Source organism: Methanolobus bombayensis, assembly GCF_017873415.1.
Lineage (GTDB): Archaea > Halobacteriota > Methanosarcinia > Methanosarcinales > Methanosarcinaceae > Methanolobus > Methanolobus bombayensis.
Genome location: NZ_JAGGKD010000007.1, coordinates 1 through 115,343 on the forward strand (window position 1 = coordinate 1; position 115,343 = coordinate 115,343).

The following is a 115,343-nucleotide window of genomic DNA, read 5'->3' on the forward strand; positions in this document are numbered from 1 at the left end:
TATCAAGAATATGCCACTTGGTTACAGAACATATGAATGTGATTATTGTGGTAATATTCTTGACAGAGATATGAATAGTAGCGTGAACATTCTCTCAAGGTATTTCAAACATAATGCTTTGTGGACAAGCTATCAATCAATGATTGATAATCTACGACAAACAGGTTTGTTGATCGGAATCATTCTCATCAGAATGATTACGAAATGAGACTTACACTCGTAGGAAGCTCCTTCCTCGACAGCCGAAGGCTGGCAGGGAGGAGGAGTTCACTAGAAGACTAATATTGATTGAATGTTTGTGTCTGACCGGAGGTTTTACGTTAATAGGCTAGCTATTTGTAAAATAATTTATTGAAAAATTAATTCTTTGGCTCATGTTCTTCATTATAAAAAAGCACCATTGGTTATTAATATGTGTTTAAAGGTTTTTAATTGCTTCAATAAGTATTAAAAATTATATAATAGCTTTATTTTGTATTTTATGCTACTATAAAGTTTTAAAAATCATATGTATTAAATTCTATATTTTCCTGTAAGTATGCTTTTATTTAAATCTACTAATTGGTGAATTGCCCGTGGAACAATATGTTAACGGGTACCACCCCACTTCGGTGGCACCTAACCCCCAACCACATCCAGCCTGAGGTGCCACCACTGTACCAACAACCCCTCCTCGCTTAAGAGGTGCCCTTCCTATCCTGGGCATCTCTTAATCGATAAAGGTTAAAAGGTGAGTGATTTTGCCTGACATAAAAGATTCCTTAAAACTATTCATAGATTCAAGAATGGAAGAAGCGATCCGTTCACAGGCTATTTATCCTGATAGGCTTTACGTAAAATCGGCTCTTATAAGGAATATTACTCCCGAACATAAATCATATGGTTCAGGATTGTTTTCATGTGATTCGGATATCAGGAATGGTTTTGAACGGGTTGATATTGGTATCAATCAGTCATCAAAAGAGTTTAAGTGGTAATTTCAGCAACTTATTGTTGGATCTTTATTAGTTTATTTGCCTGTTTGTTTTGCTTTCTATTTCCCTGTATATTTCAATATCTAATGACTATCTATTTATATTCATACTATCAATTAAAACAGAGAAAACGTTTAAAACACATAATATCTGTTAACTGTTGTAAAATCGGATACGTAGTTATACTTATGAGCTCCTTAGATGTGGTCGTCAATGAAAAAAATGCCTCTTGCAGTGTTGATAATTCTTATGCTACTCGTTGTCATTTCAGGCATGACTGGCTCTGATAGTATGCAACAGTATCCTGAAAAGAGCCCGGATAGTTACAATTATGATAATAAAGCTCCTGCGGAGGTGTATTCTCCTCCCAAAGAGACTATGATGGACCATATGTTCATCTTGTCTTTTCCGATGGATGAGGAGCGTTTTCTGGAAGATAATATTGAAAAGTCTGAGTTTATGGTAGAAAGACTTGAAAATGCTACTGTAAAACTGGAGAACGAGGGCAATGATGTATCTGAACTCAAAGACATGATTAAGAATTATGCAGATCTTGTATCTGAATCTCGTATCTATCTTGAAAAGGCAAATAGTGCCTCTTCTGAAAGTGCTAAACAGGAATATCTGGATCTATCGCGGAAAAGTATAATTCAGTCTAATTCCAGGCTCAGGCCAATAATGGGTGAGATTAAAAAATATCTTCCGGGTCCGGTAATTATAGAGAATAACATCCTCAGTGCTGAAGGTAATGGAGTTGCTATTTTATCAGGAGACCTTGATCTGGATTTTTCACTATCTGATGGTAAATTCTCGGTAGTTGATCTTGGTGAGGACCTTGTAATTGATGCAGCTGCTGACTACAGGAGAGAGTTTGTTCCTGATAAAGAAACTTCACCTGAGATGATTATGTCTCATTCAATGATATCATACGTTGAGGTTACAGGAAACGTTTCTATGTCAGGCTCAGCTTATACAGTTGCTATTATTTCAGACATGATCGTTCTTAATGCAAGTGGAAATGGTGAAGCGGAACTTATAGGAAATGGCACATATCATCTTGATGGCGATATGTCCGCAGGAAAAGAAAATGTATGGATGATACCAATATTTGAAAGGACAGATGTTGGGAAATAGTTCTGGGGACAGGGTTGCGTGACATGAAACCAATATATTATATCTGCTGTGTAGCGATTATTCTGATAATGGCTGGTATTGCCTCTGCAGATAATATTGCAACAGTCCATGGTGTAGCCTACGAATGGAACACATTCGAACCTCTTGATAATGCTATCATTGAGGTGAATTCAACACCTGCACAGTCTATGGTAGCACAATATGGTGTATATTCCTTTGAACTGGCAAATGGCACTTACCTTATCACTGCAAGTTACTATGAGGATGATCAGCTTACTTATTATGCAGAGGATTTAATAACAGTATCAGAGGAAGGCAGCTATGTTCTGGATCTTTTGCTGGTTCCTTCATATTCAGGTACTTCTGATCAGAATTCAACCGTTTCAGATGTTGAAAGCATATCCGGGTCTCAAAGCAGTTCTCTTCTTTATGGATCAATAGTTGTTGTTCTAGTCCTTCTGGCAATCATTACTTCACAAATGAAACAAAGACCATTATCATCACAATATCCAACTGGCAGAAAAGAGGTAAGTCATTCTGATTTTTCATTAGTACCAGGACAGGCAACTTATGAAACTTCTCAGATGTCTGAGTATAAAGTGCCTGAGGCCAAATTCTCTCCTACTGTAAGTGATAAAAAAGAAACAGCAGTCTCATCTCCTGGTCCGGTAATTATCGAAGAACCTCCTGTCACATCAGAAAAGGAAGTTACTATGCCTAAAGGTGCAGAAACACTTCCTGAGCCGGCTTCAAAAAATAAACCAACATCAGGTGAACCTGTTCCTGCTGATCTTCAGGAAATACTGGATATTCTGAAGTCCCAGGGTGGAAGAATGACCCAGAAGGATATGCGTAAGCGTCTGAGGTACTCTGAAGGCAAGGTCAGTCTGATGCTTCTTGATCTTGAGAAGCGAGGCAAGATTCAGAAATTCAAGAAAGGACGTGGAAATGTCCTTTTCCTTGTGGAATCCGAGAAATGATCTTCTCTTATTTTTTTGTTTGTTGTTGAGTTCAGCACTGGATATTATCTTAAATTATGTTTTATTTGTGATATCTTATTATTTGGTCTTAATTGTTTATTAGTATCTTTTTAATTTCTTGATAAGCTTTAAATTGATTGGTATTCTCTATTTTTTTCTTAAAATCTTTTATAAAGCTTTATTGATTGATTATGGTATTTTGAACCCCTTTCTGAAATAAGTATGCTTTTATTTAAATCTGCTAATCTGGAGATTGCTTGCCAGCAATGATCTGACAAGCATACCACCCAAGCTAAGGTGGCACCCACACCAACCACATCCATCTTGGTGTCACCAATGTACCAACAACCCCATTCGTATAAGGGACATCTGCTACCTATCCGCAAGGTGTCTTTTATCCGAAACCGTAGGCACGAATTATGAACACTCATATACAGATAACAATTGAAGAAAAAGCCCCTGAAAGTTCTGTTGGAAAACAGGGATCATTTGGCTATGAAACTGTCATTTCATCTCTGTATGAAAAGTTGGATTCAGAACAAATGGGTCGACTGACAAAGATATCTCCGGCAGGATATGCGGGGGATGAATGAATGCTTACATATAGTGATAATTCAGTAAATATAAATATATTATTATAAAATATTAAATGCACTATATGTTAATAAAAACGGGAATGATTTGAGGTATATCATGGACGAGAATCTCAATAATACTGAACAAGAAAAAAAGCTGCAAAATGGAAATTCTGATTCTCTCATGCGTCTGACAGACGTTTGGAAGATCTACAAAATGGGAGAGGTCGAGTTCGCGGCACTGAAAGGTATTGATCTGGAGATCCTACATGGTGAATTTGTAGTCATACTTGGTCCAAGTGGAAGTGGTAAGAGTACAATGATGAACCTGCTGGGTTGTCTTGATCTTCCAAGCAAGGGAGTTGTTGAACTAAACAACAAGGATATCTCTAAAATGAAAGAATCCGAACTTGCTCAGATAAGGGGTCAGCTAATTGGTTTTATTTTCCAGACCTTTAACCTTATACCTACTTTAAACACTATTGAAAATGTGATGCTTCCTCTTGAGTTCCAGGAAGCTGATGCTGATGATTCATGGACTAGAGCAGCAGAACTTCTTGATGTAGTCAGTCTTGGGGACAAAAAGTACAATCTTCCTTCGCAGTTATCAGGAGGACAAAGACAGAGGGTTGCAATTGCACGGTCCCTCGCAGTTGATCCGAAAGTAATTCTTGCTGACGAGCCAACCGGTAATCTGGATAGTGAAACCGGAAGTTACATTCTTGAATTCCTTAGTGACCTTCACAAAAGGGAAGGTAAGACGATCATAATGATCACCCATGATCCTGAACTAACAAAATATGCGGATCGTGTTGTTCATATCAAAGACGGAATGGTCGATAATATAGAGATAATAAAGCATGAAGCAATGTGATGAAAATGAAAAAGATTCTATTATTAATGTTAGTATTGCTGCTTCCAATAACTAATGCAGCAGCAGCAGGTATGAATGCCGGGGCTGCAGGAGTGAATGTGGACCTGATGACTCAGAGTCCCTATCCTGCCAGACCTGGTGAGACAGTAGAATTAACAGTAAGTCTCCAGAATGAAGGAAGTAATGATCTTTCAGATATAACGGTCAGTGTTGACGCTGAATATCCTTTTTCACAGGTGTCCGGTGAATCACTTACAAAGACTATCTCTTTCCTTGAAGCCCGACAGGATGAGGAAGATGCGACACTTGTAAAATTCAAGTTGAAGGTGGATTCTGATGTCTCTGACGGTACTTACGATGTAGACATAATTGTCAGTGATAGTGAATCTGATTCTAAGTTTGTTACAACCCTTGAAGTTGAAGTACAGGGTAAAGAGTATGCTCAGATTGTCACAATAAGCGATTCCAGCATAGATGTTGCAACCGTGGAACCTCTTGAGTTTGTCATAACCAACACAGGTTCATCTCCACTCAAGAATATGGAAATCTCATGGGACGAATCCACAGGTGTAATACTTCCTGTATACTCATCCAACACCAAGTACATAAATTACCTTGGAGTTAACGAATCAGCTACAGTAGTGTATTCCGTTATGGCTGATGTAAATGCGGATCCGGGACTTTATCAGCTTGATATTACACTGAAATTCCAGGACTATAATTCCAACACTACCACAATATCAACAAAAGCAGGAATGTTTGTGGGAGGAACCACTGACTTTGATTTGAGTTATTCAGAGAGTGATGAGGGAGAAGTGTCACTGTCTCTTGCAAATGTAGGTAACAATGAGGCTTACTCTGTGAAGGTATCAATACCTGAGCAGGATAATTTCCAGGCAACAGGAAGTACATCTACAATTGTGGGTAACCTCGAAAAAGGTGACTATACCATCACATCGTTCTCAATAAGTCAGACAAACTCAATGCCATCAATTGATGAAGACTCATCCGGCACAGCCAATGCACAACCTTCTGAGATGACAGAAGAAGATATGGAAACCATGCAGGAAGAACTGGAATCAAAGAGTGAGCTTCTTGTCACGATCGAATACACAGACTCTGCAGGACAGAGACACACCGTGGAAAAGGCTGTTCAGATCGAAGAGCTTACCGGTGGCACAATGATGGCTGGCATGGCCGGTGGACCCGGAGGTCAGAGCTCATCATCTAACAGTTATCTGTTGTATGGGGCTGTTATACTGGTGGTTGTAGTTATAGGATACAATTACAGAAAGAAGAAGATGCTCAAAGAGGGTAATTATGTACCACTCAATGTCCAGCTCAGAGAGCTTAAAAGGAAGATTATGAAGAAGGATCAGCAATGAGACGAAGTACCTATCTAAAGCTTGCTACCAATATCCTGGTTCACAGTAAGATAAGAAGCTGGCTCACTATAATAGGTATTGTCATCGGTGTCGGATCAGTAGTTACTATTATGGCACTCAGTGACAGCATGGCTGCTGATATGGAAGAAAGAATTGCTGACATGGACCTTACGTTATTGCAGGTCACTCCCGGTTACACCAGGGCCATGTCATCCTTTGGTCCGCCAGGCGGTGGTGACAGCTCATCCTCGGATGCTGAATTGACTGACAAGGATATCATGGCAATTAAACTGGTGGAGAATATAGACTATATCTATGGTCAGATAGCCGGTAGTGGTCTGGAAGTATACTTCATGGGTGAAACTGCCGATCTCTCTGTAACAGGTGTTGATCCACAGGTCTGGCAATATACCGTAAGCTATGAACTGGAGTCCGGCAGGTTGCTGGAAGCTACTGACAATAATGTTGTTGTCATTGGTTACAGGATAGCCCATGAGATGTATGATCAGGAAATAGGTCTGAACCGTATACTTTCCATCGAAGGCAAATCCTACAGAGTGGTGGGTATACTGGCAGAAGGTGAAAGTGACCGTTCTATCATCATGCCTATTGATTCAGCGGTTGGCATTATAGATGATGCTGAGCAGGATGTCTATGATACTATCGTTGTAAAGGTCGATGATGTTGACAACGTTGAAAGTGTAGTAGATGAGATTGAAGAGAAACTCATGATATCCAGGCATGTTATGAATGACGATGATCGTGATTTCACAGTTTCAGATTCGTTGTCACAGGCAGAGTCTTTCAGTGAGATGATGTCATCATTCACAATATTCCTGGGTGCCATAGCGGGTGTATCACTTGTTGTGGGTTCGGTGGGTATTGCAAATACGATGTTCACTTCTGTGCTGGAAAAGACCAAGGAGATCGGTACTATGAAAGCTATAGGTGCTAAGAATCGGGATATTCTGATGATATTCCTGTTCAATTCAGCACTGGTAGGTTTTGTAGGAGGTGTGCTCGGTATATTGCTGAGTCTCATACTAACATCCCTTATGCCGTATCTGGGAATTACAATGATGCGTTCATCCTTGGGTATGACCGTTGCTCCGGACCTGATGCTGATGGGTATTTCCATTGCAGTGGTAATCGGAGTGCTCTCAGGTGTGATACCTGCATACAATGCTTCAAAGATGAAGCCGGTTGATGCACTGAGATATGAATAAGTATGGTGACTTAAACTAGAAACTCAAACTTAAGTGTACTCTGTAATAGAAGTATGGTACTATTACAACAACGAATACTTCATTGACCTGAGTTAAGGAATAGAAGATGCTCCGGATAACTGGGATGAAAAACCTTCCAGTTATAATTGAGCATTTTTTCTTTTTTTATTTTATTATGCAATAGTTGTAAATTTTAGTTATGTGTGTATAGTTGCAATTCTATTTTAGTTTGGGTACAAACGCATGTGTGTTAAAGTAAGTAAACTTTAGCACTAGGAGTGAATAAAATGAAAGATGCGTTTAAAATAGTTCTAAGTATGCTTGTCATATCAATCATGCTTATAGGGACTGTGGGAGCTGAATCGGCAGATTCAACTCAATATTAATTGTTTGAAGGTGAATACTACTTACCTGATTTTAGTTCCGATTCGTTTGAATCCCTTAAAGAAGATTCAACAGTAATTGAAACTTGTGGAACTATACCAGAGATATCAGATGACAAAGAAAAGATAGAGTGGTTATGTAATATTGACACCTGTATGCATGATTCTAAAGATGAATTGATGGCATATATGAAAGACAATGCTGGACATGTATCTGGATTTGGAATTCATTATGAAGGGTATATGTTTGTAGATATTGACAAGAATTCAATTAACAAAGTTGACCAAAAGGCCATTGATGAAATGTACAGCATAATAGAGGCAAATGCAGAGAAAAGTGGTATGAAATCTGCTCCTGTGGTTTTTAGAGAAGAAACAACATTTGAGCTTCATTCACGCACAGATTATTGGGCTAACATGATTGGCGGTATCAAAATAAACTATGATAATGAATCAGGCACAACATATAAGTCAACATTAGCATTTGCCGCAGAAGACAGTAGTGGTACACCTGGATTTGTAATATCAGGACATTCTGCTGTGACTGCAGGAGGAGTTGGCGGAGAGATACGTCAAGGTGGAAGAATAGTAGGCTATGTAGACTATTTGACACTTCACTTTGCAGATGCTGCCTGGGTAGAAGCAAGCAATGTACTTGATGACATCTATTATGCAGACAATAATGTACTAAAAGACGTGACTGCTTATGGGGATACAAATGTCGGTGCTAAGGTATACATGTCAGGAATAACCACTGAAACCACAAGTGGTTATGTAATAGAGGATTATACTGCTATAAATCAATCAGGCACAGGCATCACCTTCTATGATCAATTCACAGCTGACTATGACTCCGAAGGAGGAGATAGTGGTGGCCCTGTGTTCAGGAAGACTGTCGGAGGAGTAAAGATAGTAGGCATGCACTGGGGTGGCGAAACTAGGTCTGTATTCTCTCCAGTTAGTGGTGTTATCTTAGATTTGGGCGTTACACCATTATATTAAACCCCAAGTTATCTCAAAAATGTCAAATAGTCTTTATTTGGCATTTTCTATTTTTTAAGAATAATAAAACATATAACAAACAATATTTATTTAATGTGGTAGTAAAATACCAACGAAGGTATCTCAATGTTCACTATATTCTGTAAAAAGCTCGGAAAAAAATGTATAAAAAAACAATTCTCTTGATATTACTAGTTAATATATCACTAAATGGATGTGCAAGTGCTTCAACTGAAACATTTGAAGAATACGCCAAAGACTCTCATTTCATAACAAACAAAGGTACTTTTACGGACACAATTGACCAGGAATGGAGAAATACAATTAACAATTGTTGTACAAGTCTCCCCGATTCGTATTCTTACTATAGATTTGATAAAGCCATAAGAACTTTTGCATGCAGTGAGTTCATAATAGTTGAGTTAAAATCTGAATACAAAGGAGAGATAAACGATTCCAGAATCGATAAGTTGTATCAGAAAATAGAAGCTCATTGTGAAGAAAATACAGGTTTAAGTGAAGTTCCCGTTGTTTTTATGTGGGCAGAAGATGAAGAAGATATAATATATGAATACGATCCTGATTCATTTGAAAATGCAAAGACCAGTTCTGGATTTGTAGCTACCATGGGATCTGTCCCTGTATTTGCTAATGAGGCTGAATGGTTGGAATGGTCAGAGAAAGTTCATGAAGCCAGGCATATTAAAGAACTTGAACAGTATTTCTCATCTGGCCCTGTGATATCATGTGGTTTCAAAAAATACAGTGGATATATAGAAGTTGGGGTGAACATAGATTCACCTGAACAAGTTAATGATTCAATACTCAGTGAAATATACCAAATAATTGAGGATCATTTTGAAGAGGAAGGTATCAGTAACATTCCAGTTGTTTTTGTGTGGACTGAAATGCCTCATACTGATGAAGCCATAGATACTGAGGAACCTGACGCATATGAAGGGAACATCAATGTTTTGGATGATGATGGAAATGTTATAACGTATACTAGGGACCAAGCTTATTTTGATGAAGAGGGAAATCTAGTAATCATTGATAACAATAACTCACAAAACGGAGATGTGTCTTCACAATCGTCTCCGGGTTTCACTTCAGTTATGCTTGTTATGTGCATTCTTATACTGGCAAGATTTAGAAAATAAGAGGAATTGCATGTGTAAATGTTATAAATATGGAACATGGTTTTTGCTATCATTAGCTTTATTGTTAATGTTGGTAGGTTTTGCAAGTGCTTCAACTGAAACATTTGAAGAATACGCCAAAGACTCTCATTTCATAACAAACAAAGGTACTTTTACGGACACAATTGACCAGGAATGGAGAAATACAATTAACAATTGTTGTACAAGTCTCCCCGATTCGTATTCTTACTATAGATTTGATAAAGCCATAAGAACTTTTGCATGCAGTGAGTTCATAATAGTTGAGTTAAAATCTGAATACAAAGGAGAGATAAACGATTCCAGAATCGATAAGTTGTATCAGAAAATAGAAGCTCATTGTGAAGAAAATACAGGTTTAAGTGAAGTTCCCGTTGTTTTTATGTGGGCAGAAGATGAAGAGTACCTTAACTTTGAATACGACCCGGATGCATTTGAAAAAGCAAAAAACAGCTCAGGATTTGTAGCTTCTATGGGCCATGTTCCAGTATTTGCTGATGAAGATGAATGGCTGGAATGGTCTGAGAAAGTTCATAAAGCTAGGCATGTATTTGAATTAGAATCCCATTTTGCTTCTCAAGATGGACCTCTTCTGTCATTCGGATTCAAAAAATACAGTGGATACATTGAAGTGGGAGTCAATAAAGAGACACCAGATAAAGTCAATGATTCATCTCTAAACGAAATATATCAGATAATTGACGAACACTTTGACGATGCAGGTATAAGTGATATCCCAGTCGTTTTTGTTTGGGACCTACCAGCACAAACAGAAGAGGCTCTCTTAGAGGAAATTCCTCCAACTGAAGAAGAATCTTCTCAATCAATAGAAGAATCCATTGATAACGAATCTGCTGAAAATGAAGAAGAAAGTTCACAAACCACGCCTGGTTTCACTTCAATTATGCTTATTCTTTGTTTGTTGATATTGTGCCGGTTCACTAAATAATTTTGAAGCATAGTCATTCAGATTGGCTATATTTTCTTCTTCTTCTATTTTTCATATAGATAATCTTTATATATTAGTTTCACATTAAACCAATTAGTTTCACATGAAACTAATTAAAACGGGAACATTACAAAACATGAAGCAGTCTGAAAGAATCGGTGCTAAGATCGCATACATCTTTTCGCACAATCATCATTACATAGAGAATGCGCTTGAATCATACAAGCTGAAAGGTCCGATGTTTGCATTCCTGCTGACACTTTCACATAAAGATGGGTGTTCACAGGAAAGTCTGGCACGCTATCTCAAGTTTAGCAAAGCAACAGCTACACGATCTATTAAAGCGCTTGAAAAAGAAGGCTATGTATATCGTGAGAGGGACGAGGAAGACAGGCGAATATATCGTGTTTTCATCTCTGATGAAGGCAGGGAAGTTGTTCCGGCAATAAATACTGCTCTTCAGAAGTGGAATGACATTCTTCTTTCCGATCTGTCTGATGAAGAGGAGCAGATCTTCAGAAAGCTCCTTGACAAAGCAAAAGACACCCTTGTGGAATTTGACAGAAATTCTTCCAATTGAATGAAAAACAAATATTGATATCAGGATTACATCATGAATGAAAAAAGTGAGTTTTTAGGTACTGAGAAGATCAATAAACTTCTCTGGCAGCTTGCCACACCGGCAATAATCGGACTTCTTGTCCAGGCATTCTACAATCTTGTAGATACCTTCTTTGTAGGAAGAGCACTCGGAGACCAGAGCGTGCTTGGAATTGCAGGAGTTGCTGTTGCGTTCCCACTGCAGATGCTCATGATAGCACTCTCCATCGGTATAGGTGTTGGTGGGTCATCGGTAATTTCCAGGATGTTAGGTTCAAAGGATGTAAATAAGGCAGAAAGAACACTTGGCAATGTCTTCACCTATACAATACTGCTCAGTATCATCTTCCAGATTTTATTCTTCTTCAATGTAGACACAATACTGAACCTCTTCGGTGCAACTGCTGATAACTTTGTCTACGCAAAGGAATATGCTGTTGTCATATTGCAGGGTACTCTGGCATTCACTTTTGGTTTTGTGCTTAATAATCTTGTAAGGGCTGAAGGTAATTCAAAAATAGCCATGAACAATATGGTGTTTTCAGGTGTACTGAACATCTTCCTTGATGCAATCCTGATGTTCGGATTTGGGATGGGTGTAAAAGGTGCAGCTCTTGCAACCGTACTTGCACAACTGGCAGGTACTATCTATCTGTTATACTACTACGTTAGTGGCAAAAGCCCACTCAGGCTTGAACTGGCAAATTTCAAACCGCAACTTAGCCTGATAAAAGAGATCACAACAATTGGATTCGGTTCCTTTGTCATGGGAGCATCCAACAGTTTCATGATGCTCGTACTTAACAATGTGCTTGTGATCTATGGAGGAGACCTGTCAATAGCAGTATTTGGAGTAGCCATCAAATTGCTAATGCTGATCTTAATGCCAATAATAGGTATCTCTCACGGATTACAGCCAATTGTTGGATACAACTACGGAGCAGAGAATTACGAAAGGGTCAATGAGTCGGTTAAGAAATCATTGATGATAACCACTCTCTTTGGATTGGGCGGTTTTATTCTGCTGGCAGGATTTCCGGGAACATTTTTCAGCATGTTCAGCAAGGATGCTGATCTTATAAGCAGTGGAGCATCAGCTTTGAGAATAATGGTACTAGCAAGTCCTTTGATAGGTCTGAATGTTATCGGAACAACACTGTTCCAGTCAGTTGGAAAAGCAAAACCATCATTCTTCCTGTCAATGTGTCGTCAGATCTTGTTCCTTATTCCTCTGGTGATACTCCTTCCATATTACTTCGATCTTTCAGGAGTATGGATGGCATTTCCAATATCAGACCTCATGGCTGCCATGGTAAGTTTGTTCTTTGTCTGGAGAGAATATCGTTATTTTCAACACATAAGTATTAATACATAAGATAGCTACAATATTTTATTTCACGACAACTATTTATATTTTTGAACCCCTGAATATTTATGGGAGATATAAATGCCGGAAAAATCCTGGTTCTTTGCTATAAAAGACGATGACCTGAAAGAAAGTAGTATGGGCTTTGCAAGGGTTAAAGGGACTCCTGTACTTCTTATCAGGAAGAATGGTACTGTATATTCCCTTTTCGGGAAATGCAAACATATGGGATGTCGTTTATCAAAAGGTACTTTCAGTGATGAATATGTGCTAAAGTGTCCGTGTCATGGTTGGGAATATGACATAAGATCCGGTGAATATCTGGGCGATAAGGATGAAGCCCTTTCAGTCTTCGAGAACAAAGTCGAAGACGGGGAAATACTTGTCCTCCTTTAAACCTTGAATATACGGAGAATTCAAATGACTTCATGGGTAATCGCTGCAAGCGAAAGTGATGTGAAAGAAGGTAAAATGAAGCCTGTAGAAGTAGAAGATACAAGAATCCTCCTTATTCGTATCCAGGGGGAAATATTTGCCATTGAAAATCGCTGTCCTCATATGAACTGTCCTCTCCAGGGCGGTATAATTCAGGATTATTCTATCAAGTGCCCCTGCCATAGCTGGAGCTTTGATATTCGTACAGGGTCATATGTAGCATCAGACAAGATTAAGGTTAATGTATATGAAACACAGCTAAAGGATGGAAATATATCTGTCCTGGTGTGATAGCGGGAATATATCTATGAAACAGGAAGATAACTGGATATTTGCACTCAAGACGGACGATCTTGGCAACGGTGAAAAGAAGCCTTTGTTGCTTGAAAATAATAAAGTGCTTGTTCTCAGGATCGATGGCGACTTTTTTGCAATGTCCAACAAATGTCCGCATATGGAGTGTCCTCTTTCAAAAGGAACTCTTGAACAATACGTGATCAAATGTCCCTGTCATGACTGGAGATTTGATGTACGTGAAGGCAAATTCCTTGATGCAGAAGAGATCAGGGTACCTATATACGAAACCAAAGTAATGGAAGAAAGTGTTTTTGTAAATTTGAATATGGAAGGTGCAGGTAAATGAAGAAAGTAGTAATGTACACCCTGAGCACCTGTCCCTGGTGTATGAGGGCAAAGAAATTCTTCAGGGAACATGATATTCCCTTTGAATATACTGATTATGACAAAGCAGACGACAATACAAAGAAAGCCATCAGGGAAGATTGTCTTGCACATAAGTCTGAAATGTCTTTTCCATTTGTAAAAATCGATGATGATGTTGTCGTTGGTTATAATCCGGATAAATATGCAAAGTTACTGGGGCTTTGATTTCTTATGGATAATGAGAAGCGCAAAGGGCAACTGAGAACTATGTTCTCAAAAGTTGTTGATCCTCTGGGATACAAGTTCAGCCCTGATGAGGAATTGGTTGACTTCCTTCTTGAGCAGGAGGTTAACATCGAAAAGGAAAAAGGAAGTCCGTTCTGTCCCTGTCAGGGACTTACGGGTGAAAGGGAACATGACATGAAACTTGTGTGTCCATGCATACCTTTCCACCGGGAACACTATGATGCCATGAGACGTTGCTGGTGTGGTCTCTATGTCCATAAGGATGTGAAAGATCCTGACAGTTTACCTCAGATCTCGTTGAAAGAGTTCCTGGAAGCAAAAAAATAAGAACAGAAGAGCAAAAAGGGAGTGAATTTATGGGAGTGGCGGAAAATACTGTAATTGAAAATATAAAGACACGAAGAAGCGTTCGTGAGTATACGGGTCAGAAAGTAAATGATGATGACATCAAGAAAATAATTGATGCCGGTATTCATGCACCATCAGCTTTTAACAGTCAGCCATGGTTCTTTGTTGTGGTGAAGAACCGTGAAATGATGACTCGGATCTCGGATCACTGTAAACCACGTCTTCTGGAAAAGCTGGAAGAGGCTACCGGTGAAACGATGGAAGAGTTCAAAAAGTACCTGTCCATGGAAGATTTCGATATTTTCTATAATGCTCCGGTACTTGTCATAATCCTTGGTAACAATGCAGCTATAACTGCGGATTATGATTGTTCTCTGTGTGCTGAGAATATGATGCTTGCAGCCCATTCAATGGGAATAGGTAGTTGCTGGATAGGATCAGCTTGCTTTGTGCAGGAAAGTGCTGAACTACTTGAAGAGCTTGGAATTACGCCTGATTACAGGGTGATCGCACCTATTGTATTCGGGTATGAATTGAGGGTGACTGAAGAACCACCTAAAAAAGATCCACCTATTGTGTGGGTTGATTGAATATAATATTCAACTATATTTATTCTATATACATAGAATAAATAATCACATATAGTGTGCAAGTAACCCTTATTTAAGGTGGTACGGTGCACACTAGTTCCTCTATTCTGTTTAATAAAGAAGTGTCAGAAAAATCATTTTGCATGTATCTGCTTTTTTTCTAAAATAAAGTGCTATTGACGATGTCATATAGTACATTTTTATATATAACTTTCCTCTTATATTGATAAGGTGGCACCAGATGAAAAATATTCTTTTCCAGGTACTTTTAGTTATAACATTATTAACAGCTCAATTTTACCCTGTTGTTGCAGCAAGCAATGAAGATATTTTCAGCGAGGAAGATGAAAATTATATTCCTCAGGATACCGTCACAGCTCTTTCTATGGTTTCACAGATTAAAATGCAAAATCCTGCAGCTAACGGGTTAGACGTTCTTGAACTCATAAACGTAACAACTGATCCAACCGATACAGACGGTGATGGTTTGCCGGATGCTGTTGAAGCTATACTTGGAACTGATATAAATACCACGGATTCTGATTTTGACCAGCTTGATGATTATAATGAAACTGTTCTCTATCTTTCCGATCCTCTTGAAATGGATTCAAACTTTGACGGCCTCGCTGATAACTTTGAAGTAACTGATGTACTTTCTCTTGACATTGATTCAGATGGTGTATCTAATATATGGGATTTTGATAACGATGATGACGGTGTAGAAGACAACGTAGATTCGTCACCTTTTGCCGTTTCAACAAATTACGATTATTTCAATTTCAGCGTTTCAACCAATGGAAACCCTGTTTACATTGATTTCCAGCTTGTTCCGCAAACTTCCAGTCATGTAAGACTTGCCAATCAAAAACTGGATTGGCCATTTGATAATAAAAGCTCCATGCAGGATCTTGATGGTTCTACAGAGGACCTGACAATCGTGCCTCTTCTTGAACTGACAATGGATCATGTGCCTGACCAGTCAGATGTAGATGATTATGGTCTTGGAGTTTCCGGTGACAGAGTATACGTTCCATTATTCCAGGTAAATGGCATAGGCGGAGAAACTGCCCTTGCAGGAAAGATGTTCTATCCTGATTCAAGTAACACTGATATCAATGTGAACGCAAGTCTTCTGTGGCTAGTCCAGGCAAAAACAGACACTCTGGATGAGACTAACAGTACAATAAGTACCGAATCCACAACTCTCATAACATACAGGGAAGATTTCACTCTCACAGGTTTAAGTGTTGAAGAAAGCTATGGAAGCGATGTTGGTATTTTCTATACTGATGACATCAACCAGAGCATTGGTAGCAACTTCATGATGGCTTACTCATTTTTGAGAAATAACCAGTCAACAATACAGGACATGCCACAGGAGCTAGCTGATCACAATATCACTATATCATCTGACATCGATAATTTTGCACATCGTGATCTTGGATTACAGTCACTTACAACTGAAATGACACCTGATGCATTAAATTCCCTTCCAGATAACCGTGTTCTTCCAATCATATCTGCAATCCAGAGTGATTTTACAATAACAGACCTTTCTGATCTTGGTTCCAGCTCATACGTTATTGGTAATGATATTTCCGTAGACATGAGTGCTGAACCTGTTATTTCCTTAAAGACGATTCAGACCAACTGGTACAATACAACGGATAATTCTGCTGTGGATTCAGAGTCCATGCTCGGAGAACTTGAAGACTGGGGTAGTGCAGTAAGCATTGATGCAGACTCTCTCCAATCTGTAATGGCACTGTCACTGGTCTGGTCTGTGGGTGAGTCAAAGGTCATAAGTGTTGGTGGGGAACTCCAATCATTTGAATTCCCGGTAGAAATGGAAATTCTAAATGAGATCACGTCGTGGGTTGGAAATGTTGTTTTTGTAAGCTTCACATTCATTGACCTTGTATCCAATGCAACGGAAATAGCTTATCGTGCTTTCTTTGCAACAAAATATGTCCTTGAAGCAGTAAAAGGATTTTTGGGAATCCTGCTGACAACGAGTGAGTCGCTGAACAAGACCCTTAATGTGGTGGGTAGTATCGCCAAAGGTCTGAACGGTTTAGGAGAAGTGCTCGGTGTTATCGGCATAATTACAATGATAGCGGGTTTTGTCCTTGACGTTGGTTTTGCGTTATGGGGATTCTTTAACATTGCCATGAGTGAAGGCTGGTCAAATACCGGTACTTTCCAGGGTGCTGTTTATGCTTCCATCATGATCGCATACGCTGCTGTCATGCTTACCATTGGTGTGATCCTTCTGGCATGTGCTACCATACCTACAGTGGGATGGATAATTGCTCTTGTTGGTGGTATTATTATGGGACTTATTGGTTTGACCGATTTTATCCTCGGAATCTTTGGAATAGGTTTCTCGGACTTGGTCTCATGGATCGTTGGTACATTCCATCAGACGTATCCGAACACAGAGTGTTCACTGGGTATGATAAACACATCACTTGACCTTCGGGATAACGAAAGCAACGGACTGGATCTTGGAGACCGGATTATTTTCAGGAGTTACATTAACGGAACAATTACGAAAACATCTTCTGGAACCTGGACGGATGTACAGAACAGCTACATCATCCCTCATTATAAGAACTACAGGGTTGGGTACGCAGAGACCCCGCTGTCTTACTGGCTCTCAGATTATGGTGATTATACCAACACCATTTCAATAAACAATAATTATCCTGATGTACAGAACACCACCTATGAGGCGGTAGCATGGATCGAGCCAGAATCTGCTGTTCTCAATTTCCCGGTTCCAACGATGTTTGTAGCTGATTACAATATAGTGTACACAGATCGTAAAATAGAGTGGGATTTCTGGAATGGTTACAAATATACCATAATGAATGAAACCGATTCCTCTTATACCATACTGGATACACTCTATTTTGATGTACTTCCTAACAGTATCGATGGTCTTGTAAGATGGAACCCACTCTCTGCACTGGATTATGATCATGATGGTCTTGCAAACGGTGACGATCCATATCCAAGATCATGGGATTCAGATGGTGATGGTCTTAGTGATGCTTTTGAGATAAATACCACTGGTACTGATCCATCAAAGTCAGATGGTGACGGAGATGGTCTGAATGACAGGATGGAAATCATTTATGGTACAAATACTTCAGATTATGACACTGACAACGATAACATGTCAGATTATCTTGAGATAAGTGGATGGCAGGTAAGTTTCAACTACTGCAATGAGACATTTAACATGACAGTCTACTCCGATCCTCTTTCACCTGATAGTGACAGGGATGGTCTTGGTGATGAAGAAGAATACCTGAACAATCTTAACCCCATGGCACCGACCAATACTACAGATACTGACGGCGATGGCGTGATGGATGTTATCGAAACAGCCGGATGGGATGTGACCTTTACCAATGAGTCCGGTACTTACACAGTTCATGTTGGTAGTGAACCTCTTAATGAAGACACAGATTATGACGGCTTGAGTGACCTGGCAGAATATAGTAATTCAACCAATCCAAGGGACACGGATTCTGATGATGACGGCTTGACTGATCTTGTGGAACTAAGTCTGGGTACAAACCTTCTTGATTACGATAGCGATGGAGGAAGATTGGATGATAACTCCGAGATTATTTTTGGCACTGACCCATGGGATAGTGATACAGATGGTGACTTTTTAAGCGATTGGGAAGAAATACGTGATGGTACAGATCCACTTAACGAAGACACCGATAATGACGGTCTTTCTGATGGTTTGGAACTTGAGAGCTGTACAAGTGCGACAGACGCAGATTCCGATGATGACCTAATACCCGATGGCCAGGAATTTAGTTGGGAGAATAATCATGCGTGTAATCCTGATATTGATGGTGATGGGGTGCTTGATGGTTACGAAATATTCTACAATACCAGTATGGAATCCAACGATACCGATGGCGACGGACTGCTGGATGGAATGGAAATAAGTAACAGGACCGATCCAAAGAACAATGACACCGATGGTGACGGACTTTCTGATATGTTCGAAATCATGAACGGTACTGATCCTATAAATGGCGATACCGATGGAAATGGCCTGAATGATTCTGAGGATCCGTATTCATTTGCAGAAAATGTTGAAAGGATATGGGCCAGCTATGATGAGGATGAAGATACCCTTGAGCTGATAGAGAATCTTGAAAAGTACATCAATGTAACTGTCTTCAATCCGGAAAACATCAGCAATTATTCTGGCAGGGAAAATATCCTGTTTGTTGGAAGGCCGGGAACTGTTGATGACACAGCCGGTAATATTACAATGAACATTCTTGCTTCAGTTGCTCCGGATACACTTTCAGATATGCAGGAATCCGATTATGACAGGTTTGCAGTTGAGTATGAGGTATGGTCTGAAAACCAGACTGTTGTCATGCTCTCAAATCCATACCCAAACGACCATTATAAAGTGCTTGAGCTGTTCAAGACCGGTTCAGAACTTGAATATCCAGATGCTGTAAGCCAGTTCAGGACAGATTCCATTAGCAAAACAGGAATTTATGTGATGGTTGAACTTAAAGAACCGGTTCAGCCTTCCATTGAACTGACTCAATATAATGAAGATCAACTTCCTCACAACATAAGTTTCGGATTATCCTCAGGCGACCTTGGTGTCAAGTATCTTGACATTAACGTCAGTGATAATGTCATGAACGAAACAGTCAATAATATCCAGCGTGCTTTGCTTGTGATATATTATACTGGTCGTGACCTTGACAGGACAGGTGACCTTGATGGGAATGACGCCGGTGATATTGACGAATCCAGTCTTTCAATGATCTGGTACAACGAGACCAGTGGTCTGTGGGAAAAGATGAGCACTGACATGGATTGGGTTTATGAACTTGGAATAAACACCGAAAATGATGTGATTAACGGAAAGGAGTATGAAGGCTACATGTGGGCGAATGTTTCACACTTCAGTACTTACGGACTTTCCGGCGGAGCAAGAGCAGAATCTGTTGTATCGGGTGATAGAAGTGACGATAACAGTCCGCTTGATTCAGACCGTGATGGACTCTTCGATTTCATAGAAAGAAGAATGGGTACTGATCCTTTCAATTCAGATACAGATGGTGACGGCATCATCGATTCAAAAGATGACACTCCGCTTGGAACAGACGTTTCAGATGAAATAGGTGATGCAGTTACATCTGGTGAAACGGCAGTTACTCAGGATGATATACCGGAAGTTCTGGAAGATGAAGGAGCCGTTCCAGATAATGAGGATACATCCGGTTCATCAGCTTCATTCTGGCTGGTGGCTGTAGTTGTGATAGCACTTCTGGCAGGCATTGTTATTCTGAAAAGAAAAGGATAAGAGGAAGATAATTATCCTGATATTGTGTACAAAGGTGGTTTGATGTCATCAGAAGAAAAAGGAAATGGTAGTAAGCAGCTTTATGCTGGCATAGTTATCATTTCTGTTTTAATATTATCCAGTATTTTTTATTATGCGGAGTACAGGGAAATTAATGATCCATATGATCTTGCAGGAAGGGTTGTACATGTCTCTGAAGACATAAAATCCTACCAGTTTGAAATGAGTAGCAATATTACTATTCTCGGGGAGACGATCTCTGCTCTTGAAGGAAGTGGCTATGTTGGTTATGACGATCAGCAAATGGATATCACTTTCTTCTCACCTGAAAAGTCCATTGACATGATGGTGGTTGATGAAAAAGCATACATGAGAGAGAATGGTGGTATATGGCAGTCCAGAAACCTGGATAAAGATACATGGACAAGCAATGACCAGTTGTCTCAGAATGAGTTCCTTCTTGAAGAATCTACAAATCTAAGTATGGAAAGAACTGATTCAGGCATAATTCTTACAGCAATTCCTGAGCAAGAATCGTTGATTCAGGAAGCTGAAAATGTTGGACTGGATCTTCAGGGAACAGAGCAGCTAAATGAGTATTATGTGAGATATCTCATTGATGAAGACACGTACTACGTGTTGTCAATTGAAACTTACATCGATATACAGATGAAGGTTCAGGGGATGAACTCTCCTGTTATTATTGATAATGTAATCAATATCTATGACTACGATGAGGAGAAGGATGTTGAAGCTCCTCTCTAGGTCAGGATATTTTTTGAGACTAGAAAACGAGACAGGAATTAAGAATAAAATTTCAGATTAAACTTTAAAATCAAACTAAAAAGAAAAAAGTCAATGCAGGATTGTTTTACGTTTTTCACCCTGCATCTCTTATTACACATTTGTGGTTTCGTCCTCACGCTTCTGCGGAGTGAAAGCTACTTTCGCCGAGCGGAACGTAGCTTTCCGGTTCAGACCATTTCGCAGCTAATTCAGTATCCTCGACTTCGAGGATAGTATTTGTAATTCTGTCAAGCATGCGCATTGCTCCCTTGTATCCAAGTGTCAGTAACCTCTGGGAACCGACTCTGTCATGGATTGGGAAGCCGAATCTAATCAATGGGATGTTCATCTCCTTTGCAATGTACTTTCCATTGGAATTGCCGATCATCATCTGTGGCTTTGCCTTCTGGATCGCATCATTGAAGGTGTCAAAGTCCACATCTTCAAGGATCGTTACGTCACAGTCAGGCTTTACCTGCTTTACTCTTTCCATGGCCTGTTCAGCAAATCTTGGGGACTTGCTGGAAGCGACCACAAGTATTGGATGCATTCCGTTCTCAAGCACAAGGGAAAGCATTCCAAGCACGTTGTTCGGATCACCATAGATAGCAACCTTTGTACCGTAAACGTATTTGTGAGAGTCTACCATGGCATCAATAAGCCTTCCGCGTTCCTTCTGGAACTCGTGTGGTATTTCTGCTCCGGATATATTGGACAATGCGGCCAAAACCCTGTCAGTGTACTCAAGTCCTATCGGGAGGGGCAGATTCTGCGAAGGGATATCAAAGGTCTGCTCAAGGTAGTTGACCGCTTTGTTATCATTGGTAATTCCCAGTCCGATGGTTGCAGCGCTGTTCTTCATGTCTGCAATATCAGCATGAGTTGTTCCTCCTGGGGGAATCTTATGAAGATCTCCTGTCATTGGAGCATCAAAAGTTTCAGAGATATCAGGGAGAAGTATGTATGAGTTCTGTCCCACAATACTGTCAAATACGTGCTTAAGTTCCCTTGTATCTTCAGGTGAAATATTCTCTGAAAGCACAACATTGAGCTTATTGTTGAATATCTCTTTCTTTGAATCTTCAAGGGTAAACGTCTTGACAATAGCTTCAACAGCCTTAATGTATCCACTGTTGTGGCTCTCTTCATAGCTTGGTGTTGGGACAGGAATTATTATTCTCTCATCGCCAACGTTCTCTTCTTCTTTGAATTCGCTGATGATACGTGTAATGTCATCTCCAATTGTCTCTGCCAGACATGTTGTTGATACACCGATCACCTTTGGATTGTAACGTGATATGAGATTCTTAAGTCCCTTCTTCAGGTTCTCGCTTCCACCGTACACAGCTCCCTTTTCACTAAGTGAGCTTGAACCAATGTCCACAGGTTCCCTGAAGTGGTGTGCAAGGTGCAATCTCATATAGGTGCTGCAACCCTGTGAACCATGTAAAAGGACCATTGAATCTTCTATACCCTTAAAAGCCATTACACTGCCAATTGGCTGACACATGATACATGGATTAACTGTAGTATAGTTACGCTGACTCATGCTACAGACTCCTCCTGTTGTAATGTAATGGGATCGATCTTTTGCATACTTCTCTCCCCTGTTATCTTGTTGTTGGATGTCTTTGTCTCATCTTCAGTTCCGCAGTCTGCCCCACTGCTTTCTGAATAAGCTCCTTCTATCTTACTACCAACGTATTTCCAGACAGGACTGTTGACTGAAGTATCAAGTTCCCTTGCAAAGTTAAGGAAACCATCGTAACCTTCAAATTCTATTACCCTGTCGTGGTTGAAATCACAGAAAGAAACACCAAGCTTGTAAGCCAGGAACCTTTCCTTTACACCTGCTACCATAAGGTCTGCCTTCTGATTGACAATGAGGTCAGCAAGTTCCAGAGGATTTGCGTCATCTACAATGACTGTTCCATCCTTTACCCGATAACTTATCTCCTTGTAGTCATCACGCTTTCCTGTCTGTGTTCCTATTATAACAACTTCCATACCGAGTTCTCGGAAGCCCTTTATTAATGTAAGTGCCTTGGCTGCCCCGCCCATGTAAATTGCTGCAGTCTTCCCTTCAAGCCTGCTTCTGATTTCCTGAATCTCAGGCATGATTCTGTTTGTTTCCTGCTCGATTATTTCTTCTGCAATGTTCATCATTTCTTCTGAACCGAAGAATTCAGCAGTTGTTCTGAGTGCAATTGCAAGATCCTCTATTCCAAAATAGCTGACCTTTCTGAAAGGAATCCCGAATTCCTTCTTCATCCACTTCGCGAGATATGTCATGGAACCTGAACACTGAACCAGATTCAGTTGTGCTCCATGTGCCTTTGAGATGCTATCTGCCGTCGCATCTCCTGTCATAGAAGTGATCACCTGTATTCCCATCTTTTCAAAGAGGGGCTTTACTAACCAGACGTCTCCTGCTACGTTGTAGTCACCAAGAATGTTTATCCTGTACTCAGATGTGAACTCAGGTTCCTTAGTTCCTACAATTTCCATAAGTGCATTACATGCTGCCTTATATCCATCGGACTTTGTTCCCTTAAATCCCTCTGACTGTACAGGTATTACAGGTATTCCTACCCTTTCTGTTGATTCCTTACAAACGGCCTGGAGATCGTCGCCGATTATACCGACAATACAGGTTGAATAGACAAAGATGACAGGCGGGTTGTATAACTCGACCAGTTCGTCAATGCTCTTTGAAAGTTTTTTCTCGCCACCGAATACAACATCGAGTTCTTTCATATCAGTTGAGAAACTGGTACGGAAGGTCTCCTTATCACTTGACAGGCTGCCTCTGATATCCCAGGTGTAACTTGCACAACCAATGGGACCGTGCACGAGGTGGATTGCATCGGTTACGGGGTTAAGTGCCACACGTGCTCCTGAATATACGCAGGCTCTCTGGCTCATTGAACCGGCGATAGATGTACTGTCACATGAAAGTTCACCTGCCTTGTTTGCCTGCTTCAGTTCTATGTATGGCTTTCTTTCATCCAGCGTGTTTACCACGCTTGTAATGTCTGGCATGTTCTCACTCCAAAAAATGTTTAGTGAGGTCGTTTACTGAACGACCTCAAGTTCTTCTTCAGGAACTGTCTTGTCCTTGATGTCAAGGAAAGTGTTTCCTATCCACTCGATCATGCGAGCTGCTCCTGCGTATCCCATGACCGGGAAGTGATGCAGGTTTGCCCTGTCCATGACTGGGAACCCGACCCTGATCAGTGGGATATTCTCGGCAAGAGCAATGTGCTTACCATAGGTGTTACCGATCAGCATGTCTACAGGCTCGTTCTTTATGATCTGGTGGAGTGTAAATAGGTCTGCTCCGGTGAGTATCTGTGAATCCGGGTACAATGGATGTACCATTTCAGAAACTCTCTCCTCGAAAGCCTTGCTGACTGTACCTGAAAGTATCACAGTTGGTTCCATTCCCATTTCAAGTACAAGGCTTGTGAGACCTTCAATGATGTCGGGGTCACCGAATATAGCTACCTTCTTTCCGTAGAAGTGTGGATGAGCATCTGTCATCATATCTACGACCCTTGACCTTTCGTGTTCAAGTTCCGGTGGAATTGCCACGTCTGCAAGCTCAGCCGCCTTCATGACGAACCTGTCTGTAAAACGGATGCCTATTGGTACCGGTCCTATCTGGGCTGGCATCTTGAACTTGTTCTGGAATACCTTTGCTGCTGCGCCTCCTGCCAATCCGCAGAGTGCGATCGTTCCCATGGAGTTCGCACTGTCTTCCACATCACCAATAGGTGTTCCTCCGTTTGCAAACAGTTCTCTCTCCTGGCCGATTCCGTTATCCAGGACATCTGTCTGGTCAGGGAACACAATTGCAGGGATATTCATGATGGAGAGTGTTCTCTTGATCTCACGAATGTCTCCCGGGTTCACGAAACCAGGAATTACGTTCAGCTTTCCGTTTGGCTTTGTTTTCTTTGCAAAGGTTGTGACAAATGACTTTACCATGTTGTCATAACCGGTCACGTGGGTACCCACATAACTTGGGGTTGATGCTGCACATAGTTTGATGGATGGGTCGATGAGTTCTTCTTCCTCCACATCTTCTATTATCTGTCCGACATCGTCACCAATTGTCTCTGAGAGACATGTTGTGTGTATCGCAACTACTTCAGGTGTGTATACAGCCTCAATGTTTGCAAGTGACTTCTTAAGATTTGATGCACCACCGAATACGGCAGTCCCTTCATAGAAACTGCTGGTTGTACCGACAGTTGGTTCCCTGAAGTGTCTGGTAAGGCACATTCTCAGGTATGAAAGACATCCCTGTGATCCATGACTGTGAGGCATACAGTTGCGTATACCCAGTGCAGCATAGGTTGCACCGATTGGCTGGCAGATCTTTGCAGGGTTAACAACCAGTGCATCTCTCTGGACATCTTCCTTTGGTGTATAATCTAACATTTTTCAGGCCTCCTTTATGCTCCCTTCCATGGAGTCTTCTGGAGCTTCCAGCTTGGGTTGTTCACTGCCATGTCTACATCTCTTGCAAAGTTCAGCACACCAGTAAATCCGGTGTAGCGACCACTGTAGTCATATGAGTGTATCTGTCTTGATGGAACTCCAAGCTTCTGTGCCCAGTACTTGTCCTTGATACCTGAACAGAACAGGTCCGGTTTAAGTTCCTTGATGAGGAATTCAGTCTCGTAGTGGTTAAGATCGTCCACAGCGATCGTACCGTCCTTCATTTCAGGAAGCATTCCTTCATAGGTCATCAGACCAAGCTTTTCCTTTAGTTCTTCCATACGTTCCGGACTGATAGCGGGTTCGAAATCCGGATCTCTTTCATAGTGAAGATCTTCGAGAATACCACTTGATGCTTTTTCCTTCATACCTTCAAGGATCTGTCTGCCTTCGTAGTCATCACGGTGAGCAAACTGATATCCTGCGACAACGACCTTCATTCCGAGATCTTCAAAGAGGTTCTGGTAGTGGTGTGACCTGGAACCGCCAGCATAGATAAATGCTGTCTTGCCCTCTAGCTTGTTCCTGTACTTTTCAAGTTCAGGCTGGACCTTTGCGACTTCTTCTTCAATTATTTCCTCAGTCTTCTTACTGAGCTCTTCGTCATCGAAGAATTCAGCCATCTTTCTGAGTGACTTCTTTGTTCCTTCGATACCAATGTAATTGACCTTGAGCCATGGAACTCCGTACTTCTCTTCCATCATACGGTTTGTGTAGTTAACCGACCTGTGACAGAGGAGGATACTGAGCTTTGCCTGGTGTGCCTTTGAAAGATTATGATATGAACCGTCTCCTGTGAAACTTGAAACAATACGGTATCCTATTTTTTCAAAGAGTGGCTTGATCTCCCAGAGGTCACCACCAATGTTGTATTCACCAAAGATATTGATGTCAAACGGTGTTGGGTTTTCAAGTTCCTCAGTACCGATTAACTGTTCCATGATCACGTTACTTGCAACGTGGTGTCCTGCTGACTGGCTGACACCTCGGTATCCTTCACAGCGAAGAGCCAGTACCTTTACACCATGTTCCTTTTCCGCTTCTGTAGCGACTGCTTCAATGTCATCACCGATAAGTCCTACAGGACATGTTGCATTGATTGAGATAGCTCCCGGCTTGAAGATCCTGACTGCATCATCAATTGCTGCCTTGAGCTTCTTTTCACCACCAAATACAATATCTGTTTCTTTCATGTCTGTTGAGAAACAGTATTGCAGGTAGTTATCGCCGCCATCTTCTGCCCTGGCCATGTTCCTCCTGGTTCCCCAGGTGTAATATCCACAGCCAATTGGTCCATGTGTGATGTGAACCATATCCTTGATAGGTCCCATTACCACACCCTTTCCACCGGCATAGGCACAACCACGGTTTGTCATTATACCCGGAACTGTCTTGGCGTTGGCTTCTATGTTCTGTTCTGCTTCGCAGGAATCCTTTACTACAAAGTGCTTCTTTCTGTCCTTTGCAGTCTTCTTAGGGTATATCTTCATCATTTCGTCAATGACGTTCTGTGTCTGTTCTACTTCAGAACTCATTCCAGATTCCTCCCTACAGTCATTTCTCCGGATTCGCCGGTCCTTACTCTGTAAACTTCAGGTATGTCTGTTACGAAAACCTTTCCATCTCCTGCATGCCCTGTCTGGTTGATATTGATTATCTTCTGTACTACTCTGTCAGCTGCCTTGTCATCAACTACTATTGTGAACATGCGCTTTGGGACAAAAGGTACGTGTGTAAGATTTGGTTCTTCCTGTTCCGGAAGTGGTGGATCAAATTCAAAACACAATCCCTTTTGCTTACCACGGCCCATGACCTTTTCCACGGTGAATGAGGGGTAACCGCATCCATCAAGGGCATCTACAGTCTTATGCACCTTGTTCATGCGGATGATTGCCGTTATTTCCTTCATTTGAGATCCCTCTACGGTTTTAAAGTCCGCATTCGCCTGTACGGATTGTGTATGCACTTTCTACCGGGTTTATGAAGATCTTACCGTCTCCATATTTTCCTGTATGGGCTGAAGTCTTGATAATGTCAAGGACTTTGTCCTTGTCTCCATCTTCGACTACAAGCATGAGCATTGTCTTTGGGAGTTCGTCGAACTGTACTTCAGCTGTGTGGATTCCTCTCTGCTTACCTCTTCCGAATACATCGGACTTGGTGAGAGATACAAAGCTTTCCTTTTCAAGTGCTTCTACAATATCAGTTACCTTACTGGGTCTGACAATTGCACGGATCATCTGCATTGTTTTTACTCCTCAGTTTCCTGTGTGTTTAGAGTTCGATTATTCCGAATTCTACCATCATTGATTCGAGGTCATCCATCTCCAGTGGAGTTGGGACAACAAACTTATCGTTGTTCTCGATGTTGTTTGCAAGTGTCAGGTATTCCTTTGCCTGCTGGCAATCCGGATCAAAGTCGATCACTGTCTTCTTGTTGATCTCTGCACGCTGGACGATGTTGTCTCTTGGTACGAAGTGGATGAGCTTGCTTCCGAGCCTTTCTGCGAATGCCTCGAGAAGTTCACGTTCTCCGTCTACCTTCCTACTGTTACAGATGATTCCACCAAGACGTGCACCACCCTTTGCGTACTTTTTGATACCCTTGCAGATGTTGTTTGCTGCGTAGATAGCCATGAGTTCACCACTGGCTACAATGTAGATCTCCTGTGCCTTTCCTTCTCTGATCGGCATTGCAAAACCCCCACATACTACGTCACCGAGTACGTCGTAGAATACATAATCGAGTTCATCTTCGTACGCACCAAGATTTTCGAGGAGGCCGATGGAAGTGATAATACCTCTGCCTGCACAACCGACACCAGGTTCTGGTCCACCTGATTCTACACACTTGATTCCGCCAAAACCTGGCTGAATAAGGCTATCAAGTTCAATGGATTCGTCGTCTTCAGTTCTTAATGTGTCAAGTACTGTCTTTTGGTTAAGACCTCCGAGAAGCATTCTTGTAGAGTCAGCCTTTGGGTCACATCCTACTAACAGTATCTTTTTTCCCATGGTGGCGAGTGCTGCTGTCAAATTCTGAGTTGTTGTTGACTTTCCGATTCCGCCCTTTCCGTATATTGCTACTTGTCGCATGGTCTTTTCCTTCTGTACTTATTTGATGTGTTTTTTTGTTGTGTATGTTGTACGATTGTGTGTTTATTGGAGCTGCTTTATTTTTTTTATCATACAACGGAATCCTATGTACTAGTTTTTAATATTTAAAGTTATTGTTTAGCTATAATTGTTGAATTTCTCTGTATTCTGAAGAAAAGGTTGCTTGGTATTGTATTTTTTCACTGTGCAGTTTTATGTAGTATGTACTGCGTTCTGTTCAAATACGGAAAAAATTCATGGTTTTTGTCTCATTCTGGCAAACACTTATATATAGTTGTATTTAAAAAATCAAATGATAACAACTGGATTGTGCGCCAAGGCAGTATTTATTTTAAATTATATTTGCAAAGTATTGAAAAAAGAAGTACTACTCCGATTGACAACCGGAGCTGCTATCGGAGTGATCCTGTCACCTAAGAGGTAGTTAACCCCAATTTCCTTTTTACGTTTATTTCAATTTTGTAAATCAAAACGCTTTTTTCAGAGTGAACCAGAAGACACTACCTTTTCCCTGAGGGTTATCAATAACAGCAACACTTTCGCCGTGAAGGTCCATGATCCTTTTTACAATGGCAAGCCCGATACCGCTGCCTTTAATATTTTCCTTGTGTAATCTGTTAAAGCGGGTGAATACAGCTTCTTTGTCAGCATCTGGTATTCCGTCTCCCTGGTCAGCCACAGATATTTTCCATTTGTCAGTAAATCTTCTATTCTTACGGTTATTGTTGTGGTATCAGGGCTGTATTTGATAGCATTTGAAATGATATTGGTAAAAACTCCTTCTATCATAGGATTGGCGAGTGCAAAGAATGGGCCAGGGTTTTCAAATATTATCTCAATATTTTTGCAATTAAGATCCTGCTCAAAGTTTTTCAGGACTGTATTTATCACAGAAGTAATGTCAGTTCTTACAAAAGCCATTTCCTCAGTAGATTCAAGTTTGGCGAGCTTGGCTGCATTTTCAATAAGCTCAATGAGCTTGATATTTGACTTTTTAATGTTTTCAATAATACGCCTGTTTTTCACTGGTTTCGGTCTCTTGCAGTAAATCAGTGAATGACCTGATAAGCCCTGCAGGGTTTAACAGGTCATGACGAAGAACGTCAGTAAAGAGGTCCTTTATCTCATTGGATTTCTGAAGCTTTTTTGCATATTCCATGAGTTTTATCTCATCTTTTCTCTTTTCGGTTATGTCCTCTCCTGACATCAGTATGTTAGTGATATTACCTCTTGTATCTTTCAGGATGGAATAGTGCCATTTGAAAAGTTTTTCTTTGCGGGTTATTGTCATTATGGGGTACTCGGAGCATTCAGGCTCATCCATAATTTCACCCAAAAGAAAATCGCATTTTGTTTTCACAATATCTGCATAGCTTTCAGAAACAATAAGATCTATCCAGTCTCTGTTGATGATGTTATTCCTGTTATATCCAAGGATATCCGCTCCTTTTTTGTTGATATGGATAAGCTTGTAGTCTTTGTCAAGTACTGCTATCAGTACCCCTACATAATCCAGGTATTCATATGCTTTATTGCGATCATGCAGCAGTGAATCGTGCTGCTCCTTTATACGCAAAAGTGCTGTGATCTTCTTGTCCAGTTCAAACCTGTCAGCAGGCTTTTTAAGAAAATCGTCTGCACCGACTTCTATCCCTTTCTGGTGATCATCCCTTGAAGTAAGTGCTGTGAGCATTATCACAGGTATAAAGTCGAGTTTATATTCATGTTTGATGGTCCTGCATACATCAAAACCATCCATTCCTGGCATAACGACATCTAGTAATATCAGATCTGGCTCTTCTTTTTTTACGATACTTAGTGCTTCTTCACCATTTGAAGCCGTTATTACGTCATAATTATCTATCAGGTATGACGTCAGAATGGCGACGTTGATTTTCTCATCGTCGACTATCAGTATTTTATCCTTCCCCTTCAAAATATCACAAACAAAATATAATGTCAAAATATATTATATTTTTGATATTATCAAAGAAGCTATGTTTAAATAAAAAATAGTATTTTTTAGGGAAGAGTCCCGGAACTATGGAAGTGCTATATTGTGACAACTGGACTGCAGAATCCTTATCAATAGGTATTTTAAATTCCCGGGACTCACGTTGATTGTTTTTTTTGATGTGGTTAATTTGATGTGACAATAATAAAAAAAAGAAAGAGAGCACTTAAAGTGCATCTCCGTCTGTTTCTCCTGTACGGATCCTGACAATTTTGCTTATTGGAGATATGAATATCTTACCATCACCGATGGATCCGGTTTCTGCTGTTTTGACGATAATGTCAACTACTGTGTCGACATCTTCTTCCTCAACTACCATTTCCATCTTTATTTTTGGTAAGAGATCAACGCAGTACTTGCGTCCTCTCCACTGTTGCATTACGCCCTTCTGCTTACCACGGCCTTTTACATCGGTCACGGTGACACTTTCAAATCCAGCTTCTTCAAGGGCATCCTTGACTTCATGGATCTTTGTTGGCCTAATGATTGCTTCAATCTTCATCATTTAACATCACTCCTTCAGAATCATAAATTCTGGGTATGCACTGATACCGTGTTCAACTACGTCAAGTCCTTCGATTTCATGTTCTTCTGATACACGGAGTCCGATAACTACATCGATCATCTTGAAGATAATGAATGAGATTCCGAATGCCCATACTATACTGAGAATCACTGCAACTATCTGGATCATAAGAAGCTGTGCTCCGCCACCATAGAAGAGACCTGCTGTCTCTGCAGTGTATGCTGCACCTTCCAGGATTGATCCTTCACCTGTTCCAAGTGCGAAGAGACCTACAGCGATAAGTCCCCAGCTACCTGAGTATCCGTGTACTGCAATTGCACCTACAGGGTCATCGACCTTGAGTACATTTTCATTGAACATTACACCTGCATATACTATAATACCACCGACAAGACCTATGATCAATGCGCCAGTATTACTGACTGAACCACAAGGTGCGGTGATAGCTACAAGACCTGCGAGAAGTCCGTTTGCTGTAAGTGATGGGTCTGGCTTTCCTGTCTTCATCCAGGTAATGACCATTACCATGATCGCTCCTGCACCTGCTGCAATGAATGTGTTAACTATTACAAGGTTTGCGAATGGGTCGTTTGCATCAAGGGTACTACCACCGTTGAAACCTACCCAACCGAATGCCAGTATAAGGGTACCGAGGAATGCAAGTGGGAGACTGTGACCTGGAATTGCAAGTGGCTTTCCGTTCTTGAACTTACCAATTCTTGCACCTACCAGCAGTACACCTGCAAGAGCTGAGTATCCACCAATTGAGTGTACTACACCGGAACCTGCAAAGTCGTGGTGAGCAACGCCGATCGCATCTACTATGAATCCTGTTGTAAGTATTCCTGAACCACTCCATACCCAGTGTCCGTAGACAGGGTAGATGAGTGCTACCATAAGTATTGTATAAACGAGATATGCCTTGAAGTCAGTCCTCTCAGCCATTGCACCGGAAACGATTGTTGCACCGGTTGCTGCGAATACCATCTGGAACCACCAGCCGTTCCAGACTGCGTTATCAGCACCCATTAGGAAGAACTGGTCAATACCGATCAGTCCTGCAAAATCGGCACCATACATGATCCCCCATCCTACTGCCCAGTATACGATGACACCAAGAGAGATGGTCATGAAGTTCTTCATGAGAATGTTAGCAGTGTTCTTTGTTCTGGTAAGACCAATCTCTACCAGAGAGAAACCTGCATGCATAAGGAACACGATTGCACCGGCTATTAAGAGCCACATGAATGTGAGTGCTGTCTGGAGATCTGCAATTGCTGCAGTGTTCTCTTCAATTGTTTCAGCTGACGCTGGACCTATAAATACCATAAAAATGACGCTCATTAGCAGTAAAACCTGCCAGATCATCTTTGAATTGAGTTTCTGTGATATTCCATACATGAGTAACACCTTTGTTTCATCTTCATAGGAAGACGGATGCTATGTGTAGACTTCATACTATTTAAACAATTCGGTTTAATAGTACAACTTCTTATTATTAAATACATGTATTTACAATTAATAGTAACAGTTATCCGTATTTGGCAACTAAATTAGACCAAAAATTACAAATCCCACACATTAGATATTTTGATATTTATATTATATAAAAGAGATAATCTATTTTTCGTGCAACTTATTCTTATTGGAAGTTTTTGTGGGGCAAGGTATTAACATGTTTATTTTTTTATTTTTCAAGCTCTTATATAATGAGTGTTACCCTGAAAAAAGAGTTAATAAAGCAAAAAATGATGAAATGGATTATAGGTTGATATTTCAAGTTAATTTTATACAAAAAAAGCTATCATATGACATCCTGATTTTGATGCCATGACTATCTCAGAGTTTTTTCATCTTGCTATATTCCATAACTGCAGAAACAGGATGTGTTTCTACATTTATGCCGGCTTCTTCAACCGCAGCAACTGAATTAATTCCGACCATTACGGGAATTCCTATTTTTCCACGCTCAATAGGTGCATAGAGAACATCTTCTCCGGGATTGCCTATGGTCAAATGCCCGGCAATATCATGCTTGCCTGCAATATTAAGCAGTTCTTCGGCTTTTGAAGCAGCAGATGCGGGAATCTGACGAACGTTTGCAAGCATTTTGCCGTTGCCTGTATCTATAGCTTCAAGTATGGATGTAGCTCTTCTTCTAAGGAAAATCTTGATCGGATCGATGGATGTTCCATTATATGATATAAGATCCAGGAACCCTGCAGGTGAGTAATCCTCGATCTGCATAAGTCCTCCGTAAACCGGAACCACCGGAATTCCATTGTTCAGGAGAAGTCCGTCAAAAGTAATACTGCACACCGTTGCAACAGCCACTTTTCCATCAGGGACATAAATATCAAGATCATTATCTTCTTCGACAATTCCCACTCTGGGACTTATGGTTGCTCCGTTGTCCATTGCATACTTGATGATCTCAGTGGCACTATCATAATCATCCTTGTCTATGTTCGTAACATTGACTATAACATTACCCTTTCCCGATTCAAGGTCATAGTCTGCCTTGTATATCAGTTCTTCTATTCTGGTGATGACAAAACCGAACCTGTCACTGATAAGTGCATCATTCAGCTCTTTCCTGCCACGCTCAGTTATAGTACGTCCTATATAACCATGCTTCTGGGTAAAACCTCGCTCATCCAGTATTCGTAAATGATATCTGACGGCTCTTTCTCCAATTGCATAACCACGGTTATGGAGTTCATCAGCAATAAGTCGTGCACCTAAAGGCTTGTCGCTTTCATTTATAATGCGCATGATCTCAACAAGCTTTCTCTCAACGTTTGGATCTGTCATTTTTTCACCCGAAGATGGTCGCCGAAGGACATTTTCAACGACTTATTAGTTATATTCTAAGTCTATTTAAGATGTGCGATTATTATTGCTTTAATGAATCTTATATTCTTCCTGTCCTCAGAATATAGATAACAAGCCACATTCCCAGGAATCCTGCCATTAAAAAACCAATTACTCCGAGCAAAGGGACTCCCCATATATGCGGTTCCATGCCGGTCTGTATGATAAAAGACGAACCTACAATGATAGCTGATATTATCAGGCTGAATGAAAGCCGGTTGCTGGCAGCATCCAGTTCAGATACGACCCTGTCAAAGCCGTGTGGATCAAAGCGCAGTTTCAGGTATCCTCTTTCAGCAATATCAAGTATGTGTCCTATCTGCATAGGTGCTTTATGAAGGACCCTTCCCCAATTACTGGAGTCTCTGTATACATTTTCTGCAATGTTGGTAAGTTTTAAGCGATCTTTGATGGCTTTCTTTGCAAAAGGTTCGGCTATAACTGTAAGATTGATTTCCGGGTCCATGATGCTACTGAAACTTTCAGCTGTCATTGCTGCTTTTGATAGCAGTGCAACATTAGAGGGAACTCTTACCTGATATTTTCTCAGCAGATTTATCATCTCTTCGAGTATCAGGGCAGTGTTCAATTGCTTTACAGCTCTTCCATAATATTTGTAAAGCAGATGATCAATATCTACTTTAAGGGACCTGAGATCTGTAGTTTCGTCAATGGATCCCAGTTCACGCAGAAGTTCAATGTAGAGTACAGTGTCCCCTTTTGTAATTGCTATGAGGTCATCTATCAGGAGATTGCGCATATCTCTTGAGAGAAATCCTGCCATTCCAAAGTCCAGGAGTGCTATTTTTCCATCTTTCATGATGAATACGTTTCCCGGATGAAGGTCTGCATGGAAAAACCCATCATCGTAGATCTGCTTCATGAAAGCTTTCAGGACATCAATGGCTATTTCTCTCCTGTCAATTCCCATTCTGTCAAGTTCTTTGAATGAATTGCTTTTTACACCATCTATGAATTCGAGTGTCAGCACTTTTGCACTGGTGTAGTCCCAATATACTTCAGGTATGTATATCCGAGGATCATCCCTGAAGTTGCGTCCAAAATGGTCTGCATTCCTGCCTTCCTGGGTGTAGTCCATCTCTGATTTTATGGTACGTTCGAACTCCTCTACAATTCCCACGGGCTGATATAGCTTTGCTTCAGGAAGGTGTTCTTCTGCAAAATGGGCGATACTGTACATTATATCAAGATCGGAATTTATGATCTTCTTTATGCCTGGTCTCTGAACCTTAACGACAACATCGTCACCACCCTTTAGTTTTGCACGATGAACCTGACCAATTGAAGCTGCTGCAATAGGTTCTGTTTCAAAGTACTCAAAAATATGATTGATTTCAGAACCAAGCTCTGTTTTGATGAGTTTTTCCACTTCATCCATTCCAAATGGCTGGACATCATCCTGAAGTTTTGAGAACTCATTTGCATATTCAGGGGGAATAAGATCCTGGCGCATGCTTAGGATCTGTCCAAGTTTAATGTAAGTGGGTCCAAGTTCTTCCAGCATCATCCTGGCTTTCATTGGTCCGGTATCAGTGTCTTTGAGGATCTTTTCCTTTTTTTTGATCCTTGAGCTCAGAGGCCTTATGCCTCCAAGTCCCATCCTGTCAACAATGTAGCCAAACTCATATTTTATGAGTGCATCAACGATCTTACCATATCTTTTGATCATTGAGTATCTGTTGATCTTTCTTTGTTTCATGAGACCCTGTACTTTAATTTTTTTATTTGGATGTCCTATTTATTTGAGGCGGCTTGATTATTAAATTATCGCCGAAAATATTACTGTTCAATTTTGTTTTCATTCCATCACTATTGCTACTTTAAAATTTAAGGGACAGTTATATAATTACTGAAAACCGATTATTTGTTGCCAGAATTAACTGGTATTGTGAAGCAATATTAAATGGAGTGTGAAAAGATGTTATTTTTCGATATAAGCACATGGGATCCGCAGGATAGTGAAAAGGTAATTGAACATTTCAAGAATCTCAAACCACCTGCAGGTATAAATGTAATCAACCAGTGGGTAGACCTCAACGGAGGCCGTTATTTCATACTTTATGAGGCCGAGAGCAACGAAGCATATGCAGAATTCAATATTCCATGGTCCGATGTTTGTCTCATAGAGAGTGTTCCTGTAATGGAATCCACCGATTTCATAAAATTGATGATATCAAAGGGATTATAATCCCTTCTTTACTTTTAGATTCTGATCTCTCTTTTTATTTTTCAGAGTTTCCTGCCAAGCTTATCACTTTTTCGCGATTACCGATCCTGACAATGAAATCTCCTTCCGGTAATGTGCAGGTATCATACTTTTGGCGGAACTTTCCTTCACTGTCAGCTTTGATGGTCTGGGTTGCCAGAAAATCAAGTCTTACCTGTTTTTCTCCTTCTATAGCTTTCCCATTAACAACGATCTCATAATTTCCAGGAGGTACGTTCTCTTCATAGAATTCAGCTATGTCATTCCGGGCATCAAAACTGCGTTTAAAATCAGCGAACATCCTTACTATGAAATTAAGATCATGAACCTTCTCTGCCCTGACCCGAAAACTGTTGCTTCCTCCCGGGATTCCAACTTTTTCGAAAAGATGCTCATATCTCTCATTTTCAACTAGTGTTATTATTGAAAATGAAACTGCCATTGTAATGGTTTCATCAGGTTCAGTCTTGCCAGTAATATCGAGAATATCGCCTGTACATGGGCTGAGTGGGTAAAAACTCCACTCATCCACAATAGCTTCGGGATTTCCCTCTTGATGGCTACTGGCAATGGAATAGATTGCCTTTGATAGATTTAAAAAGAGGTTCTTATTTTTGCTGAAGGGAACTCCTCCTCTTCAGTTTTAAAGATCTTGTTCCTTATTATTTACGAGCTTGTCGATCTTAGCTTCAAGGCTTGAGATTGTATCTTTAAGTTCATTTACTTCTTCTTTGGTTGCAACGTCTGCTTTGTTGAAAGTTTCCTGAACCTTGGAGGAGATCTTCTTCTCGACTTCTTCTTTCTGTTTCTTTTGTTCGTCGACCACTTCGCGAACAAACTTCTTTCCTTCTTCCTTTTTTATCTCCCCATTCTCAATAAGATCATCAGTAATATCCTGTATTTTCTCTTCTGTAAGGGCCCACAATCCTATTCCAAAAAGACCAACTTTTCTCATAACTTCATTGATGTCTGTAGCATCTTTCATTTTAAACCTCCAATGATTAATTAGCAGGTGTTAGGATAAAAATCTTGTTCTGAACATGGATACAAAGAAAAAGAAATCAAAAAGGCCCATTTAATAAGGGTCTGTGTAATATTTTTCAGATAAGGACTATTAGCTCTCTATAAGCTCACTTATGTCATGCTCAAGGTATTTTGCATCAGACATTTCGATAAGCTTGTGGCATACTTCTTCCGGATTTCCATCCATTATTATCTTTGCATCATCAAGAAGTATGGCTCTATGTGCGGCTTCCCTGACAAAGTCTGTGTGATGACTTACAAAAACAATGGTTGTGCCGAATTTTCTGTTTATGTTTTTCAGGGAATTAGTCACATCCCTGAGAGTTACAGGGTCCAGGTCACCGAATGGTTCATCAAGCATGAGTATTTCAGGACGTGTGACAAGTGCCAGTGCTATGTATGCCCGGACATGTTCTCCACCACTTATCTGATAAGGTGTCTTGTCCAGAACAGACATTGGAAGGTCAAGGGTTTCAAAAACTTGTGCAGCCTGTGTGTCAACAGTTCCCTTTGTAATCGTTGGGAATAGCTTTGCATACACATCAATTGTCAAACCCATTTCGCTGAGTGTCTTGTCCTTTTCTTCCTCGGTGACTTCAGTCAGTTTATAAAGAATATCAAGTTTCTCATCAGATATTCCAAGCTCTGCTGCTTTTTCCCTTGCGTATTTCAGAGATGTTTCACCTTTAAGGCGTAGCTTGAATGCGAGTTGGTCCCGGATAGTTGAATGGGGTGAAAGAGTGAATTCCTGGTGCATAATACTCATCTTTCTGCGAAGATCCAGTCGCTGTATTGTAAAATCAATGATATTGAGCCAGTTTCCATCATGAAGATATGTTATTTCTCCTTCCTTTGGATATCTTAAGCCTTCAATCATTTTAAGAAGTGTTGTTTTTCCTGCTCCGGAAGGTCCTATGAGAGAAGTGATCTCTCCTTTGTTAATCTCAAGGGACAGATCTTCAAATTTCAGAACTTCTCCGACTCTTAAGAGTGCAAAACGATTGGAAAGTCCCCTTACCTTTATAATCGGTTCCTTGCTGTTAATTTCAGCCAGAGGTGTCTGCTCCTTAATGTCTTTCAGGAAATGTTTCAGAACATATTTAGCCTCTCCGGTTTCTATTACCTTTCCTCCTTCAAGATAAACGACCCTGTCTGCAAGATAGAGATGTATTTCCGGGAGGTGTGAAACAACTATGATCGGGATGTTCAGCTCTTTTCTGATGTCCTTTATGACATCAAGCATTTCCTGCTTTGTACCGGGGTCTGTCATTGTGACCGGTTCATCAAGAAGCAGAAGATGTGGTTGTGCAGCAAGCTGACGTGCAAGTATCAGCCTTTGCTTTTCGCCGCCACTTAGAAGATTTGAAGAATGCTTTGCCTTGTGATCAAGTCTTACCAGCCGCATGTAGTACATTGCCTTTTCATACAGCTCATCATAATTGTAGGCTTCTGTATCTGGTAATCCTTCATGCCCTTCTTCAAGGAAATTTAGTCTTCGGATTATGTTCTCCACAGCAGGTCCGTTCCATAAGCCGAAGTTGCGCTGGAGGTGTATTGCACTGTTGAATGCCAGGAATTTGAGTTTATCTTTTCCTGCTCCCGGTTCTATTCTTTCTCCATCGATTTCGAAATATCCGGACTGAAAATCCTCTAGTCCTCGAAGTATTTTCAGAATTGTAGTTTTTCCACAGCCACTTTTTCCGGTAATACCAAGTATTTCCCCGTCTGCAACATTAAAACTGACATTGTCAAGAATTCTTTTTACTTCATCTTTGAATTCGTATTCTTTAACAATATTGGATACTTCAAGCATTGTCTAACCTCTTAAAATCCTTAGAGCCTGAAAAGAATATAAAGAAAAAAGGAAAACTTTTAGTTATCTTTTGATAGCTGAAACAAGTTCTTCTATTTTTGCAGTGACATTGGAACTTTCTTCTAGGATAGTTCCGGTAACTATCATATCTGCTCCTGCCATTGCACAGAGCTTTGCAGCTTCACCGTCACGGATTCCGCCACCAACTATGAGTTTATTGTCACCAAGCACGTGTTTTACAGAACCTATCATCTCAGGAGTCACCGGAGCATCAGCACCGGACCCTGCTTCAAGATATGTGTAATGCATGCCGAGGTATTTACCTGCGAGTGCATAGGCAACTGCCAGTTCTGGCTTGTGTTTTGGAAGGAGCTTTGCATCTCCCACCCAGCCGACAGTCCCTCCGGGCTCTACCACAAGGTAGGCCATGGAAATAGGCTCAATACCACTCTTATAGACGACTGGCGCACCCATTACCTGATTAGTCGTAATAAAACTTATATCCCGGGAATTGAGCAGGCTCATGAAAAAGATCGCATCAGCGTGTCTGCTGACACCTCCTGCATTACCGGGGAATAGTATTGTAGGCTTGTCTGTTTTCTCTTTTATTTTGAGGATAGTCTGGTCAAGAATCGTTCCTCCGGCTCCAGTGGAACCTCCGACCATTATGGCATCAGTACCTCCAAGTGCTGCAGCATGAGCAATCTCTGCTGCCTGGTCCGGGGTCTGTGATGCAGGGTCGATAAGTGTCAAGTGAACTGTACCCTCGCTTTCAGCGATTCTGTCAAGGTACTCTTCCACTTGCATAGAAACGATCAGCCTCTTGTTTCCTTGGATTTCATACGCAGGTCTTTGCTACCGCATTTCCTGCACCTTGTTGCACGTACTGCATTGCGTGCATTGCAATCCATACAGATCTTCTTGATCAGTATCCTTTCTTCAGCTTCTGGGAATCTTGCCATTATTTTCACCTAAATGATTATGATATGTATTGATTAGAATAATAGGCTGCTTACATGATGCTCAAAACATATAATTGTTTTGGCAAATATCAGCTCATCTTCATGTCCTATTGAATAGTCCAGACACTACTTTCTATGGTATAAACATTGCTGCTATTATACTACGAGTCAGGAAAAACTATATATCAAATATAATAATTAATAATGAACGATGGCTATGTCAAAAGAGGAACAGGACCAAAGAAGACAGGAATGGTATGAGAGAGTTAAAAAAGAGGGCAAGCTCGACAGGGATCCAAAAGAGGATCATGATGCAAAATTGAAGACCCTGCAAAATCCTGTCAGAAGGAACATAATCAAAAGCCTGAATGAAAAGAAGATGACATTCGACGAACTAAAGGCTGAGTTCAATCTTGATAGCATGCCGCTGAAACTGCACCTCGGAATGCTCGAAGATACCCTGTACATTGAAAAAGAAGATGAGAGCACCTATGTCATCACACCACGCGGCGAGGACTACCTTGAGAGTGCAGAACCAAAGGATGACCTGAAGAAAAGAAGAGACGAATGGTACGAGAAAGTAAAGAAAGAAGGGAAGCTCAAAAGAAACCCAACTGAGGATCATAAAGCAGGTCTCAAAGCAATGCAGAATCCTATTCGCAGACAGATTGTTGAAAGTCTGGGTGAAGGAAAAATGACCTTTGATGAGGTCAAGTCCAGGTTCGATCTTAATGATGTACAGGCAAAGCTGAACCTCGATATGCTTGTTGATACTCTATATATCGAAAAAGAAGATGATACCACTTACGTTATCACAGTGCGAGGTGAGGCATTCCTTGAGAATGTAGATCATAAGCACCTGTGATCATAACTTGATATATCAACGTAGAACTATAATAATTACCACTTAATATGTGGATTTTAGTCAAACATATTTAAAAAGTTTTAAATGGGGTTATTACCCCATTTTTTAGTTTTAAGTTATTCTTTCAATTTTGCAAGCACTTTCTCTCTTGCTTCACGTGCGTCGGCACGTCCCTTTGTTTTCTGCATGACCTTACCAACAAGGAAGTTCAGAGATTTTTCTTTTCCTCCAAGATAGTCTGCCACAGCGTCCGGATTCTCAGCAACTGCCTCTTCTACTGCCTTTGCAACAATATCATCTTCTACCTTAAGAAGCCCTTTCTTCTCAACAATTTCCTGTGGTTTGCCACCGTCATCAAGGACTGTACGTATGATTTCAACAGCACTCTGCTCTGTGATCTTATTTCCCGTTACAAGCTCGATGACAGTAACTATATCTTTCACTGTGAAAGCATCGATGGTAAGTTCACGATAATTGAGTTCACCCTTCAGAGTGTCAGATACCCAGACTGCTGCATCCTTTGGATCGACCTTTGATGCAACTTCTTCATAGAAGTTTGCCAGCTTAATTTCGGTGGTCAATGCCCTTGCATGGGTTTCGCCAAGGCCGTACTCTTTCATGAAGCGCTCTCTCTTTGCGTCAGGAAGTTCCGGGAGTGTCTCACGTACTTTTGGCACCCAGTCTGCAACTCTGAGAGGCACAAGGTCAGGTTCGGGGAAGTAGCGATAATCATGTTCTTCTTCCTTTGTACGCATGGAAATTGTCACACCTCTTGCTTCATCGAAGTGCCTTGTTTCCAGTACGATCTCGCCACCACGTCTGATGTGGTTCTTCTGCCTCATAATCTCGTAGAGCAGTGCCCTTTCAGCACCCTTGAAAGATGAGATGTTCTTAACTTCAACACGTTCTCCCCAGTGTACAGAAACGTTGGCATCCACCCTCATTGCACCCTCAAGGTCACCGTCGAATACATCAAGGTAGTCAAGGATACTCCTGAGTTTGTCAAGGTAGCGCCTTGCTTCCTTAGGACTTCTCATGTCCGGTTCACTGACGATCTCGATAAGTGTCATACCTGAACGATTGTAGTTTATGAGTGTTCCCTTTGACCTGTCAATGCTTCCCATGTGCTGAAGCCTTCCGGGATCTTCTTCCATGTGGGCACGGGTGATACCTACTTCGTGCTCCCCGTCCTCACCTTCAATGATGACCTTTCCTTCTCCTGCAATAGGGTAATCATACTGGGTTGTCTGGAATCCTTTTGGAAGGTCGGGATAGTAATAGTTCTTCCTGTGGAACTGGGTCTGCTCCACAATACTACAGTTAAGTGCAAGACCGATCTTTATGGCAAACTCCACTGCCTTTTCGTTAATAACCGGAAGTGAACCTGGAAGTCCTAGACATACCGGACATGTGTGAGTGTTCGGTTCTGAGTCGTGGTAGTTTGTGGAACAGCCACAGAACAATTTTGTGTTGAGCTTGTTCAACTGAACGTGAACCTCAAGTCCTATTCTTACTCCATCAGGGTTCTCGTACACCATTATGCCACCTCCGGGGGTCTGGCTTTGTTGTGATCGGTATTCTGTTCGAAACTGTATGCAGCCTTGATGATGGTATTCTCATCAAAATGCTTACCAATTATCTGAAGTCCCACAGGCATTCCGTCTGCAAGTCCGCATGGAACTGAGATTGATGGTACACCTGCAAGGTTAATTGGTACTGTGTTAACATCGGCAAGGTAAAGTGAAAGTGGGTCATCTATCTTCTCACCAATCTTGAATGCCGGTGCTGGCATGGTTGGTCCCATGAGCACGTCAACGTTTGCAAGAGCCTTATCGAAGTCCTGCTTTACAAGTGTCCTTACCTTGAGTGCTTTAAGATAGTACTTATCGTGGTAACCTGCTGAAAGTGCATAGGTTCCGAGGAGAATTCTGCGCTTGACCTCGTCACCGAATCCTTCTGCACGGGTCTTTGATGCCATAACGTGCCAGTTGTCTCCATCGACGCGGTAGCCGTATCTTGTTCCGTCAAAACGTGCAAGATTTGATGAAGCCTCGCTCATGGCTATAATGTAATATGATGCAAGGGCATATTTTGTGTGTGGCATGGATACCTTCTCATAAGTAGCTCCCATGTCCTCGTATTTTCCGATAGCATCCCATGCTGCCTTTTCTACCTTCTCATCGATGCCCTCTCCGAAGTATTCCTCCGGAACACCAATCTTCATGCCTTTCACATCGTCTTTCAGGGCATCGCTGTAAGTGTTCTCCCTGTTGATGGATGTGCTGTCCCTTTTGTCGTATCCTGCTACAACATCCATGATGGTTGCAATGTCTGCTACGTTTGTTGCAAGGGGACCGATCTGCTCCAGTGAGTTTGCGTAGGAGATAAGTCCGTATCTTGAGATGCATCCGTAGGTTGGTTTGAGTCCTACCACACCACAGTATGCTGCCGGACACCTGACTGATCCACCTGTGTCAGAACCCAGGGACACAGGTGCTTCGCCTGCTGCAACGACTGCTGCACTGCCACCGGATGAACCTCCCGGAACCCTGTCCATATCCCATGGGTTGAATGTTGGTCCGTAGTGGCTTGATTCTGTGGAAGTTCCCATGGCGAATTCATCCATGTTCGTCTTTCCGAGAATGACTGCGCCTGCTGCCTTTAATCTCTCGATGACATGTGCATCGTATGGTGGCACATATCCCTGAAGTATCTTTGATGAGCAGGTTGTGGAGAGTCCCTTTGTGGAAATGTTCTCCTTAATTGCGATCGGTACACCTGCAAGAGGTCCTTCGTGACCGTTTGTGTCAATCTCACGGGCTGTGTTGATGGCCTCGTCTGAAAGAGTGGTGAATCCGTTGATCTTGCTCTTGCCAATGGTCTCGATGTAAGAGGCAGTGACCTCTTCGGCTGAAGAGTCTGCAATTTTCTGTCTGATGCCTGAAATGTCTGTCCATGCTGCCATTTATCCCACCTCACATAATCTTTGGAGACTTGAAGTTGCCTTCCTGCTTGTGTTCGGTGTTTGCAAGCACTTCTTCCTGTGGCATCGATCCTGTGACTTCATCTTTCCTGAACACGTTCACAATGTCCGCTACGTGGTATGTTGGTTCTACGCCTTCGGTGTCGACCTCATCGAGCTGCCCGAAATATCCCAGTACGGAGTTGAGCTTCTCTGCATACGCATCAGATTCTTTTGCATCGATCTCGATACGTGCGAGCCAGCCTACGTGTTCTACCTCTTCTTTAGTGATCATCGTAAGTTCCTCAAATTGAAATAGGGTAATGTGTAGTATAATTTAAGTCTTAGAAAAGCAGGCGATTATATTAAAAATGTTGGTTAAGCAGTTTGCTTATATCTGGCAGAATGTATGCTGAAAAATTACAATAGCTTTTATTCAATTAATGAGACTTGGATTTCTCATCCCGATTGATATATTAATATCTGAGTCAGTAATGTTAATTAACATATTTCTTATAATATCTTATGGGAGCTAGATAAAGTGGGTATAATTACATTTGTCTTGAAAAAGATATTGAAGGATAGATTCTACAAGCTGCAATTGCACACAAAGACATTGTCACTTGCCAGCAAACACTCTGATCTGCCTGTTTATACAAGATTGCTTGCATCTTTTGTCACTCTGTATATTCTAAGCCCTATTGACCTGATTCCCGATTTCATCCCTATTATTGGTACTCTGGATGATATAATTCTCATTCCTCTGGCACTGATACTTGTCATAAAGATGATTCCTGAGCCTATCATGAATGAGTGCCGCCACAAAGCTGAATGTGAACTTTCCGACAAGAAATCATCATGTTCTGCATCTTAGATCCGTCCTATTCCGAATCAATTTATGATTGCAGGGAGTATTGTGGGATTATGAGCAAACATGAAAATCCGTGGATAGATGTTGAAGGTGAGGATATCCCGGCAACAATCAAACTTGACCCGGTTCTTTTCAGGTACACACATCCCGATGCCCACATACTTGATGTTGCCTGTGCCACGGGAAATGTGAGCATAGAGCTGGCTTCACATGGATTTCCGGTAACAAGCATCGACATTAACCATGATGCTCTGGAAATGACCGCAAAAGCTGCCATAGATACTAATATTCCAACACATCCTGCATTTGCAAGAGCTACTGCCATTGCTCTTCCGTTTGCAGATGAAAGTTTCGATGTGGTTGTTATGCAGGCTTTTCTCACAGTTGTAGTCTCAAAGGAAGACCGCTCTAAAATTATCCATGAAGCCTGCCGTGTTCTTAAAACGGATGGGCATCTCTATATTGCAGATTTCGGACAGACGTGGCATTCGGCAGTTTATCGCGAACGTTACCTCAGGGATCTGCCGGTGACAAAGGAAGAGGGTTCATTTTTAGCTTATGATGAGAAAACCGTTGAGGTTGATTATACAGCTCATCACTTTACTGAGAAGGAACTGGTGTTCTTGTTGATCGAGAATGGGTTTGAGGTGGAGTTTTTCAAAAGGGATACTTTTGTGACAAGGACGGGGAATCGGATTAATGGATTTGTTGTGGTGGGGAAGAAGTGAGCTCATTTTTCTGTAAAGGAATATATCACTCTCTCAACATCCCATGAAGAATCAACCCAATAAACTGCTTCAGAACCTCTCTCTGTACTACGCAGATTATCTAACCATAAAAAAGTGAAATTTTATTCATTTCCTTCCCGACCTGAAGAGAAAAACAAATGAATATTCCCAGCTACATATCCATCATAAAAAGAGCCGGTTGTGTATCTGCATATCCGCTCTTTTCCAGGAGTTGATACTTATTACTCACATAATTGTTGATCAGAATCTATGTACAGGCTGCGGTATTTGTGCAAAAGTATGTCCGCCGCGTATAATCGAGCTGTCTGAAGAATCAGATCTTCCACAGGTGCAGGAAGCAAACGTTTTAAGCTGCATGAAATGCGGGCACTGTGAGGTCTTCTGTCCGTTTCAGGCACTGACCCTGGACCTGCATCCTGATGAGAAAGTCGCACTGCCTGCCGGTGTTGGTGATATCTCAACTGAGGATATAGGCCTCTATCTTAAGAAACGCAGGTCAGTGAGGCATTTTACAAAAGAACCTGTGCCAAGGGAGAAAATACTTGAGATACTTGGCATTGCCCGCTATGCTGCATCGGCAACCAATGGCCAGCCGGTTCAGTGGCTGGTTGTTCATGATCCGGAGAAAGTCAGAAGGATTGCCGAACTCACGATCGAATGGATGAAAAGCCTTGTGAACACCTCTCATCCGATGAGTGGCTACGTACCTTCACTGATCTCAGCATGGGATGATGGACATGATATCATCTGTAGGGATGCTCCACATCTGCTTTTCGCACATATTCCTGAAGAAAATCCGATCGCATCTGTTGATGCTATAATCGCCCTCACGCATTTTGATATCACAGCACCGGCATTTGGAGTAGGTACCTGCTGGGCAGGTTTTGTTGCTGCAGCGGCCACATCTTACGAACCTCTTCAGAAAGAACTTGGTTTGCCGGCAGGAAGGAAAACTGCTTATGCGATCTTATTCGGGAATCCTCTGTATAAAATCTATGGAATCCCTCGCAGAAAGCCTCTCGAGGTTACGTGGCAGTAATGTTATTTCGAGATTTACCCGAATGCCTTTAAAAAGAACTTTAGTTAAAAATTAATACAACATCCCGGTCTAAAAAGTAAGTTAGTCCTGCAATGATCTTACAGGAATATCTTATTTATGCAAATGGGTGTTCTGCACTGTCCTTTTTAGCAAGTGCTTCGTCAACGGTAGGAGTGCCATCAACTGCACGCTTGATCGCAAGCTTTGTAGCTTCGTAGTTGAACTCGTAGATCTTATCCTTGTCCTGTGCATCCCACTGGATGAATACTGAAACAATGATAAGCAGGTCTTCAGCTTCTTCCTTTGGAATTACTCCTTCATCGACACTGTCCATCACAGCTTTTGCAATGGATGCCTGAGCAGGTCCGAACATCAGGGCTGCCTGGCCTACATTTTTCATTGTCACCTTGTTTACAAGGAGTGTTGCAGGTTTTGGTGTCACGTTTGGTTCAAGTACAGCGAGTAAAGGAGAGTGTCCTTGTCTTGGCATTGCAAGTGAATTCATAAATGCATTCTCAACAGCACTTCCTTTTCTTCCTATCACAAGGTCTATATGTGCAACTTCCGGTCCTTCACCAACTAATGCTTCGCCTACAAGACTATTTACTATCTTTGTCATATTATCTCCTCAATCAGAACTTCGCAGAAATGCGTTGTATGATATTTTATACATGGTACATTTCTACCGTTCCTTATTTTCACATCACCACATATCATGAGAACATATAAATACTTAATCTAACCATTTGGTAACCTGGTGAGAAATTATGGGAAACCTGGAACGCAGTCCTATAGACATAGCAATAAGACTAATAAGCAAGAAATGGACGCTCAACATCATCAGGGATATGTTCTGTGGGAAAAAGCAATTCAATGAATTCTTAAAAAGCAATCCAAAGCTTAGCAGTAAGGTACTGTCTACTAAATTGCGTCAGCTGGAGCAGGACGGGTTAATTGAAAAGATCATTGTGTCCAAGACACCGGTAACCATAGAATATCACCTGACCAGTAAAGGCAGGAACCTGAACAAAGTGCTTTATGAGCTATCAGGATTTGCATATAAGGAATGTGCGGACGAGTCCACTCCTGTATGCACAGAACACAGTTATGAGCTGACGAAAGAGTTGTTGAATATAGAGGATTGAAAATAGTTTGTAAAAGTCCTCAGGTACAATAAGTTTCCAGTTTTTTACTCGTAAATATGGAAAAAAATAATGGCAAGATTGGAAATGTTTGTTCCAATCTTATTTATTCTCTCTGCGGTGGATGGAATACATCTGGATCTTCTTCATCTTTGCAAGGTTAAGGGCGTTCTTCATTTCCTTTTCCTCAAGCAGACGGGCATCAATGTAACCATTGTCCACTGCCTCGTTGAAGATCTCATAGCCAATGCCGGAACGTGCAAGCACAGTGGTCCATCCCTGAGCTGTACCTACACCACCGAATGAAATGTCAGCATTCTCAGCAGCCATATCCGTACAGTATTTGCATGAACTGCTCCTGTACTGGTCAAACTCCTCAAGTGGGAACACCCTGAGTTCCTCAGGTGTCTGGAATTCGAACTTACCCTTGCGGATCTTCATAGATTCAATATCAGCAAGATTCATATTCCTGCTCTCTATGAACTCCCTGATGCCTTCGTAATAGAAAGTATCCATGCAGAACAGACCCATTTTAAGGATATTAGCTCTCATGAAATGGTGCAGGAAACCCTGCGGACTTTTCTGCATCTTCGTAACCGCATCGATATTACAGCTCGGACCTACAAAGGCGATACTTCTCATGCCTTCTTTTACGGCATCCATCAAAGGTTTAAGCGTCATGCTGTGACTGTAAATGCTGCCTGAACCTTCAAGGATGTCCTCATAGGTCTTTGCAACAATAGGAACAGGTTTCCATGGTTCTTCCTCAGACTTTGTTGTTACTATGGCACAGTCGATAAGTCCTGCATCCAATGCATATCCGAGCATGGCGGTCACAACTCCTCCGTCCTGTCCTTTCATTCCGGAAAGAGCAGACTTCGCACAGTAAGCATTACGCAGCTTACCAACAAGTCCGGTCTCAGTTGTGATTGTCCTTGGACATTGATTGTAACAAAGGCCACATGCAGTACATTTGTCTACAAGTTTGGGCTGTTCATTCTTGATAACAATGGAATCACAGGAAGCAGTGCAAGCCCCACAAAGAGTACAGATTCCAGGTTTGATGATCTCTTTCCTGAGTTTTCCAAAAGAAATTTTTTCTTTTTCAGCAATGGATCTCTTCAGGCGTACAACTCTTTTTTCAACAATACCAAATTTGTCTTTACATTCAGACGAGCAGAAACGATATTTTTTCCCTGCATAATCCATAGAATATGAGGTGTCTTCCTGCACTTTAGTTTTACAGATAGGATCGATAGGCATCTTAATCTCCCAGGATCGCGGATGTCCTTAGTATAATTCGCATATTGTTCTTATTGTATAAAACTAAATTTGAATTTAATAATCGTGATGGTTCGCTGCATAATGATTATTAGTTATAATTATTATTTATGAGGAAATTCGGGGCACAATGTTTTTACACAATACAATATATCAAGTAAACTTGTTTTCAGAGAACTGGATATATTTCATAGCATTATTCAGTAAAACTACCAACTGGAACAGAAGTGACCCAAATGGTAAAAACAAATGCAAACAAAGACCTGCTTAAGGAGAAAGGTTTTCTTTCCCAGAGGCAGGAAGATTTCTTTTCAATGCGCCTGCATGCAGCAGGTGGAAACGTGACATCCGACTACCTCCGGGCAGTTGCAGATGCAGCAGACCATTATGGCAAAGGTTATGTTCACATAACCTCGCGTCAGGGTATTGAAATACCGTTCGTCCATCTGGACAATACCGAAGCTGCCAGAAATGATATGGATTCTAATGACATCGGTCCCGGAGCTTCAGGAAAGAAAATACGTGCCGTAGTTGCCTGTCAGGGAGACAGGGTATGCAAACGCGGACTCATCGACTGCCAGGGAATATGTGAAGAAATAGATGACCTCTATTTTGCAGAACCTGTACCATACAAATTCAAGATAGCAGTAACAGGATGTCCTGCGTCATGTCTCAAGGTCCAGGAGAACGACTTCGGTATCATGGGATTCTGTGAACCGGTCTTTGTGGAAGAGAATTGTATAATGTGCAGAGCGTGTGAGAAAGCATGCGGCTCATCTGCCATCACAATAGAAAACGGTAGTCTCTATCTGGATATGCACAAATGCGTGTCCTGTGGGTCATGCATCAGAGCATGCCGTAAGGATGCTATGCAGAATCAGGAGCAGGGATTCACTATATTTGTCGGTGGGAAAGTAGGTAAAAAGCCACGCATGGGTGATATGCTGCTCAGAACCACGGACAGGTCTGTGATTTTCGATGTGCTCGAAAAATCCGTGAATTACTATCGTGAAACCGCTCTGGAAGGGGAAAGACTCGGTGATGTGATCGACCGTGTAGGCCTTGATGAATTCAGGGAAACAATAAAGTATCCCTGATTAGTATCTTTCATATATCATACTAAATACATGCCGGAATTCTATAAAGTTCCGGCAGAAAAAACGACCATTATTCTGGTATCGGAGCACTCATGAACGCAGAAACCAAAGCTCAACTGATCTCAGTGGGTTCTGTTAATATGGACCCCTCACTTATCCACTGGTTAACCATACCCACAGCCGGCCCAGGAGCCGGAAATATTGCTTTCTTTTTTAACTCAGAAGGACACCGTGTCCGTCTCGCTGTAAAAGAGAACTCTCCTCTTGAAGCTAAAATGGAAGATGGAGAACTTGTGATTAGAAAGGATGGTGTTGAAATTGCACGGGGCAGTATCGAAGAAGAACTCATTCACTGTCCTGACCAGGCTTTCATAACAATGTGCGAGCAATGTGTCTTTGACTGTAAGTTCTGTCCGGTTCCAAAACTTGGTGGAAAGGTTAAGAGCATGGATCAGATGCTTGGGATGATAGCAGAAGCCAACGAAACCGGCAGGATGAAAGCTATTTCAATTACCTCCGGTGTTGAGATATCAGCGGAACATGAGGTAGAACGAGCTGAAAAACTCATTCGCAGGCTCAGGGTAAAATACAAAGTTCCGATTGGAGTTTCAGTCTATCCAACCGAAGATTCAACCAGCAGACTAAAATTTGCAGGTGCAGATGAACTCAAATACAACGTTGAGACAATGGATCGCAAAATCCACGAAGAATTATGTCCTGATCAGGATCTTGAATACCTGCTTGATGCCCTCAGGGAAGGGGTGAAGGTATTTGGAAAGAATAAGGTATGTTCAAATGTCATAATCGGTCTTGGAGAAACCGATGAATCTGCCGAAAAAGGTATTGAAGAACTCGTTTCTATCGGTGTTGTCCCAATCCTCAGAGCTGCTGCAAAACATCCTCTGCGTGAGGGCGAGGTAACAGTGGAAAGACCATCTGCAGAAAGATTACTTCATCTCAACCGTTTCCTCGAAGAGAAACTGGATGAACACGGTTTGCGTGCAGACACTTTTAAGACCATGTGTCTGCCGTGCACGGGATGTGATATTAATCCTCATATTGATTTTGAGGATTGATCTATTTTTTTATAGATTCTGCTTTAGTTATTTTTTATTCTTTTCTCAATAATACCCGGCCAAATCGAAGCCGCCACTATCATACTGAGAATAAAAACAAAGATCATACCTGCAATAATGTCTACCTGACTGTACAGCGGAATATCTCTTGAACCATTCACTGTAAATGAAAGCACTGCAAAAATAACCACAAGTACAAGTGAAGAGACAACACTGGCAACGAAAGCATACTTTCCTTTATTTTCCGATAGATAATCCATGCAATCGTCTCCTCCTTTATTTTATCCTGCTTCTCTTCATGAGCAGTGAATTGGTCGTAACCGATACAGAACTCATAGCCATGAATGCCGCTGCAAGTTCGGGAGTGATAATGATCTTTGTGATGAAAGGATAAAGTAATCCCGCTGCGAGTGGAATTCCAATACTGTTGTAACCAAATGCCCAGAACAGGTTCTGTTTGATCTTGTTCATTGTCAGACGGCTAAGTCGGATAGATGCCAGCACATCCCTGAGATCGTTCTTTATCAGAATTATTTTTGCGGATTCCATTGCGATATCGGTTCCCGCTCCCATGGCAATTCCAATGTCGGATTGTGTCAGTGCAGGTGCATCATTGATACCGTCACCAACCATTGCAACAATCCTTCCTTCATCCTGAAGCTTTTTAATTTCTGAAGCCTTGTCTCCTGGAAGAACCTCAGACAACACTCTCTTAATTCCAAGCTGTTTTGCAATGGCATCTGCAGTTCTCCTGTTGTCACCGGTTATCATTACAACTTCAATATCCATTTTTTGAAGTTTCTCAACGGCTTCCTTTGAGTTCTCTTTGAGTGTATCTGCAACGGCAACAAGTCCGATTGCCTGCCCGTCCTTTGAAACAATCATGGCAGTCTTGCCTTCTGATTCGAGTTTTTCCATATCAGAGTTCAGTGATGAGCTGTCAATTCCGTTGTCTTCCATTAGTTTGCGGGTTCCAAGTAATAACATGCTGTCATCAATTGTAGCTTCAACCCCGTGTCCTGCAATTGAATTGAAATGCTCAACGTTCTTTAAGGTAAGTTGCTGATCTTCGGCAGCTTTAACAATTGCTTCTCCAAGGGGATGTTCAGAGCCTTTTTCGGCACTTGCTGCGATAGATAACACTTCATTCTCATTGTGTCCGGCAGTCAGTACAACATCTGTAAGTTCCGGTTTGCCTTTAGTGAGTGTGCCGGTTTTATCAAACACAATTGTGTCTATTTTCAGTGTTGTTTCCAGGGCTTCCCCGCCTTTGATAAGAATTCCATTCTCTGCTCCTTTGCCAGTACCAACCATGATAGCGGCAGGTGTTGCAAGTCCAACAGCACATGGGCATGAAATTACAAGGACTGTGATCGAGATGAGCAGTGAGAACAGGAATGGGCTGGCTATTCCTGAGTTGATCGCAACACTGAATTGTTCATATCCTACAAAATACCAGAAGAAAAATGCTGCAAGTGCGATCACATGAACTACAAGAATAAAGTGACCTGCAACAACATCGGCAATACGCTGTATTGGTGCCTTTGAGTTCTGGGCATTTTCCACAAGCTCGATTATTCTGGCAAGGGTTGTGTCAGCACCAACATTTGTTGCCCTGAATTTCAGTGCTCCTGACTTATTAATAGTAGAACCGATAACCATATCCTTTACACTTTTTTCAACAGGTATGCTCTCGCCTGTTATCATGGATTCATCAATTGCAGAAGAGCCTTCAATAACAATGCCATCAACCGGGACCTTCTCACCAGGTCTGACAAAAACGATGTCATCAACCTGTACATCCTCAACAGGAATTTCCTTTTCCTCACCTGCAATGATGATACGTGCGGTCTTTGCCTGAAGTCCAATAAGTTTCTTTATGGACTCTGATGTCCTCCCCTTTGCCCTTGCTTCAAGGTATCTTCCAAGTGTTATGAAAGTGATAAGCATCACAGCGGTGTCGTAGTATACATGCTCATATCCTGGACCAAGATTAAGGTAGGTGGCTGCAATACTGATTACATAAGCTGCGCCAGTTCCGGTTGCAATGAGCAGGTTCATGTCGGTAACGCCGTGTTTCAGGCCTTTGTAAGTACCAACAAAGAACTGTCTTCCCGGGAATACCATCACAATAGTTGCCAGCAGGAACAGCAGGTTCTTGTCTGAAAAGAAACCAGGTACAAAACCAAAGTATGCCGGGAACATATTGCTCATGTTTCCAAGCATAATGGGGATAAGAATTACAATAGATATCAGCAGGTTGTTCTTCTGGTCACGTATCTCTTTTTCTCTTTCTTTTCGTTCCCTGTCCTCAGCTTCATGTCTGTCAGCCGGCAGGGATGCTGAATATCCTATGACTTCAATGGCATTTCTCATCTCATCAACAGAGATAAGTGATGAGTTGTACTCTACCTGTGCTCTTCCGGTTGTGATATTCACATTTGCGGAACTTACGCCTTTGAGTCGTTTAAGTACTTTTTCTACATTCTGTGAACATGAGGCACACTTCATTCCTCCGACCTCAAGCACGGCCCTGTCCCTCACTACATGGTAGCCAATTCCTTCAATGGCCTTTTCCATATCTTCAAGACTGACAAGTGCAGGATCATAATTGACTGATGCTCTCTCCATTGGCAGGTTTACTGAGGCCGATGTCACACCATCCAGTTTCTTCAGTGCTCTTTCTACATTCTGTGAACATGCAGAGCATTGCATTCCAGAAACCTTGAAGGCGACTTCTTTGACAGAGCCGGATTGGGTTTTATTTCCTTCCGCTTCCTCATCTTCTATTATGATCGGACATGCAGCTTCCTCATTTTCATCAGGAACTGTACATGTATCTTCTCCAACTTCATATCCTGCATCTATAATTGCCTGTTTGATTTCATCAAGAGCTACTGTGTCCGGATTAAAATCAACAGATGCATTTTCCTCCTCCAGGCTGACTTCAGCAGAGTTCACCCCTCCAAGAGCCGATATTGAATCAGTAACGCGCTTATGACAATGCATGCACATCATGCCATAGACTTTGATAATAGCTTTCATTGTTGAAAAGAAAAAGAATTGTTATAAGAATTTTCTAATCTCAAGCTACAACAGTATAGCCGACATCTGTAACTGCTGCCTTGATAGCATCAAGACTTGCAGTATCAGGGTCAAAAGTTACTGTAGCCTGCTTTGCTTCGAGGTCAACTTTCACTTCGCTGACACCTTCTATGGCTACTATGGTTTTTTCCACATTTGCCTGGCAGTGTCCGCACATCATACCTTCGATTTTGATAACTTCTGTTGTCATAGTTTTTGAGTCTCCTATATTTTATAAGGGCTGCTAATTATATAGGTTTCACGCTTGTGAAGTCTCTACTTTAATTCATACAGTTCTTACACATTGCTCGATGAATTCTTTCCATCTTGCAGGATTTTCCACAATCAAAGGATGCTTCTTCATATTATCGGAATCTTCAGAAACAATAAGTTGTTCTTTTTTCAGGAATCCTCTTTTTATTTCAACACCAACTATCTTTTTGTTCGGTATGTCAAGCTCTGAATTCCCTGAAATATCCAGTACTACGAGCCGTTTATTTGTGAGTAAAGTAAGCTCTGTTCCGTTTCTGGATGAAAGGATCAGGTGTTCTCCTCTTACATATTCCGGGCGTATGCTTTCCATTATTTTTTCAATAGCCTGAAGTTTTCTGGAACTAAGGGGATATAATTTGAGCTTCTTGTTTCCAGTTACAAGAATCATCCTTCCGTGTTCACAATGCATGCCCAAAAGCTCTTTTAATTCTATTCGCTCCTCAATATCAGAACGCTTAGAGAACAGACCGGAACTTTCCTTTTTCAAAAATATGTTCCTGTTTGTGATAGTAATGAGGATTTTCTCCTTACCCAGTATTACAGTTTCATTTGCAAGGACCTGTTCTCCTCTCTTAAGAATTGCTCCACCTTTATTTTCTTCCTGCTTTGATGATGAACTATTAGCATGTTCTAACCTGGTACTTGCGCATTCATCTGGCAGATAATGGTTCAGCATCTCCGAGAGCAGATAGCCGTCAATTAGTTTGAGGTTGTGCTGTGCTGCTTCTTCCATGGCTTCTTTTGTAAAGGATGAACTTGCCACTATTATGACCCCATCCACATGGTCACGATATCTGATGCTGCTATATTCCCTGATGTCTTTTACACCTACCGGGTCTGAGTATCTCTTTGCCTGGACGTTCCATGTGTGGACCAATCCGAAATTCTCTATCCTGATAACAAGGTCGACTCCTTTGTCCCTGGAGTATTGGGTAAGTTCAGTATGATATCCCATTTTTGAAAAAAGTCGGGAGAGAAGAACCTCAAAGTCCTGTGGGTCAGTTTCAAGCAGTGATTCAACGGTCCATTTTGCCATCTTTTTTTCCTTGACTATCCTTTATTTTGCCTGATATTATTATCGGCCTTGACTATTTATCTTTTTAATGTTTATTTGCTTTCTCCTGTTCAATATGGTATTGCTGAGTTATAGCACAACCATACAAAAACTTAAATGCATTAAAGATAGATAATAGGAAGAATTAACACATCTATATTAAATCATGTTTACAGTTAAATATCTGTAAATTATACTATTCAAAAGGGTGAATTCAATGGATGACCTAGAATCTATCAGGCAGAAAAGAATGCAGCAATTGCAAGAGTCTCTGGAGAAGAAGGAGTATCCCTCAAATCCTGTGAGCATAAATGATGCTTCCTTCAATGAGTTCGTATCAAAATATCCTCTTGTTCTTGTGGACTGCTGGGCACCCTGGTGTGGTCCATGTCGCATGCTTTCTCCTGTTCTCGATGAACTGGCTGTGGAAATGCAGGGAAAGGTCGTATTTGGTAAACTGAACGTTGATGACGAAAAAATGACGGCCATAAAGTTTGGGATAACAAGTATTCCTGCAATGTTGATCTTCAAAAATGGAGATTTTGTCGATAAAGTTATAGGTGCTGTTCCCAAGCAGAATATCATCCAGAAACTTCAGCCCCATATCTGAGGGATAGAAATGTCACATAAACCAAGAATTGCAGAAAGCCCTTCGGTCCGTTTACTTGACTTAAAGGACAAATCTAAATCATATTTTATTGTAGCGTCGGTGGAAGTGGGTAACACTACTACCAAATGTATCCTTACTGCAACCAATCTGGAAGACGGTAAGACCCGGCTTGTCAAGAAAACAGTGAGCATGACAAGGGATGTCCGTCCTCCGAAACCCGGTGAAGAGGTTTTTGGAAGAACACTTAACGGTGTAGAGCTGACAAGAGAATCTGTTGGCGAACTTGTGCGTGACACTCTTCTGGGTGCGGTGAAAGAAGCAAATCTTGATATTAAGACCGACGTTCATTTTGTAGTACGTTCAACTGGTGTTGTAGCGGGTTTTGATTCGCCTGATGAGGTTGGAGAATTCATCAAAGCATTGGCAGACGGGTGTCTTTTGGCAGGTGTACCACCAAACAGAATGACACCCCCAATGTCACTTTCCAATATCCCTGACAGGTTCCAGAAATATTCCAAGCTTGAAAAGGTGATTTTTGACGGTGCAGTGGCAAGTGTAACTCCTCCGGTTGGTGCAACAGGTGTGGAAATTGTTGCCAATGAGATGGAAGGTGAACTTGCAACAGCCGGAATCAAGGAGGGTGCCAAATGGGTGGATGTTGATTTCCGCAATCCATGTATTTCCATGGACTTCGGTACAACCCTTGATGGCAGGATTATCAGCCCTGATCTTCCTTATGCAAAGACAATAGGCAACTTCTGTGGATACGCAGGTGCCATTCCTGATTCAATCATCAAGGGTACAGGTATGGTGGATTCTAAAAAGGGTACAGCACTTGATATTTTCGATGGTAAATCCCTTGACGGCATTGCACTGAGGCTTAAAAGTAAGACCATAAAGGAATATGCTGAGAAAATACTTAATTACATTATAATTGAAAAGGTCCCGAAAGGACGTACCAGATATGGTAGTGTTCCTGTAAATTCAGAAGCAGCAGATGAAATAAATGTTGTTCTTATAGGTTGCGATATTGGTAACAACGGTTCAGACATGGATAAACTTGCAGAACTTGGTGCTGAGATCTATGAGAAGCACAATGTAAAGGTTCTGTTTGCAGTTATTGATGAGGTCATGGCGCGCGTTGTTCAGCGTCTTATAAAAGTTGCACAGGATGAAGGTCTGGTCTTTGAGGATAGTGCAATAGGTATCACTGGAAGAGCTGGTATTACAGGAAACAAGCCAAAGCTGGTCCTCAAGTATCTGCATGAGCTTGGTATCAACAATAAGATAGAAGAGCACGTGGTCTTTGTTGATGATGGTCTTGCACGTGGTGCCGCTGTAATGGCAAGATGCATGAATTCTCTTGGTACAACTTTCAACCCGCTGGGTGGTCACAGAGGTGGAAAATGTATTCTTGCACAGCGTATTAAGTTACAGAATAAATAACAATAGAACAAGAACTGGCAGGTTTTCCTGCCACTTTTAATATTTTGATAATGGACTTTCAAATAATAGAAAAAATCAATCTTATTGAGCTCTTCTTTTTTGATTCCTTTTCATCTCTTTCTTATACTCGATCTCATGTTTTTTCATAGATCTTTCGTGCCTGTTGGGTTTTGTACCTTTCAAAATTGCACCTCATAGATTGATGAATGATGCGTCTAGCTACCGGCTAAGCATAAAGCCCAAAAAACTGAATATAGCCTGTAATCCCTGGCTTTCTGCAATTCTACCTCTTTTAAGTGTTTATCACAAACAAATTTGTACAACAGGAATTTATATCTTTTGTTTTCTTCTGACAGGAAAACAAGTTCGACATTAATTATGTATTTACTAATGGATGGGAATGTGATTTATCGTATCCTGCTTATAATATTATTCTTTTGAAATACCGAGTCTGGAACAAATTTTTTTCAGTTTCATTGTATTGAGCACATCATCAGACTCAATCCATGCTCTCCTTGCAATATTAATTCCGTAAGCGATGTTATCCATATGGTCAATTATGTGTGTATCCGTGTTGATTGCAAGCATCACACCATGTTCTTTTGCCTTTTTCGCATTAACATCGTTCAGGTCAAGTCTCCATGGTGATGAATTTATTTCAAGCACTTTTTCGTTGTCCTTTGCAGCCTGAATGATAGTTTCCATATCCATATCATAAGGAGGACGCTTTCCGAACTTTCTCCCGGTGGGATGTGCCATTATATCCACATGCTCGTTCTCCAGGGCAGAAACGATTCTTTTAGTAATCTTCTTCCTGTCCTGGTCAAGTCCTGCATGGACCGCAACAATCACAATATCAAGTTGTTCCAGCAGGTCGTTACTATAATCCAGCTTGCCGTTTGCCTTAATATCGCATTCTGTTCCCGAAAGTATTCTGATATCATTGTATTTCTCATTGAGCTTATCAATAGCATCTATATGTTCGAGCAATCTCTTATCAGACAGGCCGTTTGCCACACCTGTTGAATATGAATGATCGGTGATAGCAATATACTCATATCCTTTCTGGATGGCAGCCTCTGCAAGTTCTTCCATGGTGTTGGCACCGTCACTCCAGTTTGAGTGTACGTGGAAGTCACCTTTGATATCTTTTCTTTCGATAAGTCTGGGAAGTTTACCCCTGAGGCTGGTTTCAACTTCTCCTCTGTCCTCCCGGAGTTCAGGTGGAAGGTACCCAAGTCCCAGTTCATTGTACAGGTTCTCTTCACTGCTGAATTTTGTGAGTTCGCCTGTTTTCTCATCAGTCAGTCCATATTCGTTCAGGCTGTATCCTTTTGAGAGTGCAAGCTTTCTAAGGTGGATGTTGTGTTCTTTTGAACCTGTGAAATACTGTAACATGGAACCGTAGGAATCCCTGTTTACAACTCTAAGGTCAACGTGATAATTTCCGGGATAAATAATGGATGCTTTGGTTGTTCCAGATTCAAGCACTTCTTCCACTTTCTCCATTCCGGTAAAATAGCTGATAGCTTTCTTCGGTTCTTCAGAGATTGCTATGATGTCAATGTCACCAATAGTGTCCTGCTTTCTTCTCAGACTTCCGGCAATTGCTACTTTCTCAATATCAGGGCTTAAGTCCAGAAAATCCCTGATTTCTGCGGCTATATCTTTTGCAAGTACGAAAGGATGTCTTCCATGGTCTTTGTCTTTTTTTTGTCTTACAATGGATCGCAGTATTTTCTCTTCCTGCTTTTCTCCCATACGCGGAAGTCTTCTGATTCTGTGTTCCCTGGCAGCCCTGCTTAGTTCATCAAGGGTCTGCACGCCGAGTTTTTTATAGAATAGCCTTGCAGTTTTAGGACCTATTCCGGGGATGTTCATTATTTCGATTATTCCTGCAGGAATCTCATCCTTTGTTCTCTCATAGGCTTCAAAAGTTCCGGTTTCAAGCATTTCCACTATTTTGCTACTGAGTATCTTGCCAATGCCGGGGATATTTTCTATAGTTCCTTCTTTGTGAAGTACCAGAAGTTCCTCGTCAAGTCCTTTGATCGTGCGTGCTGCATTTGTGTAGGCTCGTGTCTTGAACTGGCTTTCGCCTTTGAATTCAAGTATTTTTGCCATGTGGTTGAACTTCTCAGCTATCCGGATGTTGTCCATGTTATCCCGTTGGATTATTTTTCTCTCTTTCTTTTGATGGCATCTTCCACGGCTTTTTTGTGAATATCGCCAGATTCGTGGATACCACCCATTCCGCCCCTGACGGCTCTGCATGGGTATTGCTGTATCAGGAGCCCGGCTTTTGCAGGTGCATCTTCCACTTTTGTTCCCACAAGATCTTTTGCCATGTGCCATGTGCTTCCACAGGGTGCCCCGCATAAGACTTTGACCGAACTGATTATACCTTTATCGATGTCAACTTCAAGTTCGGGTATTGACAGGTATTTGCAGAGTTCTTCTGTTTCAGGTTCTGCCTCAAGGGTGCAGCAAATGTCTTCCACTTCTATGAGCATTTCGTATTTTTTTGCTATTTCCTCAAGTTCCACAACTGGTGCTTTTGAAGCTCCACCTGGAATTATCAGTGCTTTAACACCTGCTTTTCCTGCCATGTGTGCGATTGCAACGGTGAGGTCGGGGTGAAGGGAGTAAGTTATCACGATGTTTGAGTCAAATACGGAAGTATCTATGTTGAGTCCTTCAAGGAATTCCTCGGGCTCGTCTATGAAATCAGGCAATAGTTCCGGAACTGCTGTTTGAAATACTTCAAGGTCTGTTTTTGTGAGGATTGTTTCAATTAACCTGTTTCCGTATTTGCCTCTGGTGATTACTCCGATGCTGGTCATTTTTTATCTCTAAAAAAGTTATTTCCTTTGCATATATGCCTGCCGGATATCTGGTGTTGGATAGTTTAGGAAAAATGATTTTATTGGATTCAGGATATATTTATTCAACCGATTAGTATATTTATTATGATTAATCATATTTCCATGAGGATTTGATCATGGAAGAATACGACCCCAATAAAGTTTATTTCAGGTGCAACACTTGCGAGTTCTTATTTATGGAAGACCCTACTCTTTTTCCTGTTAGATGTCCACAGTGTGGCAGTGAGGATGTTATAAGGACCTGAATTTAGTCCAATCTCAATCCACTGGAATAAATTCTAAATAGTATTCCTTTGCTTTCATTGTTGATGTCAATGAAAGGTAAACTCATTACTCTGGAAGGTATCGACGGTTCCGGTAAGTCCACAATTACAGAGCTTCTGCGCTCAAATCCTGATTTCAAGGATTTTGTTTTCACAAGGGAACCAACCACCGGCTGGATCGGTGATGCTGTAAACCGTGCAATTCATTCGGATACTGATGACCTTGCAGAGCTTTTGCTTTTCACTGCAGACCACGCGGAACATATTTCTAAACTCATTATGCCTGCACTTGAAAGTGGCCAGAATGTAATCTCTGACAGATACTCAGGAAGTCGTTATGCGTATCAGGCTGTGACTCTTAAAGGTAAGTTCCCTGAGCCGATGGAATGGATACAGCAGATACACCACGGATGGACAGTTGATCCTGACCTGACAGTTCTTTTTGATATTGACCCGGAGATATCAGTTGAGCGATGTGGCAACCGTGGTGAGCAGACCAAATTCGAGAAAATTGACTTCCTTGAGGAAGTAAGGGCAAATTACCTGAAACTTGCAGAAGCAGATCCTGAGAGTTTTGTTATTATCAACACTGACAGACCAGTGGATGAAATTGAGAAGGATGTTCTGGATGCTATATTCTCTCTGGTTGGAACTCGGTAGAAACCAGTTCTGGTAAAGTAGCTCAATGAAGTAAAAATGTAAAAAAAGAAGTAAACGTTATCGTTTACTCAAGTTCGTTCTCATCTGCGAATTTGATGAGGGCTTCTCCAAGAGTTCTTGTGTATTTAGGGTTGAGGTTGAAACGTGATTTCTTCTGTCCGCCTCTTTCCTTTGCGATCTCTATGTATTCGTTCTCGTATCTCTCGCTTGTTGCAAGTGTGATGGTCAGGTACCAGCCTGCTCCCATCTTAATTTCTCCATAGTTCTCGCCGATTTCCACGTTTTCATCTTTGTCTGCCATGATTACACCGATAATTTAAGTATGAATTCAATAATGCAAATTCAACTTTGTTCACATTATTTTTATTTGTATATAATATTACTCTGCAAGATTAATCTGAAACTTGCCTTACCATTTCAAGTGGTATCGAGCCGTTATGCAGTGCTGTTGCCACAAGTGCGCCCTTAATTCCGATATCATCCAGAGTCTTAATGTCTTCCACGTTGCTTACACCGCCACCCAGAAGTACATTGTGTTTTGAGATAGAAACAATTTTACTTAAGAATTGTGAATCCACGCCGCTTGATGTGCCCACTCTGTCAAGATCAAGGATTATGATGTCATCCAGATCGTAGTCGTTGAGGAGCTCTACTATCTTAAGCGGATCGTCGGGCATTTCGGGGTCGTTGGTGAGTATCTTGCCGTGTTTCTTGTCGATACTGACGCTTACCCTTCCGGGGTAGAGGGAGACAACCTCTTTTATTGTTTCAAGTGATGCGGTCTCGGTTCCGAGGATAACGGTCTGCACGATCTCCATTACGTCTTCGGTTTCTGAGGGTAATGTTATGCCCGGGTCGAGCATTACTTTTGCTGATTCTGCAACGGCCTGTATGATGTCGAAGTTCTTTTCCCTCTTGCCGATTCTCTCAAGCAGGTTGAGGTCTGCGATGTAGACCTCTGCTGGCTTTGCGGTTTCCACGATTTTTACTGCATCTGATGTATTGCATATGTTACTTGAGAAGTGAATGGGCTTGTATTCCCTACGATCACCGCCCTGTGCATGGACTATTGTCCGGTTGAATATATCGAGAACGAAGATGATACGAAACATATATAATTGATACATCTGTCATGCTATAAAAAAGAGGTTAATACTATGAAATTACTTATCAGTCCTATCAACCCTGAAGAGGCAATTGCAGCATACGAAGGTGGTGCTGACATTGTTGATGTGAAGAATCCTAAAGAAGGTTCACTTGGTGCAAACTTCCCGTGGATTATTAGCTCTGTGAAAGAGTCCATTAATGCCGGAAAACCAATAAGCGCGACAATAGGTGATTTCAATTTCAAGCCGGGAACTGCATCCCTTGCGGCACTTGGTGCGGCAGTTGCAGGTGCAGATTATATCAAGGTCGGTCTTTTTGATGTCCAGACCGAGGAACAGGCACTTGAAATGCTCACTAATATCACAAAGTCAGTAAAGAGCTACGATGCTGAGAAGAAGGTTGTTGCATCAGGTTATTCTGACTATGAGCGTATCAATTCAATCAACCCACAGCTTCTTCCGGCTATCGGCGCAAAGGCAGGCGTTGATGTTGTGATGGTCGACACAGGTATCAAGGACGGCCGCTCAACCTTTGAGTTCATGGACGAGGAAGAGCTTACAAAGTTCACAACTGCTATCCGCAAGGAAGGACTTCTTTCCGCACTTGCCGGAACCCTCAAGTTCGAGGACCTCCCTGCACTCAGGCGCATCGACCCTGACATCATCGGTGTTCGCGGCATGGTCTGCGGCGGCGACAGGTCATCCGTCATTAAGGCAGAACTTGTCGAGAAGCTAAGGAATGAGATGTAACTTCGGTTACTTCTTATTTTTATACTATATTGTTTTAGTATTTTTTTGGTGCTTTTAATAATCTATCCTGCCAATAAAATTAATAAAAGTCACTATTAGTTACCAAGAATCAATAAAACGAATAATCTAGAGATACGTTTTTATTTTCATTGCTAGGTATTATTATTCTCGTTTTGAAGTTCTCATCGGTTTGATTTTGACTTGACGCACAAAAAAGTAAACATAATCAAGAACATATCCGAGTAATTATTGTTTTTGCCCATTCTTCATTTTGTAGATGGCATTCAATGGCATAATTTCTAAACATTTCTTCTTTATTTCCATCATAATACTTGGTTGCAACAGATCTAACTTCTTCTTGTATGTTTCCTTTTTCTCTTTTCTTTAATTTTTTCTCAGAATAGCAATAATCCAATGTTAACCTTTCTAAACTATCTGGAATAGTATATATCTCAACATTAACATTGTACTGATTCTTTGGATGACTAATTGTAAAAACATTATTTTCCACGGCAATTCCAACTGTTCTCAAGTAGCTACTGCTAGATTTAAGTTCATCCAATGTTTTTTGAATGTTATCCATATGCTTTTCAAGGGGTCTATGGTCATCATCCACAACCACTATAATTGTAATATTTTCCGGATGCTTGCCAACCAGTTCTTTAACAGCTCTTTTTAAATAGGTTCCAAAAACTCCTTCTCTTCCATCATCTCCAAGTATTATTAATGGATTATCTTCTTGTTCCATTATGTATCTTGAACACTTCCCGACTAATTCTTGAAACTTGGACAAATCTCTATGAACTTTACGTGGCTTCAATCCTTGTTTTTGTGATAGTTCATCAAAAAACCAGATATCATGTAGTCCTTCACATAAGATTGATTGTATCATGGCCTGCCCTTCTCTGAAAAAAATCAGAACCCTCTCAAATCTGTGTTAATTTCTTCAATCTCTTCTTTTGCATATGTTCCATTTATAATTTCTCTTTCAATGAATCCATTGCTAAAACGGCTAAGTTTTACGATATTGATTTCATCCAATATATTGGACTTTTCAGCTGAATCTAATATATATTTTATCAGTTCCATACTGTGCGTCGAAAGAAATATTTGATGGTTTTTGGAATTGTCAACTATTTCCTTTGCAAAAACTCCCAAATAACCTGGATGCATTGAAATTTCAGGTTCTTCAAATAGTACTACTCCTTTCTCAATCAATGTAGTTATGAATGAATTAATTAGAAGGGAATTAAAACCATCTCCCATTGATGAAAGTGGCAATGGTTCATCTATATCTTTCAAAAATACATATAAGCGTCCATCCTTTTCTCTAATATCTTCAAAATAATGAATTCTCTTTTTAAGATACTCTATTACATCAATTACTTTTTTTGATTCGAATGCTTTGTTATATAATGCACCATCAGGACGACTAGATTTATTAATTAAAAAAGGTATTATAGAGTCCCTTTCTCCTTTGTCATCTATTACGTAAAATGATCTTTCCATTAATTTGAATGAACTATTTTCCGAGTATATTTCTGGATAAACAAACATTTTTTCAGAGTCTAGCAAACGTTGTTTAAGAAACTGGATTTCATTTTCCATATCTGAAGATATTTCTGTTAGGAGATTTAATAGCTTATTAAAATCATTTTCCGGTAACTCTCTATTATCTCTCTCTTTAATTTCTATAAATTCAGATAATGTCTCTGTAAGTTTCCTATATGGGCTTCTTCTTGCTTCACTTGGTGCCCGGTATCTAATTGGGGAAGCTCTTGAGTATGAAACAGAATCGTCATAATCCATGAATATATATTTTTCATTTTCTCCATTAGGAAGTCCACTTTCTGAATAATCTAGGTATATTTTTCTATTTTCTTGCGTACTCAGAATTAATGAAATTTCAGGTCGAATTTTTTCTTCGTTGTTGTGGACTAAGTATCTGTAATCCTCATTACCAATTATTTCAGTAAATTGATTATCAATAGAGTCTTTGTAGTTGTTTAATGAAGATAAGCCCATCCAAATAGATTCTAGTATTGATGATTTCCCTGTATTATTAGGACCAACTATAATATTTATTGAATTACATGATAGTGACATTTCACTAAATCCTTTGTAATTCTTGATATTAACTTCATCTATAAATTTCATGTATATTTTTTCCTTTATTTTGGATGCTACAAGCTTATTTGTACATTTTTGAACTTCAACCGTATTTACAATATGCACAATCGGTTTAAAAGTTAACCATTGTTTGCTATCGCAACCATTCATATATATCTATCTTTTTCTATATTTATATTGTATGTGATATTTATTTAGTACTAATTATAATTAGTGCGTTAATTTTCGTAAAAAAGCTTTACTCTTTTTATTTTTATTAATATATTTTGAAACACTTGATTGATTAAATATCAATATACGTACCGCAAACACCTAAATATCTCATCTGTTACTCCTCCCAAAACCCCAGAAACGTTAAATCATACTTCTGCTGAATATATTATTGATGATGACCGTCGATACCGTATTCAAAAACAGTCCTGTGGTGATATGGCTTGACAGATGAAATAACTGTAAAAGTAGGTCAGGCTTATCCAAGAGATGCAGGCAGGGGAATTGCCAGGCTCGATAAGACTCTCATGCAAAAGATCGGTGCCATAAGTGGCGATATAATCGAGATCAAGAGCAAGGAGAAATGCTATGCAATAGTCTGGCCGGGTTATCTTGAAGATGCAGGCAAGGACCTTGTACGCATAGACGGTAACCTGCGTAATAATGCCAAAGTTGGTATCGATGATTCAGTGACACTCAAAAAAGTGCAGGTCGTTGAAGCAGAATCATTAACACTTGCTCCAACAAGGGAAACTCATCTTGTAGGTGGAGCACGTTTCATACTCAGGATACTGGAAGGCCGTCCGGTTGCAAAGGGACAGAGCATCCGTGTCGAGACAGTGAACAATCCTATCTCTTTTGTAGTACTCGCCACCAAGCCATCAGGTCCGGTGGTAGTGACCCGCAACACCCGGATAAATCTGCGTGAGAAGGCCGCCATAGCAGAAACAGCTGCAGGTCAGGTCACGTATGAGGATATCGGAGGTCTGCGGCGTGAACTCGGACTTGTGCGTGAGATGATAGAACTACCTCTGAAGCACCCGGAACTATTCAACAAACTGGGCATCGACCCTCCAAAAGGGGTCTTGCTCTTCGGACCCCCGGGAACCGGAAAAACCCTGATAGCAAGGGCTGTTGCCAGTGAGACCGATGCCAATTTCATATCCGTCAGCGGACCTGAGATAGTTTCCAAATACTACGGTGAAAGCGAACAGAAGCTCCGTGAGATATTCGAGGAAGCCCAGCGTAATGCACCCACCATCATTTTCGTTGACGAGATAGATTCCATTGCTCCCAAACGTGATGAGGTAGTCGGGGAAATGGAACGCAGGGTAGTTGCTCAATTACTTTCACTCATGGATGGTCTGGCTTCCAGAGGCAAGGTCATAGTCATAGCCGCCACCAACCGTCCCAATTCCATTGATGAAGCTCTTCGCCGTGGAGGAAGATTCGACCGTGAGATAGAGGTCGGTATTCCTGATTATGACGGAAGGCTGCAAATCCTCTACGTTCACACAAGAGGAATGCCACTTGAAAATGACCTCGAGCTAAAGGAAATAGCAGCAGTAACGCACGGTTTTGTAGGTGCTGACCTCTCATCTCTTTGTAAAGAGGCTGCAATGCACGCCCTCAGGAGATTACTCCCTGAACTTAAGATCGATGACGTTGAAGACGAAATCCCGCCGGAGTTCATGGAAAAGCTGGAAGTCACCAGAAAGGACTTTGATGAAGCCCTGAAGAATATCGAGCCTTCGGCCATGCGTGAGGTTTTCGTGGAAGTACCGCAGGTAAGCTGGGATGATATAGGTGGTCTCGAAGGAGCAAAACAGGAACTTGCAGAAGCAGTTGAATGGCCTCTGAAATATCCTTCCCTTTTTGAAACCGTGAACACCAAACCGCCAAGAGGAATCATGCTCTTTGGTCCACCGGGAACCGGAAAGACCATGCTTGCCAAAGCTGTTGCAACAGAAAGTGAGGCAAACTTCATCAGCATTAAGGGACCGGAACTTCTCAGCCGCTACGTTGGAGAATCCGAAAGAGCCGTGCGTGAGACTTTCCGCAAGGCAAGGCAGGCAGCACCAACCATAGTATTCTTCGATGAAATAGATTCCATGGCATCAGAACGTGGTTCAAGCGTAGATGCCCACGCAACAGAGCGTGTTGTAAGCCAGATTCTCACCGAGATAGATGGCGTTGAGGAACTCAAGGATGTGGTGATAGTCGCAGCTACTAACCGTCCTGATATTGTAGACCCGGCACTCTTGCGCCCGGGAAGATTCGACCGCCTGATCTACGTCCGTCCTCCTGACAAACAGGGCCGTGAAAAGATATTCAATATCCATCTTGCCGACAAGCCACTGGCAAAAGATGTGAACGTTGATGAACTTGCAGAGATGACCGAAGGCTATGTTGGTGCTGATCTTGAATCCATCTGTCGTGAAGCTTCAATGCTGGCCCTGCGAGAAGTGATAACTCCGGGTCTCAGTCAGGAAGAAGCTCTTAAAAAAGCAGAAGGAATCAAGATTACTTATGATCACTTCCTCAAAGCCAAAAGCCGTGTGAAACCAACAACATCACGCAGTGCCATGAATTTCTACGAGCAGGCTGCTGAATCATTTGCAATGTACGCGGCTAACGAGGAAGAACAGGATATTGATGAAAGGGCGTATCAATAAGTAATCAATAAGAAAAAAGCTATATTCATTTATAATATCAAAAAACGAAAAAGAGGGACAATCAGAGTCCCTTCTTTTTTCCTTCTAATTTTGGTGCATCTTCATGCATCACATTTTCTTCGCTGGCAAGTACGAACTTGCTGACCATTTCCTGCATAGTAACTGCCATACCTGCAAGTTCCTGTGAGCTCTGGGCCAGCTCGTGCATGGAAGCATTCTGCTGTTCCACAGATGCGGATGTCTGCTCGGTTCCTGCTGCTGTCTCCTGGGATATGGATGTAACATCCTCAATAGAAGCAGTTATCTCCTCAATGCTGGCAGATTGTTCCTGTGCAGCAGCGGCAATGTTCTGGACCATTTCAGAAACCTTGATGGAACCTTCAACAATCTCCCTCATGGCATTGACAGTTTCATCAAGTGCAACCACACCATCATGGACAGTGGTGTTTCCTTTTTCAACTGAATCAACAACAACATTAGTTTCAACCTGGATCTCATTGATAAGTTCGGATATCTGGTTTGCTGCACTTCCTGATTCTTCCGCAAGCTTACGGACCTCATCAGCCACAACAGCAAATCCTTTGCCGTGCTCTCCTGCTCTTGCAGCTTCAATTGCGGCATTAAGAGCAAGAAGGTTTGTCTGGTCTGCAATATTGGTAATAAGGTTAACAATCTCGCCTATCATCTTGGATTTTGATTCAAGCCCCTTGATAGCATCAACAGATTCCATAGAACTCTTCTGGATCTCTTCCATCTGTCTCATCAGTTCTTCAGACCTGTTTCCAACATCCTTTGTCTTATCACTGGATTCAGTTGCGATCTCAGCAGATACCTGCGCATTTGTGGCAATATCCTGTACATTCTGGGACATATCGTTCATTGCGCGTGAAATGTCATCAGTTTTAGCTGACTGTTCGTTTGCTCCTGTGGCAATATCTGTTATTGTCTTTGAAACGTCTTCTGATGTAGCAGTGACCTCTTCAATTGCAGCAGACATCTGTTCGGAAGTGCTTGCAATGATATTTGAGTTCTTGCTGATGTCAGTGATAATATTGTTCATAGTATGCATGATCTCATTGAGTCCCCTTGGTATCGCCTCGAAGTCGATACCTACATTAGTCTCTGCTTTTCTGTCAATCTTTCCTTCAAGCGCGTCGTCTGATATCTTTTTAAAGTCATCGACGATATTCTCTATAGGTTTTGTGATCGAGCGTGCGATCAGGTAGGCTATTACTGCCATTGCAAAAATTGCAATAATAGAGATCACGATAAGTTGGTTTCTAAGTTCCATGGCACCTGCAAGCATTTCTTCTTCAGGCACTGTAAGGACGAATGCAAAATCAGCAGTCTCAACAGGATTGTATACCATTACAACATCTTTTCCGGTTGTAGGGTCTGTTACCGCAATATGCCCGCTAATTCCTTTTTCGATGTCCTCTGCCATTTTATCTATTTCAGGGTTATTAAGGTCTGCAAGGGTCTTGCTACCGATCCAATTTTTCTCTGTCGGATGTGACATAAATAAACCTGTATTACTGACCATGAATGCATAGCCGGTATCAAAGATGCTGACTTTTGAAACCTCATCATCAATGTAGTCTAGGGAAACGTCAACACCCGCAATCCCCACGAAATTCCCATCTTTGATTATTGGAGAAACGTAGCTTATCATCATAACTCCGTCATACATGAAAGGCTCAAGTATGACATCCTGCTTCAGGGTTTTAGGAAGCTGATAATATTCATCTGTTTCGTAACCTGCAAGCGGATCAAGAGCAACAGAACCACCGATTCTGCTCCAGTAAGGAATAAATCTTCCAGTAGGGTCATGTCCCTGATCATTTACATAGTCAGAATCTTTTCCGTCAAAAGCATCAGCTTCATATGCAACATACGTACCCAGAAGCCCCTGATTTTCTTCCAGCAGCTTCTTCAGAATGGAATTAACTTCATTTCTGTTGCCTGTATCATAGTTCTCCATGGTTGTAGCCATGGTTTGAGCCAGCATCTGGTTGGATCGCATATCACTATCGTAATAGTATGCATAGCTTCTGGCAACGCTTTCAGCCTCAGAGAAGGCCATTGTTGTTTCCTGTTCCGTGACCTTATCAACAATCACATAGGTGCTAATGGTCATCAATATAATGACACTGGTAACAATGTATAAAAGAAGTTTATTTCTTATATTCATTTTTTTAAAATCCATATTCATTCCTTTTTTAGCTTTTTGAACAGTGCAACACCGTCACACAAAGTATAAATAATGATTTTTAAATATATAAGTCATACTATATATTTTGCATATATTATGTACGTCTGTCGATGCTTTTTTATATGACATCTTTTTATTGCAAGCCACAACATATATATGTAAGTTTTATTTTTTGAACAATTAGTTTTAGTTGCATAGTTTCTATAATTGAAAATAAACTTTTTTAGTTTTAATGCACAATATCTATATGTTTTTAAGAATTAACTGCACACTAAGAAAATAGTGGAAAAGCTTGCCAACTATTTTTGAATGGTATTTTCAGAATTGATTTAATTTCTATTCAGTAAACTCTAGTGTCTAATATAATATATTATTTATATTATTCACTTAAAAACAACATGTATTTAATAATTTCGTCAAAATCAGTGTAAAATATTTTATATAAATTTTGTTCATAAATGTGTAAATGACTACCAAAAATCCTTTAACCATACTGCACACAATATTATGTACAGATGTCTCATGACATCTGGTACAAATGAAGGTAATTCCATGCTAAGACAGCGTTTTGTTCTTGATACAACTGCATTGACCGATCTCCAGGTAAGAGAAAAACTGGAAATGGATGGTATGTGTGATGGTATAAGGGAAGTTCTCGACCTTATAGCCAGTTCAAGGTTAAATCTTGGTATAAGTTGCTACGTGCCTTTTCCCTCTGTCTATAAGGAGTTACATGAGTTTGCCCAGAATAATGGCTGTGATAGTGAAGTCATAGCAAAGATAGATACATGGCTTGTAAAAAAGGCTCCGGACCGTTATAATGTGCAGATCCCATCCAAAGTTTTCCATGAGTATGTTTCACACATGCGGGAACGCATCAATAAAGGAATGGTTATTGCCGAAGAGACGATATGGGATGCTTCTACCGAATGTCTTCTTACTGAATCAAAGGCAAATAACAGGAAGGATATCAGTTCTGATATTGAAAGAAGGGTTATTGGCGGGCACATCGGGAAGTTCAGGAACAAATACCGCTCAGCTCTTCGTTACGGTATTCTTGACAGTGCTCCTGACATAGATGTGCTGATACTTGCAAAGGAACTGGATGCTGCAGTAGTGGCAAGTGATTTCGGAATTCAGAAATGGGCTGAGGAACTTGGAGTAAGATTCGTACCTGCTCACACTTTCCCCATGATATTGCAGGAATACCTGAAACATTCTGATAATGTAAAAAAGCCAGATTCTGAAAAATAATGCTAAACCTTTTTTATGCTCCGGCAATGAATGAAATAAGAGCAAATGCCATTGCCAGCTTAAACATTTTTGAGGAACGTGCAGGTTCGTTCTTCCCGAGTATCTCATAAACAGCAACTGCAAAGAGAATGTCCGCAACAGTTACCAGTATCAGATAGCGGATTGTCATCAGTTCCTGTATGTATGGCAGTGGACTTGCCAGAACTGCAACAAGTCCTATTAGTGATGCTAAGTATGCTGCCTTTTTAGGGCCGATAACTATAGGAAGTGTTTTTGCTCCGTCTTCCCTGTCGCCTTCAATATCTTCTATATCCTTGACTATCTCACGGGCAATTGTTGCCATGGTTGACAGTAAAAAAAGTACAAATACTCCGTTAATCCCTCCATGCTCAAAAAAAACAGCTCCTCCAAAAAGGAAAGTTGAGCCTGTAAGATAACCTACGGCAATATTTCCAAAGAGTGCTGTTCTTTTAAGTGTACTAGCGTAATATATGAGCAGCAGTGAGTTTACCAGAGCAATGGCTCCGCATATTATGTTGATGGATGCTGCAATTATGGTTCCTGCAGCAAAAAGTGCAAGTGAGAAATATAGTGCTGTTTTCAGACTTATCTTCCCGGAAGGGATTGGTCTTTCAGGTTTGTTTATCCTGTCTATCTCAATATCAAAATAGTCGTTAATGGCGTTTCCTGCACCCGTAACAAAGAATACTACAAGGAACACCTTTAATGAATCAAAAACCGGAAACGTAATGATATCAGAATCTGATGGAATATTGGCTGAAACTATATTATATGCAATAAAAACTCCTACAAGGGCGGCAATAGCTGCCATAAGGCAGTTGCCTGAACGCATAAGTTTCAGATATGTCTGCATTTAGAGCTTACCTGTTACGTTTGATTTCAAGCATTCTGTCAAGTGCGATCCTTGCTTTTGCACTAACGTCTTCAGGAACTGTGATCACATGCTGCATGTTCTCAAGTGAAAGCAATAGGGAATTAAGGTCTATGGCTTTCATTTCAGGACATACAGTAAATTCGGAGACATCGTAGAACTTCTTTTCAGGGTTATCTTTCTGTAGTCTGTGGATAATCCCTCTCTCTGTTGCAATGATGAATTCATCACCGTCGGTCTTGGCATATTCTACCATTCCTGTTGTGCTGAACACCTTATCTGCAAGATCAATGACATCTCTTCTGCATTCCGGATGTGCGAGTAGTTCTGCATCTGGATGTTCTTCCTTTGCTCTTAGCGCATCAGTGGTAAGTATCTGGTTGTGGGTCGGACAGTACCCGTTCCATGGGATTATTCTTTTGTCGGTGAATCTTGATACATAGTCAGCCAGGTTCTTGTCCGGAACGAATAGTATTTCTTCTTCTTCAAGCGAGTTCACCACTTCCACAGCATTTGCAGATGTACAGCAGATATCGCTTTCAGCTTTCACATCTGCTGTAGAATTGACATAACATACAACTGCAGCATATGGGTACTTTTTCTTTTCCTCGCGAAGCGCTTTGGTAGTCACCATTGAAGCCATAGGACACCCGGCATGGATCTCCGGTAAAAGCACTGTTTTTTCCGGGCTGAGGATGGTAGCACTTTCTGCCATGAAATGCACTCCGCAAAATACAATTACATCTGCTTCCTGCTCAGTAGCCTGTATGCTCAGGCCGAGCGAGTCGCCTGTAAAGTCTGCAATGTCCTGTATTTCACCTCGTTCATAATTGTGGGCAAGGATAACTGCATTACGTTCTTCCTTTAATTTCAGTATCCTTTCAATGGTTTTTTGCTTGTCCTGCATGAGATCATTACCTTTGAATTGCTTATTCACAGACAACTTGAATGCATATTTATCTGTGGATGTTCTTTATTTTATGTACCTGTCTGAATGGGGTTTGACAGTTTTTTCAGGGTGGCTATGGCTGAAAGGGATGCCAGGTAGCTGGTTTTTGGATTAGCTGGAGATGGAAGATTTTCTACTTTTGTTGTAAATTTGCCAAAAGAACCTTCCACTGCTATTTCATGCACATTGCGTGTGAGTGCCGGATTTGCCACAATTTTAACTGTGGTCTTATCAAAACCAATTCCTGCAAGGCTGATGGTGGCAGCAACATTTACATTTGCAGGGAATTCTTTTACCGCCTCACTGGCAGGTCCTTCAAAGATGACCGTCTTACCGGCGATTGTGTCAAGATCGATATTGTTCCTGATAATATAGGGTGCACCTGCAAGTCCTCTGGGAGGTTTCTGTGTTGTGAGTGTGACTGAATATATTTCCTCTGCAGAGGCTGATTTAAGACCATCTATTCCTACAATTGCTCCTGATGGAAGATACACTTTGCAGTTATTTTCCCTTGCAAGTTCTTCTATGGTCCTATACAGATTCTCATCTGAGAATGCACCAATACTCATTATCATAACGTCACAATGTGCGTGAAGTGCTGTGGGAATTATCTCATAGACTGCTTTTTGTGAGGCACACTCAACCAGCAGATCTATATTTTTTATCATTTCAGCAGCTTCCATCACCTGAGGTTTTGACCTTTTTAATTCAGATAAAAGGTTTTCAACATCATCAAGATTCCTGTCGTAAATAGCTACAAGCTCTGCTTCAATAGTTCCATTATCAATTGCTTTGCATATGGTAGTGCCTATTGTTCCGCAGCCGATGAGTCCTATTCTGAGCATTTTAGATCCCTGAAAATCAAAGTATTAAGTACTGGAGTTAGAGTTTGTTGATTACTGCTTATATTGATTGGTTAAGTAGATTTTGCTTATTATGCTGGAAGAATATAAATCCCTTTACCATACATATTCACAGATAATATGATGTACACACACGAGATTGAAAGTTTTCTGGAAGAAGACCTTGGTTATAATGATATATCATGCACACTTGTTCCTGATCATGACATTGAAGCCATTATTTTCACAAAAGAGGACTGTACCCTTGCAGGACTGGACATTGCAATGTCATTCTTTGATTATTTAGGTATACAATATTCTACGGACTATTCAAATGGCGAAAGAATATCAGCTAATGATGTTATCTTTTCCCTGAGCGGAAGTTCTCTCTCAATTCTAAGGACCGAAAGGCTGGTTCTTAATTTTCTCGGACATCTCTGTGGAATAGCAACTAATGCAAGCAGATGTGTGAGTATAGTGCAAAAACATTCGAATTCAAGAATAGCGTGCACCAGAAAAACCACTCCCGGTCTTCGCAAATATGAGAAAATGGCTGTCATTGCCGGGGGAGGCGATCCTCACAGGTTTAATCTCACTGATACTATCATGATAAAGGACAATCATGTGAAGCTCATGGGTGTGGAAGGTGCCATAAGATCAGCAAAGGATAAGGCAGGTTTTACTCAAAAAATCGAGGTTGAAGTGGAATCATCAGATGATGCTCTAAAAGCTGCGCAGAAAGGAGCAGATATCATAATGCTTGACAATATGGGTCCGCAGGAAGTAAAAGATACTGTTGATCTCCTCAAAACCTCATCAATTCCTGAACACATCATTATTGAGGTTTCAGGAGGAATCAATATGGATAATCTGGAAAAGTATGCTAAGACCGGAGTAGATGTAATTTCCATGGGTTCTCTTATTCACAAATCACAATGGATAGATGTCAGCCTTGAATTAATTGATGAACATAAGTGCAAATGAACTTGTTGCATTTGTTTTTGCATAAATTTTAAAAATAATCATAATCATAAGGTTTATATTAATAACTGCGTATTTTAGCTGAAAAACAAAATCAAATTCTGATTATTTGAGGAAAACATGATCCGAGTTACTCGTCTACTGGTTATTTCTTTGTGCATGGTTTTCTTCTGTCTGGCACTGACAGGAAATGCTGCGGCAGTAGAGATTTACAATGGTTCCATTACAATGGGCGATGGTTACCAGTTGAATAATTTTGTTATTGATGTAACAGATGCTTTCCCGAGTGCAGAATCTGCGTCATTCTATGTATACGAGAATGGTGATGAGGTGGATAGCTTCCTTATAAATGAAGGAGATTCCTATGAATTTGATTTTGAAGACGATGCAGAAGTGGAAGTCTCTCTCATATCTGTAAGTAGTGGTACGCTTCCTGTTGTCAGGTTATCCATAGTTGTTAATAACTATCGTGTAAGTGACCTTTTTGAGAGCACTATTATTGATGGCGGTCATGAATATGCTACTTATTCCGGGACACCTGAACTTGAAATTATTAAATCAGTGGACAAATCTGAAATTAATGTAGGCGAAGTTGTGCGTGTGACCGTCACTGTTGAAAATACCGGTGATGATGACGCTGTGGATGTTGTTTTTTCTGATCCTCAGCAAGCGAAGTTCATTTTAGTCGACAATATTCTGGGTGATCCTGGCAAGATTGATGTGGAAGATGGTGACTCTGTAAAAAAGATATATGTCTATGACCTGAAAGCTACTGAAGCTGGTACATTTTCACTGAATCCGGTGACAGCCAGCTTTACGAATGAAGCAGGTCTGGATTTTGATGACACTTCATCAAATTCTCCGACAGTGATAGTAAATGCAGGCGAGGATCTGGTAAATGCTGATCTCGAATTCACAACTACTCTTGATAAATATACTGTCAGCCGCAATGATGAGATACAGGGGACTGTCACGATAAAGAACAATGGTGATGCTCCTGCAACAGCTGTCACAGTGGATTTTATAATTCCGGATGGACTTGAATTCCAGGGTGGTTCAGGTATAGAAGTGATATCCAGTGTACCTACTATTTATCTTGAGTCCTTTGGTGTACAGCAGGAGAAAGAATTTACCTTTTCATTAAAAGCCGCTGAAGTTGGAACATATACCCTTTCAATGGAAAACAGCTATCTTTTTGATAATGGAGTAGACACACAACTTGAAGAAGTCTCGTCAGAGTCTGTAACAAATAAGATATACGTTGTAAAGGGAGAATATGATTACCTTTTTGAGCAGCCTATTTATGTTTATGCAATACCTCTGATAATTATTGGAGCTATTGTGGGTTGGATATATCACAGGCACAAACAATATAAGTTCTGATGTGAGAGTTACACTTAATGTACTATAACTAATCACAAGATTTATTTGATTATAATTATATTATCGTTCGGAGGAATAATTTGCTCAACATACTCATCGTTGGTAACGGTCAATGCGGAAATCGCATACTGGATGCTATAAACAGGGAAGCTTTCGGTAAAAAAAGCCGTCTTGCCAAATTCTATTCTCAACAAAAATACAAAAGCAATGTACAGACCATTGCTATCAACACAGCAGTGAATGATCTTAAAGAGATGAAATTCACAAAAGCAAAGGACAGGATACACATCCCTCATCTGCATGGAGTCGGAGCAAACAGAAATGTTGGAAAACATGTTTTTGAGGAGAACAGGACCCATATCATGCGCCAGATCGAGGAACGAGGTAATTTTGATGTGTGTTTTGTTTTAACATCCGCATCCGGTGGAACAGGTTCTTCTTTTACTCCAATGCTTGTAAAAGAGTTAAAGGAACGGTTTGATTATCCTGTATACGCTGTAGTTGTCCTTCCATTCAGGGAAGAAGGAACTCTCTATCTTCAAAATGCTGCTTTCTGCTTGAGAGATGTCCGTGAAAGTGGCGTTGATGGTATTATCCTTGCTGATAACCAGTTCCTGAAACAGATGGGTGGTAACGTAGAATCTGCATATAATGGCATTAATGACATGATTGCCAAACGTCTTTTGTTCCTTCTTGACGCACTTGACAGCGAGATGATGATGGTAACTGATCTCGGTGACTTTAAGACAGTTATGAACGGTGGTGCGGGACTTGCAACAATTGGTTTCTATGAAGCAGAAACTGACATGCCTGTAAGAAGCGCAATTCAGAAAGCACTTTCTCCTTCAGGTCTTCTGTTCTCAAGTGATGTTTATAAAGAGGCAAGCAGGGCAATGGTTATCATCAGGGGTGACAAGGAACACCTCAGCATAGATGAGATATCAACGGAAGTTGAGAAACTATCAAGTGCAGTAGGTCATGTTTTTAAAGGTATTATAGTAAGGAACGGAGAGCTTCCTCAGGTGCTTGCAGTGCTTACGCTTGAATCTGCATCTGAACTTGAAGACCTATATTCCATTGCAGTGGATGCCATAAAATATGAGCGTGACAAGAAAGAGCGTGTGGCTACAGTCAAGGACGTAGATCGTGCATTTTCACAGATAGACGGAATGGACCCATCTTACTGAGTCTTTTCTTCTTTTTTACTTTTTTATTATATCTGCATTGAATTTCTTTTTTCCTAATCACATACATTGAAATAGTCTAAATCCAAATAAAGTTATCAGAGGTTTTTATTTGGCTGACGATAATGGTTCCTTCATTATACAGACAAGGGGACTCTCCAAGATATATATGGATGGAGTTGAAGTACGTGCTCTTGACAATGTAGACCTTGATATCAAAAAAGGTGAGTTTCTTTCAATTATTGGTCCGTCTGGCTCCGGAAAGAGTACTCTTCTCCACATGATAGGGATTCTTGATACTCCCAGTTCTGGAAGTATAACCATAGATGGAAAGGTTGTTACTGAAATGTCGGAAAAAGATCGTTCAAGGGTCCGTAATGAAGTATTGGGATTCATATTTCAGTATCACCATCTAATGCCTGATTTCAATGCTCTTGAAAATGTCATGATGCCTCTTCTGATTGGTGGCATGAAACGCAGTGAGGCTAAAAAGATTGCAGCAGGTCTTCTTGAGGAAGTAGGTTTGGGGGATCGTATGGATCATCTTCCGAATCAGCTTTCGGGAGGTCAGGCCCAGAGAGTTGCAATTGCAAGAGCTCTTGCCAACAGTCCCGGAATCGTTATAGGTGATGAACCAACCGGGAATCTTGATACCAAATCCAGTGACAGGATATACGAATTGCTCAGAAAGCTTAACCGTGACAGGGGACAAACCTTTATTCTTGTTACTCATGATGAGGAAATGGCCAGAAAAACAGATCGTATTATCAGAATAGTAGACGGGCGTATATCATCAGATTCTGTATAATTGTCTGTCTGGTAAAAAAGGTGGTCTTATGGAATATTCACAGGGCAATATCGGAAGAGTTTTTACTGTTCGTCTGGATCAGGGTGATGACATTCTTAAGGAACTTGAAGGTCTTGCAGTTTCCGAGGATATTAGATCGGCAATGTTCATGATGCTAGGTGCTGTGAAAGAAGCCAATCTTGTGGTTGGGCCTAAAGAAAATATTGTTCCACCTGATCCACAGTGGTCTCGGCTCAGAGATGTGCATGAGCTTATAGGGATTGGTAACATATTCCGGGAATATGGGACCGGTAAACCAAAGATACATCTTCATTCAGCAGCAGGGCGTGGTGAATCTACAAAAACAGGATGTCTGCGTGAAAGCAGTGAAGTTTTCATGGTTGTAGAGATATTTATAATGGAAATATCCGGAATATCTGCAAGCAGGATTTTCGATCCGGATAGAGGCTTTGCTCCTGTTAGTTTTCCGGATGAAAGCTGAATAATCAAATTTGTTGCAGTTTCAGATCTTTATTGTCCGTTACTGCTGAGTTCCTTGAGTTGCTCAAGGGCTTCAACCATTTCCATGTTCTTTTTGAGAGCCTTTGATTCAAAGGTCTTGACTATTTCATCAAAAGGTACAATGAGTTTGTAATATTTGACAGGTCTTCCTTTGTCAGTATTCTTTTTCTCGCTTCTTTCTTCTATCCATCCTCTTTCCCTTAAAGGACGCATAGCTATACTGACTTCCGGTTGTCTGAGACCCGATGCCTGTTCAATGTTCTGTGATGTAAGTTCATTTCCACATACAAGACATGCAATAGAAATGGCTTCGGTTCTGGGTACTTCCAGTCCCTGCAAGAGCTCAATTATTTCATAGCCTTTTCCGCTTAAAAGATCAGTATCTCCGCTTTTCATTTGGTTACTATAATACTTTTAAGTTTATATAATTTATGTAAATATAATTTTATTAAACCAGATAGGTTTACAATCCTGCGATTCAAGCGGTGACTAGAAATGAAGTGAACGGTAACAATATATACAGTAATTGCAAAGTAGGTGTAGAATCAAGTCAAAGGTGGAATAGGATGCCGTATATTGATGATGACAAAAGCTATAAGATAAAAAAGATTCACGCACGTGAGATTCTTGACTCCAGAGGAAACCCTACAGTTGAAGTAGATGTTTATACTTCAAACGGATTTGGAAGGGCAAGTGTTCCTTCAGGTGCTTCTACAGGAAGTAATGAAGCACTTGAGTTACGCGACAAGGAAGAACGCTACCTTGGAAAGGGTGTACTTGATGCAGTTGACAATGTCAACACTGCTATTGAGGCAGAGCTTCTGGGCATGGATGTCAGGAAGCAGCGCGAGATCGATGGTCTTATGCTGGCGCTTGACGGTACTGAGAACAAGATGGAACTTGGTGCAAATGCAATCCTTGGTGTTTCTATGGCAGTTGCAAGGGCAGCAGCAGATTCACTCAACATGCCACTTTATCGTTATCTTGGCGGCATAAACGCATATACTCTCCCTGTTCCTACAATGAACGTCCTTAACGGTGGAAAACACGCAGGAAACGCACTTTCCATTCAGGAGTTCATGATACAGCCAAAAGGTGCGGGGACCTATTCCGAAGCACTGCGTATGGGTACTGAAACATATCATGCACTTGGTAAGATACTCGAAGGAAAATATGGCGGCTCAGCAACAAACGTCGGTTATGAGGGTGGATATGCGCCATCTATTGAAATGACCCACGATGCCCTTGATGCTCTTGTGAGTGCAATTGAGGAAGCAGGATACACAGAGACCGAGATAAGCATCGGGCTTGATGCAGCAGCTTCAGAATTCTTTGACGGTGAGAACTATTCAATCGATGGTAAGCTCTTAAAACCTGCTGAACTTGTTGATTATTACCTTGAACTTATTGAGTCATATCCGATTATTCTTATTGAAGACCCATTCCATGAGGAATCATTCGATGATTTCGTGAGCCTTACAAACGATGCATGGGACACATTCATTGTTGGTGACGACCTTTTTGTAACAAACGTAGACCGTCTTGTAAAGGGTGTTGAAATGGGTGCTGCAAATTCACTTCTCCTGAAGGTCAACCAGATAGGTTCACTTTCAGAGGCATTCGATGCAGCTAACATGGCAAACCGCAGTGGTTACAGTGTTGTTGTAAGTCATCGTTCCGCTGAGACCGAGGACACAACGATCGCTGATATTTCAGTTGCAATCGGTGCAGACCTTATCAAGACAGGAGCACCAGCAAGAAGTGAGCGTACTGCAAAATACAACCAGCTCCTCAGAATTGAAGAGGACCTTGGTGAAGCAGCACGTTATATGCAGATTTGAACTGAATAACAGTTCAAACCTGATTTTCTCTTTTCCTATTTTTGAATCGTTTATTTTCTTAAGTTAAAAAAGGTAAAAGGCTTTTAGTTATTCAAGCAGCGGAACGGTGAGGCTACCCTGTGGTAAAATAACAGCATATGGTTCCTTTCCCTGTTCTTTCACCTTTTCAACAGCCCTGTTGAATGTTTCCTGGATATCCATATGTGGCTGCAGTTTTGCCATTTTAATGGTATCATCATGCAGGTCAGAGATTGCCCACATTTCAGCAAAGACTCCAATCTGTGCCATCTTGGCTGCTTTGTGATATCCGAGCTTGTATCCTTCATCTATCTTACACATGACCTCATCACATGTGTTTGCAGAACAGAGCAGGTTCAGGAATGTATCATCTCCCACACCGTCCCTGCATTTTGATACAAGTATGATGACTCCGCCATCTTCCAGTGCAAGCTTGCCGTTTTCAAGTGCTTTCTGTGACTGGTAGAGGTCGATGTCCATAGGATAAGGTGCTGCGGTGAGTACAATATTGCCCTTACGGCTGCAATTTGAACAGAATACCTCTTTTGCTCTCTCAACTGCAATATCGAATGATTTGAAAAGGTCACCAGCAACAGTTGCATAGAGTCCGTGGTCTGCTGTGAGGACAGTCTGAATTGAGAACACGTTCAAATCTTTCAGTACTTTCATTGCATCGTCCATGTCTTCTGCAACAGGATTACCTTTGATCGCAAGTGGCTGTGCAGCTTCGGAGAGTGCATGTTTGTGATTCATCTCGATGGTCTTATAGGAAGCGACACCCGGCAGGAATGCCTTTCTTCCACCAGTATAGCCTGCAAAATAGTGAGGTTCAACGCTTCCGATTACGATGATATTCTTGCTTTCATTCACCATCCTGTTGAGATACATCTCGGTTCCGTTACTGGATACACCAAGATATTCCATGTCCTCGTCCTTGCGTGCATCATGGACGAATATGTTCTCTTTGAATTCATCATACATCTCACCAAAGATGTATCTGTATTCATCCTCTGTTGGTCCTCTGTGAGCACCTGTAGCAACCATGAATCTTACGTCACCATGCTCCTTGAGCATATCACGCATTTTCAGGAGGATCTTTGCAGTAGGCGTTGGTCTTGTGGCATCATTTACAAGAATTAATATCTTCTCGCTGTTTTTCATGAATTCCTCAAGGGATTCCATTCCTACAGGATTATTCAGCGCTTCATCTATTACTTCAGATTCAGCACCAACTTCAACAAAATTAGGTGAAACGACCTCATGGGGTATTTCCACTTCAAGGTCTACGAATTCTTTTCCATAAGGTATCGGTATTTTAATAAAAACTCCTCCGAATAAGGTCTATAACCGGATAGTTCATAATAGGAAAGCTTTATTTATAGCATTCTCTCCAGATAGAAAGGATATCATAACTTCAAAGGAATTACAATTACACCCAGCATAATAACAGGTGACAAATTGCTAGAAACCACGCAACTATTCTACTTCATCGCAGCTTCGGTAGCTCTTACACTCCTGCCTGGTCCTGATATTCTCTTCGTGCTCACCCAGAGCATATCTCAGGGAAAAACTGCAGGCATGGCAATAGCTACAGGTCTTTGCACCGGTCTGCTGTTCCACACAACTGCGGCAGCACTTGGAATATCTGCAATATTGTACAGTTCTGCTGTGGCGTTCTCTCTCCTTAAATATGCAGGAGCAATTTATCTTCTTTATCTTGCCTACAAGGCAATCCGTGAAGAAGGTAGTCTGACATCACTTGAATCTGTAAGAGAAAAGAACCTGTCACTACTTTATAGAAGAGGTATTTTCATGAATATCCTTAATCCCAAGGTATCCCTGTTCTTCCTTGCATTCCTGCCACAGTTCATAAATGCAGATTCTGGCAGCATTCCTCTGCAAATGATATTCCTGGGTGCAGTGTTCTTTGCACAGGCAATAGTGGTCTTTTTCATAGTATCATTCTTTGCCGGAATGATAGGAACCAAGATTATGGAAAAGCCGGGTTTGGGTAAAAAGATCAACTGGGCGAAGGCTGGTATTTATTCTGTGATTGGGATTGAGCTTGCATTAGCACATCAGTGAGTATAGTTCTAACAGAACAATTTCTATTTTCTCTCTGTTTTTATCTCTCACCGCTTCATAAATAGTTATATAATAACAGTCAAATCATTTCTATATTGGAAGCTGGTCAATGTTTGAACTAAGAATTGCTCTGAGGCACATAAGTGCACGAAAGCGACTCACATTCTTTGCGGTATTTGCGGTAGCTTTGGCCATAGCGGTTATTGTAGTTCTCATGTCAATGATGAGCGGGTTTACTGAGGAATTGATTGATTCCACAGTTGAGAACTCACCTCACATTGTGATCACTTCTTTAGATGACCAGGAAGATTATGTCCATTTTTACAATTATCATTCGCAGCAGATTGCTGCAATGGATGGTGTGGAAGCAGTTTCTCCTGTTTTTGTAGGGCAGGCAGCTATTAGTCACAAGGATAATGCTGAAGGTATCAATCTTAATGGAATTGATCCGGTTTCAGAAGATGAGGTGATGCACATCTCAGATGACATTGTATCAGGTGACCTTTTTTCTCTCAGCAGAAGCAACAACGGAATTATAATCGGTGACAAGCTTGCTGAGGATCTGGAAGTTGTCATGGACGATAAGGTTGATATTGTGATGCCCGGCTTTGGAACCAGGTCATTCAAGATTATGGGTATATTTGATACCGGAACATCCAGTGATGAAAGTATTGCATACGTCCGGTTTGATTCTGCTCTTGATTTCTTCCAGGAGAATGGAGTTGCAAGCAAGATTAACGTAAGGGTTACCGATCCATTCCAGGCAGATGTCATCGCAGCTTCAATAGGAGGTCAGGACACAGGACTTGATGCAGTAAGCTGGATAGAAGCCAACAGCGAGATACTTGGTCTAATCAACACTCAGGTTGTTATTGTCTGGCTCTACTATGGACTTATTTACATGATAGCAGGTTTTGGAATTGCAAACACACTTTTTACAGTTGTCATGGACAAGAAAAAAGAGATAGGAATGCTCATGGCAATGGGTGCGTCAAAGAGGAACATCACCGTAATATTCCTGCTGGAATCTCTGATGCTCGGCACAATGGGTGTACTTCTTGGATGTGTGCTTGGTTATTTTGCCTCAATTGGACTGGCATCATATCAGATAGATCTGCCGCAGGAAATGTATTTTGGGCTAACGACACTTCCACTGAAGACCGATCCTATGAATTATTTTTACGCAATTGTTTTTTCTTTCTTCATCAACATAGTTGCAGGTGTCTATCCTGCAAGAAAGGCTGCTGCGCTTGATCCTGTAGAAGCAATTGAAAGTGAATGAGTGTTGTTCAGAATAAATTATTATCTACTCTGGATATGTATTCTTTCTAATTTAAACACGGGAGTTTGTTCGCATATATACGAAAGGTTTATATTCTAATAAGTCGTTTGTAAGTTTGCGAACGGGTCTATTACTTAGTACCTCTCCAACCACTCCAATGTCACCATACCTGTGCATTCAACCCCCTTTGCCCGTTCGCATCCCCTATGTTTTTTTATGATACGAATTAATTAGCTATCATGAAAGTTGTTATCGAGACACCAAAATACAGTTTTTTCAAATACAATAAACAAGGTTCTTGTTTTGTCAAAGAGTTCCTGTCTCCGATACCAACGATATTCAATTATGGTTTTATCAAAGGGAGCCTTGCAGATGACGGAATGGAAAAAGATGTAGTTGTCATAGGTCCCCGTGTGCCACAGGGCACTGTTCTGGATATTGATGAGTTCCACGGTGTTGTAAAGTTCGTTGATGACTCTCTGGAAGACAATAAACAAATACTCTGTATGGGTGGTTTCTACTCAAAGCCCATCTTCTATTTTTATTTCCATCTTTATGCAACATTCAAGATCTTATACTACCTGATTCTAAAAAGAAAAATTTCAAATTGCAGGTTTAATGGTATAGAGTGGCACAGGCAAAATAATACCAGTTCTTTCTAAAAACAAAATCCTGAAATTCAATTCAATGAGTAGATATGGCTTCCACCGGGTCAAGATTTGCTGCTCTCTGTGCAGGGTAAAGTCCTGCCAGCAGGTTCAATAAAAAGACAATTGTTATTATTGTCAACACATCCCCTATTCTGACAACTACGGGAATTGTATCAATTCCATAAGCACCTTCAGGAAGCGGATAACTGCCAATTGAAAGTGCCAGTGCAACACCGGCCGCAGTTCCAAAAACAGCTCCGGCAAAGCCCAGTATTCCGCTCTCGATCAGAAAGATAGTTCTGATACTTGACTTGCTGGCGCCCATAGCCAGCAATATGCCGATCTCTTTCACTTTTCCCATGACGACCATATTTAGTGTACTTACTACTCCAAAGGATGCAATAAGAAGAATGAATCCCAGTGTAACATTGTTGGAAACGGTCTCAATGGCAATAGTTCTCAGAATCTCAGGGTTGTTGTCAGTCCAGCCTGCAGCATTGTAACCATAGTCTTCGATAAGCTGTGCTATCTCTCTGTCCCGGTTAAAATCTGCCAGTCTCAGGGATATTCCATTGATTACGTCTTCTGTATCATAGAAATCCTGTGCAGTCTTCAGTGAGGTATATGCCAGGCTGCTATCCAGTTCGGTTCCTGTGTCATAGATAGCGATAACTTTGAGTGAAACCGGATTTGCATTGGGAAACGAAACTTCTACATTGTCTCCGATATCAAGCTCCATGTCCTCTGCAAATTTGTCTCCTATAATGATGCTTTTATCAGAATAGGTCAATTCATCATAGTTACCTTTGATGATATCATCTTTTGTATGCGACACAGCATCTTCCCGGGATGCTATTATTCCTTTGATTGCAGCGTTTTTAGTATTGTCCTTGAATTTAAAAGAAGCCTCGCCTGTAAGATAAGGGGAGGATGCAACAACTCCATCTACGTTATTGATCTTGTCAACGATGTTCTTGTAGAGATGAACGTAATCTTCATCGTCCTGTGGGGAGACCACAACATGTGGCAGGTTTTCTATGGTCTTACTGTAAAGTTCCTGGGTGAATCCTGCCATGAATGACTGTGATACCATCAGGATCATGACTGCAATCCCTATAGCAGCAACCGATAGAATTGTCTGTCTTTTTCTTGCTTTTATATGCCGAAGTGCGATCAACAATTCATAACGCATTATTCACACCTTTCAGTGTTGTTTCTGCCTTGTAACTATTGCTGCAATCACAGTGAACACTATAGCAAAAACATATGTAAAACCGGGGGATTGTTCTGTTTCCTGATTATTGCCTGTACTTGTCTGGTTTACAGGTTGCTCATAATCTGACTCGATTATCTTTTCCTCTACATCCAGAATGTCACCATCATTGCCAATGACTTCAATGAGAAGCTCATACTCTCCGGTTTTAAGACGCTCATCCCATATTGTTTCCACTGTTTCATCATCTCCATTCAGGATCACTGGTGACTTTTCAACAACTGATATGAGTTCATTGCTGTCAGTTCCATCAACCTGTGATAAGGTAAATCTTACTGAACCTTTGAATGGAACCTGTGAGATACCGTCGATGGTGGCACTCGCTCCAATATCATCTTCGTAAGTATCACTGATAAAAACATCATCCTTAGCAGTGAAATCTTCTGTCAGTGCTATATAACTTACAGAAGGAGAGTACAACTTGACCTTAACTCTGGCGCTGTAATCTTTGTTATTCTCAAGCAAAATATTCCAGTCTTCGGTCACTTCCAGAGGCACTGTAGTTACAGAGACCTTCTTCTCGGAGCCGGAATATATCAAATCTGAATCATCCATAAGCATGTATTCAATATCTACAAGAACTGCCTCTACCGGAGTGATCATCACACTGAATCCCTGCGAGTTTGGTACAAGATCATCAACTGTGATCCTTGGAATTGTCTGCCTTCCGTTAACAAAATTATATGTTTTCTCTGATATTGTGCATCCATCTTTTGATATGGTGCTGGTCACCGTATATTTTCCATCGCTCTTGTCATCAGTATTCCATCTGAATGCTTTTGTAACATCAGAATCCGATGTTATACTGTCTATGGTAAAACTCCTGCTGTCAAGAACAGTACCCAAATGCTCCAGAACCACATAAAGCTCCAGATCATTGGCGCTTTCAGAACTGTGAAGTGTAATGTCGCAGGTTTCCAGATCAGAGTAAATATTTGTTACAGTTATGACATATTCATCTGATGGGCAATCAAGTGCAAAAGAAGATATTGCCATGGAAATTACCATTAAGGTGGCAATCAGGTACAAAAAGATAGATCTCATATCACGGCTCCTGTGTTAAAATAAGTTCTTTTTGATACTATTTATATCATCTGTCATTTATGGATTTATTCATATCTCAGTGCATCCAGCGGTTTCATTCTTGAAGCCTTCCATGCAGGATACATGCCTCCAACAAGGCTTGTGGCAATTCCGAAGAAAAAGCCTTCTGTAACGTAGAACATGCTTGAAAGTGTGAACAGGTATGATGTGTTCTTCACCAGCAGTTCCATTACAAGATAGCTGCCACTAATTGTGATTACCGCACCTGCGGTACTGGCGACAACTCCAAGGAACAGTGCTTCAAGCAGGAACATCTTAAGAATGTCCTTCCTCGAAGCTCCCACAGCTTTCATGATACCTATCTCTTTTGTACGTTCCATTGTGGACATCAGCATCACATTCAGTATGCTCACGCCTGCAACAAGCAGTGATATGGAGCCAATTCCCATGAGGAAAAGTGATATTGAACTGAAAACATCGTCAAGGCTATCAGTGATCATATTCGTGGCGAATACCGTGACAAGTTCATCCTTTTTGTTGATGCGTTCCTCTATCTCATCAGATACAGCATCTATCTCATCAATATCCCTTACTATGATTATTGCCTGATCATAACCTTCATCTTCGTCCGGGTAAAGCTTTTCATACATTTCAGAGGATGTGAAAACACCAGTATCAGTGCTGATATCAAAACCCATTCCTCTTTCTTTCAGGATTCCCACTACTCTTAGTTTTGTATCATCTATCTCTATCTTCTGTCCCAGGGTGAGTTCCATGTTGTCGGCAACGCTGTATCCTACAACACAATCTGTTGATCCGGGTTTGAAAAAGCGACCATCCTCAAGTTCCACAAGTTTCTCCAGATCCTCTTTTTCAATATCATAGACTGAAACGTACATCTGGTATTCAGTTCCGCCATCTCTGTATTCTATTGCTTCACCACTAGCAGAAACTGGTATTATACTCTCTACATTGCTCACTTTTCTAATCTGGTCTATCTGTCTGTCTGTGATGTAATCCTCACCTGGTGCAGGTGAGACTATGAGTTTGTCCCCTATATCTGCAAAAGATTCAGTTACAGAAAGCTTCAGACTGTTACCAAGTATTCCCATTGAGGATATTGCAATAACTCCAATGATTATTCCAATAGCTGCAAGTACAGTACGTACGGACTGGCGCTTCAGATTTCTTTTTGCCAGTTCAGCGTACATATTGTTACTTAGCATTGCAGAGAGTCTTTTTGTAACCTTCATCCTATTATCTCTCCGTCCTGTATTCTGATGGTAGTATGTGCGTACTCTTCCACTTTCGGGTCATGTGTGACAACAATGACAGTTGTACCGGCAGCATTCAGCTCCCTGAGCAATTCCATGATATTGTGCCCGGTTTTCGTATCGAGGTTACCGGTAGGTTCATCGGCCAGCAATATTGGAGGATTGTTTGCCAGTGCTCTTGCAATTGCAACCCTCTGCTGCTGTCCGCCTGACATCTCATTTGGTTTATGGTCAGCATATTCAAGTGGAAGGTCTGCCTTTTTGAGCATTGCAAGAGCTTTTTTTCTTCTCTTTGCAGAAGACTCACCGTTGAATATCATGGGAATCTCCACATTTTCAAGTGCTGTAAGTGTAGGAATGAGGTTGAATTGCTGGAAAATAAATCCTATGTTATTTCTGCGGATTGCAGTGAGGCCATCGTCATCAAGTTTTGAAAGGTCTACATTGTTGACCTTCACCTTACCTGATGTGGGCAGATCAAGGCATCCTATCATGTTCAAAAGTGTACTCTTCCCGGAACCGGAAGATCCCATAATGGTTACAAAATCGCCTTTTTTTATTGCGAAACTGACACCATTCAGTGCATATATCTTGTTTTCGCCAAGAGTGTATATGCGTTTCACATTCTGTAATTGTACTATGGGATGTGTCTTAGATAATCTTTTTTTTACAGCTTTTCCGTATTTTGCAGATGTTGCTGTTTTTTTCTTCTTTATGGAACCAGGTGAAGATTTTGATTGCTGCATGTGAGCACCGCTCATCCTATAAATTCATCCTCTTCTTCGTCTTCATCCACATATTCCAGATATTCAGCTTCATACTCATCTTCATCTTCCGTTTCTTCCTTTTCATCTTCCTTTCGTTTTTTCCAGGAATAACCTATTATCGCCGCAATTGCAATTACGACCAGGAAGGCACCTATCCAGAGACCAATTGATCCGCCTTCATCATCGCTGCTGGTATATGATACTCCAGAGGATGAATCCAGAGATATCTCCTGGGAAATCGCAGTGTATGCGTTGTCCGGGTCTCTGAACTCAATGAGAATTGGTATTGAGGTCATGTTTTCTGATGTAACACGTGCGCTTAGTTCAAAACTGCTGAAATCATCTGCTTCCAGTGTACCGATGAAATAATTTGCATAAGGTTGTAAGGGTTCAATACCTTCAATGTTTTCAATAGATACTATCACGTTCTTTGCATCTGTTATGCCAAAATTGTTCAGGTCACCTGAAAATGTGTATTTGTTCCCTGAGCTTTCGATCTCAATTCCGGTGAAAACAAGAGGGGATTGTTTTATGATCCTTACTTCTTTGGATGCAGTGTCGGAATTGTGCAGGTTATCCCCGTTAAAGTATGATGCAGTGAATGAGACATCAGTGTAGCCTTCCTCACTGGACATCGTATTGAAAGTAAAGGTTGCTGTGGATTTATTTCCCTCCGGGATACTTCCGACGAAATAGTCAGATGGGCTGAATGTCATACCTTCGGCATGTGGTGTTACTATAACACTGGTGACGTCGTTTGGTCTTCTGTTCACCACTTCCACGCTGATAGTGGATACTTCATTCATCAGGGTTGACGGGAAATTGGACATTATCACCTTTACATTCCTGTCATCCACTTTTACGGGAATACGGTAGTTAAGGTCATACATGTTGCTGCCACCAACAATTACCAGATCAACAAAGTGTACTCCAGTTGTGGCATTTTCCATGACTTTTACGTTGAATGTGAGTTTCAGTGTGTCTCCGGGACCGAGAAGTCCGACATCAGTATAGCTCTTGTCCAGTATCTCCAGATTACCGTTTCCATTAAGGCTGGCACTGGCAATGTATGAATTCATATCCAGTGTTTCATCGTCCTCTTCAACATATATCTCCCCGGTTGCCATGTTGGACAGGCTGACAGTTATTGTCCCCATATCTCCGGGCATGAATACTTCCGGTTCGATATTGTAATCAAGAGTAAGTGTGGGCCTGATCTCAGTCGTTGCGGCTACTGGAAAAGAGAAAAAGGCCAGAAGTATCATGGCCAGAGCAATTAATTTGATCATGGTTTTGCCTTATCTGAGTATGAACACTGTTACTATAGTATAAAGTAAGGACAATCCGATTGGAACACCAACGGTTATTATTGCATTTTTTAGGGTCAGGTTGCGTGCATGTTTTACTCCGAATAGCCATATATTCGCACTCCAGAGTGTGAAGATAATTCCAAGTGCACTCGCAATCTTCATTGTAGGATCTGATAAGATAATATCCTGTATTGCCTGAGGATCAATTGATGTAAAATCGATATTTGAAAATACTTTACTTGTATAATATGCGGATATCATTGAACTTATAATACTTGGTATAAAACCATAGGATACAAATTCCATCAGTCTTTTGAAATCACCTTCACCGCTGAATAATATTGAAATTACGTAGAAAACAACTGTATATAGTAACCACGAAAATACAACTCCTATAATCGAAACGATTATCAGGACAATGATTATGATTATTTTCCCGGCACCTTCAAGAAAGTCCAGGCTCATTACGGATTGAAGCGTGCTCATCATTGTGTTATAGGTAGCAATAGCCCCGACTATTGCCATCAATATCATAATAATAAGTGGATTTTTCCACTCGATTTCTTCATTTATCCTTTTTTTGAAAAACCCGTTCGGGTCAGTTAATACCTGCAACATTATTTTCACATCCAGTCTATATCTACACATCCAATTGTAAATAATCAACTCTGACGATATTTCGTCAATAGTTCATAGGATTATGATTATTTATAGTTTTTTATTTTTATCAAAACTTATTTTTCAGTATTAATCTCTATATTTCTTAATTGAATTGCAGTTCTCTATATTTTCCTGCAAAAAACCTTTTTATAGCTTAAACCCAGAGTTAATTTGCAATTACCGGATATTCTTTTCCGGCAGAAAATCAATTTCCTTCTGAAATGTGCTTGTGGGAATCAAATATGGATGATAAAAATAGCACTGATATGAAAATTGGGGTCTCGGTTCCTGTTATAGAGCTTGTGAACCTTTGCAAAAGTTATCATGTTGGGGATATGGATGTCCCCATCCTTAAAAGTATAGACCTTAAAGTCATGCCAGGAGAATTCGTTGCTATCATGGGGCCATCAGGCTCCGGTAAAAGCACACTTATGAATATGATCGGCTGTCTTGACAGGCCTAATTGCGGGCAAATTGTTTTGATGGGAAGGGATGTCGATACACTTTCTGATCCTGAACTTGCAAAGTTAAGAGGGCTTGAGATAGGATTTGTTTTTCAGAACTTCAATCTTGTTCCACGACTTACCACACTTCAGAATATTGAGCTTCCGACTTATGCCAATAAAAAACCAGGAGTAGATTCTCGTAAAAAAGCAGAGGAACTTGTGGAAATGGTTGGTCTGAAGGAACGCATGAACTACAAGCCTTCAGAGATGTCAGGAGGTCAGCAGCAGAGGGTTGCCATTGCAAGAGCTCTGATAAATGATCCTTCACTTATACTTGCTGACGAACCCACGGGCAATCTGGATTCGGTAACAGGGGATGAAATAATGAAGATATTTTCAGATCTCCATAAAAAGGGAAGGACAATAGTTATGATCACACACGATCCTGATCTAACGGAATATGCAGACAGGATTGTTTATCTAAAAGACGGAGTTATTGACAATAATTAAAGAATGAGGAGATCACTATGTTAGTGTCGGGGAATCATAAAAAAAGACTAAAAGCTGCTTCATCGTTCGTATTGCGACTATCGTTGTTAATGGCATTGTTTTTATCTTTGTCATTCATTGCATCTGCTGCAGAAGGTGCTGATCTTGAAGTAAGTATACTCAGGTATGAACCTGTTCCTGCGGAAATTGGGGAGTATGTTAGTGTCTGGGTCAAAGTCGAGAATCTGGGTTACGCAAAAGCCGATGACCTTTCCATACAAATGGTCCCTGATTATCCATTCTCTGTAGACAGTAGTGAGAATGCTCTTGTTAATATTGGCATACTAACTCCGGATAATGCTGCTGTTCATGAATACAGGCTTTACACGGATTCAGCTGCAAAACAGGGCACTGGAACATTTGAAGTATGGTATCAGGAAGAATCTGATAATACCTGGTTCAAGAAAGAATTCGAGTTGAGAGTTGGTTCCGAATCCTTTGATAGTAAAGGTACAATACAGCTTGTAGGTGAACCCGTAAAAGAGCCGGAAGTATTCATTCCGGGAGATGAAGGTACAATTTCATTCACACTCCAGAACAGTGCTACAGATTATACTGTTACAATTGATGATGAGCAGTATGATACAAATGCCCGGATACAGTCTGCTTCCCTGGAAGGAACTGAGGGCATCAAGATAACAACAGGAACTTATTATGGAAATGGTGTGATTGGTCCGGGAGAATCTGTTGACCTTACTTACAATTTAGAGGTTGCAGATGACATTCCGGATGGTACATATTACCTGGATTTCTCTATAGTCGGAAGTTCACATTCCTATAACAGTAACTGGAGAATTCCTGTGAAAGTGGATTCGTCTTCTGTAAGGGTCATACCTTCAAAGCCATTGTCTCTTGAGAATGGTGAAGGAACACTGGAATTCGATGTTGCCAATATTCACCCCAACGAGCTATCCTCTGTTAGTGTAATACTTGAAGCAGAAGATATTGAATTCTCTCCTTCTGAATATTTTATTGGTTCTATGGATTCCGATGAGCTCTTCACAATTGAGATTGATGCAAAAGCAGTTTCTGATGACATCACTTTTCCTGTAGATCTTATAATCACTGCAGATTACAGGAACGGTCTGAATGAACATGTGGAAGAGATAGGAAAGCGTCAGCTTCAGCATCATGTTGTGGAAAATAGTAATGGTTCAGGCATCTATGTGGCAGTTATTCTGATTCTGGTTGTCGGAGCCGGAGCTTATTATTTCTACAGGAAAAAGAAGCAGGAATCTGAGTAAGATAAGCAGTCAGGGATGAACATTTCATGTTAAGTCCGGCTCAGGCTATACGGATCTCACTGGGAAGTATTGGCAGTGCAAAGCTCAGGTCTGCCCTTACAACTCTTGGAATCATCATTGGTGTAGCTGCAGTTATCGCCAATGTATCTCTGGGTGCAAGTTTCAACCAGTATTTCAATGATGAGATCGGAGCTGTTGGGTCGAATTTCATAGTTGTTTACAGTCAGAATATAGACGTTTTCTTTGACAATGAACTGGAAGTTATAAAGAATACTCCGGGTGTTGATGGTGTTTCCCCGATCAATCAGCAGATGGCGCAGGTCACCTACATGTCGACTTCCCGGCAGATCGACATTCAGGGTGTGACGCAGGATTATGATGAAGTTGCAAACTTCGAGCTGGACTCAGGGACTTTTCTTACTGATAAGGACCGGTACGTTGCTGTAATTGGTGCAGAGGTCGCCTATGAAAAATTTGATAAGAAAATATCGATTAAAAATCCAATAGACATAACATTCAGACGTGAAGATGGCGGTGTTGTTACCGAGACTTTCATCGTAAAGGGAGTGATTACCGATCCTGAAACTACTTTTGCCCAGACAGGGGTCGAACCTGAAATTCGTGTCTTTATTTCCATCGACACAATGAATGAGATTCTCGGAAGGGATGACTATGGGGGCTTTTTCATAAAGGCCCAGAGTCTTGAAGTTGTCCGCGAGACCTCAGATGAGATAGATAAAAGACTTGCACGCAGTCTGGGAGTTCCAAGCAGGGATCTTGAGAACGATGATGCGAAACCCTACATCCTGTTTGACCAGATAGAGATACTGGAGGATACAAATCAGCTCTCTACAGCTTTGTCCTCTTTGCTGACATCTGTTGCTCTGATATCTCTTATAGTCGGTTCTATTGGTATAATGAACATAATGCTAGTAACAGTTGCTGAAAGGACTCCTGAAATAGGTCTTCTCAAATCACTTGGTTATAATGAGCGTGACATCCTGTTACTTTTCATAATCGAATCAATGATCGTTGGTCTGATCGGTGGGATAATAGGGACAGTTGCAGGTATAGGGGCTGCCTCAATAGCGAATGATCTCCTTGATGTACCTGATGTTTTTCCTGTAAGTTTGATCTTCCTGGGATTTTTTGTATCATTAATGGTGGGACTTGTGGCAGGTGTTTATCCTGCAAGAAAAGCTGCACGCATGAATCCTGTTGAAGCTTTAAGGAAGGAGTAAAATGATAGATCTGAGATATGCTTTTATTCTGGCATTTGGGAGCATACGCAGTGCAAAACTACGCTCCACCTTAACAGCTCTGGGTATCATCATAGGTGTTGCTGCTGTTGTTGCAAACGTATCTATTGGTGCCAGTTTCAACCAGTATTTCACCGACGAACTCGGTTCTCTTGGATCAAATTTCATAATAATCTACAGCCAGGATGTCAATATTTTCTATGATACTGAGCTTGAACTTATCAGAAATACTCCGGGAATAGAAGGTGCTTCAGCATTTAATCAGCAGACTGCACCTGTTACTTATCTTTCAGCTACCCGACAGATAGATGTTCAGGGTGTGTCGGAAGATGCCCAGTATATTTCTAATCTGGGTGTTGCGGAAGGAAGTTTTCTAACAGACAAGGACAAGTACGTAGCTGTTCTCGGTAAAGAGATTGCAACGGAAAAGTTTGACAAGAATATCTCCGTGAAGAATTATATTGACATTACTATCAAACGTGATGATGGTACAAGTGTGACCCGAAAATTCCGTGTAAAAGGAATTCTTGCAAGTGAGGATAATACTTTTGTTACTGGTGGACCTGATCGTGATGTTACAATATATGTGCCAATTGCAACACTAAATGAGATGCTCAACGTTACTGACTATGGCGGCTTTTCAGCAAAGACTGGTTCTGCAGAATCAGTACAGGAAGTTTCGGATGAAGTTGATAAGAGACTTGCAAGGGCACTTGGGGTTCCGACAAGAGACCTTGATAATGATGATGCAAAACCTTACCGGATATTTAATCAGGCAGAAATAATTGAACAACTTGATACCGTTACAAATGCATTTACCATACTTATCACAATGATAGCTCTTGTAGCTCTTATTGTAGGTTCCATAGGAATTATGAATATCATGCTTGTCACGGTGACTGAAAGAACAAGTGAGATAGGTCTTTTGAAATCAATGGGCTATACCAAACCGGATATTATTGTTCTTTTCATTATGGAATCCATTATTGTCGGTGTTATCGGTGGCATACTGGGAACTGTCCTTGGTCTGGTTGGTTCCTACATTGTAGAAACATATCTGGGTGTAACTCCGGTATTTCCATTCTATCTTATCTTCCTGGGTTTCTTCATATCGGTATTTGTAGGGCTTATAGCGGGAGTGTATCCAGCTAACAAAGCTGCGAATCTCAATCCGGTGGAAGCTCTCCGCCATGAATGAACCGCATCTAATTTTTTGATGTATTTTTCTTTATTTATTCTGTTTAGTTGTAACTAAATGTTCTATATAATCAAACCTGACTATTTATGGAAAGGTTTAAGTATTTTCTTCACATTGTCTGATTTGTCGATAAATAGTCGAGTTGGAACTTACAAAGGTGAATAAATATGGCTGGTTGTAATGTGCAAAGCCCTGAACTTAACAATGTGATAGATATTCAGGGTCTGAAGAAGAGTTATTTCCTGGGGAATCTGGAAGTTCCCATACTTCACGGTATAGACTTGTGTATCAAAAAAGGAGAATTTGTGGCCATCATGGGTCCGTCCGGTTCCGGGAAAAGCACACTTATGAATATGATCGGCTGTCTTGACAGGCCCACAGGCGGCAAGGTAATGCTTATGGGCAGGGACACAAATGCTATCACAGACAATGAGCTTGCAGAGCTCAGAGGATTTGAGATAGGCTTTGTTTTCCAGAATTTCAGCCTCATACCACGACTCAGTGCTTATGAGAACGTACTGCTTCCAACTTATTCCAACACAAAGGATGGAATGGACACGTCAGGTCGGGCACGAGACCTTCTTAAATTAGTAGGTCTCGATGACCGTACAGGGCACAAGCCTGCGGAATTATCAGGTGGACAAAGACAGAGAGTTGCAATAGCCAGGTCTCTGATAAACGATCCTTCATTGATTCTTGCAGACGAGCCAACAGGAAATCTTGATTCCAAAACAAGTGTTGAGATCATGGACATTTTCTCTGATCTCCATAAGAAAGGGCGCACTATAGTGATGATCACGCACGATCCTGAAATGGAGCAGTATGTTGACAGAGTTGTCCATATAAGGGACGGTAATATCGGCAACAATTGAGGGTGGTTTTACATGAATGTCATAGATTTCTCAAATATTGAAAAGCTGATGAAAAGATCATTTTATCTTTTACTTTGTATAGCTTTATTAAGTACTTCTTCCATTATGCCGGTCTCCGCAGATTCGGCACCTAATATGAAGATCGATATAATCGACTATGAGCCATTCCCGGCTCAGATAGGTGAATATGTGGACGTCAGAGTAAAGATCGAGAATACAGGTTTTGGACGTGCAGATGCAGTTTCCATTAAGATGGACCCCGAATTCCCATTCTCGCTGGATTCCCAGAACAATGCTGTGGAATTCATAGGAATATTATCTCCCGATGATGCGGCGGTACACGAATACCGCTTATATGTGGACGAGAGCGCAAAGGTAGGCACAGGCACGGTTGATGTCTATTACCAGGTCTATGAGGGTGGATCATGGTATAAGTCCTCCTTTGACTTAAACGTCGGTTCCAGCACATTTGACAGCAAAGGAACCATAGAACTAACCGATATCTCCTGTGACCCTGTGGTATTTATGCCGGGAGATATCGGAACAGTCACTTTCACTCTAACTAATACGGCAACAGAAAATTCTGTAACCATAGATGGTACGGACTATGATACAAATGCACGTGTTCAGTCTGCAATGCTTCAGGGAGACAATGACATTGAGGTTACAAGTGACAGTTATACTGGTTCAGGTGTGATCGGCTCCGGAGACTCAATCACATTAAGCTACAACGTTGAAATAGCAGACGATGTTACAGATGGTACTCATTATCTGGAACTCTCAATGGTAGGAAATTCCCACTCATATAACAACAACTGGAGAATTCCTGTAAAAGTTGATTCATCTTCTGTAAAGGTCATTCCTTCAAAGCCAATGGAACTTACAAACGGTGAAGGAACTCTTGAGTTCGATGTTGCCAACATGCACCCAAACTCACTTAGTTCTGTAAGTGTAAAGCTGAGTGCTGATGGAGTTGATTTCTCTCCGGAGGAATATTTTGTAGGATCAATGGATTCAGATGAGCTTTTCACCATCGAGGTGGACGCAAGAACAGCCCTCAAAGAAGAAGTTGTTCCTGTAACTATCACAGTAGAATACAGAAATGGAATAAATGAGCACAGTACCGATGTAGCTGTCCGTGAAATAGAACTTAATACTGAAGAGGAAGGTAACAGTACACATGCAGCAGTTGCAGTTATTGTGGCTCTGTTAATGCTTGGTGTTCCTGCGGTAGTGTTCATGAAGCGCAGAAAGCAGAATACTAACTAAAGTTTCCAGGTGAACAGGTGAGATCATGCTGAGTCTGAAACACTCATTCAGAATGGCTGTAGGAAGCATCAGCAGCTCAAAACTGAGGTCTGCTCTGACAACACTTGGAATTGTCATAGGTGTGGCTGCAGTTATTGCGAACGTGTCACTGGGAGCAAGTTTTAACCAGTATTTCACAGAAGAGATTGGCTCTGTAGGTAACAATTTCATAATTATACAAGGCAAGACCTCAAATCTCTTTCATGATTCTGAAATGGAGGTTATTAAAAATACTCCTGGTATTGTTGGAGTTTCCCCACTGAGTCAGGAGGTTGCTGAGGTTACATATCTCTCAACTGCAAGACAGATTACAGTGCAGGGTGTTTCCGAGGATTATGAGCAGGTTGGCAATATCCAGATGGAAAGTGGCACTTTCATTAATGACAAGGACAAGTACGTGGCTGTAATTGGCCATGATGTCGCATATGATAAGTTCGACCGCAAGATATCTGATAAGAACACCATTGAGCTTAGTTTTACAAGACCAGATGGTACGGTTGTAACTCAGAAGTTCAAAGTAAAAGGTATAGTTGACAGCCCTGAGACAACATTCGTGCAGAGTGGTATTGAGCCTGATGACAGAATCTTCATTCCAATAGAGGCAATGAATGAGATCATGGATCAGGACTACTATTGGGGCTACTTTGCAGCAGCTACAAGTCTTGAATCAATTGATGACATTACCGATGAGCTTGACAAAAGACTTGCAAGAGACCTTGGAGTTTCTTCCAGGGACCTCGATAATGAAGACGCTAAACCGTATGCTCTTACGAATCAGGGAGAGATACTGGAGCAGGTTAACCAGTTATCTGATGCATTAGGTTCACTGCTGACCTCAGTTGCACTGATATCACTTATAGTTGGTTCCATAGGTATCATGAATATCATGCTTGTCACAGTAACTGAAAGGACAGGTGAGATCGGTATAATGAAATCCCTCGGTTTCAAGAATCATGAGGTTCTGTTACTGTTCATGGTGGAGTCAATTGTTGTGGGACTATTTGGTGGTGTGCTGGGTATTATGCTTGGTGTGGTAGGTGCATATGCTGCGGATACCGCAATGGGATTGCCTTATGTATTCCCTGTTGATATGATCTTCACGGGAATGTTTGTGTCAGTAATAGTTGGATTACTTGCAGGAATTTATCCTGCAAATAAGGCGGCAAGAATGAATCCTGTGGATGCCCTGCGTCATGAATAATAATTAATGAAAACGGGAATTAAAGGAAAATAAAAGGGGATATTGAGATGTTCGATATTTTTGGAATTGCATTTCCATTCTTTATGTTTATTATTTTCTTCGGATTTGGGATAATCGGGACTTTGTTCTGGTTGTGGATGCTCATTGACTGCGCCACAAAAGAACCATCAGAAGGAAATGATAAACTGATCTGGATCATAATTATAGTTTTCACACACTTGCTTGGTGCTCTGGTCTATTTCTTTGTAAGGAGACCAAAACGCATTCATGAGTATGGAATCTAATTCCATGGACAGGTAATTCTAAAAGATGACAGTATTCAGGAATCATTAAATATTAACGAATTTGAGTGAACGAACAATTACTTTAACGGAAATATATGAGGAAAACGAAAATGACAGAAGTAGATACGGCTATTCGTGAATTCTTGATGGTTGCATTTAAGAAGCAGACCTATCTGAATATCCTGTATCTCCTTTTCTCCTTCCCACTGGGTACCGCTTATTTCATATTCCTGATAACAGGTTTATCTTTTGGTTTCGGCCTTTTGCTTATGTGGGTGGGAATTCCCGTTCTTTTGCTGATCTTCCTGGCATGGTGGGAGATCGCAGCATTTGAAAGGCAGATGGCTATCTGGTTATTGGGAGTTGAGATATCATCTATGTCGAACCAGTCATCCTGTGCTTCAGATAGTAGCATACTTCAAAGATTTGTGCAGAGGGTGAAGAGTCCGGTGACATGGAAGTCTCTTATATTCCTTCTGATAAAGTTCCCTTTGGGAATCTTCTCACTGGTTCTCATGACGGTACTACTATGCCTGACACTTGTAATGTTGTTCACTCCTGTACTCTATGTATTGGGTGCAAGTGAAGTAAGTTCAGTTCTAGAAGCATTTGTTGTTTCGATAGCAGGTATATTTGTGGGATTTTTGTCATTGCATATACTGAATGTACTGGCAGGTCTATCTGGAGATTTTGCAAAAAGGATGTTAAGCAATCCTGAAAATAGATGGAATAGAGATTAAAGTGAAATAAAACAAATCTTGTTAGAAAAAGTTAGTCCATTTTATTCAGATGATTATAGAAGTCCAGTATAAGCTTTGTTTTTTCATTCTCAAGATTGAGTCTGAATGTTCTTATTTGTTTACCAAGGGGTTTTTCAATAACAATATCACTTTTGATTAGTGGAGTTATAACCCTTGCAACACTGGAATGTGACAGACCAGTTTCGTCTGCAATGCCGGAAAGATAGGTTGATTCATTCTTATGTGCGATCAGGTTCTTGAGAACTGTCATCTGAGCCGTTTTTCCAAATATCTCTTCCAGCGCATCCATTGATATCCTAATTAAATAATCTGTTATGGCTTATAAGATTTTCTTTTATTGGATAGGTTGTTTACAAAAACAGAAACCCTTTCATATTTAGAAAGGTTTTAATAATATCATCCAGCTATAATTTATGAGCTCATTTCAGGTAGAATTATCATGCAGGCAGAAAACATTGGCGGAAAGATTCTTTCACTCATGGAAGCGAATCCCGGAATAACTGTAAAGGAGATTGCAGATCAATTATTAATACCTGAGGATCAGGTTGAAAGTACGCTGGCAAGCATGTCGGATACAAGGCAAAAAGTCCTTATTGTTGACGATGAGATGGATGCCCTGATGTCCCTGAAAGTTGCTCTGGAAGCTGAAGGTTACAATGTTGCTGAAGCAAAAGATGGTCACGAAGCTATAGATAAAGTAAACTCTGAAATACCTGATGTAATTCTTCTTGATCTGATGATACCCGGAATAGATGGGTTCGAGGTTTGCAGGCAGTTAAAATCCGATAGTATGTACAGTCATATTCCTATCATTATGCTTACGGCTCGTGGTGAGATCGACGACAAGGTGGAAGGTATTGAACTTGGTGCTGATGATTACGTTACCAAGCCGTTTAACCTGAAAGAATTGAAGGCACGTGTAAAGATGGTCCTGCGAAGGCAGGAAGTCTGAATATTTTTTAGTGATCCATGTGGAACCGTAAAAGCAAATGGAACCTCATACTTTTTGCTGCAGTAGTTTTGCTTCTTATAAGTTCCATTTTTTTTCTCTGGATGAAGACCAACATAGAGGTCAGATCTGTTGTTGAGGAACAATATCAAAATCAACAGTTGTTACTTACAAGGCACATTGCGGGCAATATTGAACAAACCCTTAATGAAAGAGTATCTCTTCTTGAAGTTATCGCCAAAAAAGATACAGGTGTTCCTGACGATAATTTTGAATCAGATCTTAAGAGTGTCTACGAGATCGCCGGTTTGTTCTATGTGGTGGAATATGTTGCGGAAAACGGGACAATAGTTTCAGGTTATCCGGAAGATAATGTTCCTATAGGGTTCAATCTTTATGATAATAAGCAATCTCGTGCGTTTGAGTATGTAAAAAACAATGGTGAAGTTTACATTACAGATCCTCTGAGACTCATGGAGGGTAACTATGGTTCCTTCATATGGGTTCCTGTTTATGAGGGCAATGATTTCAGGGGGGCTTTTATTGCTATTATTAAAGAGTCTGACCTGAAAGACAGGTATGTTATTGTATCCAACTCATCAAGCTATGCATATCTTATAGATGAGCGTGGCAGGATTCTTTATGAAGGAAACCAGAAATATATGAGAGGTGCTCTTTATGTTGATCTCTTTGGCTCGAACGCTTCCGGTTTACAGGAAGTCATTGCTGACCAGATTAATGGTACGGAAGGTAATGGAAAATACTTCCTGCTTGCTGAAAATGGAACTACCTATGAGGAGAGACTTGTTTCCTATTCTCCGATCGAATGGTATAATCAGAAATGGTCACTTGCACTAACTAGTCCTTCTTCCGAAGTCGACCGCTTGATCGTTTCAGTTTACCTGAAGCTTTTCATTGTTGCAGTAGTTTCAGCTTTGTTCATTGTTTTTGTGAGTTCTTTTGTGGTAATTATTCTATTTAACTGGAGTAAGAGTCTTGAACAAGAAGTTGATGAGAAAACGCAGGAACTTAAAATGTCCAACGAATCCCTGAGGGCTGCAAACAAAAAACTCAAGGAACTGGACCGTCTGAAAACAGAATTCCTTTCGGTTGTTTCCCATGAACTAAAAACTCCTTTGACTGCCATGAGAACTTCCAGTGAGTTCCTGCGGGAGAGTGATGAATGTGACATTTCTATTAGAAGAAAAATGCTTGATATTATTATCAGGAACATAGATCGACAGTCAAGAATGGTTGATGATCTTCTGGATATCTCAAGAATTGAATCCAGGCGAATGAAATTCCATAAAGAATCAGTGGATATCGGAAAAGCTGTTAGTTGTTCACTTGAAATGCTATCTTCGAATCTCAATAATAAAAATATGGATATACAGGTGGAGCTTCCTGAAAATTTGCCTCGCGTGTGTACTGATAAGGATAAACTTGTTCAGGTCTTTGTTAATCTTCTGAACAATGCTGTGAAGTTCAGTAAAGAAAACGGCAGCATAAGGATATCTGCACAGGAAGAAGATGATTTTGTCAGTATAAGTGTGAGTGATGATGGAATCGGTATGATTCAGGAAGAATTGGAGAAAATATTTGATAAATTCTACCAGATAGACAGCACATCCACTCGTAAGGTAGGAGGAAGCGGACTTGGTCTTTCCATAGTAAAAGGCATCATAGAAGGCCAGGGTGGAAGTATATCTGCCAATAGTGAACAAGGAAGGGGAAGCACTTTTGTTTTTACTTTGAATAAAGTTATTTACAATGAGGTGAGTGAATGATAGTAACTACAACAAATGGAATTGATGGAAAAGAACTTGAGATTATATCGGTGGTCTTTGGAAATACTGTAAGGGCCAAGCATATCGGGAGTGATATCGCAGCAGGGCTGAAGAATATTGTAGGTGGGGAGCTTAGAGGTTATTCTGATATGCTTACTCAGGCTAGAAAAGAAGCTTATGATCGCATGGTAGAAAATGCAGAACATTTAAATGCTGATGCTATTGTGAATGTAAGGTTCACAACATCACAGACTATGGCTGGTGCAGCGGAACTTTTAGCATATGGGACTGCTGTAAGGATAAAAAATACTCAATGAAGTATTTCTTATCTCAGTTCTCTTCATCGGATATTGGAATTATAAAACTGAATTTACTTCCTTTATCAATCTCTGTTTCAACTTGTACCTTTCCACCATGCATTTGAACAAATTCTTTTACAATGCTAAGGCCTAGCCCGGCTCCTTCAAATTTGCGATTAAGGGAAGAATCTATCTGTGAGAAAGGATGGAATAATTGATCTATATTTTCTTTTTCAATTCCAATTCCATCGTCTTCCACGGAAACATTCAGCAACTTTCCTTCTTTCATAATATTTACATTTATATTTCCACATTCGGGTGTGAACTTGATTGCATTGTTTATAAGATTATATAACACTGTCTTGATTTTATTCTTGTCAGCTTTTATTGTTTTGACCTCATCATCCAGATTGAACTGCAGATTGATCTGTTTTTTCTTTGCCATTGGCATTGTGGAATGTTTTATATCTTTTATTATTACAGGAACGGAAAACTCTTTTAATTTTAATTCTATATTGCCTTCTTCAACAGCTGACATTTCTATCATTGAATTGAGCAGAAGTAGTAATCTGTTCCCACTCCTTTTGATTACTTCAAGGTACTGTTTTTGTTCTCTGGTTGTTGCACCTACATAGTCTTCGTGCAAAAGATCCGAATATCCTATTATGAGATTTAATGGAGTTCTTAGTTCATGGCTGATGTTTGAAAGGAACTGACTTTTTGTACGATTTGCGTTTTCAGATATAAGTTTAGCAAAAACAAGTGCTTGCTCTGCTTTTTTTCTTTCTGTAATATCATTGCCTGATGCCAGCACACCTGTTATATTACCATCTTCATCTTTGATGCATCTGTTATGCCATGCAAATATGCGTTCTCCATTTTTTGTTTGTATGGTTGCTTCAAAATAAGGCTTGAATGGCTTTTTCCCCAGAATGAAATTATTATAGTCTTTTTTCCATGCTTCTTTCAGTTCATCTGAGTATGCAAGATCAAACCAGTTGCTTGATATGAGTTGACATTCTTTGCATCCGAATACTTCGCATCCTTTTTTATTGATGAGTTTGATATTACCTGCCGTGTCAATTACAAGTATAATAACCCCTACAATGTCAAGATAGTTCTGTGCTCTGTCCCTTTCTTCTTTAAGCCTTACTTCAACCTTTTTGAGTCTTGCAATATCAACCATCAATCCGTTGATTCCCTTGAACTCTCCATCTTTTATTATTGGTCTGGATGTGGTGTGGACATAACTGATATTTCCATCTTTTTTTACTATTCTGAACATGTAGGGCTTATGTTCGCCTGCAACTGTTCTGTCTATGTCTTCCAGCAGTCCGCAGATATCATCAGGATGAACGTGTTTTGTAAAATGTGTTCCAAGGACTTCTTCAATGGTATAACCTGTTATGTTTTCAATGGCGGGGTTGATGTAAGTGAAAACCCCTTCTTCATCCACAGAAAAAAGGACGTCATTGAGATTGTTGAGTCTTTCAGTGTAGAAGTCTTCCGTACTCTTAAGTTTAGATTCTGCAGTTTCCAGTTTGGAAGTAAGGTTGGTAACCGTTTCATTGAGTTTTTCTATTATAATCTGTTTATCTTGCTCGCCGGGTTTTTCTTCTTTTATTTTATCTTTCGCTATCATCCTCTTGGAAACCGCCATGAGTTGTATATACGATATTTGCAGGATACCATTACTAGTGTATAGTCTGAATCAGAACATTGGCAATAAGTATCTCTGAAAGTACTGTTATAGCTTCCAGTATCAATCCCTGCACAGAGAATGTTTATATTTAATATTGATTTGTTACCCTGCAATCCCAGCTAAAAGTTACATGCCTTTTAAGTTCTGAATTATTTCCCAGATATTGAGTATTCCTCTATGGATTACATCCTAATATTCTATTTCAGTTGCCTGTATATAAATATTTATGTAGCAATGCTGCATTTTATGAGGAAGATAGTAGGGAAACAAAAAATATTGATATTTTTAGATTCCCAAAAGTTGCTTTTTCTTGAAGTTGAATTCATCGTCTGTTATAATTCCCTGTTTTTTAAGGGATGAAAATTTTTTGATCTGCTCAATCACATCATGGCTGCATGTAGCTTTGCATTCCATGTCATGACTTATTTCAACGATATATGATTTTGTTTTTTTAACAAAGTCCTCTGCATTTTCATTTAATGGAATCAATGTAACCTTAAGACTGGTGACGCTGGTCTGGATCTGTATGTTTGATCCAAGTATTCCCTTTTCATAATTAATGCTGCTGATCTCTTCAAGAGGGTATTTTTTGGACCTGTAGCGTCCATTTTCTCTTTTATACTGGAATATGACTCTTTCAGGAGTGAGTACAAGCACGCCACTAAGTTTTTCAGTTTTCTCCCAAAACAATGTTCCGTTGATCACACCTGATACGGCATCTATTATGTTTTCATCTTTCCCAAGAATTTTTTCAATATTTTTCATCCTTCCCTTTGTACATTTGCTTATCATATTATCTCCCACACAAGAGTAAATGATTAATTTGTGATTCTAATTAATTGAGTTAATTATTGAGAATTTATGCTATTTTGTCTCAGGAAATAAGTATGTAATAATAAATATAAAAAAGTACTTTAATATTTTTTTAGCTTTGTTACCTGTCTTGATTGTAATTGAGAACACTTTTTGATGTCAGTTGTGAAAGCAGTTTTTAAGAAAAGGTATGACAATGAAAATGTTGACGCCGAGGTTGGGATTCGAACCCAAGCACTCCCTTCGGAGAAACCGGTCTCGAGCCGGTCGCGTTTGGACTCCGGGGCTGTTCAGCCGGGCGGATTAGTCCGCTCTGCCACCTCGGCACAGTGGATTTGAAGGTCTTAATCTCTTAAAAATGTATCGAGGATATCTAAAAATCAAAAAGAGAGCTCTGGTTCTTTTTTGGAGATGCTCGATTCTGGGTCTCAACCTCTTCCGGGATCTCAATATGTCCATACTGTCCTCCTCCACCAGGATGAACTATAAGTTTTTCCTCTCTGAAAGCAATTATTGCGTTCGATATACGCCTGTCAAGGAAATCCATGTCCTCAACTTTTGCATTTAAAAGAACATTAAGTTCATTTCCATAGCGTTCCATCAGGTCATTCCATGCAGTCTGAACACCTTTTGTGTTGATGCTGGCATGGCCCAATGCTGTCATGACTATTTCGGAAAGAGGCATTATATGTATGTAAGGAGGTCTGTGTTCCGGGTGTTCTGGTGTATCAAAATTTGCCAATTCATTAACTCTGTCCTTTACACCTTTTTTAATGAGGCCACCACAATTTCTGCATTTCCATTTTAGTTCGTGGCATTGTTCCAGATCGTAATGTGTATAGCACTTAATACAGGCAGATTCGTTGTATTTGCCTTCCTGTGGATAGAATCCTGCATTATATGTTACTCCGTATCCCTCTTTTCTAAGAATAGCTTTCTTAAGTCCTTCAAAGGAGATTTCAGGGACATTGACCTGGTTGAATTCTCGTGCTAGCTTGTTGGACCAGGGCGAATGTGCATCTGAGTTTGAGAGGAAGGTAAGTCTGTGTAACTCTTCTATCCTATCAGCATAGTTACTATCAGCACTTAGTCCGAGTTCAAGAAATGAAATATAGTCTGCCATGTCTCCATAACAGCTTTTTAATGAATCATGATATGCGTAAATTGCTGTCCAGGGTGTGAATGCATGACATGGTCCTATAAGTGCTTCAACATCCTTTGCGATTTCAGCTATCTCACAACCATCCAGTCTTACAGTTGGACGACCATCTGCTGCAAGATTGCAATATTTACTGATTCTCTCTGCAAGTTCTTCTGCCTTGGATAGCGAGGGTAACAATAAAAGATGGTGAACGCGGTTATTATCTTCTATTTCAGTCGTGATTATAAAATTAGTTTTCCCAATGGCTATTATCTCGTCATCAACAGACGCTTTCTTTATTTCCTTTAGCCATTGCGGATGGGTACAATCACCTGTTGCAACCAGACCTACACCTTTTTTCGCTGCTTCTTCTGCCATTACTGGCAGTTCCATTTTATTCGAACAAGCCATCGAATATTTGGAATGCAGGTGAAGATCGGCATTGATAAGCATTTTAATTAGCCAATATATCTCAGGTCATCATCTTTCACGGTGCTAAGGTCAGACATGCCTTTTTGTTGCTGTTCAACTTCCTTGAGCCTTGCAACAATCTTTTCCATTTCCTTGGCACGTTCCTCAAGAGGACCGACATCGATATTGAGTTCAAATATCTTACATATGACTTTTAGGAGCGACTGTGCACTCTTTGGATCAACAAGATAACCAGAAGTAAGTCCCATCAGACAGGCTGCATCCAGATCTTTGAATTTGCTCAGTCCAAGCAAAAGACCCGATGCTCCGACAATTCCTCCTCCGGGCTCATTCTCTTTGAAATTAACTCCATATTCCTTGAGCTCCTCAACAAGCTCCTTGTTGTTGACAGCTCCCAGCACTTCATCAGAATAAGTAAGTTGTCCTGTTGGGAATCCTCCAAGAGTGTATATCCTCTTGACACCGAATTCCAGTGCCAGTTCAAGGTAAAGTGTACAGAGCTTGTAATGGCCTTCAGTTGATGAGCTCTGATGGTCTCCTATTAATGCAAGTATATCATGTTTTTCAGTGTGGCAGACAAATATCTCATTGTTAACAAGCTGGATCTCACTGTTCTCATCAACAAGAACCTGAGGTGGAAAATGATGGGAATAGATTTCCAGAAGCTTTTCTGCTTCAAGCTCTTCAACCAGATGCTCAGCAACAAGTTTTCCTACATGTCCAACTCCCGGCAAACCTACTATAAGCACCGGATCGTTAAGCTGCACATCCTCTTTTACGCGTATTACTTCTATTTCCTTCAAAGGTATCCCTCTTTCCTTGCTATTCTACGATATTTGCCATAAGGATCCAGTGGCGAAAATCTTGCAGGTTGTGGCCTGACTGTGTTAGATCCACATTTCAGGCAGACTTTTTCCAGAGTATATCTGCCACAATTCTTGCACTTGAAGATTTTCTGTCCCAAAAGGTCTCACGCCTAAACAGTGTCGTTATGCCTGTGGAATTCACCTTTTCCACCAAGATTCTCAATTGCATCAATGGCTGCTTCTGCAGACTTCTTAAGCACAGCTTCCGCCTTTTTGTAGTCAGGAGCTATAACCTTTATGCGGTATCTTGGAGCACCGGTATAACTGATGTCAACTTTAACTCCTTCTTCATCAACCTTATTTCCTGCTTCTAGAGCCATTTTTATGATCTCTATTCCATCTGAAAGATAGCAATTGAGGTCTATGTATCCGGCAATATCTACAAATGGGAGTTTGATGTTATTCTGAGCAACGCTTACAATGCTTTTGACAATCTTTTTCTTCATCTTTATATCATTGAAAGCATCCTCTGCATTCATGGCTGCTTCTTCGAATGCAGAATAAAGACTACCAAAATTATCCAGCAACTTGATCTTGATCTTATCCATCTCTTCTTTGCTGGTTCCGGTCTCCTCTGATACGAACTGAAGCCACTTGTATGCTTTCTGTTCGTTCTTCCAGTCCTGTATCTTTGCACGTTTCTGGTGCTCATTGACATCTTTTAGGGATAGGTCGATGTGACGGCGTGAGGAGTCTACATTCAGAACTTTGCAGACTACCTTCTGACCTTCACGCACATGGTCTCTTACGTATTTGACCCATCCGGCCTTGATCTCCGATATGTGGATAAAACCTTCTTTACCACCGAATTCTTCAAGGGTTGTGTATGCACCGAAATCAGTTACATTCTTCACGGTACAGACTACAAAATCCCCGCTTTCAGGCCAGTTGTTCTCATCCATTATAAATCACTTTGATCTACTCGAGTACTTCGAGTATGTGTGTTGTGATTGTTGATTTACCGCCGGTAGGTTCTGCAAGTGTTCTTCCGCATACCAGACATGTTACCTTGCGGCTAGCACTGCCAAATATTACCTGCTCGTTCTCACAATCATTGCATTTTACACGTAAGAATCTGCTTTTTGGTTTGTTTATCATTATACTCACTCCGCAAAGTCGAACTTCTTAGCTCTGAAGCATGGTCTCTGATGTGCCTTGTTACATTCTGAGCACCTGTACCTGAGCCATATTCTCTTTGTTGGCTTGTCTCCACCAGGAACCTTTGAGAACTTTCCACTGTTTCCAATTCCCATCTGGCGTTTCTTCTGTCTCTCGATACGTGTAAGTGTTGATGCCTTACCCTTCTTTACTCTCTCAACGACATGCTCTGTGTGTTTTTTGCATGAAGGGCAGTGTGTTCTGAATCTCTTTGGAATCTTCAATATCTTCACCTTGATAAGTTATTAACTTTATAGAATCATTTGTGCCACGTTACGTTTTATCAGTCCCTTTGCATTCAGGGCAGGCAAAACGATAACATCTTCGGCATGTAATGTGTAATTGCGATTATCCATAGCCTTGAAAGTAGGCAGGTCCTCCAGTATTCGCACAACAACGAATTCTTTATTTATATTACTTTTGCCTATTTCATCTTTGCTGCTGTCTTCAGATGGCATGTCTGTGTCCATATTTTCAGGACTTTCATCGTGGTCAGCACCTGTGATCTCTTCTTTAGCTTCAACTTTCTTTTCTTCAGATGCTTCCTTTTTATCCTTGCTTCCTGCTGCCTGTGGATCAAGTATGGGCACAAGAAGTTCACTACGTGCTGAATTTATGGCGGAAAGAACTGCGTCGTAGACCTTTTTTTCTTCAGGCAGGAGCTTACTCATATCCTGTGAAGGTGGCATGCTGGAAAATGCGTTATTTGTAGCATAACTTATTATTTTACGTATACGACGTATAAATATGACTTCTATATCAGTAATGGCACTTTGTAATTCATTGTCAAGCATTTTTGACTCGACTGACCGTGGGTTGTCTATCTTGAAAATCTCTTCTTCCAGCTCTTTGAGATATTTCTCGACATCTTTGTAAAACTCAGGGTGCAGTGATTTGAGTGTAGAACTACCTTCGTCTCTCAGAACGTTCTTTAGCTCATTACCGTCCATATTCTGCAACACCTCTGCACATAAGGTATATTGCGGCATACTCAGGAACTTCCTGTACACCTTCCTCAACCATGAGGTCCTTACCTTTCATCTGCACTGCAAAAGGTTTAATCACTTTTATTTTTACCGACTTATCGCTAAATACTACTGCATCATTCAGCGGTTCGAATGTTTCAAGCTCATCAATTGAAAGAGCTGTAACCTTCATACCGGATTTGCCGTGAAGGGAGCCTGGAAGCCTTATGAGGCGCTTGATGTCTGCGGTGACAGGTTCATCAACGCATGCAGCCATCTGTTCAACGCCCTGGTTGACAATATTCATGAGAATATCTTTCTTAATGCCGCCAAGTGCGTCCATTTTTCCCATTTTCAAAGCAGTAATCTTTGACTCGTCCTGGAATACATTTATTATTTTTTGAGCCTTGACCTTGCCAATACCGTCAAATCCGCTTAATATCTTCACAGCATCTTCATTCTTTGCAATTGATGTGAGATATGTAATTAGATGACGATTGATACGTCCACCCCATCCTCCATCCTTTTCCGAGGGGAAAACTGCCATCTTGGCAGATTCTGCACCTGCATCACCGGATACATCCTTCTTGGAAAATATCCTTTCTAGATTCAGTCCTTTGGAGCTGACATAATCCACTATCTCTCTTCTCTCAGCACTTCCAAGTGAAAGAACAGATTCCTCACTAATATGGAAATGATAACCTCTGCCCCCGGAGAATACTGCATGAACCTGTTCTTCCCTGAATCCGAAATCCTCCATAAGGAATTCAAGAAGCTTCAAGGTTTCCTTTTTTCCTTTTTCAAGCATATCCGCATAGGAATTGATACCTCCGGGCAGGTGGTCTGAATCAATATCAAAAATAAGGTCAGCTTTAAGCCAGTTCTTCTCCTTCATTTTAGGAGCGCCTGGATACTCGTAGTATGCAACAGAATAATATGCATGTGCAGGTCCGATTCCTCTCAGGTAATCATGAAGTTCTCCCTCTGAACCAAAAGCACGATGTCTTTTCATGAAAGTATCCTGACCACTGGTAAACTCAATGAATCCCCATTCTCTTGAGGTGAATTCCGGTGGTAACTTAATATCTGCAGTAGCATAGTAGTTCTGGAAAGCAGATACCACAAACTGTTTAGTTCTCTCATTCATCTGATGCCTGTAGCTCCTTTTCGGAAATCCTGTTCTGATATTTAATCTGTCTTATGCGTCATAAACCTTATAGTCACCGTCTACATTATAGTCCCCGCATGAAGAAGGAAATGACGAGTGCTGATGTAGCTGCCCTTGCCCTTGAGCTAAGCTCAGGCGATACATCTATTATAGATGCTAAGATAGCTAAAATTTACCAGCCGGCAGATGATGAGATAAGGATAAATCTGTACATTTATGACAAAGGCAGAGACAACCTTGTTATTGAAGCCGGAAAGCGTGCTCATATGAGCAGACACATTCGTCCAAGTCCTAAAATTCCGCAATCATTCCCCATGATGCTCAGGAAACATATCATGGCAGGACGCATCACTTTTGTCAAACAATATGATTTTGACAGGATACTTGAGATTGGTGTTGTGCGTGGCGGAGTAGAAACTGTTCTTGTTGTGGAATTATTCTCTCCGGGTAATATCGTCCTTCTTGATTCTGAGAGAAAGATAATCCTTCCGATGAAACCGGTGACATTCAAAGGAAGAAGAATACGGAGTGGAGAAGTTTACCAGTATCCCGGTGCTCAGATAAGTCCGGTTGATGCCACAGTCAGCGACCTGGAAGCTATATTTTCTGGCTCTGATGCTGATGTTGTAAGGACCATCGCTACGAGATTCAATCTTGGTGGAGTTCTTGCTGAGGAGGTATGTGCCAGATCCGGTGTGGATAAGTCACAGCCAGCAAAGGAAACAGATTCTGATGACACACTGGCTATTATTGATGCTTTGAAAGAGGTATTTGCCCCATTGTTATCAGGCAACCTGAAACCCTGTGTTGTGAAAAAAGAGATCAATGATGAGATGAAGGCATTCGATGCTCTCCCCTTTGAGCTTTCTATTTACAAAGATTATGAAAAAGAATCATTGCCATCATTTAATGCAGTACTTGACGAGTTCTTTGGAAAAGCTGTGACCGAGTCTGTCCAGCAGCAGGTAACTGCGGTCAAGAAAGAGAAGGTGGATGTATTTGCACGCCGTCTCCAGAAACAGGAAGAAGCAATTAAAAAGTTTACCAAGGATGCGGATAAGCAGACTCGTATAGCAGAAGTGATCTATGCGAATTATGTTGAGATCGAAGAGATAGTCAATGTTCTGAAGCAGGCACGTGACAGTGGCTATTCATGGAGTGAGATAAAGTCAATTGTTAAAAAGGCAAAAGATACTGTTCCCGCTGCAAAATGGATCGAGAATATCAATTCCGCAGAAGGGACTATTGTTCTGAACCTTGATGGCACCAGGGCTAATATAGATATAAAACTCACGATTCCCCAGAATGCACAGATATATTACGATAAGGCGAAAAAACTCGCTAAAAAGAAAGATGGTGCCCTGAAAGCTATAGAAGACACTAAACTTGCCATGCAGAAAAAAGAGAAAAAAATATCCAGCAGACGTAAGGTCAATACTAAAAAGTACTGGTATGAGCGTTTCAGGTGGTTCACATCTTCAGATGGTTTCCTGGTTGTTGCAGGCAGAGATGCCGACAGCAATGAAGAGATCGTCAAAAAATACATGGAAAAACGGGATATAGTGTTCCATACACAGGATCCGGGAGCACCTATTACACTTATTAAAACACTGGGTAAAGATATCCCTGAACAGACCCTGCATGAAACTGCACAATTTGTTGTCTCTTATTCAAGTGTGTGGAAATCCGGCCAGTTCAGCGGTGATTGTTACTGGATCAAACCTGAGCAGGTATCCAAAACACCGGAAACCGGAGAGTATCTTAAGAAAGGTTCTTTTGTGATCCGCGGAGAAAGGAATTATTTCAGGGATGTGCAGGTTAATGCTGCTATTGGTCTTGAACTTGAAGGAAATACAAGAGTTATTGGCGGTCCTGGTTCTGCTGTCCGCAAACATGGTCAGCATGTGGTTGAAGTTGTTCCGGGTAAATACAACCAGAATGATATTGCCAAAAAGATATACAAACTGTATGTTGAAAAACTGAAAGAACCAAATTTCGTAAAGCAAATAGCTTCTCCTGATAAAATAGCAATGATGCTTCCACCGGGAGAATCTGACATAAAGGTGTAAAAATGCGGGTCGTAAAGAGAAATCTGAAAGGCAGAGACGGTGAGATAAAGATTGTTCCTGAGACACTGGATGATCTCTGGCACCTTAAGTATATTATAGAGAAAGGGGACCTCATATTTGCTCTTACTAAAAGAAAAGCAGATTCTTCTTCTGATAAACTGAGGCCTGAGAAGGTTGAGAAAAAAACAGTAAGGCTCGGTATACGCGTGGAGGAGCTTGAGTTCCATAAGTTTTCAAACAGACTCAGGATCCACGGCCAGATTGAACAGGGAATGGATTCAGGTCATTATCATACATTTAATGTTGAAGAGGGAGTTGACCTTTCAATAATCAAAACATGGAAAAAAGATCAGATCGAGCGTATCAATGAGGCTGAAGCTTCTTCCAAACGTCCGAAGGTTGTAATTCTTGCTATTGAAGAGGGAGATGCAGATATTGGCCTTGTACGGCATTATGGTATTGAGCAGTATTCCCACATTAGCCAGTCTTCGGGAAAGAAGGGTGAAACTAGTCTCAGGGAAGTCTTTTTCCAGGAAATTATTGATCAGTTACTACATGCTGCTTCAGAGTCTGAAGCTATTGTTGTTGCCGGACCTGGCTTTGCAAAGGATGACTTCATGAAGTATCTGAAGTCAAAAGAACCTGAATTTTCATCCCGTGTTGTTACAGAGGACACTGCATCCATTGGAATGTCGGGTTTCCAGGAAGTTCTCAGACGTGGTGCTGTGGACAGGATTATGGAAGAGTCCCGCATTGCGCGCGAATCAAGCTTAATGGATGAACTTCTAAAAGAGATTGCTCTGGATGGCAAGGTTGCGTATGGTCTGGAAGAAGTAAAACTTGCTCTGGACTATGGTGCTATTGATATTCTTCTGGTTGCTGATGAAATGTTAAGGGTAGAGCGTGAAAAAGGAAATATTGATTCATTTTTGCAATCAGTAGAGCACACCCAGGGGAAAATCGTCGTTTTCAGCACAATGTTTGAACCAGGTCAGAAATTACTTGCACTTGGCGGTATTGCTGCATTGTTGCGTTTCAAGATCTAGCTAATTTTGCTTTGTGCTCTTGTTTTTGCAGTAAAAACCACTCATATTGGTTATAGGTGTATTTAATATTTTCGGAAAGGATGTGTAAGTATTGTGCATAACACACAAAGAGTAAACATGCAGCTATTATATATTATGTGATTTATATTTAAATGGAGTTTTTTAGGTTCTTTTAAGTTTTTTTAACCAAAAAAAACCTAAATATTTTTTTATATTATTTTTCAGCCTTTTATTTTGCTTTATTTAGCAAAATATCATCTAATATTTAATATTCTATTTAGTCATAATCAAAAATGATATATACTTCTACTTTAAAGTCTTTATCTGGAGGTGAAATAGGTAACACTTGATGGAGGTAGCAAGCAGTTACGTATTACAAGAATAGATGGAAATAAATTTCTGATGTTTTATTTTAGAATCAGTATAGACAATTATAAAAATTTGAATATTTGACAATTATCTAATTTATCTTAGGGAAGTGATAAA

Annotated in this window: 113 protein-coding genes, 1 tRNA gene and 1 pseudogene; 58 read left to right on the forward strand and 57 right to left on the reverse strand. The window is 40.8% G+C overall.

Annotation, left to right across the window (positions count from 1 at the left end):
* From J2746_RS09550 to J2746_RS09650, 21 genes and pseudogenes are all read left to right on the forward strand, one after another.
* Positions 1-208, forward strand: a pseudogene (locus tag J2746_RS09550) (zinc ribbon domain-containing protein); the annotation flags it as partial.
* Between the two features lie 532 nt (positions 209-740).
* Positions 741-977: a hypothetical protein gene (locus tag J2746_RS09555; RefSeq protein ID WP_209619811.1), complete on the forward strand. Its 237-nt coding sequence runs from the start codon at positions 741-743 to the stop codon at positions 975-977.
* 210 nt (positions 978-1,187) lie between these two features.
* Positions 1,188-2,108: a hypothetical protein gene (locus J2746_RS09560; RefSeq protein WP_209619812.1), complete on the forward strand. Its 921-nt coding sequence runs from the start codon at positions 1,188-1,190 to the stop codon at positions 2,106-2,108.
* Between the two features lie 23 nt (positions 2,109-2,131).
* Entirely contained in the window at positions 2,132-3,088 is a 957-nt protein-coding gene (locus J2746_RS09565; protein ID WP_425342646.1) for a helix-turn-helix transcriptional regulator, read from the forward strand.
* 419 nt (positions 3,089-3,507) lie between these two features.
* Positions 3,508-3,681 carry a hypothetical protein gene (locus tag J2746_RS09570; RefSeq protein WP_209619817.1) on the forward strand — a complete coding sequence of 58 codons (174 nt, stop codon included), beginning with the start codon at positions 3,508-3,510 and terminating at the stop codon, positions 3,679-3,681.
* Between the two features lie 100 nt (positions 3,682-3,781).
* Positions 3,782-4,537, forward strand: a complete 756-nt coding sequence (locus tag J2746_RS09575) for an ABC transporter ATP-binding protein (RefSeq protein ID WP_209619819.1) — start codon at positions 3,782-3,784, stop codon at positions 4,535-4,537.
* 5 nt (positions 4,538-4,542) lie between these two features.
* Positions 4,543-5,922 carry a COG1361 S-layer family protein gene (locus J2746_RS09580; protein WP_245250084.1) on the forward strand — a complete coding sequence of 460 codons (1,380 nt, stop codon included), beginning with the start codon at positions 4,543-4,545 and terminating at the stop codon, positions 5,920-5,922.
* Positions 5,919-7,148 (forward strand): ABC transporter permease, encoded by a 1,230-nt coding sequence (locus J2746_RS09585; RefSeq protein WP_209619823.1) that lies wholly within the window; start codon positions 5,919-5,921, stop codon positions 7,146-7,148. The genes J2746_RS09580 and J2746_RS09585 overlap by 4 nt, the downstream gene beginning before the upstream one ends.
* Positions 7,149-7,534: 386 nt before the next feature.
* Positions 7,535-8,533, forward strand: a complete 999-nt coding sequence (locus J2746_RS09590; protein WP_245250085.1) for a S1 family peptidase — start codon at positions 7,535-7,537, stop codon at positions 8,531-8,533.
* Between the two features lie 161 nt (positions 8,534-8,694).
* Complete coding sequence (locus J2746_RS09595) at positions 8,695-9,693, forward strand: hypothetical protein (RefSeq protein WP_209619825.1); 999 nt, start codon at positions 8,695-8,697, stop codon at positions 9,691-9,693.
* Between the two features lie 67 nt (positions 9,694-9,760).
* Positions 9,761-10,660 carry a hypothetical protein gene (locus J2746_RS09600; RefSeq protein ID WP_209619828.1) on the forward strand — a complete coding sequence of 300 codons (900 nt, stop codon included), beginning with the start codon at positions 9,761-9,763 and terminating at the stop codon, positions 10,658-10,660.
* Between the two features lie 103 nt (positions 10,661-10,763).
* Entirely contained in the window at positions 10,764-11,240 is a 477-nt protein-coding gene (locus J2746_RS09605; protein ID WP_209619830.1) for a MarR family winged helix-turn-helix transcriptional regulator, read from the forward strand.
* A 33-nt stretch (positions 11,241-11,273) separates the two neighbouring features.
* On the forward strand, positions 11,274-12,635 hold the full coding sequence (locus J2746_RS09610) for an MATE family efflux transporter (RefSeq protein WP_209619832.1): 1,362 nt from the start codon (positions 11,274-11,276) through the stop codon (positions 12,633-12,635).
* Between the two features lie 72 nt (positions 12,636-12,707).
* Complete coding sequence (locus J2746_RS09615) at positions 12,708-13,022, forward strand: Rieske (2Fe-2S) protein (RefSeq protein WP_209619834.1); 315 nt, start codon at positions 12,708-12,710, stop codon at positions 13,020-13,022.
* Positions 13,023-13,046: 24 nt separating this feature from the next.
* A complete protein-coding gene (locus J2746_RS09620; RefSeq protein WP_209619836.1) occupies positions 13,047-13,352 on the forward strand; it encodes a Rieske (2Fe-2S) protein in 306 nt (101 codons plus the stop codon).
* Positions 13,353-13,368: 16 nt separating this feature from the next.
* The gene (locus tag J2746_RS09625; protein ID WP_209619838.1) at positions 13,369-13,704 is read left to right on the forward strand and encodes a Rieske (2Fe-2S) protein; all 336 of its coding nucleotides are present in this window, start codon (positions 13,369-13,371) and stop codon (positions 13,702-13,704) included.
* Positions 13,701-13,949 (forward strand): glutaredoxin family protein, encoded by a 249-nt coding sequence (locus tag J2746_RS09630; RefSeq protein ID WP_209619840.1) that lies wholly within the window; start codon positions 13,701-13,703, stop codon positions 13,947-13,949. Before J2746_RS09625 ends, J2746_RS09630 begins: the two co-directional genes overlap by 4 nt.
* Before the next feature lie 6 nt (positions 13,950-13,955).
* The gene (locus J2746_RS09635; protein WP_209619843.1) at positions 13,956-14,297 is read left to right on the forward strand and encodes a ferredoxin-thioredoxin reductase catalytic domain-containing protein; all 342 of its coding nucleotides are present in this window, start codon (positions 13,956-13,958) and stop codon (positions 14,295-14,297) included.
* Positions 14,298-14,326: 29 nt separating this feature from the next.
* Positions 14,327-14,908 (forward strand): nitroreductase family protein, encoded by a 582-nt coding sequence (locus J2746_RS09640; RefSeq protein WP_209619846.1) that lies wholly within the window; start codon positions 14,327-14,329, stop codon positions 14,906-14,908.
* A 241-nt stretch (positions 14,909-15,149) separates the two neighbouring features.
* Entirely contained in the window at positions 15,150-20,273 is a 5,124-nt protein-coding gene (locus tag J2746_RS09645; protein ID WP_209619849.1) for a hypothetical protein, read from the forward strand.
* Positions 20,274-20,315: 42 nt separating this feature from the next.
* Entirely contained in the window at positions 20,316-21,038 is a 723-nt protein-coding gene (locus tag J2746_RS09650) for a hypothetical protein (RefSeq protein WP_209619852.1), read from the forward strand.
* A gap of 154 nt (positions 21,039-21,192) precedes the next feature.
* Here the strand turns inward: J2746_RS09650 and J2746_RS09655 are convergent, their stop codons facing one another.
* The 13 genes from J2746_RS09655 to J2746_RS09710 all read right to left on the reverse strand — a co-directional run bounded on the left by J2746_RS09655 (position 21,193) and on the right by J2746_RS09710 (position 35,816).
* Positions 21,193-22,608 (reverse strand): nitrogenase component 1, encoded by a 1,416-nt coding sequence (locus tag J2746_RS09655; protein WP_209619855.1) that lies wholly within the window; start codon positions 22,606-22,608, stop codon positions 21,193-21,195.
* Positions 22,605-24,101 carry a nitrogenase iron-molybdenum cofactor biosynthesis protein NifE gene (gene nifE, locus J2746_RS09660; protein WP_209619858.1) on the reverse strand — a complete coding sequence of 499 codons (1,497 nt, stop codon included), beginning with the start codon at positions 24,099-24,101 and terminating at the stop codon, positions 22,605-22,607. Before nifE ends, J2746_RS09655 begins: the two co-directional genes overlap by 4 nt.
* Positions 24,102-24,134: 33 nt before the next feature.
* Positions 24,135-25,505, reverse strand: a complete 1,371-nt coding sequence (gene nifK / locus J2746_RS09665) for a nitrogenase molybdenum-iron protein subunit beta (RefSeq protein WP_209619861.1) — start codon at positions 25,503-25,505, stop codon at positions 24,135-24,137.
* Positions 25,506-25,519: 14 nt separating this feature from the next.
* Positions 25,520-27,100 (reverse strand): nitrogenase molybdenum-iron protein alpha chain, encoded by a 1,581-nt coding sequence (gene nifD / locus J2746_RS09670; RefSeq protein WP_209619863.1) that lies wholly within the window; start codon positions 27,098-27,100, stop codon positions 25,520-25,522.
* Complete coding sequence (locus tag J2746_RS09675; RefSeq protein WP_209619866.1) at positions 27,097-27,474, reverse strand: P-II family nitrogen regulator; 378 nt, start codon at positions 27,472-27,474, stop codon at positions 27,097-27,099. The genes nifD and J2746_RS09675 overlap by 4 nt, the downstream gene beginning before the upstream one ends.
* Before the next feature lie 19 nt (positions 27,475-27,493).
* On the reverse strand, positions 27,494-27,811 hold the full coding sequence (locus J2746_RS09680; RefSeq protein ID WP_209619869.1) for a P-II family nitrogen regulator: 318 nt from the start codon (positions 27,809-27,811) through the stop codon (positions 27,494-27,496).
* Between the two features lie 28 nt (positions 27,812-27,839).
* Entirely contained in the window at positions 27,840-28,661 is an 822-nt protein-coding gene (gene nifH / locus J2746_RS09685; RefSeq protein WP_209619871.1) for a nitrogenase iron protein, read from the reverse strand.
* 487 nt (positions 28,662-29,148) lie between these two features.
* Positions 29,149-29,361: a sensor histidine kinase gene (locus J2746_RS14705; protein WP_342451832.1), complete on the reverse strand. Its 213-nt coding sequence runs from the start codon at positions 29,359-29,361 to the stop codon at positions 29,149-29,151.
* A gap of 324 nt (positions 29,362-29,685) precedes the next feature.
* On the reverse strand, positions 29,686-30,618 hold the full coding sequence (locus tag J2746_RS14715; RefSeq protein ID WP_245250086.1) for a response regulator: 933 nt from the start codon (positions 30,616-30,618) through the stop codon (positions 29,686-29,688).
* A gap of 244 nt (positions 30,619-30,862) precedes the next feature.
* Positions 30,863-31,201, reverse strand: a complete 339-nt coding sequence (locus tag J2746_RS09695; protein ID WP_209619874.1) for a P-II family nitrogen regulator — start codon at positions 31,199-31,201, stop codon at positions 30,863-30,865.
* 6 nt (positions 31,202-31,207) lie between these two features.
* The gene (locus J2746_RS09700) at positions 31,208-32,590 is read right to left on the reverse strand and encodes an ammonium transporter (protein WP_425342647.1); all 1,383 of its coding nucleotides are present in this window, start codon (positions 32,588-32,590) and stop codon (positions 31,208-31,210) included.
* A 471-nt stretch (positions 32,591-33,061) separates the two neighbouring features.
* Complete coding sequence (locus tag J2746_RS09705) at positions 33,062-34,036, reverse strand: DUF128 domain-containing protein (protein WP_209619879.1); 975 nt, start codon at positions 34,034-34,036, stop codon at positions 33,062-33,064.
* Between the two features lie 100 nt (positions 34,037-34,136).
* Entirely contained in the window at positions 34,137-35,816 is a 1,680-nt protein-coding gene (locus tag J2746_RS09710; RefSeq protein WP_209619882.1) for an ABC1 kinase family protein, read from the reverse strand.
* Positions 35,817-36,035: 219 nt separating this feature from the next.
* On the opposite strand from J2746_RS09710, the gene J2746_RS09715 reads away from it, so the two are divergent.
* The gene (locus tag J2746_RS09715) at positions 36,036-36,305 is read left to right on the forward strand and encodes a DUF3303 domain-containing protein (protein WP_209619884.1); all 270 of its coding nucleotides are present in this window, start codon (positions 36,036-36,038) and stop codon (positions 36,303-36,305) included.
* Positions 36,306-36,339: 34 nt separating this feature from the next.
* Here the strand turns inward: J2746_RS09715 and J2746_RS09720 are convergent, their stop codons facing one another.
* From J2746_RS09720 to J2746_RS09740, 5 genes are all read right to left on the reverse strand, one after another.
* Positions 36,340-36,855 carry a hypothetical protein gene (locus tag J2746_RS09720; RefSeq protein WP_209619887.1) on the reverse strand — a complete coding sequence of 172 codons (516 nt, stop codon included), beginning with the start codon at positions 36,853-36,855 and terminating at the stop codon, positions 36,340-36,342.
* Positions 36,856-36,966: 111 nt separating this feature from the next.
* Positions 36,967-37,308 (reverse strand): phasin family protein, encoded by a 342-nt coding sequence (locus tag J2746_RS09725; RefSeq protein ID WP_209619898.1) that lies wholly within the window; start codon positions 37,306-37,308, stop codon positions 36,967-36,969.
* A 129-nt stretch (positions 37,309-37,437) separates the two neighbouring features.
* Complete coding sequence (locus tag J2746_RS09730) at positions 37,438-39,159, reverse strand: ATP-binding cassette domain-containing protein (RefSeq protein ID WP_209619900.1); 1,722 nt, start codon at positions 39,157-39,159, stop codon at positions 37,438-37,440.
* Positions 39,160-39,222: 63 nt separating this feature from the next.
* Positions 39,223-39,966, reverse strand: coding sequence for a phosphoglycerol geranylgeranyltransferase (locus tag J2746_RS09735; RefSeq protein ID WP_209619902.1), 744 nt, complete (start codon positions 39,964-39,966; stop codon positions 39,223-39,225).
* 8 nt (positions 39,967-39,974) lie between these two features.
* Positions 39,975-40,121: a 50S ribosomal protein L40e gene (locus J2746_RS09740; protein ID WP_209619905.1), complete on the reverse strand. Its 147-nt coding sequence runs from the start codon at positions 40,119-40,121 to the stop codon at positions 39,975-39,977.
* Between the two features lie 211 nt (positions 40,122-40,332).
* On the opposite strand from J2746_RS09740, the gene J2746_RS14720 reads away from it, so the two are divergent.
* Positions 40,333-40,986 carry a winged helix-turn-helix domain-containing protein gene (locus tag J2746_RS14720; RefSeq protein WP_245250087.1) on the forward strand — a complete coding sequence of 218 codons (654 nt, stop codon included), beginning with the start codon at positions 40,333-40,335 and terminating at the stop codon, positions 40,984-40,986.
* 116 nt (positions 40,987-41,102) lie between these two features.
* Here J2746_RS14720 and gatB read toward each other — a convergent pair whose 3' ends face one another.
* Genes gatB through gatC form a run of 3 tightly spaced genes read right to left on the reverse strand, consistent with a single transcriptional unit; the run spans position 41,103 to position 44,243 of the window.
* Complete coding sequence (gene gatB, locus J2746_RS09750) at positions 41,103-42,524, reverse strand: Asp-tRNA(Asn)/Glu-tRNA(Gln) amidotransferase subunit GatB (RefSeq protein WP_209619908.1); 1,422 nt, start codon at positions 42,522-42,524, stop codon at positions 41,103-41,105.
* Entirely contained in the window at positions 42,524-43,951 is a 1,428-nt protein-coding gene (gene gatA / locus J2746_RS09755) for an Asp-tRNA(Asn)/Glu-tRNA(Gln) amidotransferase subunit GatA (protein WP_209619911.1), read from the reverse strand. The genes gatB and gatA overlap by 1 nt, the downstream gene beginning before the upstream one ends.
* A gap of 10 nt (positions 43,952-43,961) precedes the next feature.
* A complete protein-coding gene (gene gatC, locus J2746_RS09760; RefSeq protein WP_209619915.1) occupies positions 43,962-44,243 on the reverse strand; it encodes an Asp-tRNA(Asn)/Glu-tRNA(Gln) amidotransferase subunit GatC in 282 nt (93 codons plus the stop codon).
* Positions 44,244-44,489: 246 nt separating this feature from the next.
* On the opposite strand from gatC, the gene J2746_RS14970 reads away from it, so the two are divergent.
* The 3 genes from J2746_RS14970 to J2746_RS09775 all read left to right on the forward strand — a co-directional run bounded on the left by J2746_RS14970 (position 44,490) and on the right by J2746_RS09775 (position 46,607).
* Positions 44,490-44,822 (forward strand): YkvA family protein, encoded by a 333-nt coding sequence (locus J2746_RS14970; RefSeq protein ID WP_209619918.1) that lies wholly within the window; start codon positions 44,490-44,492, stop codon positions 44,820-44,822.
* On the forward strand, positions 44,807-45,547 hold the full coding sequence (locus tag J2746_RS09770) for a class I SAM-dependent methyltransferase (RefSeq protein ID WP_245250088.1): 741 nt from the start codon (positions 44,807-44,809) through the stop codon (positions 45,545-45,547). The genes J2746_RS14970 and J2746_RS09770 overlap by 16 nt, the downstream gene beginning before the upstream one ends.
* Before the next feature lie 199 nt (positions 45,548-45,746).
* Positions 45,747-46,607 (forward strand): nitroreductase family protein, encoded by an 861-nt coding sequence (locus J2746_RS09775; RefSeq protein WP_245250089.1) that lies wholly within the window; start codon positions 45,747-45,749, stop codon positions 46,605-46,607.
* 115 nt (positions 46,608-46,722) lie between these two features.
* On the opposite strand, the gene fae is transcribed toward J2746_RS09775, so the two are convergent.
* Entirely contained in the window at positions 46,723-47,226 is a 504-nt protein-coding gene (gene fae, locus J2746_RS09780; protein WP_209619921.1) for a formaldehyde-activating enzyme, read from the reverse strand.
* 148 nt (positions 47,227-47,374) lie between these two features.
* Between fae and J2746_RS09785 the strand changes: the two genes are divergently transcribed.
* The gene (locus tag J2746_RS09785) at positions 47,375-47,752 is read left to right on the forward strand and encodes a winged helix-turn-helix transcriptional regulator (protein ID WP_209619924.1); all 378 of its coding nucleotides are present in this window, start codon (positions 47,375-47,377) and stop codon (positions 47,750-47,752) included.
* 99 nt (positions 47,753-47,851) lie between these two features.
* On the opposite strand, the gene J2746_RS09790 is transcribed toward J2746_RS09785, so the two are convergent.
* Positions 47,852-49,012, reverse strand: a complete 1,161-nt coding sequence (locus tag J2746_RS09790) for a Coenzyme F420 hydrogenase/dehydrogenase, beta subunit C-terminal domain (RefSeq protein ID WP_209619927.1) — start codon at positions 49,010-49,012, stop codon at positions 47,852-47,854.
* A 254-nt stretch (positions 49,013-49,266) separates the two neighbouring features.
* Between J2746_RS09790 and J2746_RS09795 the strand changes: the two genes are divergently transcribed.
* Both J2746_RS09795 and J2746_RS09800 read left to right on the forward strand, forming a co-directional pair.
* Positions 49,267-50,127, forward strand: a complete 861-nt coding sequence (locus tag J2746_RS09795) for a 4Fe-4S binding protein (RefSeq protein ID WP_209619930.1) — start codon at positions 49,267-49,269, stop codon at positions 50,125-50,127.
* Positions 50,128-50,219: 92 nt separating this feature from the next.
* Positions 50,220-51,203, forward strand: a complete 984-nt coding sequence (locus tag J2746_RS09800) for a radical SAM protein (protein ID WP_209619933.1) — start codon at positions 50,220-50,222, stop codon at positions 51,201-51,203.
* Positions 51,204-51,226: 23 nt separating this feature from the next.
* Here the strand turns inward: J2746_RS09800 and J2746_RS09805 are convergent, their stop codons facing one another.
* The 4 genes from J2746_RS09805 to J2746_RS09820 form a co-directional block, all read right to left on the reverse strand.
* Positions 51,227-51,463, reverse strand: coding sequence for a hypothetical protein (locus J2746_RS09805; RefSeq protein ID WP_209619937.1), 237 nt, complete (start codon positions 51,461-51,463; stop codon positions 51,227-51,229).
* 16 nt (positions 51,464-51,479) lie between these two features.
* Positions 51,480-54,248, reverse strand: a complete 2,769-nt coding sequence (locus J2746_RS09810) for a heavy metal translocating P-type ATPase (protein WP_209619940.1) — start codon at positions 54,246-54,248, stop codon at positions 51,480-51,482.
* A 40-nt stretch (positions 54,249-54,288) separates the two neighbouring features.
* On the reverse strand, positions 54,289-54,498 hold the full coding sequence (locus tag J2746_RS09815) for a heavy-metal-associated domain-containing protein (RefSeq protein WP_209619943.1): 210 nt from the start codon (positions 54,496-54,498) through the stop codon (positions 54,289-54,291).
* Positions 54,499-54,573: 75 nt separating this feature from the next.
* A complete protein-coding gene (locus tag J2746_RS09820) occupies positions 54,574-55,596 on the reverse strand; it encodes a restriction endonuclease (RefSeq protein ID WP_209619946.1) in 1,023 nt (340 codons plus the stop codon).
* A gap of 235 nt (positions 55,597-55,831) precedes the next feature.
* On the opposite strand from J2746_RS09820, the gene trxA reads away from it, so the two are divergent.
* Positions 55,832-56,224, forward strand: a complete 393-nt coding sequence (trxA, locus tag J2746_RS09825; protein ID WP_209619949.1) for a thioredoxin — start codon at positions 55,832-55,834, stop codon at positions 56,222-56,224.
* A 9-nt stretch (positions 56,225-56,233) separates the two neighbouring features.
* Positions 56,234-57,670, forward strand: coding sequence for a methanogenesis marker 14 protein (locus tag J2746_RS09830; protein ID WP_209619952.1), 1,437 nt, complete (start codon positions 56,234-56,236; stop codon positions 57,668-57,670).
* A gap of 429 nt (positions 57,671-58,099) precedes the next feature.
* Here the strand turns inward: J2746_RS09830 and polX are convergent, their stop codons facing one another.
* On the reverse strand, positions 58,100-59,830 hold the full coding sequence (polX, locus tag J2746_RS09835) for a DNA polymerase/3'-5' exonuclease PolX (RefSeq protein ID WP_209619955.1): 1,731 nt from the start codon (positions 59,828-59,830) through the stop codon (positions 58,100-58,102).
* A gap of 14 nt (positions 59,831-59,844) precedes the next feature.
* Positions 59,845-60,513: a DUF166 domain-containing protein gene (locus J2746_RS09840; protein ID WP_209619957.1), complete on the reverse strand. Its 669-nt coding sequence runs from the start codon at positions 60,511-60,513 to the stop codon at positions 59,845-59,847.
* A 356-nt stretch (positions 60,514-60,869) separates the two neighbouring features.
* Here J2746_RS09840 and tmk point away from each other — a divergent pair, with 356 nt between their 5' ends.
* Positions 60,870-61,478 (forward strand): dTMP kinase, encoded by a 609-nt coding sequence (tmk, locus tag J2746_RS09845; RefSeq protein WP_209620162.1) that lies wholly within the window; start codon positions 60,870-60,872, stop codon positions 61,476-61,478.
* A gap of 64 nt (positions 61,479-61,542) precedes the next feature.
* Here tmk and J2746_RS09850 read toward each other — a convergent pair whose 3' ends face one another.
* A complete protein-coding gene (locus tag J2746_RS09850) occupies positions 61,543-61,779 on the reverse strand; it encodes a hypothetical protein (RefSeq protein ID WP_209619959.1) in 237 nt (78 codons plus the stop codon).
* A gap of 91 nt (positions 61,780-61,870) precedes the next feature.
* The gene (locus J2746_RS09855; RefSeq protein WP_209619961.1) at positions 61,871-62,590 is read right to left on the reverse strand and encodes a HisA/HisF-related TIM barrel protein; all 720 of its coding nucleotides are present in this window, start codon (positions 62,588-62,590) and stop codon (positions 61,871-61,873) included.
* 45 nt (positions 62,591-62,635) lie between these two features.
* On the opposite strand from J2746_RS09855, the gene J2746_RS09860 reads away from it, so the two are divergent.
* Positions 62,636-63,334, forward strand: a complete 699-nt coding sequence (locus tag J2746_RS09860; protein ID WP_209619963.1) for a (5-formylfuran-3-yl)methyl phosphate synthase — start codon at positions 62,636-62,638, stop codon at positions 63,332-63,334.
* A gap of 226 nt (positions 63,335-63,560) precedes the next feature.
* Here the strand turns inward: J2746_RS09860 and J2746_RS09865 are convergent, their stop codons facing one another.
* Both J2746_RS09865 and J2746_RS09870 read right to left on the reverse strand, forming a co-directional pair.
* On the reverse strand, positions 63,561-64,226 hold the full coding sequence (locus tag J2746_RS09865; RefSeq protein WP_209619965.1) for a hypothetical protein: 666 nt from the start codon (positions 64,224-64,226) through the stop codon (positions 63,561-63,563).
* 23 nt (positions 64,227-64,249) lie between these two features.
* Complete coding sequence (locus J2746_RS09870; RefSeq protein WP_209619967.1) at positions 64,250-65,614, reverse strand: AAA family ATPase; 1,365 nt, start codon at positions 65,612-65,614, stop codon at positions 64,250-64,252.
* 284 nt (positions 65,615-65,898) lie between these two features.
* On the opposite strand from J2746_RS09870, the gene J2746_RS09875 reads away from it, so the two are divergent.
* Positions 65,899-68,130: a CDC48 family AAA ATPase gene (locus tag J2746_RS09875; protein WP_209619968.1), complete on the forward strand. Its 2,232-nt coding sequence runs from the start codon at positions 65,899-65,901 to the stop codon at positions 68,128-68,130.
* 61 nt (positions 68,131-68,191) lie between these two features.
* Here J2746_RS09875 and J2746_RS09880 read toward each other — a convergent pair whose 3' ends face one another.
* On the reverse strand, positions 68,192-70,321 hold the full coding sequence (locus tag J2746_RS09880; RefSeq protein ID WP_209619978.1) for a methyl-accepting chemotaxis protein: 2,130 nt from the start codon (positions 70,319-70,321) through the stop codon (positions 68,192-68,194).
* A 573-nt stretch (positions 70,322-70,894) separates the two neighbouring features.
* Here J2746_RS09880 and J2746_RS09885 point away from each other — a divergent pair.
* A complete protein-coding gene (locus J2746_RS09885) occupies positions 70,895-71,596 on the forward strand; it encodes an RNA ligase partner protein (RefSeq protein ID WP_209620169.1) in 702 nt (233 codons plus the stop codon).
* 13 nt (positions 71,597-71,609) lie between these two features.
* On the opposite strand, the gene J2746_RS09890 is transcribed toward J2746_RS09885, so the two are convergent.
* Genes J2746_RS09890 through J2746_RS09900 form a run of 3 tightly spaced genes read right to left on the reverse strand, consistent with a single transcriptional unit; the run spans position 71,610 to position 74,282 of the window.
* A complete protein-coding gene (locus tag J2746_RS09890; RefSeq protein WP_209619980.1) occupies positions 71,610-72,470 on the reverse strand; it encodes a geranylgeranylglycerol-phosphate geranylgeranyltransferase in 861 nt (286 codons plus the stop codon).
* Between the two features lie 7 nt (positions 72,471-72,477).
* Entirely contained in the window at positions 72,478-73,425 is a 948-nt protein-coding gene (gene nadA, locus J2746_RS09895) for a quinolinate synthase NadA (protein ID WP_342451833.1), read from the reverse strand.
* A gap of 41 nt (positions 73,426-73,466) precedes the next feature.
* Positions 73,467-74,282 (reverse strand): aspartate dehydrogenase, encoded by an 816-nt coding sequence (locus tag J2746_RS09900; RefSeq protein ID WP_209619982.1) that lies wholly within the window; start codon positions 74,280-74,282, stop codon positions 73,467-73,469.
* A gap of 141 nt (positions 74,283-74,423) precedes the next feature.
* Between J2746_RS09900 and nadC the strand changes: the two genes are divergently transcribed.
* From nadC to J2746_RS09925, 5 genes are all read left to right on the forward strand, one after another.
* A complete protein-coding gene (nadC, locus tag J2746_RS09905) occupies positions 74,424-75,263 on the forward strand; it encodes a carboxylating nicotinate-nucleotide diphosphorylase (protein WP_209620175.1) in 840 nt (279 codons plus the stop codon).
* A gap of 117 nt (positions 75,264-75,380) precedes the next feature.
* Positions 75,381-76,643 carry a BatD family protein gene (locus J2746_RS09910; protein WP_209619984.1) on the forward strand — a complete coding sequence of 421 codons (1,263 nt, stop codon included), beginning with the start codon at positions 75,381-75,383 and terminating at the stop codon, positions 76,641-76,643.
* Positions 76,644-76,723: 80 nt separating this feature from the next.
* Positions 76,724-77,830, forward strand: a complete 1,107-nt coding sequence (locus J2746_RS09915; RefSeq protein ID WP_209619986.1) for an FtsZ/tubulin family protein — start codon at positions 76,724-76,726, stop codon at positions 77,828-77,830.
* Between the two features lie 166 nt (positions 77,831-77,996).
* The gene (locus J2746_RS09920) at positions 77,997-78,635 is read left to right on the forward strand and encodes an ABC transporter ATP-binding protein (RefSeq protein WP_209620177.1); all 639 of its coding nucleotides are present in this window, start codon (positions 77,997-77,999) and stop codon (positions 78,633-78,635) included.
* Positions 78,636-78,663: 28 nt separating this feature from the next.
* Positions 78,664-79,116 carry a PPC domain-containing DNA-binding protein gene (locus tag J2746_RS09925; RefSeq protein WP_209619988.1) on the forward strand — a complete coding sequence of 151 codons (453 nt, stop codon included), beginning with the start codon at positions 78,664-78,666 and terminating at the stop codon, positions 79,114-79,116.
* A 29-nt stretch (positions 79,117-79,145) separates the two neighbouring features.
* Here J2746_RS09925 and mreA read toward each other — a convergent pair whose 3' ends face one another.
* Positions 79,146-79,532, reverse strand: coding sequence for an MreA family transcriptional regulator (mreA, locus tag J2746_RS09930; RefSeq protein WP_209619991.1), 387 nt, complete (start codon positions 79,530-79,532; stop codon positions 79,146-79,148).
* A 170-nt stretch (positions 79,533-79,702) separates the two neighbouring features.
* Between mreA and eno the strand changes: the two genes are divergently transcribed.
* Entirely contained in the window at positions 79,703-80,977 is a 1,275-nt protein-coding gene (eno, locus tag J2746_RS09935; RefSeq protein ID WP_209619994.1) for a phosphopyruvate hydratase, read from the forward strand.
* An 87-nt stretch (positions 80,978-81,064) separates the two neighbouring features.
* On the opposite strand, the gene J2746_RS09940 is transcribed toward eno, so the two are convergent.
* On the reverse strand, positions 81,065-82,315 hold the full coding sequence (locus tag J2746_RS09940) for a nickel-dependent lactate racemase family protein (protein ID WP_209620180.1): 1,251 nt from the start codon (positions 82,313-82,315) through the stop codon (positions 81,065-81,067).
* Between the two features lie 138 nt (positions 82,316-82,453).
* Between J2746_RS09940 and J2746_RS09945 the strand changes: the two genes are divergently transcribed.
* From J2746_RS09945 to J2746_RS09955, 3 genes are all read left to right on the forward strand, one after another.
* Complete coding sequence (locus tag J2746_RS09945; protein ID WP_209619996.1) at positions 82,454-83,080, forward strand: LysE family translocator; 627 nt, start codon at positions 82,454-82,456, stop codon at positions 83,078-83,080.
* A gap of 109 nt (positions 83,081-83,189) precedes the next feature.
* On the forward strand, positions 83,190-84,362 hold the full coding sequence (locus tag J2746_RS09950; protein WP_209619999.1) for an ABC transporter permease: 1,173 nt from the start codon (positions 83,190-83,192) through the stop codon (positions 84,360-84,362).
* Positions 84,363-84,601: 239 nt separating this feature from the next.
* The gene (locus tag J2746_RS09955; protein WP_209620002.1) at positions 84,602-85,024 is read left to right on the forward strand and encodes an inorganic diphosphatase; all 423 of its coding nucleotides are present in this window, start codon (positions 84,602-84,604) and stop codon (positions 85,022-85,024) included.
* Positions 85,025-85,046: 22 nt separating this feature from the next.
* Here J2746_RS09955 and J2746_RS09960 read toward each other — a convergent pair whose 3' ends face one another.
* The 6 genes from J2746_RS09960 to J2746_RS09985 form a co-directional block, all read right to left on the reverse strand.
* Positions 85,047-86,204: an ABC transporter permease gene (locus J2746_RS09960; RefSeq protein ID WP_209620005.1), complete on the reverse strand. Its 1,158-nt coding sequence runs from the start codon at positions 86,202-86,204 to the stop codon at positions 85,047-85,049.
* A 12-nt stretch (positions 86,205-86,216) separates the two neighbouring features.
* Positions 86,217-87,329 carry a hypothetical protein gene (locus J2746_RS09965; protein WP_209620007.1) on the reverse strand — a complete coding sequence of 371 codons (1,113 nt, stop codon included), beginning with the start codon at positions 87,327-87,329 and terminating at the stop codon, positions 86,217-86,219.
* A gap of 65 nt (positions 87,330-87,394) precedes the next feature.
* Positions 87,395-88,582 carry an ABC transporter permease gene (locus J2746_RS09970; RefSeq protein WP_245250090.1) on the reverse strand — a complete coding sequence of 396 codons (1,188 nt, stop codon included), beginning with the start codon at positions 88,580-88,582 and terminating at the stop codon, positions 87,395-87,397.
* Positions 88,579-89,349 (reverse strand): ABC transporter ATP-binding protein, encoded by a 771-nt coding sequence (locus J2746_RS09975; protein ID WP_209620010.1) that lies wholly within the window; start codon positions 89,347-89,349, stop codon positions 88,579-88,581. Before J2746_RS09975 ends, J2746_RS09970 begins: the two co-directional genes overlap by 4 nt.
* A gap of 11 nt (positions 89,350-89,360) precedes the next feature.
* Positions 89,361-90,659, reverse strand: coding sequence for a COG1361 S-layer family protein (locus tag J2746_RS09980; RefSeq protein WP_245250091.1), 1,299 nt, complete (start codon positions 90,657-90,659; stop codon positions 89,361-89,363).
* Positions 90,660-90,668: 9 nt separating this feature from the next.
* Positions 90,669-91,298, reverse strand: coding sequence for a Yip1 family protein (locus J2746_RS09985; protein WP_209620013.1), 630 nt, complete (start codon positions 91,296-91,298; stop codon positions 90,669-90,671).
* A 284-nt stretch (positions 91,299-91,582) separates the two neighbouring features.
* Between J2746_RS09985 and J2746_RS09990 the strand changes: the two genes are divergently transcribed.
* The 9 genes from J2746_RS09990 (at position 91,583) to J2746_RS10030 (ending at position 100,441) form a co-directional block, all read left to right on the forward strand.
* Complete coding sequence (locus J2746_RS09990; protein WP_209620015.1) at positions 91,583-92,296, forward strand: ABC transporter ATP-binding protein; 714 nt, start codon at positions 91,583-91,585, stop codon at positions 92,294-92,296.
* Between the two features lie 17 nt (positions 92,297-92,313).
* Complete coding sequence (locus J2746_RS09995) at positions 92,314-93,579, forward strand: COG1361 S-layer family protein (RefSeq protein ID WP_209620018.1); 1,266 nt, start codon at positions 92,314-92,316, stop codon at positions 93,577-93,579.
* Between the two features lie 26 nt (positions 93,580-93,605).
* Entirely contained in the window at positions 93,606-94,820 is a 1,215-nt protein-coding gene (locus J2746_RS10000; RefSeq protein ID WP_209620022.1) for an ABC transporter permease, read from the forward strand.
* Between the two features lies 1 nt (position 94,821).
* Positions 94,822-96,036 (forward strand): ABC transporter permease, encoded by a 1,215-nt coding sequence (locus J2746_RS10005; RefSeq protein WP_209620026.1) that lies wholly within the window; start codon positions 94,822-94,824, stop codon positions 96,034-96,036.
* 167 nt (positions 96,037-96,203) lie between these two features.
* Positions 96,204-96,908 carry an ABC transporter ATP-binding protein gene (locus tag J2746_RS10010; protein WP_245250092.1) on the forward strand — a complete coding sequence of 235 codons (705 nt, stop codon included), beginning with the start codon at positions 96,204-96,206 and terminating at the stop codon, positions 96,906-96,908.
* Between the two features lie 12 nt (positions 96,909-96,920).
* The gene (locus J2746_RS10015) at positions 96,921-98,177 is read left to right on the forward strand and encodes a COG1361 S-layer family protein (RefSeq protein ID WP_245250093.1); all 1,257 of its coding nucleotides are present in this window, start codon (positions 96,921-96,923) and stop codon (positions 98,175-98,177) included.
* Positions 98,178-98,202: 25 nt separating this feature from the next.
* Positions 98,203-99,417 carry an ABC transporter permease gene (locus tag J2746_RS10020; RefSeq protein WP_209620029.1) on the forward strand — a complete coding sequence of 405 codons (1,215 nt, stop codon included), beginning with the start codon at positions 98,203-98,205 and terminating at the stop codon, positions 99,415-99,417.
* A gap of 47 nt (positions 99,418-99,464) precedes the next feature.
* A complete protein-coding gene (locus tag J2746_RS10025; RefSeq protein ID WP_209620032.1) occupies positions 99,465-99,701 on the forward strand; it encodes a PLDc N-terminal domain-containing protein in 237 nt (78 codons plus the stop codon).
* Between the two features lie 110 nt (positions 99,702-99,811).
* Positions 99,812-100,441: a sensor domain-containing protein gene (locus tag J2746_RS10030; RefSeq protein WP_209620034.1), complete on the forward strand. Its 630-nt coding sequence runs from the start codon at positions 99,812-99,814 to the stop codon at positions 100,439-100,441.
* 31 nt (positions 100,442-100,472) lie between these two features.
* Here J2746_RS10030 and J2746_RS10035 read toward each other — a convergent pair whose 3' ends face one another.
* Positions 100,473-100,751 (reverse strand): MarR family transcriptional regulator, encoded by a 279-nt coding sequence (locus J2746_RS10035; protein WP_209620036.1) that lies wholly within the window; start codon positions 100,749-100,751, stop codon positions 100,473-100,475.
* A 150-nt stretch (positions 100,752-100,901) separates the two neighbouring features.
* On the opposite strand from J2746_RS10035, the gene J2746_RS10040 reads away from it, so the two are divergent.
* The 3 genes from J2746_RS10040 to J2746_RS10050 all read left to right on the forward strand — a co-directional run bounded on the left by J2746_RS10040 (position 100,902) and on the right by J2746_RS10050 (position 103,515).
* Positions 100,902-101,414 (forward strand): response regulator transcription factor, encoded by a 513-nt coding sequence (locus tag J2746_RS10040; RefSeq protein WP_209620040.1) that lies wholly within the window; start codon positions 100,902-100,904, stop codon positions 101,412-101,414.
* A gap of 101 nt (positions 101,415-101,515) precedes the next feature.
* Positions 101,516-103,198: a sensor histidine kinase gene (locus J2746_RS10045; RefSeq protein ID WP_209620043.1), complete on the forward strand. Its 1,683-nt coding sequence runs from the start codon at positions 101,516-101,518 to the stop codon at positions 103,196-103,198.
* Positions 103,195-103,515, forward strand: a complete 321-nt coding sequence (locus tag J2746_RS10050) for a heavy metal-binding domain-containing protein (protein WP_209620046.1) — start codon at positions 103,195-103,197, stop codon at positions 103,513-103,515. The genes J2746_RS10045 and J2746_RS10050 overlap by 4 nt, the downstream gene beginning before the upstream one ends.
* Before the next feature lie 13 nt (positions 103,516-103,528).
* Here the strand turns inward: J2746_RS10050 and J2746_RS10055 are convergent, their stop codons facing one another.
* The 11 genes from J2746_RS10055 to priS form a co-directional block, all read right to left on the reverse strand.
* Entirely contained in the window at positions 103,529-105,139 is a 1,611-nt protein-coding gene (locus tag J2746_RS10055) for a PAS domain-containing sensor histidine kinase (protein ID WP_209620049.1), read from the reverse strand.
* A gap of 345 nt (positions 105,140-105,484) precedes the next feature.
* On the reverse strand, positions 105,485-105,991 hold the full coding sequence (locus tag J2746_RS10060) for a PH domain-containing protein (protein ID WP_209620052.1): 507 nt from the start codon (positions 105,989-105,991) through the stop codon (positions 105,485-105,487).
* 230 nt (positions 105,992-106,221) lie between these two features.
* Positions 106,222-106,338, reverse strand: a tRNA-Ser gene (locus J2746_RS10065).
* Between the two features lie 47 nt (positions 106,339-106,385).
* Positions 106,386-107,606, reverse strand: a complete 1,221-nt coding sequence (locus J2746_RS10070; RefSeq protein WP_209620054.1) for a TIGR00375 family protein — start codon at positions 107,604-107,606, stop codon at positions 106,386-106,388.
* A gap of 5 nt (positions 107,607-107,611) precedes the next feature.
* Positions 107,612-108,388, reverse strand: coding sequence for a proteasome assembly chaperone family protein (locus tag J2746_RS10075; RefSeq protein WP_209620057.1), 777 nt, complete (start codon positions 108,386-108,388; stop codon positions 107,612-107,614).
* Positions 108,385-108,549 (reverse strand): RNA-protein complex protein Nop10, encoded by a 165-nt coding sequence (locus J2746_RS10080; RefSeq protein WP_209620061.1) that lies wholly within the window; start codon positions 108,547-108,549, stop codon positions 108,385-108,387. The genes J2746_RS10075 and J2746_RS10080 overlap by 4 nt, the downstream gene beginning before the upstream one ends.
* Positions 108,550-108,561: 12 nt before the next feature.
* Positions 108,562-109,353, reverse strand: coding sequence for a translation initiation factor IF-2 subunit alpha (locus J2746_RS10085; RefSeq protein WP_209620064.1), 792 nt, complete (start codon positions 109,351-109,353; stop codon positions 108,562-108,564).
* A 16-nt stretch (positions 109,354-109,369) separates the two neighbouring features.
* On the reverse strand, positions 109,370-109,549 hold the full coding sequence (locus J2746_RS10090) for a 30S ribosomal protein S27e (RefSeq protein WP_023845697.1): 180 nt from the start codon (positions 109,547-109,549) through the stop codon (positions 109,370-109,372).
* Between the two features lie 5 nt (positions 109,550-109,554).
* A complete protein-coding gene (locus J2746_RS10095) occupies positions 109,555-109,833 on the reverse strand; it encodes a 50S ribosomal protein L44e (protein WP_209620066.1) in 279 nt (92 codons plus the stop codon).
* Between the two features lie 27 nt (positions 109,834-109,860).
* Positions 109,861-110,559, reverse strand: a complete 699-nt coding sequence (locus tag J2746_RS10100) for a hypothetical protein (RefSeq protein WP_209620069.1) — start codon at positions 110,557-110,559, stop codon at positions 109,861-109,863.
* On the reverse strand, positions 110,549-111,721 hold the full coding sequence (gene priS, locus J2746_RS10105; protein WP_209620072.1) for a DNA primase catalytic subunit PriS: 1,173 nt from the start codon (positions 111,719-111,721) through the stop codon (positions 110,549-110,551). The genes J2746_RS10100 and priS overlap by 11 nt, the downstream gene beginning before the upstream one ends.
* Before the next feature lie 98 nt (positions 111,722-111,819).
* Here priS and rqcH point away from each other — a divergent pair, with 98 nt between their 5' ends.
* Entirely contained in the window at positions 111,820-113,811 is a 1,992-nt protein-coding gene (gene rqcH, locus J2746_RS10110; RefSeq protein ID WP_209620075.1) for a ribosome rescue protein RqcH, read from the forward strand.
* 2 nt (positions 113,812-113,813) lie between these two features.
* Positions 113,814-114,857: an mRNA surveillance protein pelota gene (locus tag J2746_RS10115; RefSeq protein ID WP_209620078.1), complete on the forward strand. Its 1,044-nt coding sequence runs from the start codon at positions 113,814-113,816 to the stop codon at positions 114,855-114,857.
* Positions 114,858-115,343 lie beyond the last annotated feature (486 nt).

Excerpts from the sequence above, each read along its gene's own strand:
- J2746_RS09560 (WP_209619812.1), top strand. The coding sequence starts at position 1,188 with ATGAAAAAAATGCCTCTTGCAGTGTTGATAATTCTTATGCTACTCGTT.
- J2746_RS09565 (WP_425342646.1), top strand. The coding sequence starts at position 2,132 with ATGAAACCAATATATTATATCTGCTGTGTAGCGATTATTCTGATAATG.
- J2746_RS09570 (WP_209619817.1), top strand. The coding sequence starts at position 3,508 with ATGAACACTCATATACAGATAACAATTGAAGAAAAAGCCCCTGAAAGT.
- J2746_RS09575 (WP_209619819.1), top strand. The coding sequence starts at position 3,782 with ATGGACGAGAATCTCAATAATACTGAACAAGAAAAAAAGCTGCAAAAT.
- J2746_RS09580 (WP_245250084.1), top strand. The coding sequence starts at position 4,543 with ATGAAAAAGATTCTATTATTAATGTTAGTATTGCTGCTTCCAATAACT.
- J2746_RS09585 (WP_209619823.1), top strand. The coding sequence starts at position 5,919 with ATGAGACGAAGTACCTATCTAAAGCTTGCTACCAATATCCTGGTTCAC.
- J2746_RS09595 (WP_209619825.1), top strand. The coding sequence starts at position 8,695 with ATGTATAAAAAAACAATTCTCTTGATATTACTAGTTAATATATCACTA.
- J2746_RS09600 (WP_209619828.1), top strand. The coding sequence starts at position 9,761 with ATGTTGGTAGGTTTTGCAAGTGCTTCAACTGAAACATTTGAAGAATAC.
- J2746_RS09605 (WP_209619830.1), top strand. The coding sequence starts at position 10,764 with ATGAAACTAATTAAAACGGGAACATTACAAAACATGAAGCAGTCTGAA.
- J2746_RS09610 (WP_209619832.1), top strand. The coding sequence starts at position 11,274 with ATGAATGAAAAAAGTGAGTTTTTAGGTACTGAGAAGATCAATAAACTT.
- J2746_RS09615 (WP_209619834.1), top strand. The coding sequence starts at position 12,708 with ATGCCGGAAAAATCCTGGTTCTTTGCTATAAAAGACGATGACCTGAAA.
- J2746_RS09620 (WP_209619836.1), top strand. The coding sequence starts at position 13,047 with ATGACTTCATGGGTAATCGCTGCAAGCGAAAGTGATGTGAAAGAAGGT.
- J2746_RS09625 (WP_209619838.1), top strand. The coding sequence starts at position 13,369 with ATGAAACAGGAAGATAACTGGATATTTGCACTCAAGACGGACGATCTT.
- J2746_RS09630 (WP_209619840.1), top strand. The coding sequence starts at position 13,701 with ATGAAGAAAGTAGTAATGTACACCCTGAGCACCTGTCCCTGGTGTATG.
- J2746_RS09635 (WP_209619843.1), top strand. The coding sequence starts at position 13,956 with ATGGATAATGAGAAGCGCAAAGGGCAACTGAGAACTATGTTCTCAAAA.
- J2746_RS09640 (WP_209619846.1), top strand. The coding sequence starts at position 14,327 with ATGGGAGTGGCGGAAAATACTGTAATTGAAAATATAAAGACACGAAGA.
- J2746_RS09645 (WP_209619849.1), top strand. The coding sequence starts at position 15,150 with ATGAAAAATATTCTTTTCCAGGTACTTTTAGTTATAACATTATTAACA.
- J2746_RS09650 (WP_209619852.1), top strand. The coding sequence starts at position 20,316 with ATGTCATCAGAAGAAAAAGGAAATGGTAGTAAGCAGCTTTATGCTGGC.
- J2746_RS09655 (WP_209619855.1), bottom strand. The coding sequence starts at position 22,608 with ATGAGTCAGCGTAACTATACTACAGTTAATCCATGTATCATGTGTCAG.
- nifE (WP_209619858.1), bottom strand. The coding sequence starts at position 24,101 with ATGCCAGACATTACAAGCGTGGTAAACACGCTGGATGAAAGAAAGCCA.
- nifK (WP_209619861.1), bottom strand. The coding sequence starts at position 25,505 with ATGTTAGATTATACACCAAAGGAAGATGTCCAGAGAGATGCACTGGTT.
- nifD (WP_209619863.1), bottom strand. The coding sequence starts at position 27,100 with ATGAGTTCTGAAGTAGAACAGACACAGAACGTCATTGACGAAATGATG.
- J2746_RS09675 (WP_209619866.1), bottom strand. The coding sequence starts at position 27,474 with ATGAAGGAAATAACGGCAATCATCCGCATGAACAAGGTGCATAAGACT.
- J2746_RS09680 (WP_209619869.1), bottom strand. The coding sequence starts at position 27,811 with ATGCAGATGATCCGTGCAATTGTCAGACCCAGTAAGGTAACTGATATT.
- nifH (WP_209619871.1), bottom strand. The coding sequence starts at position 28,661 with ATGCGACAAGTAGCAATATACGGAAAGGGCGGAATCGGAAAGTCAACA.
- J2746_RS09695 (WP_209619874.1), bottom strand. The coding sequence starts at position 31,201 with ATGATGAAGATTGAAGCAATCATTAGGCCAACAAAGATCCATGAAGTC.
- J2746_RS09700 (WP_425342647.1), bottom strand. The coding sequence starts at position 32,590 with ATGATCTGGCAGGTTTTACTGCTAATGAGCGTCATTTTTATGGTATTT.
- J2746_RS09705 (WP_209619879.1), bottom strand. The coding sequence starts at position 34,036 with ATGACAGATCCAAACGTTGAGAGAAAGCTTGTTGAGATCATGCGCATT.
- J2746_RS09710 (WP_209619882.1), bottom strand. The coding sequence starts at position 35,816 with ATGAAACAAAGAAAGATCAACAGATACTCAATGATCAAAAGATATGGT.
- J2746_RS09715 (WP_209619884.1), top strand. The coding sequence starts at position 36,036 with ATGTTATTTTTCGATATAAGCACATGGGATCCGCAGGATAGTGAAAAG.
- J2746_RS09725 (WP_209619898.1), bottom strand. The coding sequence starts at position 37,308 with ATGAAAGATGCTACAGACATCAATGAAGTTATGAGAAAAGTTGGTCTT.
- J2746_RS09730 (WP_209619900.1), bottom strand. The coding sequence starts at position 39,159 with ATGCTTGAAGTATCCAATATTGTTAAAGAATACGAATTCAAAGATGAA.
- J2746_RS09735 (WP_209619902.1), bottom strand. The coding sequence starts at position 39,966 with ATGCAAGTGGAAGAGTACCTTGACAGAATCGCTGAAAGCGAGGGTACA.
- J2746_RS09740 (WP_209619905.1), bottom strand. The coding sequence starts at position 40,121 with ATGGCAAGATTCCCAGAAGCTGAAGAAAGGATACTGATCAAGAAGATC.
- J2746_RS14720 (WP_245250087.1), top strand. The coding sequence starts at position 40,333 with ATGGCTATGTCAAAAGAGGAACAGGACCAAAGAAGACAGGAATGGTAT.
- gatB (WP_209619908.1), bottom strand. The coding sequence starts at position 42,524 with ATGGTGTACGAGAACCCTGATGGAGTAAGAATAGGACTTGAGGTTCAC.
- gatA (WP_209619911.1), bottom strand. The coding sequence starts at position 43,951 with ATGGCAGCATGGACAGACATTTCAGGCATCAGACAGAAAATTGCAGAC.
- gatC (WP_209619915.1), bottom strand. The coding sequence starts at position 44,243 with ATGATCACTAAAGAAGAGGTAGAACACGTAGGCTGGCTCGCACGTATC.
- J2746_RS09770 (WP_245250088.1), top strand. The coding sequence starts at position 44,807 with ATGTTCTGCATCTTAGATCCGTCCTATTCCGAATCAATTTATGATTGC.
- fae (WP_209619921.1), bottom strand. The coding sequence starts at position 47,226 with ATGACAAAGATAGTAAATAGTCTTGTAGGCGAAGCATTAGTTGGTGAA.
- J2746_RS09785 (WP_209619924.1), top strand. The coding sequence starts at position 47,375 with ATGGGAAACCTGGAACGCAGTCCTATAGACATAGCAATAAGACTAATA.
- J2746_RS09790 (WP_209619927.1), bottom strand. The coding sequence starts at position 49,012 with ATGCCTATCGATCCTATCTGTAAAACTAAAGTGCAGGAAGACACCTCA.
- J2746_RS09795 (WP_209619930.1), top strand. The coding sequence starts at position 49,267 with ATGGTAAAAACAAATGCAAACAAAGACCTGCTTAAGGAGAAAGGTTTT.
- J2746_RS09800 (WP_209619933.1), top strand. The coding sequence starts at position 50,220 with ATGAACGCAGAAACCAAAGCTCAACTGATCTCAGTGGGTTCTGTTAAT.
- J2746_RS09805 (WP_209619937.1), bottom strand. The coding sequence starts at position 51,463 with ATGGATTATCTATCGGAAAATAAAGGAAAGTATGCTTTCGTTGCCAGT.
- J2746_RS09810 (WP_209619940.1), bottom strand. The coding sequence starts at position 54,248 with ATGAAAGCTATTATCAAAGTCTATGGCATGATGTGCATGCATTGTCAT.
- J2746_RS09815 (WP_209619943.1), bottom strand. The coding sequence starts at position 54,498 with ATGACAACAGAAGTTATCAAAATCGAAGGTATGATGTGCGGACACTGC.
- J2746_RS09820 (WP_209619946.1), bottom strand. The coding sequence starts at position 55,596 with ATGGCAAAATGGACCGTTGAATCACTGCTTGAAACTGACCCACAGGAC.
- trxA (WP_209619949.1), top strand. The coding sequence starts at position 55,832 with ATGGATGACCTAGAATCTATCAGGCAGAAAAGAATGCAGCAATTGCAA.
- J2746_RS09830 (WP_209619952.1), top strand. The coding sequence starts at position 56,234 with ATGTCACATAAACCAAGAATTGCAGAAAGCCCTTCGGTCCGTTTACTT.
- polX (WP_209619955.1), bottom strand. The coding sequence starts at position 59,830 with ATGGACAACATCCGGATAGCTGAGAAGTTCAACCACATGGCAAAAATA.
- J2746_RS09840 (WP_209619957.1), bottom strand. The coding sequence starts at position 60,513 with ATGACCAGCATCGGAGTAATCACCAGAGGCAAATACGGAAACAGGTTA.
- tmk (WP_209620162.1), top strand. The coding sequence starts at position 60,870 with ATGAAAGGTAAACTCATTACTCTGGAAGGTATCGACGGTTCCGGTAAG.
- J2746_RS09850 (WP_209619959.1), bottom strand. The coding sequence starts at position 61,779 with ATGGCAGACAAAGATGAAAACGTGGAAATCGGCGAGAACTATGGAGAA.
- J2746_RS09855 (WP_209619961.1), bottom strand. The coding sequence starts at position 62,590 with ATGTTTCGTATCATCTTCGTTCTCGATATATTCAACCGGACAATAGTC.
- J2746_RS09860 (WP_209619963.1), top strand. The coding sequence starts at position 62,636 with ATGAAATTACTTATCAGTCCTATCAACCCTGAAGAGGCAATTGCAGCA.
- J2746_RS09865 (WP_209619965.1), bottom strand. The coding sequence starts at position 64,226 with ATGATACAATCAATCTTATGTGAAGGACTACATGATATCTGGTTTTTT.
- J2746_RS09870 (WP_209619967.1), bottom strand. The coding sequence starts at position 65,614 with ATGAATGGTTGCGATAGCAAACAATGGTTAACTTTTAAACCGATTGTG.
- J2746_RS09880 (WP_209619978.1), bottom strand. The coding sequence starts at position 70,321 with ATGAATATAAGAAATAAACTTCTTTTATACATTGTTACCAGTGTCATT.
- J2746_RS09885 (WP_209620169.1), top strand. The coding sequence starts at position 70,895 with ATGCTAAGACAGCGTTTTGTTCTTGATACAACTGCATTGACCGATCTC.
- J2746_RS09890 (WP_209619980.1), bottom strand. The coding sequence starts at position 72,470 with ATGCAGACATATCTGAAACTTATGCGTTCAGGCAACTGCCTTATGGCA.
- J2746_RS09900 (WP_209619982.1), bottom strand. The coding sequence starts at position 74,282 with ATGCTCAGAATAGGACTCATCGGCTGCGGAACAATAGGCACTACCATA.
- nadC (WP_209620175.1), top strand. The coding sequence starts at position 74,424 with ATGTACACACACGAGATTGAAAGTTTTCTGGAAGAAGACCTTGGTTAT.
- J2746_RS09910 (WP_209619984.1), top strand. The coding sequence starts at position 75,381 with ATGATCCGAGTTACTCGTCTACTGGTTATTTCTTTGTGCATGGTTTTC.
- J2746_RS09920 (WP_209620177.1), top strand. The coding sequence starts at position 77,997 with ATGGATGGAGTTGAAGTACGTGCTCTTGACAATGTAGACCTTGATATC.
- J2746_RS09925 (WP_209619988.1), top strand. The coding sequence starts at position 78,664 with ATGGAATATTCACAGGGCAATATCGGAAGAGTTTTTACTGTTCGTCTG.
- mreA (WP_209619991.1), bottom strand. The coding sequence starts at position 79,532 with ATGAAAAGCGGAGATACTGATCTTTTAAGCGGAAAAGGCTATGAAATA.
- eno (WP_209619994.1), top strand. The coding sequence starts at position 79,703 with ATGCCGTATATTGATGATGACAAAAGCTATAAGATAAAAAAGATTCAC.
- J2746_RS09950 (WP_209619999.1), top strand. The coding sequence starts at position 83,190 with ATGTTTGAACTAAGAATTGCTCTGAGGCACATAAGTGCACGAAAGCGA.
- J2746_RS09955 (WP_209620002.1), top strand. The coding sequence starts at position 84,602 with ATGAAAGTTGTTATCGAGACACCAAAATACAGTTTTTTCAAATACAAT.
- J2746_RS09960 (WP_209620005.1), bottom strand. The coding sequence starts at position 86,204 with ATGCGTTATGAATTGTTGATCGCACTTCGGCATATAAAAGCAAGAAAA.
- J2746_RS09965 (WP_209620007.1), bottom strand. The coding sequence starts at position 87,329 with ATGAGATCTATCTTTTTGTACCTGATTGCCACCTTAATGGTAATTTCC.
- J2746_RS09970 (WP_245250090.1), bottom strand. The coding sequence starts at position 88,582 with ATGAAGGTTACAAAAAGACTCTCTGCAATGCTAAGTAACAATATGTAC.
- J2746_RS09975 (WP_209620010.1), bottom strand. The coding sequence starts at position 89,349 with ATGCAGCAATCAAAATCTTCACCTGGTTCCATAAAGAAGAAAAAAACA.
- J2746_RS09980 (WP_245250091.1), bottom strand. The coding sequence starts at position 90,659 with ATGATCAAATTAATTGCTCTGGCCATGATACTTCTGGCCTTTTTCTCT.
- J2746_RS09985 (WP_209620013.1), bottom strand. The coding sequence starts at position 91,298 with ATGTTGCAGGTATTAACTGACCCGAACGGGTTTTTCAAAAAAAGGATA.
- J2746_RS09990 (WP_209620015.1), top strand. The coding sequence starts at position 91,583 with ATGGATGATAAAAATAGCACTGATATGAAAATTGGGGTCTCGGTTCCT.
- J2746_RS09995 (WP_209620018.1), top strand. The coding sequence starts at position 92,314 with ATGTTAGTGTCGGGGAATCATAAAAAAAGACTAAAAGCTGCTTCATCG.
- J2746_RS10000 (WP_209620022.1), top strand. The coding sequence starts at position 93,606 with ATGTTAAGTCCGGCTCAGGCTATACGGATCTCACTGGGAAGTATTGGC.
- J2746_RS10005 (WP_209620026.1), top strand. The coding sequence starts at position 94,822 with ATGATAGATCTGAGATATGCTTTTATTCTGGCATTTGGGAGCATACGC.
- J2746_RS10010 (WP_245250092.1), top strand. The coding sequence starts at position 96,204 with ATGGCTGGTTGTAATGTGCAAAGCCCTGAACTTAACAATGTGATAGAT.
- J2746_RS10015 (WP_245250093.1), top strand. The coding sequence starts at position 96,921 with ATGAATGTCATAGATTTCTCAAATATTGAAAAGCTGATGAAAAGATCA.
- J2746_RS10020 (WP_209620029.1), top strand. The coding sequence starts at position 98,203 with ATGCTGAGTCTGAAACACTCATTCAGAATGGCTGTAGGAAGCATCAGC.
- J2746_RS10025 (WP_209620032.1), top strand. The coding sequence starts at position 99,465 with ATGTTCGATATTTTTGGAATTGCATTTCCATTCTTTATGTTTATTATT.
- J2746_RS10030 (WP_209620034.1), top strand. The coding sequence starts at position 99,812 with ATGACAGAAGTAGATACGGCTATTCGTGAATTCTTGATGGTTGCATTT.
- J2746_RS10035 (WP_209620036.1), bottom strand. The coding sequence starts at position 100,751 with ATGGATGCGCTGGAAGAGATATTTGGAAAAACGGCTCAGATGACAGTT.
- J2746_RS10040 (WP_209620040.1), top strand. The coding sequence starts at position 100,902 with ATGCAGGCAGAAAACATTGGCGGAAAGATTCTTTCACTCATGGAAGCG.
- J2746_RS10045 (WP_209620043.1), top strand. The coding sequence starts at position 101,516 with ATGAAGACCAACATAGAGGTCAGATCTGTTGTTGAGGAACAATATCAA.
- J2746_RS10050 (WP_209620046.1), top strand. The coding sequence starts at position 103,195 with ATGATAGTAACTACAACAAATGGAATTGATGGAAAAGAACTTGAGATT.
- J2746_RS10055 (WP_209620049.1), bottom strand. The coding sequence starts at position 105,139 with ATGATAGCGAAAGATAAAATAAAAGAAGAAAAACCCGGCGAGCAAGAT.
- J2746_RS10060 (WP_209620052.1), bottom strand. The coding sequence starts at position 105,991 with ATGATAAGCAAATGTACAAAGGGAAGGATGAAAAATATTGAAAAAATT.
- J2746_RS10070 (WP_209620054.1), bottom strand. The coding sequence starts at position 107,606 with ATGCTTATCAATGCCGATCTTCACCTGCATTCCAAATATTCGATGGCT.
- J2746_RS10085 (WP_209620064.1), bottom strand. The coding sequence starts at position 109,353 with ATGGATGAGAACAACTGGCCTGAAAGCGGGGATTTTGTAGTCTGTACC.
- J2746_RS10090 (WP_023845697.1), bottom strand. The coding sequence starts at position 109,549 with ATGATAAACAAACCAAAAAGCAGATTCTTACGTGTAAAATGCAATGAT.
- J2746_RS10100 (WP_209620069.1), bottom strand. The coding sequence starts at position 110,559 with ATGGACGGTAATGAGCTAAAGAACGTTCTGAGAGACGAAGGTAGTTCT.
- priS (WP_209620072.1), bottom strand. The coding sequence starts at position 111,721 with ATGAATGAGAGAACTAAACAGTTTGTGGTATCTGCTTTCCAGAACTAC.
- rqcH (WP_209620075.1), top strand. The coding sequence starts at position 111,820 with ATGAAGAAGGAAATGACGAGTGCTGATGTAGCTGCCCTTGCCCTTGAG.
- J2746_RS10115 (WP_209620078.1), top strand. The coding sequence starts at position 113,814 with ATGCGGGTCGTAAAGAGAAATCTGAAAGGCAGAGACGGTGAGATAAAG.